This is a genomic window from Frigoribacterium sp. SL97, assembly GCF_026625765.1.
Taxonomy (GTDB): Bacteria; Actinomycetota; Actinomycetes; order Actinomycetales; family Microbacteriaceae; genus Frigoribacterium.
On sequence record NZ_CP113062.1, the window covers coordinates 280,042 to 395,384 of the forward strand.

A 115,343-nucleotide genomic window follows, 5' to 3' on the forward strand; every position below is an offset into this window, starting at 1 on the left:
ACCGGCGACCTGCTCGAGGCCATCGGCCGCGACTTCGGCGACCTCGAGAAGTTCAAGGCCCACTTCACCGCCACCGCGCTCGGCGTGCAGGGCTCGGGTTGGTCCGTGCTCGCGTACGACGTGCTCGGCCAGCGCCTCAGCGTCTTCCAGCTCTTCGACCAGCAGGGCAACGTGCCGTTCGGCCTCGTCCCCCTGCTGATGCTCGACGTGTGGGAGCACGCCTACTACCTCGACTACCAGAACGTGCGCGCCGACTACGTCAAGGCCTTCTGGAACATCGTGAACTGGAGCAACGTCGAGGCCCGCCTCGCCGCCGCGACGACCAAGACCGACGGTCTGATCACGCTCTAGTCCCTCCAGTCCCACCACGCCGACGGCGCGTCCCCACCCGGGGGCGCGCCGTCGCCGCGTCCCCGGGGCCCGACGGCTCGTCCCCACCCGGGCGCGTTCGTCCTCAAGGATGAAAACCCCGCAGGAGGCGCGCGCGGCCGGTCGACGACGCCTTACGGTCGTCGACATGGACACCATCCCCGACGACCTGCGCACCTGGGTGCCGCGCCTCGCGGCCCCCGTCGCCGCCGCGGTCTTCGTGCTGCTGTGGACGATCGCCGAGGCCGGCCGGGGCGAGATCGTCGAGAACGTCGTCCTGTTCGGGCTCTTCGGCCTGGCCGTCGGCCTCGCGGTCTGGATGCCGTGGACGTCGATCGGCCTGATGGTGACGATCCCGGCCCTGCAGCTCGCCGGCTGGGTGCAGCCCCCGACGGACACCACCTGGCCCACGTACCTCGCCCTCGCGTTCGTGTCGTTCTTCGCGGCGTTCGCCCGCTCGGTCGCCGTGCGGCTGGTCGCCCTCGCCGCCGCCGGCCTCGCGTCGGGACTCGCCGCGATCGCGATGGCCGTGCCCACCCTCGCGCGACCGTACGTGTGGTCGTCGTGGGTCGGCGGCGGCCAGGGCACGAAGACCGACGTGATCACCCTGGCGGCCTCGCTCTTCGGTGCCGCGGCCGCGGCCTGGGCGGTCGGCATCTTCCTCTCGAGCGTGCTGCGGGTCCGCCGCATCGGGCAGGTGCTCGAGCGCACCGAGACGCGCTTCCACGAGACGGACTTCGAGCTGCGCCTCGCCCACGACCGTGCCCGGATCTCCCGTGACGTGCACGACGCCCTCGCCCACTCGCTGGCGGTGATCGTGTCGCAGGCGCAGGGCGCCCTCGCCTTGTCGGCGACCCGTCCCGAGGTCGTCGAGCAGGCGCTGCGCACGATCGCCGACGTCGGCCGCACCTCGTTGGTCGACGTGCGGCACCTGGTCGAGCGCATCCAGCAGGACGCCGACGACGTGACGCCCCGCGAGACCCTCGCCGACCTCGACCGACTCGCGACGACGATGCGCGACGTGGGCATGACCGTCACCCTGCGGCACCTCGGCGACGCCTCCGAACTGTTGCCCTCGCAAGAACTCGCGGTCTTCCGCATCGTGCAGGAGAGCCTGACCAACGCCCTCAAGCACTCCGGCTCGTCGAGCACGGTCGACGTCGCCCTCGACTGGCGGGGGCCCGGCCTCGCCCTGCTGGTGACGTCGTCGGGCGACGACCCGCTCGTCGCCGCCCGCCGCGGCACCGGCCGGGGCACCGGCATCGCCAGCATGACCGAACGGGCCCGGCTCGCCGGTGGCTGGCTGACGGCCGAGCTCGGCAACGACGGCGTCTTCGTCGTCACCGCCTTCCTGCCGACTCCCGAACCGATCGGACTCCTGCAGTCCTGGACGGAGCAACCCGCATGACCGACGTGACGACCGCGACGACGCGCACCGCGCCTCCCGCCCTCGTGAGGGTGGTCGTCGTCGACGACCAGCCGCTGTTCGCCTCCGGGCTGCAGATGCTGATCGAGGCGCAAGCCGACCTGGTCTGCGTGGGCACGGCCGTCGACGGGGCGGCCGGGGTCGCCCTGGTCGAGCGTGAGCGGCCCGACGTCGTGCTGATGGACCTGCGCATGCCCGTGATGAACGGTCTCGAGGCCACCACGCGCATCGTGGCGGCGGCCGGCACCGACCCCGACTCGGCCCCGCGCGTCGTCGCCCTGACCACGATCCAGCGCGACGAGGCCGTGTTCAGCGCGTTGAAGGCCGGGGCCTACGCGTTCCTCACGAAGGACGCCACGCCCGACGAGGTGCTGACGACGATCCGCGCGGCGGCGGCCGGCGAGCCCGTCCCGACCACGGCCGCCGCTCTCGACGTCGTGCACGCGTTCGCCGTGCCGACCCCGTCGCCGAAGCGGCGGACCGAACCGCTCGAGGTGCTCTCGCCCCGCGAGCGCGAGATCTTCCTGCTCGTGGCACGGGGCCTGAGCAACGCCGAGATCGCCGAGAGCGCGTGGCTGAGCGAGGCGACGGTCAAGAGCCACGTGCGCGCCGTGCTGCAGAAGCTCGGCATGCGCAACCGCGTGCAGATCGTCGTCTTCGCCTACGAGAACGACCTGGTGGGCCCGGCCCGCGACGACGAGGGGGCCACGCGATGACCGACGAGAAGAACGTCCCGACCCGCGACGTCCCGCCCGGCGGCGTCTCGCCTCGACAGCGACGCGCGAAGCGGGTGACGCTCGCAGCCGTGGTCGCGGTGGTCGCCGGCGTCGTCGCCTACGGCATCCCGGCCAATGCGGCCTACGCCCTGCCCGACCTCCCCGAGAAGGACGTCGACGCGTGGACGATGCCGCTCGACCGGTACGTGCCGGTCGGCGAGACCTCGTCGTCCTACGCCCTCCTGCTCGTCGCGCAGCAGTGCATGGTCTCGGCCGGTCACGACGACTTCGTGGTGCCGTGGCGGGACGTGGCGGCGGGCGACCGGGCGGGCGAGCTGTCGATGAACGGCTCGCTGCGCCTCCGGGCCTTCGACCTGGCGACGGCCGAGACCCGCGGCTACCACGCCCTGTCGGTCATCGACGCGGGGGCGGCCGCCTGGTCCGAGTTCTCGTCGCAACCCTGGACGGACGAGAGGTCCGCCCGGTTCGACACCTGCGTGCAGCGCGCCCGCGGGACGGTGCCGTCACTGGACGACTACTCGAACCGCACCCAGTCGCTCGTCCGCCTGAACAACGCCGCGTTCGAGGGGGCCCGTGACGACCCCACGGTGACGGCGACCTGGGACGACTGGCGCGGGTGCATGCAGGACGCCCGGGTGGGCGACGTGGCCTCCGACCCGTCGGGCATGCCGACCCTCGAGATGGCCGACCGGTTCGAGACGCTCGACTCGAGCACGTCGCCGACCGACGACGAGATCGAGATCGCGACGGCCGACGCCCGGTGCCGTGAGTCCTCCGGCTACCGCGACGCCCTCTACGAGGCCGAGTGGCAGCGACAACTCACCGTGCCGCACGACGACGGCGAGCTGCTCTCCGGGATCGACACGGCGGCCCTGGCCGCGGACAACGCGGAGATCCGGCGGGTGCTGGCCGAGCTCACCCCACCGCAGCCACCGTCCTGACCCGCCCCCTCCTCGAGGGACTGGGAAACCGGTCGGCCAGTATCTAAACTGGGTCCACAGAGGACACGTCGGGGGACGGGGGAACATCCGACGGCCTGATCAGCGGGGGCAACGAGCTGGTCAGGCCTTCGTGCCCGGGGGCCACGACCGTCGGCAGCACGAACGCCCACATGTCGCGCAGCCGGTCGAAGAGGTCGGCGCGGGCGGTCAGGGCCTGCGACACGATGTGCACGCCGGCGTACGACCCGACGACGAAGCGGGCGACGCTCTCGACGTCGGTGTCGGCCCGGAAGTCGCCCTCGGCGACCGCGCGCTCGACGAGCCCCGAGATCTGGGCCTGCCAGTCGAGGTACGGGTGCTCGACCCGGAGGTCGCGGCTCGGCGACTGGGTGGTCAGACGGATGCCCGCCGTCACGAGCACCTCGGTGGTGAGCTGCGTGGCGAGCGACGCGCACGAGAGCATGAGCGCCTCGGCACCGCTGCCCGCGGTCTCGGACACCCGGTCGGCGTAGGCGCGCGAGAGCGCGTGCTGCTCGGCGATGACCGCGTTCGCGAGGTCGGCCTTCGAGCGGAAGTGGAAGTAGAGCGCACCCTTGGTCACGGTGGCGGTCTCGGCGACGAGGTCGAGCGAGGCCTCGCTGTAGCCGTGCTCGTCGAAGACGACGGCGGCCCCTCGGATGATGGCGGCGCGGGTCGCCTGGGCACGTTTCTGCTGGGGCATCGGGTGGGTCTCTCCTGCGGGTCGAGACGGTGCCCCTGCGAGGCACCGCACGGCCGCCCCCCGCCGGCCGCTGCACACGTTACCGGGGCGACCTGCGCCCTCCGACCGTCGCCGGGGTACGCGTGGCGAAGCGTTTCGGGGTACGACCGACCGGTCCGCCTGCGGCTCGTCGGGGCCCGCAGATCACCACGTGCCGCTCACGATCTCAGGCGAGTGCCATGCAGATGAAGAAGCCCGTCACCGCCTGAGGGACGACCCGGGAGGCGCGGTGTCGGTCTCGGGGACGGGCACCGGCTCGGGCGGGGCGACCCGCGCCTCCTCGGGGTCGCCGTCCGCGGCGCGGGCTCTCGGCACCCGGCTGGCGTAGAGCACGCCGCCGACCACCGCGACGCCGGCGACGAGCTCGACCAGGTCGGGCACCTCGCCGAACGCCAGCCACGAGGCCAGCACGCCGACCACGGGCACGAGCATCGAGAACGGTGCGACGGTGGCCGAGGGGTAGACCGAGAGCAGGCGCGTCCAGATGCCGTAGCCCACGACCGAGGCGATCAGCACGAGGTAGAGCAGGCAGAGCACCGACGGCAGCGCCTCGAGCGTGAAGACCGTGCCGAGGCTCTCACCGATGCGCTCGGGGCCCTCGACGACGAACGACAGGGCGAGCATCGGCACCGGCGCGACGATCGACATCCACAGCGTCAGGTGCATCGGGTTGGGCGGCGCGGCCCGTCGGACGGCCACGTTGCCGATCGCCCAGCCGAGCGCGCCGCACAGCGTCAGCACGACGGGGAGCAACGCGGCGACCTGCGACCGGTGCCCCGCGATGACGACGAGCCCCACCACCGCGATGCCGATGCCGATCGCCTGTCGGCGGGTGATGCGCTCTCGCAGCCAGAAGCCGGCGATCACGACCGTGAACGGCGCCGACGCCTGCAGGACGAGTGAGGCGAGACCCGAGGGCATGCCCGCCGCGATGCCGAGGTAGAGGAACGCGAACTGCAGCATGCCGAGCGTCGCCCCCACGAGCAGGAGGCGCGACCACGGGATCGCCGGACGCGGCACCAGCAGCACGGTCGGCACCGCGAGCAACGTGAAGCGCAGCGCCACGAGCAGGAACGGCGGGAAGTGCTCGAGGGCGATCGCGGTCACGGGGAAGTTGATGCCCCAGCAGACGGCGACGACGAGGGCGAGGAGGCGGTCACGGACGGTCACGTCTCCATCGTGGCGTGCCCGACCGTTCAGGACCAGCGCAGATCCCCGCGTGCACTTTGTAGGCTGCCTTCATGGACCTGTCCCATCTCGACCTGCTGCGGGAACTCGCCGACCGCGGCAGCGTCACCGCCGTCGCGACCGCCACGCACCGCTCGCCCAGCGCCGTGTCGCAGCAGCTGAAGACGGTGCAGCGTCAGCTCGGGGTCGAGCTCGTCCGTCGCGTCGGCCGGGGCGTCGTGCTCACGGAGGAGGGCCGGGCGCTGGCCCGGGCGTCGGTCGGGGTCGCGACCGCGGTCGCCGAGGCCGAGGCGGCGTTCGACGCCGTCCGCGGAGGCACAGGTGGCGTCGTGCGGGTGTCCGTGTTCGCCTCGGCGGCCGAGCTCCTGCTGCCCGGAGTGCTGCACCGCATGCGGTCGCACCCGGGCATCGAGCTCGACGTGGCCGACCGCGACGTCTCCGAGGACGAGTTCGCCCCGCTGACGGCGGACTTCGACGTGGTGCTCGCCCACCGGTCGGACGGCGTGCTGCCGCCGGGCCGAGGCTCGACGACCGTCGTGTCGCTGCTGCGCGAACCGCTCGAGGTCGCCCTCCCCCTCGGCCACCGACTGGCCGACCGCAGTCGGGTGGCCGTCGACGACGTCATCCGCGAGCCGTGGATCGGCGTGCCCGAGGGCTACCCGATCGACCGCGTGCTGGTGTCGATGGCCCTGCAGTCGGGCGTCGCACCCGAGGTCGTCCACCGCACGGTGCACCTGCCTCTGATCGAGAACCTCGTGGCGGGCGGCCACGGGGTCGCCCTCGTCCCGCGTCACACGTCGGCCTCGCGGGCGCCCGGTCGGTTCCACCTCGCGACGCTCGAGAACGTCCGCGCCGGGCGCCACCTCGAGGCGCTGATGCGACCCGACCGGGCGGCCCGGCCGGCCGTCCGCACCGTCGTCGACGAGATCCGGGCCGAAGCCGCGTCGATCTGACGAACCGATGGACGAGGCGCGCGAAGTCTCCTCGCCGTCTTGTGACACGGACCTCTCGGGCGTACAATTTCCTGTACTCAGGAGGAACGATGAAGACACTCACCTATTCCGAGTCGCGGGCGAACTACGCAGCGACGCTCGACGCGGTCATCGACGATCGCGAAGAGGTCGTCATCACCCGCGCCGGGCACGATCCCGTCGTGCTCGTCGCGCTTGACGACTACGAGTCGTTGAAAGAGGCGGCCTACCTCTTGCGCAGCCCGGCCAACGCGCGGCGCCTGCTCGGCGCGATCGAGCGTCTGAGCGAGGGCGGCGGGAGCGAGCGAGAACTGCACGGATGAGGATCGTCTTCGACGACGACGCCTGGGACGACCACGTGTACTGGCAGACGCAAGACCGGAAGGTGCTGAAGCGCATCAACACCCTGATCCGCGACATCGAACGCAACGGGAACGAAGGCATCGGCAAGCCCGAGGCCTTGAAGCACGGCTTCCACGGATTCTGGTCTCGCCGCATCACCGACGAGCACAGGTTGGTCTACAAGGTGACCGAGACGGACGTCCTGATCGCGCAGTGCCGCTACCAGTACTCGAGCTGAACTCGGGTCGTCAGCGGACGCCCTTCGACGCGAGGAAGACCACGGGGTCGGTCGGGACGCCGCCCTGCCGCACCTCGAGGTGCAGGTGGCAGCCGGTCGAGCCGCCCGAGGTGCCGACGCCGGCGATGTTCTGGCCGGCCGCGACCTGCTGGCCGACCGAGACGTAGATGCCGTTGCGTTCCATGTGGGCGTAGGCGCTGCTGACCCCGCCGCCGTGGTCCACGACGATCAGGTTGCCGTAGCCGCTCGACGGCCCGGCGTAGCTGACGCGACCGGCCGAGACCGAGTAGATCGGCGTGCCGCAGGAGGCCCCGAAGTCGGCTCCGGCGTGCAGCTTGTACTCGCCCGTGATCGGGTGGATGCGGTAGCCGTAGGCCTGGTACGAGCCGAACGCGCGGATGGCGGCGACCCACCCGGTGCCCGGGTCGGGCACGGTGACGCCCGGGCCGGGACCGCCCGTGCCCGGCGCGACGGGGCCCGTGCCACCACCCGCGGCGGGGGCGGGACGCGCAGCGGCGGCGGCGGCCGCAGCCGCGGCCGCCTGTGCCTGCGCGTAGGCCTGCTCGAGCGTCATGCGGTCGTCCTCGAGCAGGGCGACCTGGGCGGCGAGGGTGGCCTTCTCGTCGTCGACGGCCGCGAGGTCGGCCTCGGCCGTCACGCTGGCCGCGGCCGCCTCGTCGAGTGCGGTCTGCGCGTCGGCCGCGAGCCGGTCGCGTTCGGCGAGCGCCACGGCGGCCTGGTCGGCCAGCGAGGTCGCGAGGTTGTCGGCGGCCTGGGCCCGCTCGCGGAGGCGACCGACGTTCTCGCCCAGCTTGCTCGACAGGCTCAGCCCCTTGAGCACCTCTTGGGCGCCGTCGCCGGCCGCGAGCAGGTCGCCCACCATGCCCCCGCTGCCGGGGCGGGCCAGCAGGGCGGCGGCCTGGCCGACGACCCGTCGTGAGGAGTCGGCGGTCTCGCGGGCCTCGGCCCGGCGCGTCTCGAGCCGCTCGTGCCGTGCGGTCGCCTCGTCGACGGCGGCCTGGGCCTCGCCCAGCACGCGTCCGGCCTCGTCCGCCGAGGTGCGGGCGGCCTCGGCACGGGCCGAGGCCGCGTCGAGCGCCGTCTGCAGGTCGGTGAGCGCCTTCTTCTTGGCGGATTCGTCGTCGCGGGCGGCGAGGACGGCCTGCCAGGTCGGGGCGGCGGCGATCGCTCGGTCGGGGACGAGGAGCGTGGCGAGCACGGCCAGCACGAGGGCGACGGTGGTCGCCGACGTCCGGCGGCGGAGGGGGCTCGAGAGGGGAACGGGGCGGACGGAGTGGGACATGGCTCTCTGTCTGTCTGGTGCACGCGTCGCGTGCGGTGGTGCAGGGGCGTCCGCGCTCGGGCCTCGCGGAGCACCCACACTACCGAGGCGCTCCGGGACGGAAGCGGCGCGCTCGCCCCGCACCGCGCCTCCTCGGGGCGGTCGCCGGGCTGGGGACGAGACGTCGACGCGGCGCCGTCAGCGATGCCGACGCCTCGGCGACGCGGCGCCGACCCGGCGCCCGCGAGGTACGGTCGTGTCCCCCTTTCGGCCCCTGTGCGTCGGCCGGCATCCGTGGTCGACTGTCCCTTCCACCACCGTCGGGGCAGCTCCCCGAGTGCGCCGAGAGAGGCGCAGATGGCATCGTCCCGACCGGCCCGCACCACCCTCGGCCTGATCGCCGCGGCCGCCGTCGTCCTGCTGACCGCGTGCTCGTCGGGCGACGCCACCCGTCCGACGCCGACGGGCGCACCGGCCACGCCGACGCCGACCCCGACGTCGCAGGCGACCCGGGTGACGCCCGAGACGATCCGCACGGCTCCGTCCGGCACGGTGTTCCACGGGGGCATCGCGCTCGAGCCGAACTCGCTGGCGATCCGGGCCGAGGCCACGCTGAGCGCCGACGGCGAGACGGACGCCGCGCGGGCCGCGGCCCTCATCGCGGAGCGCCCCGTGGCGATGTGGATCGGCGACGGCTACGACGACGCCCAGCTCGTGAAGGTGATCACCGACTACCTGGCCGCCGCCGAGGGCCAGGGGGCGACGCCCGTGTTCGTCACCTACGCGATCCCCGACCGGGACTGCGGCAACTACTCGGCCGGCGGCTTGTCCGTCGAGCGCTACCCCGCCTGGAACGCGACCATCGCGGCCACCCTCGCCGGGCACCGGGCCGTCGTCATCGTCGAACCCGACTCGCTCGGCATCCTGAGCCGGTGTCCGCAGCTGGCCGACACGCGCCTCCCCCTGCTGAAGCAGGCCGTCGCCGACTTCGCGGCGGCCGGCGTGCCCGCCTACCTCGACGGCGGCAACTCGCACTGGGTGCCGCCCGAGGTGATGGCCGAGCGGCTCGAGGCGGCGGGCGTCGCCCAGGCCCGCGGCTTCTTCACCAACGTCGCGGGCTTCTACCCCGTGGGCGACGAGCAGCCCTACGCCGAGGAGGTCGCGGCGATGACGGGCGGCAGCCGCTACGTGATCGACGTGTCCCGCAACGGCCGCGGCTGGAAGGGGACGTGGTGCAACCCCGAGGACGTCGGCCTCGGCCAGGACCCCCGCGTGGTGTCCGACGACGGCCGCCTCGACGCCCTGCTCTGGGTCAAGACGCCCGGCATCAGCGACGGCACCTGCAACGACGGCCCCCCGGCCGGTGAGTGGTACCCGTCGTACGCCGAGATGCTCGTCGACCGCCGCCCCGAGTGGGCCCGCAGCTGACGCACGGTCGGCCGGCCCGCCCCGGGACCGCTCAGCCGAGGCGGGCGCGCAGCAGCTCGAGGAACTCGTCCGCCATCGCGAGCTGACGCTCGAGCTTCGCGCGACGCTCGACGGTCTCGTCGATGAACGCCGCCAAGGAGGCGCGGGTCGCCTGACCGCGCCCGTCGCCGTCGTCCGCCCCGCCGTCGAGTGCGTCGACGACCCGCAGCAGTTCGGCCATCTCGTCGAGGCTGAACCCGAGCGGCTTCATGCGTCGGATCACCATGAGCCGCAGGTAGTCGTCGTGCGTGTAGAGCCGGAATCCGCCCTCGCTGCGGCCCGACGGCGTCAGCAGACCGACCTCGTCGTAGTGGCGGATCGTGCGCAGCGACATCTCGGTGCGCTCGGCCAGCTCGCCGATCTGCATCGTGGCGGTCTCGTCGGGCATGGGATCTCGTTTCATCTCTACCCTCACGTAAGGGTAGGGTTGCATCGTACGGCAGTGTCGCCGACTCCCCATTCTTCCGCACACCCCAGGAGTCCTCCGTGACCACTGCCCACGACTCCGACCGCGCGCGCCCTGAACCCGCCGCGCGGTCGGTCCTCCCCGTCCGCCCCGCCGACACGGTGCTGTCCGTGTTGCGCGACCCGCGCCTCCTGACCCGCGAGGCCCTGGCCGGCGTCGTCACGACGCTCGCCCTCGTGCCCGAGGTCATCTCGTTCTCGGTGATCGCCGGGGTCGACCCGATGGTCAGCCTCGTCGCGTCGATCGTGCTGGCGCTCGTCATGTCGGTGCTCGGCGGCCGCCCGGCGATGGTCACCGCCGCCGCCGGGTCGGTCGCCCTCGTGATCGCGCCGCTGGTGCGCGAGCACGGCACCGACTACGTGCTGCCGACGGTCGTCCTGGCCGGGCTCGTGCAGCTCGCGTTCGGGCTCGCCGGTCTCGCCCGGCTGATGCGGTTCATCCCCCGCTCGGTCATGATCGGCTTCGTCAACGCGCTGGGAGTGCTGATCTTCGTGGCGCAGGTGCCGCACATCATCGACCAGCCGTGGGTCGTCTACCCGCTGTTCGCCCTGACCATCGCGATCGTCGTGCTGCTGCCGAAGGTGACGAAGGCCGTACCCGCGCCGCTCGTCGCCATCGTCGTCGTGACGGTCATCGCCGTGGCCGCCCGCCTCGACGTGCACACCGTCGGCGACGAGGGCCCGATGGGTGGCGGCCTGCCCGGCCTGACCCCGTGGCTCGCCCCGTTCACCCTCGAGACGTTGCAGATCATCTGGCCGACCGCCCTCAGCGTCGCCTTCGTCGGCCTGATGGAGACCCTGCTGACCGCGAAGCTCGTCGACGACCTCACCGAGACCCCGTCGCACAAGGGCAAGGAGTCCTGGGCGCTGGGCGTCGCGAACATCGCGGCGGGTTTCTACGGCGGCATCGCCGGCTGCGCCATGATCGGCCAGACGGTCGTCAACGTGAAGATCGGGCGGGCCCGCACGCGGGTGTCGACCATCGCGGCGGGGCTCTTCCTGCTGTTGCTGGTGACCGGGCTGAGCGCGGTGATGTCGACGATCCCGATGGTGGCGCTGGCCGCGGTCATGATGATCGTCGCGATCACCACCGTCGACTGGCACTCGCTGAAGCCGTCGACCCTCCGCCGCATGCCCGTGCCCGAGACACTGGTCATGGTGGTCACGGTCGCCGTGGTCGTCGCGACGAACAACCTCGCCCTCGGCGTCGCGGTCGGCGTGCTCCTCGCGATGGTGCTGTTCGCGCGCCGCGTGGCCCACGTGATCACGGTCGAGCGGCACGTGACGTCGGCCCCCGCGGGCGCCACCGTCACCTCCGACACCGGCACCTTGGGCACCGCCAGCGACACGGTCGGGGTCACCCCGAGCGCAGGAGGCGCGGGTGCCGTCGTCGACGGACCCCCGGCCCCCGAGACGGTGCGGTACGACGTCGTCGGCCCGCTGTTCTTCGGCAGCAGCAACGACCTCGTCGAGCACTTCTCCTACGGAGACGACCCTGCGACGGTCACCGTCGACCTGTCCCGCGCCCAGGTGTGGGACGCGTCGAGCGTCGCCGCCCTCGACTCGGTCGACGAGAAGTTCCGCGCACACGGCGTGACGGCGACGTTCGTCGGGCTGGACGATCGCAGCGAGGCGTTCCACGGCCGTCTCACCGGCCGCCTCGGGTAGCGGGTCCGCAGCACGCGCACGGGCACGCGGCACCGCGGCTGGCGGCTCGCGGCTGGCGGCACGGCAGCACGGCAGCACGGCAGCACGGCAGCACGGCAGCAGGCTGCCCGGGGGCCGGGCGGACGGCGGAGACCCGGAGGCGCGGGTCGTCAGATCAGGACGTCAGAGCGGCAGACGCAGCCGAGCCCGAGGGACGGCTCAGCCGTCGATGCGGACGAAGTGGTGCGCCTGGTTCCAGATCGGGCGGACGTCGACGAAGCCGCCGGGCTTCGGGGCGTCGAGGATCATGCCGTTGCCGGCGTAGATGCCGTCGTGGGCCAGGTTGTCGAACACGACGAGGTCGCCGGGGACCGCCTCGGACTCGGGGATGGTCCGGCCCTCGGTGTTCTGCGTCGGCACGTAGTGGGTCAACTCGATGCCGAACTGCGCGTAGACGAACGTGATGAGGCCCGAGCAGTCGAACTTCGAGGGGTCTTCACCGCCGTGCACGTACGGCGTGCCGATGTACTGCAGCGCGACCGCGAGCACCTGGTCGCGGTCGAGTTCGGGGTAGAGCGGGTTCGCGAGGTAGTCGGCCGTGGTCGGCCCCTCGTAGGTCGTGTTCGCCGCGGCCTTGCGGTTCTGCAGGTTCTGCGTCACGACGTCGACCATCGACGTGGCCGAGTAGGCGTCGCGGGCGGTCTCGTCGGACTCGTCGGACAGCGAGGCGGTGTCGACCGACAGCGTCTGCGACCCGAGCGACGACCGCGCCGTCGCACCCGCGGCGACGGCCTGGGCCTCGTCGCCGGTGGTCGCGAGCAGGGGGAGGACGCCGCTGGCGGCGAAACCGACGATCGCGGTGACGATGGAGAGCTTCTTGACGGCGGTGCCGACGCTGCGCGCCGCACCGGGGCGGCCGGCGGCCGCACGGGTCGGCGACGCGGGACGTGCGGCCACGACCGCGGCACGGCGAGCGCGGCGCGACGGACGGGCAGGTGCCGGGTGGCCGGTGGGCGAGGAGGCGCGGGCCGCGTCCTCGGGACGAGCGGCGGCGCTGGCGGTGACGGCGGACTCTTCGAGACCGAGCAAGGGGCCGGCCTGAACCGGCGCGTCGGCGCGTCGGGGTCGGACGCGCGGGGCGACCGAGGCCTCGGCGGCACCGACGAGGGCGGGGCACTCGACGAAGGACTCACGGTGCGAGGTGGGGAGGACGTCCCGTCGGGCACGGCGTTCGCGACGCTCGAGGGCGAGGCGGGCCGAACGCTCTCCGAGCGGTCGCACACCGGTCGAGCCAGCCTGATCCGCAGGACGCTGACCAGCACTTTCGACGTGACCAGCCGTCGCGCCACCCTGATCCGGAGAGGTCGGGGAGGCGGGCTTGGTCACGCGTGCGGTCCTCTCGTCTGGGGGTGGTGCGAACACTCGACCCTAGCGCGCATCATCCTCGAGGTGTAGTTCTTGTCGGAAAAAGATCACGAACAGGTCACGAGACCAGGCGGTGATCACTCGTCGGATGACGGCGGCTCACCCGGCCCGGACGACGAGCCCGGGTCGCCTCGGCGCCGCTTGAGCTCGCGTCGCAGGGCCCGCCGTTCGCGCCAGCTCGGGGGTGGTGGCGGCACGGCGGCGGCCTCGGCGGCCCGGCGCGCCTGCCGCCTCTCGTGCCAGAGCAGGACCTCGCCGTCGACGTCCCGCGTGGGCGTCACGACCGGGGGTCCGCCGGACAGCTGGCGCCTGGCCTCGACGATGCGCGCGTTGAAGTCCTCGAGGTGCGACCGCACGGCGGCCTCGGAACGCAGCCGGTCGAGCTCGGCGTGCAGACCCGTGCTCTCGGCGCGCAGCGACAGGGCCGGAGGGGCGAGCCCGGTGAGCCCCTCGCGCTCGATCAGACCGCGGAGCCACCAGTCGGGGTCGACCGTGCCGCCGGCCAGGCCGGGCAGCGGCTTGCCGGCGAGCGGCAGGTCGTCGAACTCGCCACGGGCGATCGCCTGGTCGATGGCGGTGCGGGCCCAGGCCCGCATCTCGGCGGCCGTGCGGGTGTCGCGGGGCGCGTCGTCGCTCGGCACGTCGCCGTCGACCCGGTAGCGGGCCGCGTCGACGCGGTGGTCGCGACCCTGCGGTCGTCGTTCGGGTTCTCGGTCCATGCGCCGCGCCTCCTGCGCTCGTCGTGGGGCGGCGGACGGTGCCCGGCCGTCGCTCCTGCTCGTTCGTGCTCTGCGGGTTCGTGGCGTCGAGGGTACGCCGCACCACCGACGGTGGCCGGGCCTACCCTGGAAGCCCGCCCGCCGCTCGAGGAGGCCCGATGCGCGACGCCGCCCCATCCGCCCCCCGCACGATCTCGGCGGCGTACGTCCTGTGGATCGTCGTGGTCGTCCTGGGTGTCGTCGGCGCCGTCCTGCTGATGCTTTTCGGCGGGCCGGCGCGGGTGTCGACGTCCGGTGGGGCCCTGGCGAACCCGCGCGGGGCCGACATCGCCGGCGGGGTGTTCGCGATCGTGGTCGCCCTGGTGCAGCTCGCGGTCGTGCGGTCGATGCGCGACGGGCGCCGCTGGGCGCGCACCGTGCTGCTCGTGCTGACCATCCTGCAGGTGCTGGGCGGTGTGAGCGGGGCGAGCGGCGGCGGGGTGCTCGAGTGGGCGTCCGTCATCTGCGCGCTGATCGCCAGCTTGCTGATGCTGGTGCCGTCGTCGACGGCGTTCTTCGAGCGGCACACCCGCTAGGCGTTCGTCCTGCGCGCACGCTGGCGGCGCCCGCGGTGCGGGACACCCCGAGGAGGCGCGGATCGCGAGGCCGGGAGGCGCCGATCGCGAGGTCAGGAGGCGCGGGTCGCCGGGCCAAGGGGCCTGGGTCGCCAGGTCAGGAGGCGCGAGTCGCCACGTCGGGAGGCGCGGGGTGTCAGAGCGAGCGGCCGCGACCACGGGCGCGCAGCACGTCGACGACGACCGCGCCGACGACGGCCCCCGCACCGAGCAGGGCGAGCACGGTGCTCGACCGGACGAAGTCCGAGCGGCGACCGCGGGGCAGGCGCCCGGCGGCGAGGTCGTGGAGCAACTGGCCGGACGCCGCGAGGCAGGCCGACTCGGCCTCGGCGTCGTGCAGGGACCAGTCGGGCACCGAGACGTCGCCGATCACGCTGACGTCACCGTCGTCGGCGTCGAACCAGACGTCCACGGGTGCACGCCGAGGGCCCGTGACCGTCAGGACGCGCGTCTGCCAGCCGACGCGGCGCAGGGTCGTGCCCGGCACCTCGTCGCCGACCCACGAGTGGACGACCCGCAGGCGCCCGCTCTCCTCGGCGGCGGCCAGGTCGAGCGCCCGTCGCAGCCGATCGACGAACGGCGGACGCTCGGGTTCGGGCAACGAGATGGTCGGCAGGCCTCGGTACATGCCGACAGTGTGCCCCGCCCGCCTGGACGCCGCCGCACCCGTCGGCCCGTCGCACGACGCCAGGATGTGGGCACGACGCCATGACTAGTTCTGGCGCCATGTCCATCTCCTGGCGCCGTGTCCATCTCCTGGCGGCGAGCGCAGGAGGCGCGGGTCGCCCGGCACCCGCCCCTTGCGGACCGGCGTGGGCACGACCTACCGTGGCGGGGTACCCCGTCGCGAGAGCAGGCACCGGTGCGGCCGACACACCGGCCGGTCGACCGCCCTCGCGGACACGGGGGCCCACCGCACAGAAGGCAGAGCGTTGCGTCTCATCACCGGTACTGCGCCCCTCGCGCAGCAGTCGCCCTCGCACTGACGCCACACCCGCCCGCCCCGTGAACCGGGCGCCGCCTCGCTCGAGGCGCCGCGCCTCCTGCCGGGTCGCTCCCCCGCCGCAGCAGACCTCCGTCGCCGGCGAGGGACGGGTGGTCGTCGTGCTCCGACACCATCCACCGGGAGCCCTCGTGCCCACCATCACCGCACCCTCCATCGTCCTGTCCGACCTCTCGTTCTCCTGGCCCGACGGCTCGGGGGTCATCGACCACCTGTCGACCGCGTTCGGCCGTGGCCGCACCGGCCTCGTCGGCGCGAACGGCGCGGGCAAGTCCACGCTCGTCCGGCTCGTCACCGGCGACCTCGTCCCCACCGGCGGACGTCTCACGACCACCGGCGAGGTCGACCTGCTGCCGCAACGGCTGCGGTCCCGCGCCGACGACACCGTGGCCGACCTGCTGGGGGTCGGCCCGCGCCTCCTCGCCTTGCGGACGATCCTCGCCGGGGACGCGACCGAACGGCAGTTCGAGCTGCTCGCCGACGACTGGGACGTCGAGTCGCGCGCCGCCGCGGCCCTCGCCGACGTCGGGCTGGGCCACCTCGACGGCGGTGGCCGCACCAGCACCGGGACCAGCAGCACAGGCACCGGCACCGTCCTCGACCGCCCGGTGTCGACGCTGTCCGGAGGGCAGGCCGTGCTCGTCGCCATCGCCGGCGTGCGCTTGCGGGGTCGGCCGATCGCAGTGTTCGACGAGCCCTCGAACGACCTCGACCGACGATCGCGCGGCCTGCTGCTCGACGTGGTCGACCGCTGGCGGGGGACGCTCGTCGTCGTCAGTCACGACCGCGAGCTGCTCGAGCACGTCGACGAGATCGCCGAGCTGCGCGACGGCTCGATGACCGTGTTCGGCGGGACCTGGTCGGCCTACGAGCACCAGCTCGCGGTGCTGCAGGCCGCGGCCGAGCGCGACGTCCGGGCCGCCGAGCAGGTGTTCAAGGCCGAGCGGAGGCAGCGCATCGAGGCCGAGACGACCATCGCGCGGCGGGCCAAGGCGGGAGCCAAGGCCGGCGAGTCGATGCCGAAGATCATGGCGAACCAGCTGCGCGGCCAGGCCGAGGCGACGGCGGGCGCGCTGCGCAAGGCGCACGCGTCGTCCGAGCAGGAGGCGCGGGTCGCGGTCGACACCGCCGAACGACGTCTGCGTCGTGACGACACGATCGTGGTCGACCTGCCGGACCCGGCGGTCCCGGCGTCCCGGCGCCTCGCCGAGCTGACGGTGCGGGGACGCACCGTGGTCGTCCAGGGGGTGGAGCGCATCGCCGTCGTCGGCGACAACGGGGCGGGCAAGACGACGCTGCTCGAGCAGCTCGTCGGTGCGCCGGACGCGCGGCCGCATCCGCTGCCCGACACGCACGCCGTGGCGCTCACCGGTCGGGTCGCCCACCTCGGGCAGAAGAAGGACTCGCTCGACGACGGACTCACGGTGCTCGAGAACGTCCGGAGGGCTGCACCGGACGTTCCTCCGCGCGAGGTGCGTAACCGTCTCGCGCGGTTCCTCATCCGGGGAGACATCGTGGACCGGCTCGGCGGGACGCTCTCGGGCGGTGAACGGTTCCGGGTCGCGCTGGCCGGGCTGCTGCTCGCCGACCCGCCGCCCGAACTGCTGGTGCTCGACGAGCCGACGAACGACCTCGACATGGCGAGCACCGACCACCTGCTCCAGGCGTTGCGCGGCTACCGCGGGGCGCTCGTGATCGTCAGCCACGACGAGGCCTTCCTCGAGCGGCTCGGGCTCGACGCCCGGGTCGAGGTCCGCTGAGGCGGCGGCGCCGCCGCCGGGCCGGGCGCCCGCCAGCCCGCCAGCCCGCCACGAACTAAACACCCCGCCACGAGAAAAAGTGGCGGCATGTTTACTTCGTGGCGGCGAGGGCAGGGAGGTGTGGCGCAGCCCGCCGCACGGCGCCAGGAAGTGGTCACGACGCCATGACTAGTCCTGGCGCTGTGTCCATCTCCTGGCGAGGAACGCAGGAGGCGCGGCGCGGGCCGGACGGGCGAACGCAGGAGGCGCAGGTCGGGCCGCCGACGGAGCCCGCCAGTCCGCCGTAGCCGCCAGCCCGCCACGAACTAAACACCCCGCCACGAGAAAAAGTGGCGGCATGTTTACTTCGTGGCGGCGAGAGCAGGAGGCGCGGCGCGGGCCGGACGGGCGAACACAGGAGGCGCGGGTCGGGCCGCCGACGGAGCCCGCCCCCGTCACACGCTTGGCACGGAGGCCCGCAGGCAGTTGACTGTGTCCACCCGCCCGGCCCGCACCGCCGGCACCCCCACAGCACACCCGTTCCCGGAGGTCCCGCCTCATGTCCGTCCACCCCTCGCGCTCCGCCGCACCCGCGCACCCCGCCGCGTCCGCACGCCCCGCCGCACCCGCGCACCCCGCCGCGTCCGCTCGCTCCTCAGCAGCCGCAGCACCCGCGGCACCCGCACCCCGCCCGAGCACCCGCCTCGGCAGCACCCGCCTCGGGGCCGCCCGCGCCGGGAGCCGCTCGTCGTCCCGACTCCGCCGCCCGCGCCTCCTCGGGGTCGCCGGCGGCCTCGCCGGTCTCGCGCTGCTGGCCGGCTGTGCCAGCGCCCCGTCCGACACGGCCGCCTCGGGCAGCGCCGGCGCGGGCGAGAACTGCGCCCGCATGGTGACGAACTCCGGCGGGCTCGACGACCGCTCGTTCAACCAGTCGAGCTGGGCCGGCCTGCAGAAGGCCGAGAAGGAGGACGGCATCCAGGCCCGCGTGCTCGTCTCGACGACCGAGAACGACCTGGCCCCGAACGTCGCGCAGGCCGTCGACTCGGGCTGCGGCTTCGTGCTGACGGTCGGCTACGAGCTCGCCCCCGCCACCGAGGAGCAGGCGGCGGCCAACCCCGACATCGACTTCGCCATCGTCGACGAGACCGTCGACGCCCCCAACGTCAAGCCGATCCTGTTCGACACGGCGCAGGCCTCGTACCTCGCCGGCTACCTCGCGGCGGGCGTGAGCAAGACGGGCAAGGTCGCGACCTTCGGCGGCGGCAACCAGCCCCCGGTCACCCTGTTCATGGACGGCTTCGCGGACGGCGTCGACGCCTACAACGCCGCGCACGGCACGAGCGTGCAGCTGCTCGGCTGGTCGAAGGAGGCGCAGGACGGCTCGTTCACCGGCGACTTCGAGGACGTCAACAAGGGCAAGCAGCTCGCCCAGGCGCTGATCGACCAGGGTGCCGACGTGATCATGCCGGTGGCTGGGCAGGTCGGCGAGGGGGCGGCGTCGGCCGCGCTCGCCACGGGCGGCGTCGACGTGATCTGGGTCGACAACGACGGCTACGACACGCTGCCCGCCGAGTACCGGCCGATCGTGCTGACCAGCGTCATCAAGGACACCGAGAAGGCCGTCCAGCAGATCGCCGTCTCGTCGACCGACGACTCGTTCACCAACGAGCCCTACGTCGGCACGCTCGACAACGGCGGCGTCGGCCTCGCGCCGTTCCACGACCTGGCGTCGTCGGTCAGCCCCGAGCTGTCGGACGAGCTCGACGCCCTGCGCGACCAGATCGCCAGCGGAGCCGTGACGGTCACCTCGCCCAGCCAGCCGTAGGCCGGTCCCGGGCCCGGGCTCGGGCCCGGTCCCGGGCTCGGGCCCGGTCCCGGGCTCGGGCCCGGGCCCGGGCTCGGGCCCGGGCTCGGGCCCGGCAGCGACCCCTGCCGCCCCGCCGAGTGGGCAGAAGATGCTCGTCAGCGCGAGCCGAGCAGCACCTTCTGCCCACTCGCGGGCCAGGACGAGGAGGCGCGGGTCAGGAAGCGCCGGAGGTCGCCGCCCGGGCGGCAGCGGCCCGCACGGCGGCGACGACGCGGTCGGTCGTCATGCCGCGCTCCCGCAGCGCGTCGGCCGCGGGGGCCGACAGGCCGAACTCGTCGATGCCGACGACCACGCCGTCGGGGCCGGCGACGCCCTCCCAGCCGAAGCTCGCGGCCGCCTCGACCACGACCCGGGCCGTCACCGCGCGGGGCAGCACCTGCTCGCGGTACTCGGCGGGCTCGGCGTCGAACCACTCGCGGCAGGGCATCGACACGACGCGCACGGCGAGGTCGTCGATCCGCGCGACGGCCTCGAGCACGAGGGCGACCTCGCTGCCCGTGGCGACGACGACCACGTCGGGCGCGCCGGCATCGGTCGTGCCGGTGCCCGCAGCCGCAGCACTACCGTCCTGCACCACGTAGGCCCCGCGGCGCACACCCGCACGCACCACGTCGGCGGGCGTCGCCGCGACCGGCAGCGGCTGTCGGGCCAGGACCAGACCGGCCGGGCCGTCCTTCTCGAGGATCGCCAGCCAGGCGGCGGCGGTCTCGGCACCGTCGGCCGGGCGCACGACCGAGAACCCGGGCATCGCGCGCAGGCTCGCCAGGTGCTCGATCGGCTGGTGGGTCGGCCCGTCGGCGCCGAGGGCGACCGAGTCGTGCGACCAGAGGTAGGTGACCGGCAGCTGCATGAGCGCCGCCAGCCGGATCGCCGGGCGCTGGTAGTCGCTGAACACGAGGAACGTGCCGGCGAAGAACCGCGAGCCCTCGATCAGCGCGATGCCGTTCATGGCCGAGGCCATCGCCCCCTCGCGCACGCCCCAGTGGACGTTGCGACCGGCGCGGCCGGTGCCGGGGGCTTCCTCGGGGAGGTACGACGCGCCTCCTGCGATCGCCGTGCGGTTGGGCTCGGCGAGGTCGGCCGAACCACCCCACAGCTCGGGCAGCGCCTCGGCGAGCGCCTGGATGACCGTGCCCGACGCGTCGCGGGTGGCGAGCGTGTCGCCGGGGGAGAAGACGGGGAGGCGCGACCCGAGGTCCGCGGGCAGGGTGCGCGACCGCGAGCGGTGCAGCTCGGCGGCGGCCGCGGGGTGGGCGGCCTCCCAGGCGTCGGCGGCGACCTGCCAGGCCTCGCGGGCGGCCCGGCCCCGCTCGAGCACGGACCGGGTGTGGGCGAGTACGGCGTCGTCCACGGTGAAGGGCTCGGAGTCGACGCCGAGCTCGACCCGGGTCGCGGCGACCTCGTCGGCACCGAGCGGGGCGCCGTGCGAGGCCGAGGTGTTGCGGGCGTTCGGCGCGGGCCAGGCGATCTGCGACTTGAGCACCACGAGGTGCGGGCGGTCGCCCCGGCGGTCGGTCGTCGAGAGCACCTCGTCGAGGGCCTCGACGTCGACGTCGCCGTCCGGGGCGAGTCCGACGTGGTCGACGCGCCAGCCCTGCGCGGCGAACCGGGCGCCGACGTTCTCGCTCGAGGTGAGGCTCGTGTCGCCCTCGATCTGGATGTCGTTGTCGTCGTAGACCACCGTCAGGTTGCCGAGGCGGTGACGTCCGGCGAGCGCACCGGCCTCGTACGAGAGGCCCTCCTGCAGGTCGCCGTCGGACGCGAGCACGAAGACGCGGCGGTCGAAGACGGACTCGCCGGGGGCGGCGTCGGGGTCGTTGACGGCACGCTCGTGCAGCATCGCCATCGCCATGCCGACGGCCGTGGCGAGTCCCTGCCCGAGCGGCCCGGTCGTGGTCTCGACGCCGGGGGTGTGACCGAGCTCGGGGTGGCCGGGGGTGCGCGACCCGAACGACCGGAACGCCTTGAGGTCGTCGAGCGACACGTCGTAGCCGGTGAGGAACAGCTGCGTGTAGAGCAGGACGCTCGCGTGCCCGCAGCTCAGCACGAACCGGTCGCGGCCGGCCCAGTCGGGCGCCTGCGGGTCGTGCCGCAGGTGCTTCTGGAAGAGGAGGTGCGCGACGGGGGCCAGCGCGGCCGCCGTCCCCGGGTGGCCGGACCCGGCACGCTCGACGGCGTCGAGGGCGAGCAGGCGGGCGGTGGTGACGGCGGCGGCGTCGAGGTCGTGGATCACGTGGGGGGCTCCGGTTCGAGGAGGGGCGGGCTGGGTCTCCGACGACCGTAGCGTCGGTCATCAGGACGTCATGATGAATCAAGACGACTGTCGACTTGCACCGGTGGTCGGCGAGACGTACCCTCGTCGAAGTCATCATGACGACTTGACGACCTGACGACTCGACGACCTGACGTCGTCGGGCGGGCACCACCCACTTCAGCAACGGCGCGGAGGCACCACATGAGCACCACGAGCGGCACGAGCAAGTACGTGGCCGTGCGCGAGCACCTGCTGTCCCGCATCCAGAAGCTCGAACCCGGGTCGCAGCTGCCCGCCGAGCCCGTCCTCTGCGACGAGTACGGCGTCAGCCGCATCACGCTGCGGCACGCGGTCGACGGCCTCATCGCGGACGGCCACCTGGTGCGCGAGCACGGCCGGGGCACCTTCGTCACCGAGCCGCAGTACCGCCTGCACTACCGCGAGCGCTTCGCCGACGAGGTCAAGGGCTTCCACGCGCAGCAGACGGGCGAGGGCTTCGCGGTCAGCACCCGCGTGCTCGACCAGAAGGTCGTCCGGGCCGGCGAGACGGTGGCGAGCCACCTCGACATCAACTCGGCCGACGAGGTCGTCGAGCTGACCCGCCTGCGCTTCGTCAACGGCTCGCTGCACCACCTCGTCGTGACCTGGTTGCCGCACGCGCTCTTCCCTGAGACGGCGACCGTCGACTTCACCGACGGCTCGCTCTACGGGCACCTCGACCGCGAGCACGGCGTCACGCTCGCCCGACAGGACCTGCTCGTCTCGCTCGACGGGGCCAGCACCCTCCACGCCGACGAACTCGACGTCCCCCTCGGGACGACCCTGCTGAAGATCGCGTCGACCGTGTTCGACGGCGACGAGCGGGCCGTCGCGTACGGGACCAGCCACTTCACCCCGCAGAACAGCGAGATCTTCTTCGGCCTGCACGGCTGACCGACCGGGCGCGCCTCGCCCGCCGAGCCGCGCCTCCTGAACCCCCTCCCCACCACCGCAACCGACGCCCGTCCCGACGCCGACGTCACCGACCCCCACCAGGAACGACAGTGCTGACCGACCTCCTCACCCCCGAGACCATCCTCTTCGCCGACCGCGTCGACGGCTGGCGCGACGCCGTCGAACGCGTCGCTCAGCCCCTGCTCGACAACGGCGCCATCAGCAGCCACTACGTCGCGGCCATGACCGACTCGATCGCCGCGGGCGGCACCTACATCGACCTGGGCTTCGGCATCGCCCTCGCGCACAGCCGGCCCGAGAACGGCGTCGAGCGCACCGGGCTCTCGAGCCTGCGCGTCGGCGAGACGGTGCTGTTGAACGACGACGCGGCGCACCCGATCGACCTCTTCTTCTGCCTCGCCGCGACCGACCCCCAGAGCCACCTCGACACGATGATGGCCCTCGCCACCCTGCTCTCCGACGAGACGCTCCGCGCCGAGCTGCTCGCCTCCTCCACCCCCGCCGACACCCTGGCGGTCCTCACCAAGATCGGACAGAACGCATGAAATTCTTCGCCGTCTGCAGCTCGGGCCTCGGTTCGAGCTTCATGGTCCACATGAACATCGAGAAGGTCCTCAAAGAGCAGGGCATCACCGGGGTCGACGTCGACCACGCCGACCTCGGCTCGGTCGGCCCGGGTGCCGCCGACGTGATCTTCGTCGGCGCCGACCTGGCCGACTCCGTCGGCGGCCTCGGCGACGTCGTGGTGCTCGACAGCATCATCGACCTGGCCGAGCTGCGCACCAAGGTGCGCGAGACCGCCGTGCGCAAGGGCGTGACCGTGCCCGACGCCGGGGCCAACTGATGGAGGGCGTGCTCTCCGTCCTGTTGGACGTCTTCCGCCAGCCCGCGATCATCGTCGCGCTGATCTCGCTCGTCGGGCTGCTGCTGCAGCGCAAGGCGTTCAGCGACGTGCTCAAGGGCACCGTGCGCACCCTCGTCGGGTTCCTCGTGCTGGCCGCCGGAGCCGGCGTGGTCGTCGCCTCGCTCGACCCGTTCGGCGCCATGTTCCAAGAGGCCTTCGACGTCCAGGGCGTCGTGCCGAACAACGAGGCCATCGTCGGCCAGGTGCTGCTCGACTACGGCTCGGCCGCCGCGCTGATCTTCTTCTTCGGGTTCATCGTCAACGTGCTGCTGGCCGCGACGACGCACTTCAAGTACATCTACCTCTCGGGCCACGTCGCCTTCTACATGGCGGCGATGATCGCCGTGATCCTCGGCGTCGCCGGGTTCCCGGTCTGGGGCGTCGTGCTCTGGGGTGCGCTGCTGCAGGGTCTCGTCACGACGCTGTCGCCGGCGATCGTGCAGCCCTTCATGCGCAAGGTCACCGGCTCGAACGACGTCGCCCTCGGCCACACCGGCGGTGCCGGCGTCGCCCTGAGCGGCCTGGTCGCGACGCTGACCCGCGGCAAGGGCACCCGGTCGAAGTCCACGGAAGACATCACGTTCCCGAAGGGGCTCGGGTTCCTGCGCGACACCACGGTGATCGTGGCCCTGTCGATGGCCGTGATCTACGTGATCGTCGCCCTGTTCGCCGGGTCGGCCTTCGTCGAGACCGAGCTGAGCGACGGCCAGAACTACATCGTCTACGTCGTCATGCAGGCCGCGACCTTCTCGGCGGGCGTCTTCGTGATCCTCGCCGGCGTGCGCGTCGTGCTGGCCGAGATCGTGCCCGCGTTCAAGGGCATCAGCGAGCGCCTGGTCAAGAACGCGATCCCCGCACTCGACGTCCCGATCACCTTCACGTTCGCCCCGAACGCCGTGCTGATCGGGTTCCTCGCGAGCTTCGTCGGCGGCATCGTCGGCATGTCGGTGATGATCTTCGCCGGCACCGCCATCGTGATCCCCGGCGTCGTCGCGCACTTCATGACCGGAGCCGCCTCGGGCGTCATCGGCAACGCCGCGGGCGGTCGACGCGGTGCCGTGCTCGGTGCCTTCGCCAACGGTCTCGCGATCACGTTCCTGCCGCTGTTCCTGCTGCCGGTGCTCGGCGACATCGGACTGTCGAACTCGACGTTCTCCGACTCGGACTACGGCGTCGTCGGCATCCTGTTCGGCCAGATCAGCCTGGCCGGCGGTCAGATCGCCGTCATCGTCGCGATCCTCGCCTCGCTCGTGCTGGTCTACGCGTCGAGCCTGTTCGTGCGGGCCCGTGCCCGCCGGGCCGGTGGCCGCGACGGCGGTGCCGGCGACGGCTCCGCCGATGCTCCGACGGACGCCGACGGCACGCGCGTCGGCGAGACCGCCTCGGCCCGCTAGGCCGACCTCCCGCCAGGACGGGCGGGTCCGGTGCGAGCGGGCGTCTCCGGACGCCCGCCTCCCCGGGCCCGCCCGTCCTGCACGTCCGGGCCGCGCCGCTCGTGTCCGGGCCCTCCGTCGGACGCCTGCACCGCGCCTCCTCGTCCCGACTGCTCGGTCGAGTGGTCCCAGATCGTCCTTCCCGGCGGGGTGGAGGCCGATCCGGGACCACTCGACGGGAGCGTCAGGGCGTCAGGGCTCGAGGTGTGCGTAGTCGGGCAGGTCGAGCGCGTCGGCCGGCGGGGTGGAGAAGCGTGCGCCGAGCCGACCCGCGACCCGGGTCGACGCGAGCCGCACCCCGGCGTGGAACACCACGACGCCCGCGCGGGACCTCGGGTTGGCGACCCGCGGCACCCCCGGCGGCAGCTGCTGCGCCTGCTCGACGTAGGGCCGCATCAGCCGCTCGTACCCGGCGAAGGCGTCGCGGTGGTGTCGGTGCGAGGCGAGCTCGCCGGCCAGCACGTACGCCCCGGCCAGCGACAGGCTCGTGCCCATGCCGCTCACCGGCGAGGCGCAGTACGCGGCGTCGCCGAGCAGAACGACCCGGCCCGACGACCAGCGCGGCGCCTGCACCTGCCCGATCGACTCGAAGTAGAGGTCGTCCGCGTGGTCGAAGCCGTCGAGCACGCGGCGGGCCTCCCACCCCGCGTCGTCGAAGATCTCGTGCAGTCGGGCCCGCTGCTCTGCGACGGTGCGGCGCTCGGCCCCGCCCCGCTCTCGGGCGCGGTCGGTGACGAACGACATCGCGGCGCGGATCGTGCCGTGTGGGTCGGGCCGCAGGGTGATCGAGCGACCCCCGGCGGCGTTGTACCAGCGCCACCAGTCGTCGTCTGCGGCCGTGCGCGGGATCGTCGCGTACGAGGTCTCGAGCCCCAGCGACCGGATCGTCGGCTCGTCGCCGAACACCAGGCGCCGCGTCGACGAGCCGATGCCGTCGGCGGCGACCACGAGGTCGAAGCGTTCGTCGGGAGCGTGCTCGAACGAGACGACGACACCCCGCGAGCCGGACACCGGAGGCGCGGTACCGGTCAGCGTGGAGGCCGCGGTCGTCGTCGGGTCGCCTCCGGTGGCGGCATCGGCTGCGGGGCCGGCGCCCTTCACCCCGGCCCCGACCCCGACCCCGTCGTCCTCGCGAATTCCGGTGATGCGGTCGCCGAAGCGGTACGTGGTGCCACGACCCCTGCCGTCGCTCGTGGTGCGCCCGACGAGGAGCCGCGCGAGGTCCCCCCGCAGGATCTCGAGTTCGGCGGTCGCGCCTCCGGAGTCCGAGGTGCCGGCCGGGAACTCGGCGACCGTGCGGCCCGTCGGCCCGACGAACCGGGTGCCGACCTCACCCGTGGTGGCGGCGCGGACGTCGTCCTCGAGGCCCATGCGGCGCACGACCTCGCGGCCCGCACCGCGGACGTCGACGTTCTGCCCGCCGGTCCGCAGCTCGGGGGCCCGTTCGACGATCGTCGTCTCGAAGCCGTAGCGGTCGAGCCAGTAGGCGAGGGCAGGCCCCGCGATGCTGGCACCCGAGACGAGGACGCGGGTGCGCGTGGTGGGGATGGTCACTAATTGCTCCCTGGATTGATTATCAACGATATTGGCAATCTACACGGCTATCGTTGAGTGGTGACCGACATCGACCCCCGCGACCGCCCCGATCGCGACGACCGCACCCGGGCCCGGCGTGACGGTCGCGAGCTGCCCGCCGACGACATCCGTGCCCGCGTGCAGCAGGTGGCCGTCCGGCAGCAGCGCTTCGAGCGGCACCTGGCCGAGCGTCTCGGCGTCGACCGGGCCGGGCTCGACGCCATGGACCACCTGATCACGACCGGCCCGGCGACCCCGAGCGAGCTGGCGCGCCGCGTCGAGGTGTCGACGGCCGCGATGACCCTCGTGTTGAACCGCCTCGAGTCGGCCGGTCACGTGCGGCGCGAGCGACACCCCTCCGACGGCCGCAAGCTGATCGTCACGGCCGAGCAAGCCTCGGCCGACCGGGCCTACGAGCAGGTGCTGCCGATGATCGACGGCATCGAGCACCTCGTCGACGGCATGGACGAGGCCGAGCGGGCGGTCGTGCAGGGCTTCCTCGACCGACTGATCGCCGTGTACGACGACGCGACGCCCTGAGGCCGCCCTGAGCTCGTCGACGAGACGTCACGACGTACCGAGGCGCGCGGCCGTGCGCTCAGTGCCCTGCGCCTCCTGACGCACCGTGATCCGCCAGCCACTCGTGGGCCGCCGCGACGAGTGCGTCCACGCCGTTCGTCAGGGTCGGCTCGACGACCGGCGCATAGAGGGGCGAGTGGTTCGACGGCAGCTGAGCCACGATCCGCGGCACGTCCGCGGCCGACGTCGCCTCGGCGAACGACGCGGGGTCGGCACCCCCGAGCAGCCAGAAGCTGCACGGCGCACCGGCCGCGGTGGCGAGGATGCCGACGTCCTCGCTGCCCGTCACCGGCCCGGGAGCGATGACCTGCTGCTCGCCGAAACGACGCACCAAGGAGGCGCGGGTGCGGTCCGCCGCGGACGGGTCGTTCACGACGGCCGGAAAGCTCTCGTAGTGCTCGACGGTGGGCGGCTGCGGTGCGCCGGCCGCCGCGGCCTCGCCCTCGGCGATTCGCGTGACGGCGGCGAGCGCCCGCTCTCGGACGTGCTCGTCGAACGACCGCATGCTGATCAGGATCTCGGCGGTGTCGGGGATCACGTTGTTCTTGGTGCCCGCGTGGATCGACCCGACGGTGACGACCAGCCGCTCGGCCGCCGACGTCTCACGCGACACGACGGTCTGCAACCGGAGGACGGTCGCGGCCGCCAGCACGATGGGGTCGACGGTCGTCTCGGGGCGCGACCCGTGCCCGCCGCGACCGTGGAACGTGATGCGGATGCCGTCCTGCGCGGCGAAGGCGGGGCCGGACTGCAGGGCGACGAGACCGGCCGGGAACGGCGCGACGTGCTGGCCGAGGACGACGTCGGGGGTGGGGACGCGGTCGAGCAGCCCGTCGGCGACGAGCGCGCGGGCGCCGGCACCGAGCTCTTCGGCGGGCTGGAAGAGCACCTCGAGGGTGCCCGACCAGGTGTCGCCGGTCGCCAGTCGGCGTGCGGCACCGACGAGGCAGGTCACGTGCACGTCGTGACCGCAGGCGTGCATCACCGGCACGTCGCGCCCGTCGGGGTCGGTGCCTCGGGCCGTGCTGGCGTAGTCCAGGCCGGTGGCCTCGGCGACGGGCAGTCCGTCCATGTCGGCGCGCAGCAGCACGGTCGGGCCGTCCCCGCGGCGCAACACGCCGACCACACCCGTGCCCCCGACGCCGGTGTGCACCTCGAAGCCGAGGGCGGTGAGCTCGGCCGCGACGATCGCGGCCGTCGCGTCCTCGTGGAACGACAACTCGGGGTGTCGGTGGAGATGCCGGTACAACTCGTCGAGCGGGGCGCCCACGGCGGGCGGCCGGACGTCGTCGGGGAGGGGGCGCGGCTGGTCGGTGCCGGTCGAGGTCATGAGGTGCTCCTCTGGTGGTGCGTGGGTGGTTCGTGGCGACGACGCTACCCACCACCCCCGTCACTCGCCACGTGCCACGTGCCCGCCGCCCTCTCGCCGCCCCTCGTGGCCGCCGACCCGGCCTACGCTCGAGGGGTGATCGAGACGACCGACGGCCTCATCCCGCTCGTCGACCGGTGGGTCGAGGGCTGGGCGCTCTCGCGTGGCGCCGCCCGTCACCGCGACGGCGACGCCTGGCGGGTCGACGTCGCCGCCGCGACCCGCGTCGTCGAACGGATCGTGGCCCACCCGACCCCGGACGAGCTCACCCGCCTCGTCGACGAGACGACCGCGCCCGACGTCTGGCTGTCGGTGATCGGCCCCCTCGACGACGTCGCCCGCGCGACCCTGGCCCGGCTCGACGCCGTGACGCATGCCGAGCGGATGATGACGAGCCAGGTGTCGGTGCGGCCGCTCCCCGCGGGCGTGATCGACGAGGACGACGGCGACGGCGACGGCCGGGTCGTGCACGTCCGGGTCGAGGTCGACGGCGTCGTCGCCGCCCGCGGCCAGGCGGCGGTCGTCGGCGACCACGTCGTCTTCGACCGCATCGCGACCGAGCCCGACTTCCGGAGGCGCGGGCTGGGCAGCCGCGTCATGGCCGGCCTCGAGCACGGGGCCGCCGCCCGAGGAGCGACGACGGGTCTGCTCTTCGCGAGCGTCGACGGTCGCCGCCTCTACGAGAGCCTCGGCTGGCGGGAGGTCGCCGAGCTGGGGACCTGGCGGGGTCGCGGCCTCCCGGGGTGACGACCCGCGCCTCCTCGTGGGTGGCCTCGTGGCCGCGGTACCGCGCGGGGCGGCCACCTGCCACGATGACCTCGTGACCGAGCGCGCACCCGATCCGACGGCCCGACCCGAGAAGCCGTCGAGCCGCGGCGCGGCCCGGGTGCGTGAGGTGCTGGCGGCGTTCTCGGTGCTCGGGGTCACGTCATTCGGCGGCCCGGTCGCGCACCTCGGGTACTTCCGGGCCGAGGCCGTGAGCAGACGACGCTGGCTCGGCGACACCGCGTACGGCGACCTCGTCGCGATCGCGCAGTTCCTGCCCGGCCCGGCGTCGAGCCAGGTCGGGTTCGGGCTCGGCCTGCTCCGGGCGGGGCCCGTCGGAGCGCTCGTCGCCTTCGTGGCGTTCACCCTGCCGTCGGCACTCGTCATGTTCGTCATCGCCACCGGCGTCGGCGTGTTCGAGGGTCCGGTGGGCTCGGCGATCGTCACGGGGCTGGGGATCGGCGCGGTCGCGATCGTCGCCCATGCCGTGATCGGCATGTCCCGCGCACTGGCACCGGACCCGACGAGAGCGAGCATCGCGGTGGCCGCGGCCGTCCTCGCGCTGACACTGACCGGCCCGGCCGGGCAGCTCTCGGCGATCGCGCTGGGGGCGCTGGCCGGGCTCGCCTTCTGTCGGCGGTCCGACCCGACGGCCGGAGCGGCGGTGCCCGCTGTCCATCCCGAGCCCCTCCGGTTCCCCGTCTCGCGGGCCGCGGGCGTCGTCTGCCTCGTGGCCTTCGCCTCCCTGTTGGTCGGCCTTCCCGCCGTCGCCGCTACGACCGGGTCGGGGACGATCGCGCTCGTCGACGTCTTCTACCGGGCAGGCGCCCTGGTCTTCGGCGGAGGGCACGTCGTCCTGCCGCTGTTGCACGCCGGCCTGGTCGAGCCGGGATTCGTCGACGACGACACCTTCTTGACGGGTTATGCCGCCGCCCAGGCCGTCCCCGGCCCGCTGTTCACCCTCGCGACCTACCTCGGCACCGTGGCCGACATCGGGCCGGGAGGCGCGCTCGGGGCCGCGCTCGCGACCGTCGCGATCTTCGCGCCCGGGTTCCTCCTGCTCGTCGGGGTGCTGCCGTTCTGGAACGCCCTGGGGAGCCGGGCACCGGTCCGGGCCCTGATGCGCGGGGCCAACGCGGCGGTCGTGGGCCTGCTGGTCGCCGCCCTCTACGACCCCGTCGTCACGACCGCGATCACCGGGGTGGCGCCGTTCTGCCTGGCGCTCGTCTGCTTCGTGCTGCTGGTCGTGTGGCGGACCCCGCCGTGGGCCGTCGTCGCGGTGGCGGCGGCCGGCGGGCTGCTGCTCGGGGCCCTGCCCGCCTGACCCCCGACCGGGCGGGACCCGGCGAGGCATCCTCGCGCCGCCCACACCCCGTGTTCTGCTGGAGGCATGCCGTTCGACCAGAGCCTCGTCCCGTGGATCATCGCCGCCGTTCTGCTCGTCGCCCTGATCGTCGTGGCCGTCGTGCTGCGGGCGCGGGCGAAGCGGGCCCTGGCCGCCGCGAAGGCGGCCGCCGACGAGCAGGCCCGGGCCGCCCGCGAGCAGCACGAGGCCCTCGCCGCGGCCCACGACGACGCCCTCGCTAAGGCCGCCGCCGACCACGCCCGCGAGCGCGACGCCCTGGGCGCCGAGCGTCAGGCCGCCCTCACCGAGGCGAAGCAGGCGCGCGACCTCGTGGCGTCCGGCCTCAAGTGGGAGGCCACCTCGCGCGACGACATCGCCGACACCTGCCGACAGCTGGGCGTGGACGCGGTGTTGCTGACCAACGTGGTCTTCGTTCCCGTGGCGACCGGCGCCTCCTCGCGGTTCGTCGCGCAGGTCGACCACGTCCTGCTCGCCGAGACCGGCGTGATGGTGATCGAGAACAAGGGCTGGAACGGCATCGTCTTCGACGGCCTGACCCCGAGCAGCGTGTTCCCGGCCTTCGCGGGCCTGTTCGACGAGAGCACGATGACGCCGCCGTTCGCGCTGCAGGTCGTCAAGGACTCGCCCACCGTGCTGACCGTGCGCACCCACCTCGGCCGCGAGGCCCCCGCGTCGCAGGTGCGGCGCCAGGCGCAGCGGCTGTCCGACCGGGTGCAGGCCGAGACCGGCGTCCGGCTCTGGTTCGACACCTGCGTCTTCTACTCGCACCGCGACGCGACGGTCTTCGCGACCGAGCGCGACGCCACCGACGGAGGCGCGGCCACGGCGATCGTGTCGCACCGGTCCCAGCTGGCGGGCGTCGTCCGCGAACTGACCTCGCGTCCGACGAAGAAGCTGTCCCGGGCACGGGTCGACGACCTCGCCCGGCTGTTCGCGTCGTACGGCGCCGACGTGCTGCGCTTCGGCGCCCACGCCCAGGAGGCGCGGGTCGCGTCGGTGCCGGAGGCCGCGGCCCCCGAGGCGGCGGCCCCGGCCCGCGAGCCGGAGGCCACGGCCACCACCGCCGCCGCCGCCGCCTCCTCCTCCTCCTCCTCCTCCGCCCAGGATGCCCAGGGGTCCGACCGGACCGAGTGAGACAGGCGTCGCCTGTGGACGACGCCTCGCCCCCAGGAGGCACGGTGCCGGTTCCGCCCACACCGCGCCTCCCCGGGTCCGCGGCCCGTCGGCGGCACCCTGTAGCGTCGTCGGGAGACGAGACAAGACGACACCTGTGGTCGACGGGCGATCCAGGGGCGAGGGGACCGGCATGGGACGCGTGACGGAGGGCGCCGACGCGATCGGGCGGGCACTCAACACGGCCCTGCGACGCGTGCCCGTCGAGAAGGTGCCGCTGTTCCGCCAGTCGTTCATCGCCCTGCTGATCGCGCTGGCCGCGGTGCTCAGCGCCACCCTGCCCTGGCTGATCGTCACCGACGCGGTCACGATGTGGCTCGGCGTGGCGGTCGCCGTCGCGGCCCTGGCGTTCGCCGCCACGATGGCCCGCCACACCCGGCTCCGGCGATGGGAGCTGCTGGTGCCCGCGGCCGACTTCGTCGCCGTGGGGCTGCTGCGCTACGGCACGGGTGACCAGCGATCGGTCTTCCTGCCGATCGTGCTGCTCGCGGTCGTCTGGGTCGCGTCCTGGCCCGGTCGGCGCAACGTCCTGCTGCCCCTGGTCGGAACGTGCGTCACCCTGCTGCTGCCGTACCTGTTCACCGCGGACGGTCGGGGCCCGAGCGAGTTGATCCGGCTGGCGTTCGCCCTGGTCGTCTACGCGACCGTCGCCGCGGCGGTCAACGAACTCGCCCGGCAGGCGAAGGCCCGACTCGAGCGGGCGCGGGCCCAGCAGCACGCCCTCGAGCGCGAGCTCAACCGGGCCGCCGTGGTGCAGCAGTCGCTGCTGCCGCCGGACGCCTCGACCCTGCCCGACGCCTTCGCGGTGTTCGGGGCCTGCGTGCCGGCCCGCGAGGTCGGCGGCGACTTCTTCGACTGGTACCCGACCTCGACCGGCATCGCCGTGACCGTCGGCGACGTCATGGGCAAGGGCGTCGGCGCGGGCATGATCGCGGCGGCGGTGCGCTCGGTCATCCGCAGCAGCGTCGACGACGGCGACCCGGCCGAGGCCTTCCACCGCGCCTCCGTGGGGTTGACGACGAGCGCGTACGACACCGAGACGCAGTTCACGACGTCGTTCCACGCGCGCATCGACGCCGACGGCGCGGTGCTCTGGGCCGACGCCGGGCACGGCCTGGCCTTCATCCGTCGAGCCTCGGGGGCCGTCGACCGCCTGAACTCGGCCGACCTGCCCATCGGCGTGGGCACCGGCTGGCACCGGCACCGCTCGCAGCTCGACGAGGGCGACGTGTTCGTCTGTGTCAGCGACGGCGTGCTCGACCTGTTCCCGGTCGAACTCGAGGCGCTGCACGACCTCGAGCGACTGCTCGCCGCGACGCCCGAGCCGGCGCGCATCGTCGAGGTCGTCGAGCGGCTCGCCCTCGAGCGCGACCGGAGCGACGACGTGACCGTGGTCGCGACGACGCTCGTGCCGACGTCGGTGCCGGCGCGTCCCTGAGCCTCGCGGCCTGGCATGCTGGCCCGATGACCCGCGCCCTGCTCATCGTCGACATCCAGCTGGACTACTTCCCCGGGGGCGCGTTCCCGCTCGTCGAGCCCGAGGCGGCCGCCGCTGCCGCCGGTGACGTGCTCGAAGCGTTCCGGGCGTCGGGTGAGCCCGTCGTCCACGTCTTCCACGTCTCGACCGGCGAGGGCGCGACGTTCTTCCGCCCCGGGACCGACGGCCTCGCGTTCCACCCGGCCGTCGAACCCCGCGACGGCGAGCTGGTCGTCGAGAAACACGTGCCGAACAGCTTCGTGGGCACAGGACTCGAGGCCAGCCTCCGCGAGCGCGACGTGACCGAACTCGTGATAGTCGGGATGATGAGCAGCATGTGCGTCGACTCGACCACGCGGGCCGCGCACGAGCTCGGTTTCGACTGCACCGTCGTCACCGACGCCTGCGCGGCCCCCGACCTCGTGCACGGCGGGAGGACCGTCGCCGGCCGCGACGTGCACGCCGCCTTCATGGCCGCCCTCGACGGCAGCTTCGCGACCGTCGTCACGAGCGAGGCGCTGCTCGCCGCCTGAGCGGCCTGGGTGACGCGGGACACCGCGTGACGCCCCTGGCCGCCCCGCCCGGCGTCGGGGCGCCGGGCGCCGAGCACCGGGCGCCAGACGCCGGACGCCGGACGCCGGACGCCGAGCGCCGTTCCGTGCCGCTCCGGGTCTTCCCGCCACGAAGTGAACACCCCGCCATCTTTTTGCGTGGCGGGGTGTTCACTTCGTGGCGGGGTGGCGGGGTGGCGGGCCGGCCGGACGGCGGGACGGCCGGCCAGCGGTGCCGGCGGGCCGGCAGCTCGGCGGCGGCGCCGGTGCCGACGCCTGCTACCCCCGACGCCTGCTCGCCACCAGCGCGACCACGAGCCCGGTGATGACGGTGGCGCCGACGGCGTTGGTGACGCGGGCCCGGCGGCGGTAGCGCTGGTGGGCCTGGTCGGTGGCCTCCATCGCGGCGATCGTGACGGTCTCGGCGACGTCGCGCACGGTCTTCTCGGCCCGGTCGGCGATCACCTCGGCGCGGTCGACCAGGTCGTGGGCCGACGACCCGGCCCGGTCGGTGACGTCGCGCACCACGGTCTCGGCCCGGCCCGCGAGGTCGTGCAGGGCACCGCGTGCCACGGGCGGCACGACGTCGGAGGTGTCGATGAGTTCACGGGCCCGTCGTGCGGCGCGGGTGACGAAGTCGTCGGGGTCGGTGGTGCTCATGCGGCTCTCTCCGTTCGCCCGTGCACGGGCGCCACGGGTCCCCGCCATCGTGCTCCCCTCCGGGTGATGAGGGTGCGCACGACCGGCACCGCCGGGCCGCAGGAGGCGCGGGTCGCGTCCCCGAGGACGTCCCCTCCCCCACGCACCACGCACCACGCCAGGATGTGAGCACAGCGCCAGCCCTTGTCCTGGCGTCGTGCCCACAACCTGGCGTCGTGCCCACATCCCGGTGTCGGCCGATCCGCAGCACCCGACCCCACCAGCCGCACGGCACCGCACCGCGTCGCCGTCGAGCGCGCAGACTGGCCTCTGACCCTCCGACGGAACGAGCCACTCCCCCATGACCACCACCGTCCTCCTCGCCGGCGCGACCGGCGACCTCGGCCAGCGCATCGCCCGCGAGCTGCTCCGCGACACCACGGACGACGTGCGCCTGCGCGTCCTGACCCGCCCCGGCAGCACCGGCGCGACCACGCTGTTCGGTGACGACGACCGGGTCGAGGTGACCCGCGCCTCCTACACGGACGTGCCCGCCCTGACCGACGCCGCCCGCGGCGCCGACGTCGTCGTGTCCGCCGTCAGCGGCACCCGCTCCGTGATCGTCGACGCGCAGCGCGCCCTCCTGAAGGCCGCCGTCGCGGCGGGCGTGCCCCGGTTCGTGCCCTCCGACTACTCGGCCGACTACCGCAGCATCCCGCCGGGCAGCAACCGCAACTTCGAGCTGCGTCGCGAGTTCGCGGCCGACGTCGACGCGGCCCCGATCCGGGCGACGTCGGTGCTGAACGGCATGTTCACCGACCTGCTGACCGGGGACGCACCCCTGGTCCTGTTCGACCGGAAGCGGGTGCTGTTCTGGTCGTCGGCCGACCAGGTGCTCGACTTCACGACCAAGGACGACGTCGCCCACGTCGTCGCCCGGGTCGCGCTCGACCCCGAGGCGCCGCGCGTCGTGGAGGTCGCCGGCGACCGGGTCACGGCCCGCCAGGTCGCCCGCACGATGAGCGAGCTCACCGGCACGTCCTTCAAGCCGCAGTGGGCCGGCACGACCGGGACCCTGTCGGCGATGGCGGCCGTCATGCGTCGCACGTCGAAGGGCGACGACACCTTCCCCGCCTGGCAGGGCATGCAGTACTTCGTCAACATGTTCAGCGGCGACGCGCAGCTGAGGCACGTCGACAACGATCGCTACGGTCCCGCACGCTGGACGACCGTCCGCGACGTCCTCGCGACACGGACCGGTGCCGCGCCGCGTTCTTCGGTGTCGACTCCCGCCTGACCAGGGGACGAGGAGGCGCGGGTCGCCGACCCGGGACGCCGCCCGAACCTGCCCGCCGCGCTTGCCTGCCCGCCCGCGCCTGCCCGCGCGAGCTTGCCCGCCCGCCCGCGCCTGCCTGCCCGCCCGCGCCTGCCCGCCCGAGCCTTCCCGCGACGAGAAAACGGTGGCCCTTCCCCCCGACGGGTAGGGCCACCGTTCATCGCCGAGTGGTGAGCAACGGCGGACCTCCACGGTAGGCAGCGACCGAGCCGGGCCACCATCCGCCGGACGCGGGGTCCCGGCCGATTCGCGCGAGGAGGTGTTCTGCCCGCCCCCGAGGGTCGGTAGGGTCGAAAGATGCTCGCGGAGGGTCCAGAAGTGTTCGCCGGACACCGCGTCGCCACGTGTCACGGCGTCGACGAGGCACGACGCGTCCTCGGCGAGGCCTTCCTCCCCGTCGAGTTCCCGACGGCGAGCCCCTCCGGCCACCTCGGGCTCGAACTGAACGCCGTGAGCACGGGCCGGTTGACGCTCGGCTACATGAGGTTCGACCGGGCCGTCCGCCTCCGGACGGCCGAGCCGGACAACTACCACGTCGACATCCCCACGGCGGGTCGGGCCGTCCTGCGCGCAGCCGGCGGGCGGCGGGTCGACGCGACACCCTGGTCCGGAGGCGTCTTCATGCCCGGCCGACCGGTCGACCTCGACTGCGGCGACGGCTTCGCGCAGATCGCCCTGATGATCCCCCGCGCCGAACTGCAGCGCGAGCTCGAGGACCTGCTCGAGTCGACGTCCGTCGCCCGGCTCGAATTCGACGCGGAGCTCGACCTGGCGACGGGCGGACAGGTCGTGCTGCAGGCGGTACGAGTCGTCGACGAGGCGTCCCGGCGAGAGGACGGCGTCCTCCAGCACCCGCTCGCCGTCCGCAACCTCGAACGATCGCTCGTCCACGCCCTGCTCCTCTCGCAGGGCCACAACCACTCCGAGGCGTTGCGGGCTCCCGTGCCGCAGTCGGGCGGCCGGGCGGTCGCCCGCGCGATCGAGCTGCTGCGCGCCGATCCGGGCCGCGACTGGAGCGTGGCCGACCTGGCGGCGACGACCGCCACGAGCGTCCGCAGCCTGCAGGAAGGCTTCCGCCGGGCCCTCGACACGACCCCGACGGCCTACCTCCGACGGCTGCGGCTCGAACGTGTGCGCACCGACCTGGTCGCCGCGGGACCCGGGGACTCGAGCGTCACCGACGTCTCGGCCCGCTGGGGGTTCACGCACCACGGTCGCTTCGCCGCGGCCTACGCGGAACGGTTCGGCGAGCGCCCCTCCGACACGCTCCGCGCCTCGTCCGGTCGCTGAGCGGGGACGAGGAGGCGCGGGTCGCCTCGATCGGGGAGCCCGCTACCGTGGGCGCATGAGCACCAAGGCCTGGGAAGACCGCGTCGCCGCCCTCTGGGCCGACGAGACCGTCGACGACGAGCAGCGCATCGAGCGCATGACGGCCCTCGCCGCCGACGCTCCGCACCCCGCGCTGGGCGAGTTCGAACTCGGGGGTGCGCACGACTCCGGGGGCCGTGAGGCCGAGGCCCACGTGCACTACGCCGCGGCGACCGTGGCCGGCCTCGACGCCGTCGACCCGACCCGGGCTGCGCAGATGGTCGTGCAGCACGCCTCGACGCTGCGCAACCTCGGCCGGGTCGACGAGGCCATCGCCATGCTGCGCGACGCTCCCGAGCACCCCGCCACCGGAGCCGCACCGAGGGTCTTCCTCGCGCTCGCCCTGCACAGCGCCGGCCGCTCCGACGAGGCCCTGCGGGTCGCGATCGAGGCCGTCGAGCCGACCCTCCCCCGCTACCACCGCTCGGTCCGCGCCTACGCGGCCGCGCTCACCGGGGACTGACCCGTCCACGGACCGGCCGAGGCACCGACCCGGCGCCGAGATGGCCACCGGCCCGTGCCGCCCGTAAGGTTGTCACGACATACGTTCGGCTGAGGGGACCACATGACCGACGCGAAGCTTCCGGCCGACCTCTTCGCCGACCTCGACCGCAGCAGCCCCATCCCGTTGTGGTTCCAGATGTCCACGCGGCTCGAGGCGGCGATCCTCGGGGGCCAGCTGCCGGCGGGCGCTCGACTCGAGAACGAGGTCGGACTCGGCGAACGTCTCGGCCTGTCGAGGCCCACCGTCCGGCGAGCCATCCAGGAGCTGGTCGACAAGGGGCTCGTCGTCCGGAGGCGCGGGATCGGCACCCAGGTCGTCCACGGACCCGTGACCCGCAACGTCGAGCTGACCAGCCTGTTCGAAGACCTGACCGACAGCGGCAAGGCCCCGACGACACGTCTGCTCGCCCATCAGGTCGTCGCGGCCGACGAGAAGACCGCCCTGGCTCTCGGCATCGAGGTCGGCGACCGGGTCAGCCACGTGCGGCGCCTCCGCTTGGCGGACGGTGTCCCCGTCGCGGTGCTCGAGAACTACCTGCCGCTCGACCTCGCCCCGTTCTCAGACGCCGACCTCGCCGCCCAGGGCCTGTACCAACTGCTCCGGGCCCTCGGCGTCACGATCCGGGTGGCGAAGCAGCGGATCGGGGCCCGGGCCGCCCACGCCGACGAGGCCCAGCTGCTCGAGATCGAGCCGCGCGGGGCCGTGCTGACCATGACCCGCACGGCCTACGACGCGTCGGGTCGGGCCGTCGAGGTCGGGCACCACTGCTACCGGCCCGACCTCTACTCGTTCTCGATCACCCTCGTCGACAAGTAGCCGCCGGGCACCGCGCGCCGCGCACCCGACGGCGGGCGTCATCGGTTGCGCGGTCCGGGACCCTGCCGCTCAGCCGGCCTGTGCCGCGGCCGAGGGCACCGTCAGTTCACCGGTCACGTACTGGGCCACCCCGAAGCCGAACGACCAGTCCTGCGGACCGTTCTCGACGTAGCCGATGAAGACGTCCTCGCCGGCCACGCCCACGGCCTCGAGGCCTGAGGCGATGCGGGCGTACAGAGCCTGTTTCGCGCCGTCGGTGCGTCCCCGCTGGGTGAAGATCTGGATCATCACGACTCCGCCGGAGCGTTCGAAGCCGAGCCCGGCGTCCTGGGCGATGATGCGACCAGCCGGCAGTTCGTTGATCACCTGGAAGCGGTCGCGAGGCGGGATGCCGTAGACGTCGACGATCGCGTCGTGGACGGCGTCGGCGATCGCCGTGATCTGATCGGGGCTGCGACCGGGCAGGAGGTCGATGCGGACGAGGGGCATGGGTTCTTCTTTCGTCGGGTGTGGTCGGGGATGGTGAGGTGCCGCAGGTGCCGCAGGTGCCGCAGGTGCCGCAGGGACCGCAGGGGCCGCAGGGGCCGGGCGGATCGGCGGCTCAGGCGCGCGCCGCGGCGTCGATGCGCGCCAGGATCTGCTCTCGTTGGTAGCGACTGACGCCGTCGACGGCTTCGTCCTCGGCGAAGACGCTCGAGACGGCGATCGTGTCGTCGCGATCGAAGAAGCCCAGCCCGTGCAGGCCGCCGAAGAAGCCGTCCCAGTCGACGTCACCGTCCCCGATCTTCAGGTGCTGGTGGACGCGGGCCGCGTTGCCGGGCGGATTGCTGATGTACCTCAGCCCGTGCGAGCGGCGGTGGTCGAACGTGTCGGCGATGTGGACGAGGCCGAGTGACTGCCCCGCGGCGGCCATGATCCCGGCCATGTCGCCGCCGTAGTGGAAGGTGTGGCACGCGACGTAGGCGAGACCGACCTGCTTCGTGTTGAGGCCGCGGATGACCCGGAGGGCCTCGAGTCCGTCCTCGACGAAGTCGTCCGGGTGCGGGTCGATGAACACGCGGATGCCCTCGCGTTCGAGGACGGGCAGCAACTCTTCCATCGACCAGTAGAACTGACGCTCGGATTCTTCGGACAGCTCGGGACGACCACTGAACTCGGTGTTGATCACCTCGACGCCGAGGCGGGCGGTGATCTCGATCACGCGCTTCCAGTGCTTGACGGCAGCCCGACGGGACTCCTCGTCGGGACCGGACCACCGCAGGACGGGCAGGACGGACGCGATCTCGACCCGCGCCTCCTTGCAGGCCGCCGCGAAGGCGTCGACGAGGTCGTCGTCGGCCTTCGGGTGCCGGAAGAACGGGATGAAGTCGCGGTGCGGGGTCAGCTGCAGGTGGTCGTACCCCAGTTCGGCGACCTTGGCGGGCAGTTCGAGCAACGAGTGGCTGTGGTGCAGCGGAGTGGGGTCGAGGGCGATCTTCACCATCGGTCACTCCCCCGGCGAGACGACGCCGGGCAGGTCGTAGAACGACGGCTTGGGCATCGCGTAGTCGACCTCGACGCGCCGACCGGTCTTCTGGGCCTCGACGCCGGCGGTGGCGACGACGCTCGCCAGGTAGCCGTCCCAGGCGCTCGGACCGTCGATGGTGCCGCGGTGCGCGGCGTCGACCCAGCGCTGCACCTGGGTGTCGTAGGCGGCGCCGAAGCGCTCCTTGAACGTCGGTGGCACGGCCACGGCCGACCGGGCGGCCGTGGTGAGCTGGAGCCCGGTCTCGCGCCCGATGGAGGCGACGCCGCTCTCGAAGACGGCGTCCGTGGTGACCTGGTAGCCGAACTGGATGTTGACGTTGATCTCGACGATCGCCATCGTGCCCGACTCGGTCTCGAGGATCACGAACTGCGGCTCTCGGAGCCCCTCGGGCGCGAGCGAGTTGCGGCGGGGCTTCTTGACCTCGACCGCGACGATCGGCTCACCGGCGATGAAGGGGACGGCGTCGATCTCGTGGATGACGGAGTCGAGGATGAGCATCTCTTCTGAGTAGCTCGGCGGGGTCGTGGCGTTGCGGTGGGCGCAGTGCAGCGCGAGCAGGGCGCCGTGCTCGCCGGACGCGACGAGGGCCCGGAGGTCTCGGTACCCCTGGTCGAAGCGACGCATGAAGCCGACCTGGATGTGCGGCCGGTCGAGCTTCTGCTCGGCCTCGAGCACGCGGAGCGAGGCGGCCTCGTCGGTGGTGAGGGGCTTCTCGCAGAGGATCGCCAGCCCGCGGTCGAGTGCGGGCAGGAGGACGGCCTCGTGGAGGAAGCCGGGGGTGGCGATGATGACGGCGTCGATCTCGGTGGCGGCGAGCGCCTCGTCGAAGTCGGCCGCGGTGATCGCGCCGGGGGCGGTCGCCGCCGCGGCGTCGGCACGAGCGGTGTCGGGGTCGACGACGGCGACGACGGTGGCCCCGCTGATGGTGGACGTGATGCGGGCGACGTGGTCGGCGCCCATCATGCCGGCACCGACGACGGCGACGCGGAGGTCGGGGGTTGTGGTGGTCACGGGTGTTCTCCTTCGGGGCGGGGGTGTCAGCGGCGGGACGTCAGACGAGACGGGAGCGAGGCGAGCAGCTCATGATGTGCTCACGCGTGCGGGTCGCGATCCCGAGGGGAAGGTCGATCGATTCGACCGGGAACATGTCCTGCTCGACGATGGCGAAGATCTCGGGATCGATGCGGCTGACCGCGTCGAGCACCGGGGCCAGCTCGGGCACGCCTCGGGGCGGCTCGACCATGACCCCCTGCGCGACCGCGTCCCCGAAGGGCACGTCGTTCTTGAGTACGGTGAACCGCAGGTCGGAGTCGACCTGCTTGAGGTGCAGGTAACCGATGCGGTCGGGGTACTCCTCGACGAGGCGCACGGAGTCACCGCCGTAGTAGGCGAAGTGCCCGGTGTCGAGGCACAGGTTCGTGTAGCGCACGTCGGTCTCGGCCAGGAACCGCTCGGTCTCTCGGTACGTACCGACGTGGCTGTCCGCGTGGGTGTGGAACTGCTGCCTGACGCCGAATTCTTCGAGGAGCGCCTTGCCGAGCTTGTCGTGGCCGGCGCCGAGCGCCGCCCACTGGTCGTCGGTGAGGGTGCGGGCCTCGAGTACCTCGCTCGTGGCGTCGCTGCGCCAGAGGTCGGGGATGACGACGAGGTGCTCGGCACCGAGCTCCGAGGCGAGGCCGGCGACGGCGAGCGCTTGGTCCCACGCGCGTCGCCACTGGTCGTCGCCCTTGTGGAACCCGGTGAAGACCGTCCCGGCGGAGAGCTTGAGGTCGCGCCGACCGAGCTCGTCCTCGAGCTGGTGGGGGTCGGTCGGCAGGTACCCGTAGGGGCCCAGTTCGATCCAGTGGTAGCCCGCCTGCTGGACCTCGTCGAGGAACCGCGGCCAGGGGATCTGACCGGGGTGCTCGGGGAACCAGACGCCCCACGAGTCGGGTGCGGTCCCGATGCGGAGCCCGTGCCCGCCCGGACCGGTGGGCGTGGCGTCGGGGTCGGTGACGGTGTCGGTCATGGCGGCGGTGCCTTTCGAGAGGGTGCGGGTGAGGTGTGGCGGTGTCAGCCGAGCAGCGGGCGTTGCGCGGCCCGCTGCTGGCGGTAGTCGGCCAGGGCGGCCGCGGTGCTGTCGAGGGTCGAGACCTGCGCGACCGGGACGTCCCACCAGCCCTCGCCGTCCGGGGCGTAGACGAGCGGATCGCTGTTCACGTGGATGAGCGTGCTGGTCGACGACGCCTTGGCCGCGGCGAGGGCTGCGGAGAGGTCGGCGACCGCGTTCGGCGTCGGTTCCACCTCGACGACGTCGAGCCCGTAGCTGCGGGCGTTCATCGCGAGGTCGACGGGCAGCACCTCGGTGCCCTGGAAGTCGAGGGAGTCGGGATCGAGCTTGCGGTAGAGCGTGCCGAAGCGTTCGGCCCCGACGGTCTCGGAGAGGTGGCCGATCGAGGCGTAGCCGTGGTTCTGGATGAGCACCACGATGATCTTGATGCCTTCGGCGACCGCGGTGACCAGTTCGGTGTGCAGCATGAGGTACGAGCCGTCACCGACCATGACGATGACGTCGCGGTCGGGTGCACCCCTCTTGACGCCGAGGCCACCGGCGATCTCGTAGCCCATGCACGAGAACGCGTACTCGACGTGGTACCCGAGCGGGTCGCGGACCCGCCACAGCTTGTGCAGGTCGCCCGGCAACGACCCGGCCGCCTGGACCACGACGTCGGTGGGGTCGCTGGCCGCCTGGACGGCGCCGATGATCTCGGGCTGGCCGGGCAGGGCCAGCCCGGACGGCTGGAAGGCCTCGTCGACGAGGACGTCCCACCTCGCCTTCTCGGTGGCCACGCGAGCGGAGTGCTCGTCGGGTACCCGATGCCCCGCGAGCGCCTCGGCGAGGGCGTCGAGCGTCTCGCGGGCGTCGGCGACGACGGGTAGCTGGGAGCCGTGCTTGTAGGCGTCGAACGACGTGACGTTGACGTTGACGAACCGCACGTCGGAGTCCTGGAAGGCCGTCCGGGAGGCGGTGGTGAAGTCGCTGTACCGCGTGCCGATGCCGATGACGAGGTCCGCCTCGGCGGCGATGCGGTTCGCGGCCGTCGTGCCGGTGGCACCGATGCCCCCGAGGTACTGCGGGTGGTCCCAGGCGAGGGACCCTCCGCCGGCCTGCGTCGTGCCGACGGGGATGCCGGTCGCCCGGGCGAAGGCGTCGAGCTGTTGCTCGGCGCCCGAGTAGAGGACTCCGCCGCCGGCGACGACGACGGGGCGCTTCGCGGCCTTGATCGCGGCGACGGCGCGTTCGAGCGGTCCCCGCTCGGGGACGGGGCGCCTGACGTGCCACTCGCGGGGTTGCAGGAACTCGTCGGGCACGTCCAACCACTCGGCCTGGACGTCCTCGGGCAGGGCGATCGTGACCGCGCCGGTCTCGGCCGGGTCGGTCAGCACGCGCATCGCGGCGAGCGCGACCGAGAAGAGCTGCTCGGGCCGGTCGATGCGGTCGAAGAACCGCGACAGCGGCCGGAACGCGTCGGTCACCTGCAAGGACGTGTCGTGGGGCAGCTCGATCTGCTGCAGCACCGGGTCGCTGACCCGGGTGGCGAAGGTGTCGCTCGGCAACAGCAGGGCCGGCAGCCGGTTCGTCGTCGCGAGCGCGGCCGCGGTGAGCATGTTGGCGGCACCGGGACCGACGGAGGCGGTGCTGGCGTAGGTCGCGCGCCTCCGGTGCATGCGGGCGTAGCCCACGGCCTGGTGGACCATCGCCTGTTCGTTGCGGGCCTGCAGGTACGGCATGAGCCCCGGACGGTCCACGTGGTACTGCTTGAGCGCCTGGCCGACCCCGGCCACGTTGCCGTGGCCGAAGATGCCGAACATGCCCGGGATCGTGCGCTCTCGCACGTCGCCGTCGACGGTCCACTGGTTGGCGAGGAACTCGACGAGTGCCTGGCCGACGGTGAGTCTCTTCGTCGTCATCGACGCGGTCCTTTCGAGGGAGCGGTGGGGAGGTAGGGCAGCCGGGGGTCGGGGGCCTGGGACTCCCAGCCGGCACGGACCCACCCGTGGGCGGGGTCGTCGGTGATCAGCCAGGCGCGCTCGGGGTCAGGCCCAGCCATGACGTTGAGGTAGTAGAGGTCGTAGCCCGGGGCGGCGACGGCGGGGCCGTGGTACCCGTGCGGGACGAGGGCGACGTCGCCCGTGCGGACCAGCTCGTTCACGTCGATCGGCCCCGCAGGTGAGCCGTACGTGGCGAACATGCCGAACGGGTCGGCCTGCTCGGGGGCATCGAGGCCGCGACCGACGGCGGATTCGAAGTAGTAGATCTCTTCGAGGCGGGACTCGGTGCCGGGAACGGCCTCGTCGTGCTTGTGCGGCGGGTAGGACGACCAGTTCTCGGCGGGGGTCACGACCTCGCAGACGATGAGCTTCTGAGCGTGCAGCCCGTCCGGGGTGCCGAAGTTGTGCACCTGACGGGTCGCCCGGCCGGCACCGCGGATCTCGACGGGGATGTCGTCGCGACGGAGCACCTGCACGTCGAGCACCTGGTCGGCCGGTGCCTCGGCGACCGCGACCCGACCGTGCCCGGTGACCACCGCCTCCGTCCGAACGCCCAGGTAGGCGACGTCGGCCGGCCCGTCGAAGACGGACGCCCGCCCGGCGAGCTCGACGGTGCCCGACCCACCTCGGTCGTCACTCCACTCGATCACGACGTCACCGGCCAACGGCACCACCATGCGCTCGACCCCGCCGGCGGCGAGGGTCGACGAGACGCCGTCTCGGAGCTCGCCGATGCGCAGGCCGGTGTGCTGCCAGCCGGCGAGGTCGCCGTCGACGACGGTCTGCCAGCCGTCGCGGGTCAGGTCGCCGCGGGGGAAGAACCAGCGGGGTTCGTCGTTCATGTCGTCCACCTCATCATCGAGCGGAGCGGCCCGGGGGCCGCGGGGTACTGCCTGGGGACAGATCGGGTGTGCCGTCAGTTCTGGGGGAAGCCCAGGTCGACGCCGCCGTGGCTGGGGTCGAGCCACCGGGACGTGATGGCCTTCTCGCGGGTGAAGAACTCGAAGCCCTGCAGGCCGTAGGCCTTGTCCGAACCGAAGATGCTGTCCTTGAAGCCGCCGAACGAGTAGTAGGCGACGGGCACCGGGATGGGCACGTTGATGCCGATCATCCCGACCTCGATCTCGGCCTGGAAACGCCGCGCCGCGCCTCCGTCGTTGGTGAAGATCGCCGTTCCGTTGCCGTAGGCACCGGCGTTGATGAGGGCGACGCCCTCGTCGTAGGACGCGACGCGCACGATCGACAGCACCGGCCCGAAGATCTCTTCGGTGTAGACGCGGCTCGTGAGCGGCACCTTGTCGATCAGGGTGGGCCCGAGCCAGAAGCCGTCGGCCTCGCCGTCGACCTCGATGCCCCGACCGTCGACGACGACGTCGGCTCCGTCGTCGAGGGCGATGTCGATGTAGCTCGCGACCTTGTCACGGTGCTGTTCGGTGACGAGGGGACCCATGTCGCAGCTGCGGCGACCGTCTCCGACGGTGAGGCCGGCCATGCGCGAGGTGATCTTCTCGATCAGCTCGTCGGCCACGGGTTCGACCGCGACCACCACGCTGATGGCCATGCAGCGCTCACCGGCCGAGCCGAACCCGGCGTTGATCGCACTGTCGGCGACGAGGTCGAGGTCGGCGTCGGGTAGGACGAGCATGTGGTTCTTGGCTCCGCCGAGGGCCTGGACGCGCTTGCCGTGCTTGGCGGCGGTCTCGTAGATGTACTGGGCGATGGGCGTCGACCCGACGAACGAGATGCTCTTGACGTCGGGGTGTTCGAGCAGACCGTCGACGGCCTCCTTGTCGCCGTGGAGGACGTTGAAGACGCCCTCGGGCAGGCCGGCCTCGGCGAAGAGGCGGGCGAGGAAGATGGCGCTCGACGGGTCTTTCTCGGACGGCTTCAGGACGACGGTGTTGCCGACGGCGATGGCGATCGGGAAGAACCACATCGGCACCATGGCCGGGAAGTTGAAGGGGCTGATGATGCCGACCACGCCGAGCGGCGCCTTGGTCGAGTAGACGTCGACCCCGGTGGACACCTGCTGCGAGAACTCGCCCTTGATCAGGTGGGGGAACCCGGTCGCCAGCTCGACGACCTCGAGGCCGCGGGTGATCTCGCCGAGGGCGTCGCTCAACACCTTGCCGTGCTCGCTCGTGAGGATCTCGGCGAGCTCGCCCTTGCGCTCGTTGAGCAGCTCACGGAAACGGAACATGATCTGCTGGCGCTTCGTGATCGAGAGGTCGCGCCAGGCGGGGAACGCGCGGTGGGCCGAGGCGACGGCGGCCTCGATCTCGGAGGCGTCGGCGAGCGAGACGTCCTTCGTCGCGACGCCGAGGGCCGGGTCGTAGACGGGCGCGGTGCGGCCGCTCGTGCCGGGCACCTCGACATTGTCGATCCAGTGCGCGACCAGGGGGCGATCGGTGGCGGTGGTGCCGGTGTGCGTGCTGGTGGTGCTGGTCATCGTTCTGCCGATCCGTTCGTGGTCGAGGGTGGGTGGACGAGCCCGGCCGCGTGGTCCACGGCTGCGGCGACGTCGTCGTCGCTCGGGTAGAGCAGGGTGCGCCCGACGACGAGCCCACGGACGCCCGGGAGCGCGAGGGCCGCGGCCCAGCGGGCGTAGGTGTCGGCCGGGTCGACGGCGGGGTCACCGCCCAGCAGCAGGGTGGGCAGGGTCGTCGCCGCCATGACGCGTTCCATGTCGTCGACGACGGGCAGCTTGAGCCAGCTGTAGGCGGAGGATTCGCCCAGGCCCGACGCGATGGCGACCGACTTGATGACGGCGTCGGCCGTCAGGTCGTTCGTCACCCGTCCGTCGACCCACGAACTCATGAAGGGCTCGAGCATGATCGGGAGGCGCAGCCTGGCCGACTCGGTCACCGCGCGTGCGGTCGCGGCCAGCGTGGAGGCCGTGCCGGGGTCGTCGAGGGCGACGCGCACGAGCAGCTTGGCGAAGTCGAACCGGGAGTCGGCGATCGACGCGGCCGAGTACGCGGTGAACCGGTCGTCCAGCTCGAACGTGGCGCCCTGGAGACCACCGCGGTTCATGCTGCCGACGACGACCTTGCCGTCGAGCGCGCCGAGCAGGGCGAGGTCCTCGAGGATGTCGGGCGTCCCGAGCACCCCGTCGACGCCGGGTCGGCCGAGGGCGACGACCAGGCGACGGAGGAGGTCGTACCGGTCGGCCATGGCGCTCGAGTCGCCTCGGACGCCGAGGGCACCCCGGGCGGGGTGATCCGCCGCGACGATGAAGAGGCGTCCGTCCGCACCCAGCGGTGCGGGTCGCGTCCGGGCGGCGAGGATCTCGGCCACCCGGTGCGGCTCGGCGGCCCGGAGGGTTCGGAGGCGCTCGAAGTCGAGGACCGGGGCGGTGCGATCAGACATGGTGCGCCTCCTGGAGGACGGCCTCGACCTCGGCGGTGGTGGGCATGGCGGTGGAGCACTCGAACCGGGTGGCGACGATGCCGCCGGCCGCGTTGGCGAAACGCAGGGTGCGATCGAGCGACCACCCCTCGATCAGGCCGTGGCAGAGGGCACCACCGAACCCGTCGCCCGACCCCAGGCCGTTGATGACCTGGACGAGGTGCGCCGGCACCTCGATCCGCTCGTCACGCGTCTTGGCGAGGACGCCCTTGGGGCCCTGCTTGACGACGGCGAGTTCGACGCCCCGGTCGAGGAGGGCGTCGGCCGCCCGCTCGGGCTCGGTCTCGCCGACGGCGATCTCGCACTCTTCGCGGTTGCCGACGGCGACGGTGACGTGCTCGAGAGCGCGCCCGACCTCTCGGGTGGCGACCTCCGGGCTCTTCCAGAACATGGGTCGGTAGTCCAGGTCGAGGATGGTCAGGGGCCGACGACCCCTGGCCTGCCAGGCCACGTGATGCGCCTGTCTGCTCGGTTCTTCGCTGAGGCCGGTGACCGTGGCCCAGAAGACCGTGGCCTTCTCGACGGCGGCGAGGTCGAGCGAGCCCGCGGTGATCATGAGGTCGGGTGCCTTCGGCTGCCGGTAGAAGTACAGCGGGAAGTCGTCGGGCGGGAAGATCTCGCAGAACGTGACGGGGGTGTTGAGCCCGTCGACGGTCGAGACGAGCCGGGTCGAGACGCCGAGCCGCTCGAGCTCTCGGACGATGTAGCGACCGAAGGGATCGTCGCCGGTGCGGGTGACCACCGCGGACCGCCGGCCGTGACGGGCGGCGGCGATGGCGACGTTGGTCGCGCTGCCGCCGACGGATTTGCTGAAGGTCTCGACCTCTTCGAGCGGGACGCCGGACTGCTGCGGGTAGATGTCGACGCCCACGCGGCCCATGGTGAGGACGTCGTACGGAGCGGTGTCGTTGTCGGTGTGGTCGGTCATGACGTGGTCGTCCTCTCGGGAGCGTGGCGTGCGGTCGCGGTCACTTCTTGCCGTTCTTCACGACGTAGATGGCACCGGTGCTGAAGTCCTCTTCGAGCTGCTCGAGCGACCGCCCGTTCGTCTCGGGCACCTTCTTCACGGCGAAGAGGAACGACCCGGCGTTGAGCACGGCGAAGATGAAGAACGTCGTCGAGATGCCGATGCCGGCGACGAGGATCGGGAAGAGCAGGCTGACGGCGAAGTTGGTCAACCAGAGGATGAGCACCGTGAGCCCCATCCCGACGCCGCGCAGCTTGAGGGGGAAGATCTCGCTGAGCATCAGCCAGACGAGAGGGCCGATGGTGCCCTGCATGGTCCCGACGAAGCCGATGACGAAGATCAGGACGACGATCGCGCGGCCGAGCCCCTCGGGGATCAGCAGCGACGACAGGCCGATCAGCAGGTGGAAGATCGTGACGCCGGCGAAGCCGGCCATGAGCATGGTGCGCCGTCCGACCTTGTTGATGATGCGGAGGGCGACGAGCATCGCGACGACGGCGATGACGCCTGCCCCGACGTTGGCGATCAGGGCCCCGCTCTGCGAGAAACCGGACTGCTGCAGCACCTGGGTGCCGTAGTACATGATCGAGTTGATGCCGGTCAGCTGCTGAGCGACGGCCAGGCCGATGCCGATGAACAGGATCTTGCGGAGCCAGGGCTCGGCGATGAGGTCGGCGAGGCGGGCGCTCTTGGCCTCTTTCTCCTCGTCGGCCAGGAGGCGCACCTCGGCCATCTCGGCCACCGCGCGGTCGTCGGCACGGATCTGCTTGAGCACGGCGAGCGCGTCGTCGTCGCGGCCCTTGGCGATGAGCCAGCGAGGGCTCTCGGGGACACGGAACATGCCGATGAAGAGGGCGATGGCGGGCAGCACCGCGACGGAGAGCATGTAGCGCCACACGTTGTCGTGCTCGCCCCAGACGCTGCCGATGACGGCGTTGATGGTGAAGGCGGCGAGCTGCCCCGAGACGATCATGAGCTCGTTGCGACTGACGAGTCCGCCGCGTTGCTCGGTGGGGGCGAGTTCGGCGAGGAACACCGGAACGGTGACCGAGGCCCCGCCGACCGCGATGCCGAGGAAGAACCGCGCCCCGGTGAGGAACTCCCACGTGGGGGCGAGCACGCAGGCGAGCGCGGCGAAGAAGAACAGGATGGCCAGGGTGTTGATGGTCGGCTTCCGCCCGAAGGCGTCCGAGATGCGCCCGATGAAGAACGCCCCGACCGCAGCCCCGATGAGGATGGCCGAGACCATGATGCCCTCACTGGCCGGCGTGAGCCCGAGGCTCTCCTCCATCGAGTCGAGCGCGCCGTTGATCACGCCCGTGTCGTACCCGAAGAGCAGGCCACCGAAGGTGGCGATGACCGCGACGGTGCCGAGACGCTTGGTGTGCGGGCCCGAGACCAGGGCGGGAAGAGCTACTCGGGGCGAACTGCCCGATGTGTCGGTGACCACGATTCCTCCATTGGTTGTGGTTACAGCTTCCCGCGTCGGTGCGGGTCGTCGCCCTGCAACGGCGACAGGACGAGGCTAACCATGTCCGTATGTCCTGTCAATCGGTCATGCGTGGACCGCCCCCTCGAGTCGGACGGGAGAGGGACTCGCGCGTCCCTAGACTCGGAGCATGCCTTTCGACGAGTGGTACGACGACGAGACACGAGAGGCCGCGACGGCCCGCGTGCTGCAGCGGCGGATGACGAACCCCACCGACCGCAACGTCCTCACCGTCGTCGCGGAGGAGTTCAACGTCCCGCGGCAGACCCTCAGCGACTGGGTCGACGAGGCCTCGCCCGAGTCCGCCAAGCCGAAGCGCAAGCCCCGCCCGAAGTTCTCGCAGGTCGTCAAGACCACCAAGGAGGCGCGGGTCGAGTCCCCCGAGGACGACGAAGCGATCGACGCTCCGCAGCCCGCGGCACGTCCGGAGCCCGCGAGCGAGCCCGAGTCCGACGCACAGACAGGGTCCGTGCCGCAGGCCGAGGCCGTTCCGCAGACCGAGGCCGCGTCCGACCCGGAGGCCGACCTGCAGCCCGACCCGCAGCCTGAGCCGGAGGCCGAACCCGAGCAGGACCCCTGGGCGGCGTCCGATCCTGCCGCCGAGCCCGAGCCCGAGCCGACGCCCGAGAGCCAACCCGGCCTGCAGCCCGAGCCGGCATCCGTGCCCGCACCCACACCCGCACCCGCCGCACCCGCCGACAGCCGCCTCACCGCCCTCGAGGCCGAGGTCGCGGCTCTCCGCGCCGGCAACCGCGCACTCGTCGAAGCCCTCCGCATCCTGGTCGACTGACGACGCCGGTCGGCGCCTGGCCGAGCCGGGCGACGGCCACGAGGCCATCCGGTCACCGTCGTCGTGGTGACGGCCTCGACGTCGTGAACCGGGCCTGGCGCCGGTCGGCCGCGCGCGCCTCCCGGGGAGGCGGTAGCCGTCGCGGTAGACGCCGACGACGTCGAGGGCGACGCCCACGAGGGAGCGGACGGCGGTGCGCCGCTCGCGCGAGCCGTACCAGTTTCGGTGGAGACGCCACAGCTCGACGATCCCCCGCACGAGCAGTCCCCCGCCGAAGAAGACGGCGGCGATCCAGGCGATGCCGGTCGGGCCGAAGGCGACGACCGCACCGATGCAGGCGACCAGCGTCACCACCAGGGTGATCATCAGCGTGCGCGGGCTCGGCAGCTGTCGGCCGTGCTCGCCGGTCCAGTAGGACGACAGCAGGTAGAGGGCGTCCTCGCGGGAGCGTCCGCCGTGACGCAGCCGGTGGACGGCGGCGTCGGTGCGCGCGAGTCGGTCGGGCCCGTCGGCCTGGCGCACCGCGGCGCTGGTCGACGCGACGATGCGGATGACGGGAGGTTCGCGTCGAGCCACCAGGCCATCTTGCCGCACGCCGCACGCCGGACGCCGCACGCCCGCCGCCCGACGCCGCCCGCCGCCCGCCGTCCGCCGTCCGCCGGACGGGCCCGCGCTGTCCCCCGCCTGGCCGCTTCGCGAGTGCCCGTCGACCCGAGTCTGCAAGCTCGCTGGAGGTCGATGACGGGTGGGCTGCCGCTCGCGTCCGAATGGTGTGTCACCGAGACACAGCGCGTCCGCACCGCGGCACCGCGATCCCCGGCCACCGACGAGTGGCCGCGCCGAGAGAAGGACGACCACCATGAGCGACGACGACAAGCAGGCCGACGCAGGCTTCGCCGGCAGGTTCCGCGACCAGCTCGGCAGCCGGGCGATCGAGCCCCTCATCAAGGCCGTCCGCACCGAACTGCGGTCGGCGCGCGACGAGATCGCCGGCCGGGCACGGGACGCGCGGTCCGGCGCCGTGCTGCTCGCCGTCGGATCCGTCCTCGCGATAGTGACCGTGATCCTCCTGGCCGGCACCGCCGTCGCCCTGCTGGCCCTGGCCCTGCCCATCTGGGCCGCCGCGCTCATCACGTTCGCCGTCTTCGCGGTCGTCACCGCGGTGCTCGTCGCCGTAGGCCTGAAGGGCGTCAGGCGGGGCGTCCCGCCGGTGCCCGTCGACACGGTGAAGAACCTCACCTCGTCGACCGACTAGCCGCCGGCCCCTCCGAACCGGGCCCCGTCCCAACCCGACCCAACCCGGCACGACCCGGCCCCACCCGACCCCGTCCCGGCCCGGCCCCACCCGGCCCCACCCGACCCCACCCCAACCCGACCCCACCCGACACCAGGGAGTCCCCCATGCCTCGCACCACACCCGCCAGCCGGTCCACGAAAGAACAGCGCACGCAGCACGCCGAGACCTACGCGCCCCTCGCGCGGTACGCCTCCGAGGCGTTCGGGGCCTTCCTCCTCGTCGTCGGAGGCGTGGGCACGGCCGTGTTCGCGTCGTCGTTCCCGGACGACGGCAACGCGCTCGGGGTCGGCTTCCTCGGCGTGGCCCTGGCGTTCGGCCTGAGCGTGATGGCCGGCATCTACGCCGTCGGCCACATCTCGGGCGGCCACTTCAACCCGGCCGTGACGGTCGGCTTCGCCCTGGCCCGTCGGACCCCGTGGTCGAGCGTGCCCGGCTACGTCGTCGCGCAGCTCGTCGGAGCGGCCGCCGGAGCCAGCGTCGTGGCGCTCGTCGCCGCCGACGGCCCCGCCGGCTACTTCGCCGCGGCCCGGGACTCGGGCTTCGCCTCGAACAGCTTCGGCGCGTCGTCGCCCGGCGGTTTCGGCCTCGGAGCCGTCCTCGTCACCGAGATCGTGCTGACGGCCGTGTTCGTCGGCGTGATCCTGTCGGTAACCGCCAAGGGTGAGTACAAGGCCCTGGCGCCCCTGGCCATCGGCCTGACCCTGACGCTGATCCACCTGATCAGCATCCCCGTGAGCAACACGTCGGTGAACCCCGCCCGCTCGCTGGCGGCCGCCCTCTACGGCGGCCCCGACGCCCTGGCCCAGGTCTGGGTCTTCTTCGTGGCACCCCTGGTCGGCGGCGCCCTGGCGGGCCTGGCCCACCGCGTCCTGCGCCGTCGCGCCTGACGGCGACCCGAGCGGCTGGGAACGCAGGAGGCGCAGGTCGCGTGACCCGCGCCTCCTGCGTTCTCGCACGGTGACGCCGGTGCCGACCGACGCTCGAGCGGAGGCGACGACGTCGCCCCGCCCGTCGAGAGCGACGACCTAGACGACCGTGGCGCTCCGGACGCGGTCGGCGGCGGTGGCCATGTGGTCGCGCATCGCGGCGAGCGCGGCGTCGGGATCGCGTGCCTCGATCGCACGGAAGACGGCCCGGTGTTCGCGGTACGCGGCCTCGGCCTGGTCCTTCTCGGTGAGCCCGCGTTCGACCCAGAGGCGCAGCAGCGACCGGGTGCTCTGCAGGAGGTCCTTGAGCACGACGTTGTCGGCGCTGACGGCGATCTGCAGGTGGAACCGGATGTCGGCCTGGAGGAACGCGTCGAGGTCCTCGAGCGAGTCGGCCATCACCTCGATGTACCCCCGCAGGGCGTCGACGTCGGCGTCCGTGGCCCGCTCGGCGGCGTAGGCGGCGGCCTGGATCTCGAGCCCGCCCCGGACCTCGATGAGCTCGCGCGTGCGTGCCGCGTTCAGCATGAGACCCCAGCTGAGCGTGGTCGGCAGCAACTCCGAGGTCTGGTCGCGCAGGTAGGTGCCCGAGCCCGGACGCACCGTGACGATGCCGAGGATCTCGAGGGCGGCCAGGGCCTCGCGGACGGCCGACCGCCCGACGCCGAGACGTTCGGCGAGCTGCCGCTCGGGTGGGAGGCGCGACCCGGGGGTCAGTTCGCCGGCCGTCAGGAGGGCCACGAGCTGCTTGACGACCTCGCTGACCGCGGTGCCGCGCGGGACCATCTCGAGCTCGAGATCGAGGCTCGTGGGGTCGCTCTCTGGGTATGCCGGCACGGTGCGAGCTTAGTCAGCGGGGCCCACGGGTCCAGCTCTCGAGGCACTCGGGTCCACCTCTCGAGGCACTCGCTCCGCCTCCTCCCGTCGCTCAATTGGTCAACCGGTTGACAGATATCGGCGAAAAAGGCACGATGGTCCCTGCGCGCCACCGGCACCGGTCGAAGGCGTCATCCAACAACGTCGTTAGATCCGAAGGAGTCGATGTGGACACCACCACCCGAACGAGCGCGCCACAGAGCGCGGTCGAGAAGTCCGCGATCAAGAAAGTCGCCGTCCGGCTCGTCCCGTTCGTGGCGTTGATGTTCTTCATCAACTACCTCGACCGCACCGCCATCGGCTTCGCGGCGCCGAACGGCATGGAGTCCGACCTCGCCCTGTCGGCCGCCCAGTTCGGCTTCGCCTCCGGCGTGTTCTTCATCGGCTACATCCTGTTGGAGGTGCCGTCGAACCTCGCCCTGCACAAGTTCGGTGCCCGCAAGTGGCTCGCCCGCATCATGGTGACCTGGGGCATCGTGGCGTTGCTCTTCACCTGGGTGCAGAACTTCGAGCAGCTCGTCGCGCTGCGCTTCCTGCTCGGCGTCATGGAGGCCGGCTTCTTCCCCGGCGCGATCCTCTTCCTGAGCCTCTGGGTGCCTGCCGCCCACCGCAGCAAGATCCTCGCCCTCTTCTACCTGGCGCAGCCCCTCACCACCGTCATCGGTGCCCCGCTCGCCGGCTGGTTGATCAGCCACGACGGCGTCTTCTTCGGCCTCGAGGGCTGGCGCTTCATGTTCATGGGCGTCGCCATCCCCGCGATCGTCGTCGGCATCGTCGCCTGGTTCTACCTCAAGGACAAGCCCGCCGACGCCAAGTGGCTCACGAAGGAAGAACAGGTCTGGCTGACCCAGGCGCTGGTGAAGGAGGCCTCGACGAAGACGGGTGCCGTCTCGACCACCGGCAAGCACCCGGGCCTCGGCGTCGTCTTCAAGAACGGCCGCGTCTGGATGCTCTCGTTCATCTACTTCGGCTTCATCTACGGCCTCTACGCGCTCGCGTTCTTCCTGCCCACCATCATCGGCGGCTTCCAGGAGCAGTTCGGCACCGAGTTCACCGTCACCCAGCGCGGCTTCATCACGGCCATCCCCTACGTCCCCGCGGCCATCGCCCTCTACTTCTGGTCGCGTGACGCCTCGCGTCGCGGCCTCAAGACCTGGCACATCGTCATCCCCGCCGTCGTGGGCGGTCTGAGCATCCCGCTGGCGCTCTACGCACAGTCCCCCGCCCTCACCATCGCGGTGATCGCGGTCACCGCCATGGCGATCTTCGCGGCCCTGCCCAACTTCTGGACCCTGCCCACGCAGTTCCTGACCGGTGCCGCGGCGGCCGCGGGCATCGCGCTCATCAACACGGTCGGCAACCTCGCCGGCTTCAGCGCCCCGTACATCACGGGCCTGGTCACCGACGTCACCGGCGACTACCGGGTGCCGATGTTCATCGTCGGGTTCTTCATGCTGCTGTCGGCCGCGCTGATGATCGCGCTCAGCCGGATGAAGAAGCCCGAGGGCACCCTCAGCCCCCGCGAGCAGGCCGACCTGGCGGCGACCGCCGGGCTCGACTGACCGACGCTCACCCCCTCCCCCGCGGGGCCCGGACGATCACCGACCCGGGCCCCGCCCCCTCCGCACCCCGTCGCCGTGCCGTCGCGCCGTCGACCGGACCACCGCCTCCTGGAGTTCTCATGACACGCCTCTTCAACGATCCGGGCGACTTCGCCGACGAGATGATCGACGGCTTCGTGGCCGCCAACCAGCGCTGGGTGCGACGGGTGCACGGCGGCGTGGTCCGGGCGACCCGCTCGGCCCCCGGCAGCGTGGCGCTCGTCGTCGGCGGTGGCTCGGGTCACTACCCGGCCTTCGGCGGACTCGTCGGGCAGGGGCTCGCCCACGGCGCCGCGCTCGGCAACCTCTTCGCCTCGCCCTCGTGGCAGCAGGTCAGGTCGGTGGCGAAGTCGGCCCAGAACGGCGGCGGCGTCCTGCTGAGCTACGGCAACTACGCCGGTGACGTCCTCAACTTCGACAAGGCCCAGCAGAAGCTGATCGACGAGGGCATCGAGACCCGGACGGTCGCCGTCACCGACGACATCTCGAGCGCGTCGATCGCCGACAAGCACAAGCGTCGTGGCATCGCCGGCGACCTCACCGTCTTCAAGTCCGCCGCGGCCGCCGCCGAGGAGGGCGCCGACCTCGACGACGTCGTCCGCGTCGCCGTCAAGGCGAACGAACGCACCCGCAGCGTCGGCGTGGCGTTCTCGGGCTGCTCGCTGCCGGGGGCCGACGAACCGCTCTTCACCGTGCCCGAGGGTCGCATGGCCGTCGGCATGGGCATCCACGGCGAGCCCGGCATCGGCGAGACCGACGTCCCCACGGCGGACGGCCTCGCCGAGCTGCTCGTCGAGGCGTTGCTCGCGAGCGACGAACTGCCCGACGGGGTCGACGAGGCACGCGGACGCAAGGTGGCCGTCCTGCTCAACGGACTCGGCTCGGTCAAGTACGAAGAACTCTTCGTCGTCTACGCCCGGGTCGACGCCCTGCTGCGCGAGGCGGGCGTCGAGGTCGTCGAGCCCGAGGTCGGCGAGCTCGTCACGAGCTTCGACATGGCCGGCGTCTCGCTGACCCTGTTCTGGCTCGACGACGAGCTCGAGCGCCTCTGGGCGGCCCCGGTCGACGCACCCGCCTACAAGAAGGGCTCCGTCGACGTCGCGTCGCGGGCGGACGACGCCGAGCAGGAGGCGCGGGTCGCCATCGCGATCCCGCCCGCGACCCCGGCGTCCCGGCAGGCCGCCCAGCTGGTGCTGAGCGCCCTCGAGGCGGTGCAGGCCACGGTCGAGGAGAACGTCGACGAGCTCGGACGCATCGACGCCGTCGCCGGGGACGGCGACCACGGCATCGGCATGCAGCGCGGGGTCCACGCCGCCGTCGCCGCCGCCCGCGAGGCCGTGCTCGCCGGTGCGGGGGCGGGCACCGTCCTCGACCTCGCCGGCGACGCCTGGTCCGATCGGGCCGGGGGCACCTCCGGAGCCCTCTGGGGTGCCGCCCTCGCGAGCCTCGGCGCGGCCGTGGGCGACGAGGCGGCCCCGGACCGCGCCTCCGTGTCCCGCGGCGTCTCCGCCGCGACCGAGGCGATCCTCGAGTTCGGCGCCACGGTCGGCGACAAGACCATGGTCGACGTGCTCGTCCCCTTCGACGCGGCCCTCTCCGCGGCGGTCGACGACGGGGCCGACCTCGCCACGGCCTGGGCCACCGCGGCCGAGGTCGCCGTGACGGCGGCCGCGGCGACGGCCGACCTCCTGCCCAAGATGGGCCGCGCCCGGCCGCACGCCGAGAAGAGCCTCGGCACGCCCGACGCCGGCGCCACCTCGCTCGGGCTCATCACGCGGGCCGTCGGACGCGTCCTCGCGCCGCAGCCCGCCGCGTGACCCCTCCCCCTCACACCCTCCACGAAAGGCACCACCATGGCTGACCAGCTGCGCATCGTCGTCGGATCGGACGACGCCGGGTACGACTACAAAGAGGTCCTCAAGAAGGACCTCGAGGCGAACGACGGCGTGGCGAGCGTCACCGACGTCGGGGTCGCCGCCGACGGCCACACCGCCTACCCGCACGTCGCCGTCGAGGCGGCCCGCATGGTCGCCGACGGCCGCGCCGACCGCGCGATCCTGATCTGCGGCACCGGGCTCGGCGTCGCCATCGCGGCCAACAAGGTGCCCGGCATCCGGGCGGTGACCGCGCACGACACGTTCTCGGTCGAACGCGCCGTCCTCTCGAACGACGCCCAGGTGCTCTGCATGGGCCAGCGCGTGATCGGCGTCGAGCTCATGCGCCGCCTGGCGAAGGAGTTCCTCACCTACCGCTTCGACACCTCGAGCGCCTCGGCCGAGAAGGTCGCGGCCATCTGTGGCTACGACGGGTCGGGCGAGCGCGTCGGCATCGACGCGGCGTGAGCGATCCGGTGACCGCCCCCGTCCGGCCCTCCCCGGCCCGCTTCACGATCGGGGTGAGCCTCAAGATGTACTTCTCGCACGCGAGGACCCTCGCGTGGAGCACCGAGGTGGCCGAGATCGCGCGGCGCCACCCGGCCGTCCGGCGGGGCGTCGTCGACCTGTTCGTCGTGCCGACGTTCCCGTCGCTCGTCCCCGTGCAGGAGGCGCTGGCCGGCACCTCGGTCCGCCTCGGTGCCCAGGACCTCGCGACCGACGACTCGGGCGCCTTCACGGGCGAGGTGAGCGGCGCCGAGCTGGCCGAGATCGGCTGCACCCTCGCCGAGATCGGCCACGCCGAACGGCGGACGCTCTTCCACGAGGACGACGCGGTCGTCGCGGCCAAGACGGCGGCGGCGCTGCGCCACGGCATCACTCCGCTGCTCTGCGTGGGCGAGGCCGACGAGACGTCGCCCGCCCTCGCCGCGCTCGAGGTGACGCAGCAGATCGACCTCGCCCTGGCGGCAGCCGACGAGGCCCGCCTCCCGGGTGCCCTCGTCGTGGCGTACGAGCCGCTCTGGGCGATCGGCGCACCGGTGCCGGCGTCCGCGGGCCACATCACCGCGGTGGTCGCGGCCGTCGAGGACCACCTCGCCGGGCTGGCCGATCGCGCCGGCAGCCGGGTGATCTACGGCGGCAGCGCCGGTCCGGGGCTGCTGACCGGTCTGGGCGGCCAGGTCCGTGGGCTGTTCCTCGGTCGCTTCGCCCACGACGCCTCCGCGGTGGAGCGCATCCTCGACGAGGCGCTCGCACTCGCGCTCGATGAGGCACCCGCACTCGACGAGACGCCGGCCCCCGACGCCGCACGCCGGGACGAGGTGGCCTCGTGATCGGCCTCAGCACCTACGCGTACTTCTGGCGGGGCAGCGACCTCGTCCCGCAGCCGATGACGCTCGACGACATGCTGCGTGACACGGCCGCGCAGGGCGTCCGGCTGTTCCAGATCTGCGACTACGAGGCCCTGACCGGCTACACCGACGAGCAGCTCGCCGCGCTGCGCGACCTCGCCGACGAGCTCGGGCTGACGCTCGAACTCGGCACCCGGGGCACCGGGCCGACCGTCCTGCGGACGTGGCTGCGCCTCGCCGTCGCGTTGCGCGCCTCCTTGGTCCGCAGCATGTGGACGGCGGGCGACGACCGTCCCGACGCGGCCGAGACCGAGCGCCGGCTGCGCGAGGTGCTGCCCGAGTACGAGGAGGCGGGGGTCACCCTCGCCCTCGAGACCTACGAGCAGGTCGGTTCGACCGAGCTCGTGGCCGTCGTGCGGGCGGTCGCCAGCCCGCGGCTCGGCATCGTGCTCGACCCGGCCAACACCGTCGCGAACCTGGAGCACCCGGCCGACGTGACCGCGCGCTGCCTGCCGTTCGTCGCCAACTGGCACGTCAAGGACTTCGCCTTCTCACGGAAGGACGGCTGGGTCGGCTTCGCGCTCACCAGCACGCCCCTCGGCGAGGGCCGCCTCGACTACGACGGCATCCGTGCCGCGCTCGACGCCCGCGACGGCGGCACCAGCCCCGTCAACCAGGTCGTCGAGCACTGGCTGCCCTGGCAGGGCGATCCCGAGACCACCACGCGGCTCGAAGCCGAGTGGACGACACGAACCATCTCTGAACTAAGGAGCAAGAACAATGACTGACACCCTCGACACGACCGCCCCCGAGAGCACCGTCACGTACGCCGACGGCCAGGGCTCGTCCGACGTCACCGTCGCCGTCATCGGCGCCGGCGGCAAGATGGGCCAGCGCGTCTCGAACAACCTCGCCAAGAGCGCGTACACGACCCTCTACAGCGAGGCGTCGCCCGCCGGCGTCGAGCTGATCGAGTCGCTCGGCCGCTCGGTCACCGCGACCGACGTGGCCGTGGCGGACGCCGACGTGGTCATCCTGGCCGTGCCCGACGTGGTGCTCGGCAAGGTCTCCGAGCAGGTCGTCCCGGCGATGAAGACCGGCGCCGTCATCCTCACCCTCGACCCCGCGGCCGCGTACGCGGGCCTGCTCGCCGTGCGCGAGGACATCCACTACGCGGTGGCGCACCCCTGCCACCCCAGCGTGTTCCTCGAGCGCACCACGAAGGAGGAGTGGGCCGACACCTTCGGTGGCGTGGCCGCCCCGCAGGAGGTCGTCGCCGCGCTCGAGGGCGTGGCCGAGGACTCGCCCGTCCGCGAGCTCATGACGCAGGTCATCTCGACGATCTACGCACCCGTCATCGCCGTGCACTACGTGACGGTCAAGCAGCTGGCCGTGCTCGAGCCGACCTTGGTCGAGACGATGGCCTGCATGATCGGGGCGTTCCTGAAGGAGGCGCTCGAGGAGACCGTCGACGGCGTCGGGGTCCCCTACGAGGCCGCTCGCGCGATGCTCTACGGCCACACCTGGATCGCGCTGACGAACGGCCTGCGCGGCTCGAACCCGTTCAGCGACGCCTGCCACATCGCCATGGACTACGGCCGCGAGTCGATCGTCCGCGACGACTGGAAGAAGATCTTCGACGACAGCCAGCTCGACTCGGTCATCGCGCGCATGCTGAAGATCGACGCCGTCCGCCGCTAGGCCGCGACGCCGGGAACGCAGGAGGCGCGGGTCGCGTGACCCGCGCCTCCTGCGTTCTCGCGTGGTGCGGTGGTCGCCCGGGCCGACCGCCGGGACGACGCCCGTGTCAGGATCGGGTGACCTGCCGCGGCGAGCGGCGACGACGAGGGGATGCGCGGATGGCCGACACGGACGAGATCGTGCACGTGGTGTTGGTCGAGTGGGCCGAGGGGGCCCCGGCCGACGTGGCCGAGCAGGCGACGCGGCTGTCGACCGAGCACCTGACCGGCATCGACGGCGTGCTGTCGGTGTCGAGTGGCGAGAGCTTCAGCCCCGAGCAGCTCGAGGCCGGCTTCGACTGGATGCTCGTGGTGCGCTTCCGTGACGCCGCGGCCCGCGACGGCTACCTGCCGCACCCCTCGCACCAGCCGGTGGCGAGCTACCTCGGCGACGCGTCCGCCCGGGTCGTCGTCTTCGACGTCGCGGCCTGACGCCTGGCCCAGGAGGCGCGGTTCGGCTGACCGGCGCCCGTGCCGACGAGGAACGCCGAGGCGAGGGCGGCCACGATCAGGAGCATCCCGACGGTGTGGTCGGCCGTGAAGAAGACGACCAGGGCGATCGTGGTCAGGGCGAGCGGGGCGAGGGCGCGGAGCCAGTTCGTCACGAGAAGCACTGCTCCTTCATCTCGGTACTGATCGGTCGGGAAAACGCTAGGACGCTCGCGCCGGTCGATGCCAGTCGATTGACGTGATGCCCAGGAACACCGCTCCATTCGCGATCGCACGACGTCGATCCGGCGGTAGGTTCACCTCATGAAGGTCCTCGCCGGCATCGTCACCGCGCTGCTCGTGGTGTCGGTGCTGCTGGTGCTCGCGGTGCGGGCCGACCCGGACGTGCCGCTCGTGCTGTCGGGGTCCGACGCGCGCCTCCCGTACTGCACGACCTACGAGCCGGTGATCGTGGCCGACCTCACGACGGAGACCCTCCCGGCCTGTGCACCGCACGGGGTCGAGCTGCGCTTCCCCGACGGCTTCGTCATCGACCTGCCCGACGAGCCCGGCGCCGGCGGACGCCCCTCGGATCGCTACGACTACGGCTACGTCGACGTCGGGGCGTTCGGCATGTACGCGTCCCGGGCCGACCACGCCTGCGAGGACGTCGAGCAGTGGGGCACACCCGAAGCCATCCGCCGCGTCACCGAGGCCTTCGGCGACGACTACGCCTGCGTGCCCGACAACGACTGACCCCCTCCTTACTGGGGGTACCGGGCCGATTGTCGCGCCCTCGACCATCTCGATACTGTTCGGTATCCAGATGAACCACCGTGTGGAGGTGGTGCCGGGCTCACCCGTCGTCTCCGTCTGGCGCGCTCCCGAAGCGCTCGACCGTCGAGGACACCCCCGCCATGGCTTCATCCTTCCCTGCCCGCCTGCGCCCGCTCGGCACCCGTGCCCGCGCGGTCCTCCGCCCCCGCCTCCTGCTCCGGGCAGTCGTCCTCGCCCTGGTCGTCGTCACCGCGGCCGTCCTGCTCGAACTGCTCGCCCTGCTCATCGTCGGTCTGATCACCGGCGACGTCACCCAGGCCTCGGGTTCGGCCCTGGTCACGACGTCGTTCGTGGTGCGAGCCGTCCAGTACGGCGTCGCCGCACTCACCGTCGTCACGGCCGTCCTGGCGGTCTCGTCGACGATCTCGCAGTCGACCGCCGGGGGTCGACGCACCCTGCGTCGGGGTCTGACGCACGCGCTCCGGTCGCTGCCGCGCCTCCTCGCGGTCGAGCTGCTGCTCGTGCTCGCCGTCCTGGTCGGGGCGCTCGTCGCCCTGCCCCTCAGCCTGGGCGCCCTGGTCACGGCGGGGGTGCTGCGACTGCGGTCCGCCCCGCGTCGGACGATCCGCCGCACGCTGCTCCTCGCGATCCCCTTCGCGCCGGTGCTCGTCGCGGTGGGCCTGACGATCACGGCCCTGCCGGCGTCCCTGTCGCACCCGGACTCGCTGCGGTCGCTGCTCCGCCGGGCGGTCACCACGCTCCGGACCCGCACCGCAGCCGTGGTGGGACTCGTCGTCGCGGTCGGCGCGGTGTCGACCGCCCTGACCGCCCTCGGGGAGGTGGTCCTCGCGGCCCCCACCGCCACGACGGCGCAGACCTCACTCGGCACGCTCGCCCTCGTCGGCCTCGTCGCCCTGTTCCTCGTCGTCGTCGGCAGCGTCTTCGCCGTCCTGCTCCCCCTCGACGACGTGCGCGTCGACCGACGCGGCGGTCCTCGGGTCCCGGGGCGCCTGACCGGTGTCCTGCGTCACCCGTGGACGAAGGCGAGCCCGATCGCCGTCGTCACGATCGTCGCCCTGATGGTGCCGTTCATGCCCGCCGTCAGCGCCTCCGCGGCCGAGGCCCCCGTCACCTCGTCGACCGGTCCGGCCGACCTGCCGACCACGGCTCCCGCCGTCACCCCGCAGCCGACGTCGGGACCCGCCGCCGCGGCGACGAGCCCCACCGACGCCGCCGCACCCGCCCCCGCACCCGCACCCGCGCCTGCTGCCGCACCGACGGTCCCCACCCCGGCCGCGCCTCCTGCACCGGCCGCCGCGCCGGCACCGGCACCCGCGCCGGCCCCGTCGGTCGCCCGGGCCGCCCCGGCCCCGATCGCCACCACCGTCGACGTGCTGCAGCTGGGCGTGGCCACGCTCGGCGAGGACCAGGAGTTCGCGATCGACGTCGCGGCCGAGGGCACGACCGACGAACCCACCGGCACCGTCGAGGTCTTCCGCGACGACCACGACCCCGCGACGGAGGACGTGGAGGTCACGGACTTCGACCTGGCCGACTCGGCCTTCCCCTTCTTCCTCCCGACCAAGGAGCTCGGGAGCACCTCGGTCGACCTGCGCTTCGTGTACGTCCCGGCCGACGCGACCTACGCCGGCAGCGAGCAGACCGTCACCGCCGACTTCCAGCGCGCGCGTCTCGACTACGACTACCGGGCGGTCCACTCGCCGTCGGACTCGATCACGTTCGGTGACGAGCACACCGTGACCTTCTCGTTCACCAGCGACGCCGACGGCGACGGCTTCGTGCTCGAGATGATCGACCAGCGCTCCGGCCCCGTCGCGTCGACCCCGTTCTCGGTCATCGACGGGAAGGCGACCGTCGTCGTCGACCTCACGGGCAAGCTCAAGGCGGGCCACCACGACTTCATCTTCGAGGTGCCCGACACCGACAGCCACTACGGCACCGGCTCCGAGTTCTCGGGCGTCGACGTCGCCCTCGCCGACACCGTCACCGACCTGACGCTTCAGACGCCCTCGCCCGTGGTCGGCGACTCCGTCGGACTCGTCGCCGACGTGCGCACCGCCGACGGCTCGAAGGTCACCGGAGGCGCGGTGACCTTCTCCCTCGACGGCCGCGTCGTCCGCAGCGTCGACGTCTCGAACGGGCAGGCGTACCTGAGCTACACCGGGGCCACGGTCGCCGGGACGTACGACTGGCGGGCCGAGTACAGCGGCCTCGCGGGCTCGGCCCGCTCGTCGAAGGACTCCGACTCGCAGGTCGTCGCGAAGCGCTGGCCGCAACACCAGCCCTGGACCTGGTCGGGTGACCCCGCCGCCGGGACGGCTCACCTCGACTCCTCCTACGTGCCCGTCCGCGGTCTGCCCGCGCCGACCGGTGCGATCACGGTGACGAGCGAGGACCGGGTCGTCGGGCGCGGCACCGTCGCCGCCGACGGCAGTGCCCACGTCCCGGTGGCCGTGCTCGAGGGCATCCACTCGAACCGGATCGAGTACGCCGGCGACCAGACCTGGCTCGGGGTGACCTACGTGGTCGCGCAGCCCACCGCCCCCGTCCTCGACCCGACGGTGACCCTCACGGCACCGACGACCGCGACCCTGGACTCGACCACCCGGCTCACCGCGACCATCGGCGGCGCCCCCGCCTACGCGGTGGACAGCCTCTCGGTCTACCGTGCCCTGCCCGGGGGCACGGCCGAGCTCGTCGACCGGGTCGACCTCGCCGGCGGCCTGACGGGCACCCTCGACGTCGTCGAGCGGCAGCCCGGCGCGTGGCGGTACACGGCCGTCGCACGCTTCGCCTCGGTGGTGGGCGTCGAGCCGATCACGTCCGCGCCGGCCGTCACGACCTGGTCGGCACCGCCCGCCCCGCAGCTCGCCCTGACCGTCGGCGACGGCCCCCACGTCGCCGGGGTCGCCGTCCCGGTGACCGTCACCGCGAGCGCCCTTCCCGGCGGAGGCTTCGGCATCCCGGCCGGGACCGAGGCCACGGTGGCCGTGGTCGCCGGTGACAGCCGGACCCGGCTCGGCACCGTGACGCTGTCCCCCGTGGGTACGGTCCTGTCCGGCACGCTCGACGTCACCCGCCCGTTCGGCGGACGGGTCGACCTGGTCGCGTCGGTCTCGTACGGCTCGCGCCCCTGGACCGCGTCGAGCACTCCGGTCACGCTGACGACGGCGCCCGCCCCCGCGGCGCTCGAGATCGCCGCGACCGGTCGCATGCAGGTCGGCACCCGTGCGACCTTCGAGGTGCGCCTCCGTCCGGCCGACCGCTCGCTGACCCCGCTGATGCTCGCCCCGGCCACCGTCGTCATCGGCGGCATGGAGTCGACGCTGCTGCTCGAGCGGGCCACCTTCCCGGCCACGTCGCCCTACCTGACCGGACGCGTGACGACCGAGGTGCTCAGCGCCGCGGACCTCACCGCCAGCGTCTCGGTGGCCGGTGACGGCGTGCTCTACGGGCCCACCTCGGCCTCGACGACCGTCTCGGTGCTGAAGGCCCGCACGACCGTCCGGCTCGAACTGCCCGGCACGGTCTTCGCGAGCGGGCGACCGCTGACGGTGTCGCCGTCGGTGTCGAACGTCACCCCGGACGTCGCCCCGAACCCGTCGGGCACCATCACCGTCACGGCCTCGCCGTCCGGCCTCAGCTGCACCGTTCCGGCCGCGGGTGGCCTCTGCGCCCTGCCCGCCGAGACGATCGTCACGGGGCGCAACACGCTCGACGTCCGATACTCGGGCGACGCGGACCACGAGGGCGCCGTCGACGGCGTGACCGTCACGGGTTCGGCCCGTCAGACGACGCTCGACTGGTCGAGCTCGCCCGACCTGTCGGCCGTCGTCTCGGGCACCCCCGTCACGTTCGGCTGGAAGGTGGGCACCGGCGGCTCGCTGGCGCCGAAGGGGTCGGTCGAGGTGCGCCTCGGCTCCGCGAGCTGCACCGCCGACGTGTCGGTGGGTCGCTGCACCCTGACCGTCCCGCTGCCCACCAGCTCGTCGCTGTCGACGAAGCTCGACGTGTCGGTGCGCTTCACCTCCGCGGACGACGCGCCCAGCGCCTCCGTGGTCTCGTCGGTCACGCCGAAGGACTGCATCGTGATCACGGCCTACCAGAGCACGGTGACGGGCGACCCGTCGACCGTCTGCCGACGGGGCGACCGTACCGGGTTCGTCACGGGTGCGTCGGTGACGGCGCGTCACGAGCCCGTCGCGGCCCCCTATCGGTTCGCCGGGTGGTACCTCGACGGCCAGGGGGTCGCGACCAGCGACGAGTACCGCTTCACGGTGACGGCGTTCCAGTCCCTCTCGTTCACGACCCGGTACGCACCGGTCTGCCACACGCTCCAGGTCACGCCGCGGGGCGACATCGTGGCGAAGACCGACCCGGCCTTCGCCTACACCGAGCAGTACTACGCCAAGGGCACGGTCAAGGCCCTGACGAAGCCCAACTGCACCGACCCCCGCACGCCGACCGCCGACGAGCTCGAGCAGCTCGCGAACGGCGAACCGCGCTACGCGGTGGGCACGGTCGTCGACCTGGCCATCACGCCCGTGACGACGGTCGGCCAGGCCCGCCGCAACGGCGGCACGCCCTACGTCGTCGACACGGTCGACGGGGCGACGGCGGACGAGCTCGGTCGTGGCTTCTACACGACCACCGTCACCGGCGACCAGAAGGTCAGTGCCACGTTCAAGGCGGCCGAGTGCAGCGTCGTCGACATCCGTCCCGGCGACGGTGGCACGCAGGCGATCATCGCGTCGGAGCGCCCCGGCGAGAGCCGCTACCTGAAGCCCTACGACGGCACCTGCACGACGGGCGACGGCACGGCGGGCTACGTGCCCGGCTCGACGGTGACGGTCAGGGCGACGCCCGACGACGGCACCTACCTCCTCGACTGGCGCACGAGCGACTTCGATCCGGTGAAGCGCACCGGTGAGGACCCGCTCGCGCTCACGACCCTTGGCGACGCCCCGGCCGGTGGACGGTCGGGTGCCGCGGGCACCGCGACGCGCACCTTCGTCGTGCCGACCCCCGCGGAGGCGCAGCTCGTCATCGGCGTGAACTACGGCGTCGTGCGCTGCGTCGCCGTCACGACGAGCACGGCGTTGCCGATCAGCGCCGACAAGACGGTGCCGGCCTACACGCCGACGACCTTCACCAACGTGGCCGACGGCGACTCGACCTCGATCGACGAGCTGCGTTGCGGCAGCCGTGGCCCGTCGGTGGACCGGGCGGTGACGAAGGGCTTCAAGTCCGTCGTCACCCAGACGGACTGGTTCATCGGGACCGCCATCGTCCGCGCCGAGCGGGCCGACAAGGTCGAGTACGGGTCGCTGCAGGTGAACCGCAACACGGACGACGTCGCACCGGCGACCACGGTCGCCGAGATCCGGTGGTCACTGGTCGACGGCCTCGAGGCCGTCGCCGACGCGGGGACCGACGGCTCGTCGCGTGGCCCGGTCCTCTACATGGAGTTCGCCCCCGCCGACCGCGTGTCGATCGCCGCCGACTACTGGTCGGACACGTGCCGCCCGATCCAGTTCAGCTACCCGCAGGGTGGCACGACGCAGACGTCGTTCGACTACTCGGCCAAGTACTCGAGCCGGGTCGTCTGCCCGAACAACTCCGGGGTCTGGGGTGAGACGGTCGTCCTCCGATCGACGACGCCGACGCCGTCCTCCGTCCGGGCGATCGCCTCGGTCGGCCGGCCGACGTCCGAGGACACGGTGCGGTGGCCCCAGGGAGTCCGGGCAGCCGACGGCCGCCTCTACACGATGCTGAGCCGCGACGGATCGGTCATCGGGACCCCGATGTCCGACGTCCGGATCGAGTACTGCGTCCCCCTGGCCGTCTACGTCCACGTCCAGAAGCCCGACGGGCGGTACGACAACGTGCTCCGCACGGGCAACCGCTTCGGTGACCTCTCCGACCTCGACGACGGAGGTTGGGCCGACATCATCGCGCACGACGGCGGCTGCCCGCCGTTGTGGGGTCGCCCCGGCAGCACCGTCACGATCGGGTTGACCGACTACGGCTCGCTCGGGTACGACCTGCCGGTGGGCCCGCAGACGGTCACGATCCCCACCGACGGCTCCTCCCCCGTGGTCGGCATCTTCCTGCGGACCAAGTGCGCGACGCTCTCGCTGGGCGCCCGGGTGGCGGCGGCCAACGGCCCGAACTGCGACAACGACCCGTCGAAGTACGTCCTCGGAACGGTGGTGCAGATGCAGGCCGACGTGCCGGCGGGTGGCCACCTGAACAGCTGGTCGGGCACCGACCAGACCGAGAACGAGACGTCCTGGGTCGTCATGACGGGCGACCGGTCGGTCACGGCCGACGTCCACACGCCGAGCGTCGGCGAGAAGATCGTGAACGGCCTGTCGAGCGTCGCCCAGCGGACGATCGCCCTGGGGGCCGTGGTGCTCACCGGCATCATGTTGATGGAGGCGACGCTGCTCAAGGTGCTCGGGACGGCGATGTCGCTCGTGTCGACGGGCTTGAAGGCCGTCGGCGTCTCGGGCAAGGGTCTCGACGAGTACGACCGGGTGACCGCGATCGTCACGGCGACCACCGGGATTCCGGCCATGTACGCCGACTGCATCTCGAGCTGGGCGCACGGGCCGAAGCTGACCGAGAGCAACATCGCCGCGAAGTTCGGGACGAAGGGCGGGGCGGCCCTGGCGAACAAGGCCATCAACTTCGCCTACCCGAAGCTGAAGGCCGAGAAGAGCGTTGCCGGCAGTCAGGGCGTCCAGTGGGTGGTCGACTCGATCGACGCCTTCGGGTCGGGGTCGTACCTCAATAACGCCCGCGACCAGTGGTCGAGCATGGGCTCCACGCTCGGCACGTGCATGGTCGACGGCATGAAGAAGCAGGTGGACCCGATCATCAAGCGGTGACGCCGCGGGCGGAGCCCGGACCGACCGCAGGAGGCGCGGTGCGCGATCGTCGCGCACCGCGCCTCCTCGTGTCGGTCCCGACGGCGGTCTAGCCGTTGGGGGCGACGAGCACCTTCGCGTGCTGCGTCTCCCCGCTGTCCAGCTCCACGAGCAACCCCGGCAGCTCGTCGAGCCCGACCGTCCCCGTGATGAGCGGCCCCGCGTCGACCGAGCCGTCGGCGAGCGCGCGCATCGCACCGACGAAGTCGGAGTGCGTGTAGGCGAGGCTGCCGACGACGGTCAGCTCGCGGCTCTGCCAGTCGCCGTACGAGACCTCCGAGGTGGTCATCGGGTAGCCGAGCAGGGCGAGCGTGCCGCCGCGGCGGACCAGCTCGGCGCTCGACTGGAACAGCGAGGAGGCGCCGGTGCACTCGTACAGGACGTCCGCGCCGAGTCCGTCGGTCAGCTCGAGCACGCGGGCGCGGAAGGGCTCGCCGGGTTCGTGGACGTCGGTGAAGCCGAGGCGGCGGGCGGTCTCGCGCCGCGCCTCCATGGGCTCGACGAGGACGACGGCTCCGGCTCCGGCGTGGCGGGCGTGCTGGGCGGTGAGCAGGCCGATGGGGCCGGCGCCCTGGACCACGACGACGTCGCCGAGGCGCTGGCCGGCGCGGCGGACGGCGTGGAAGGTGACGGCGGTGGGTTCGACGAGGCCGAGCTGCTCGTCGGTGAGGCCGTCGAGGGCACGCTGGACGCGGCGTTCGTGGACGGTGACGTGCTGGGCGAAGGCTCCGTGGGTGGGGGCGTCGGGCGAGATGCCGTTGGCCTCGGCGAAGGCGGTGTCGCAGTGGTCGGGGTGTCCGGCGCGGCACATGGCGCAGGTGCCGCAGGGCGGGCCGACGCTGGCGACGACGCGGTCCCCCACGGCGACGGTCGTGACCCGGCTGCCGGCGGCGACGACGGTGCCGGTCCACTCGTGGCCGAACACCGCGGCCGGGATGAGGCCGCCGGACGCCCACCCGTGCGTGTCGGTCGCGCACACCCCCGTGTACCGGATGCGCACCACGACCTGCTGCTCCCCCGGAGCCTCGAGGTCGACCTCGGCGAAGGCCACCGAGCGCTCGGCGTCGACGGTGGCGAAACGGGTGCGGGCGGGCACGTCGGTCATGCAGACCAGAGTAGGCGTGGACGACAGGTGTTGCTCAGCCTAGGGAGCGGGCACGGCCTGTGTTCTCGTAGCGCTCACTCGCTGCTCGCCGGCGCCTCGTCCACCTCGGACTGCGCGGCTTTCGCGGGACGCTCTGGCCGTGTCGCCGACCCCGGCTGCCACGTCTGCTCCAACCGTTGACGTCATTGAATTGCTCAAGCAGCTGGGGGGCCTCAGGGATGCAGGCGTCATCACGGACGAAGACTTCGAGGCCAAGAAAACCGAACTGCTCTCTCGGCTCTGAAGTAGATCCCCCTGTGGGCGTCCGTCAGGGGTGGAAACGTGGCTCAGTCGTATAAAGCCCGAAGGTCGCGTCCGTAAGCGTCATCGTGGGGATGATGCAGACGTTGGTGACGCCGGCCTGGAACTCACTGGTCAGAGTATCGGGCGGTAGACCCACGCCGCCGTCGATCTTGTTGCGAGCCGACGTGAGAATGTCGGCTGCAGCAGCGAACTGCTGCGCAGAAGTCATCTCGAGGTTCCATTCGTTGCAGCTCGTCTCGGCGAAGCTCTGGCTCCAAGTTTGCGTATAGCGAGATGACGCGACCTCCACATCGTCCGTCCTCTCGTCATCGTCGCCACCGAGGGTCGAGAAGACACTGATGAGAACGATGACGACCACCACCCCCAAGCAGCCGAGTCCTGAGATCGCGCCACACCCGAGGGGCTTCTTCGTTCCCTCAGGACCGGAGAGGTTGGGAGCAGGGGGAAGCTTGTCCTTCATGTCCGGACTCTAAGGCTGATCACGACCAAGACTTGAATGCACCTCAGCCTCACCCGCCTTCGCCCACGGATTCGCTCTCGACGACCGCTCACGTTCACTACAGTGAGATTCGTTCAATTAGCGATGGGGAAAGAACATGGCAAGCCGACGCGGATTCCTGGCAGAAGTGCAGCACCAACAGCGTTTGGCGCAGGCCCGTGCCAACGCGGCCGCTCGAGCACAGACGCAGGCTCGCGCGCAGGCAGTCCGTGCGCGGGCTCAGCAAGAGCGGGCGAACGCTGCAATGGCCCGTGCCGACGAGGCCGAACGTAAGCGGTACGAGCGCGAGGCGAAAGCCGCGTACGTCGAGATGCGGCAGGCCGAGGTCGACGAGCTCAACGAGGACTTGGCCCTCGAGTACGACGAGATCGACGGATTGCTCGCCCTGACCCTCGACTTGGACGACTACGTCGACCTGGAGGGCCTCAAGGTTCGAGCGGTGCACCCGCCCTTCCCTCGCTGGGACCTCGAGACCCCTCGCCCGGCGCCGCTCCCGACCCCGGTCCCCGAGGCTCCGGTGTTCATCGAACCGCCGGCACCCACAGGCCTCTTCGGCAAGAAGAAGAAGTTCGAGGAGGCGCAGCAGCGGGCTCGGGCGGAGTACGAGCAGGCTTGGGGACAGTGGGCCGCCTACCGTGACTGGATTCCTACCCAGGACGCTCAACAGGCTCAGGAACACGCCACCCTCGAAGAAGGACGCATCAACCTCCTGGCAGCAGAGCGGGAACGCTACGACGCGGCCTGCGCGGTCCGAGAGGCCGAGGTTGCCGAGCAGAACTCTTCGATCGACACCTTGATCGCCGGCCTTGGCTACGGCGCAGTCGACGCAGTGCAGGAGTACGTCGGCATCGTGCTGGCGAACTCGCTCTACCCGGATGCTTTCCCCGTCGAGCACGAGGCCGAGTTCGATCCCACGACCGCCGAGTTGACGCTGCGTGTGACCGTGCCCGCCCCGGACGCCCTCCGGATTATCAAAGGATTCCGCTACGTCAAGGCCAGTGATGAGGTCGTCGAGACCCAGCTCTCCAAGACGGCCGCCAACGAGCGTTACGCGAGCGCGTTGCACCAAGTGGCCCTCCGATCCCTTCACGAGATTTTCGAGGCTGACCGGAGAGGGCTGATCAAGGCCATCTCCGCCCAGATCGGCCCTGAGGCGAACGACCCGGCCACCGGCCGCCAGAAGTTCATCCCGCTGGTCGCTGTCGCTGCACCCCGTGACACGTTCATGGAGATCGACCTCAGCGGCGTCGTCCCTCTCGCCACCTTGCAACACCTCGGTGCCGCTGTGGCGAAGAACCCGTCGGCGCTCACCGCCATCGACACGGCGGGCGTGCGTAGGTCGTGAGCGGCGACGAGCGTCGGTTCAACCCTCCCCCGGGCTGGCCGCCCGTACCGTCGGGCTGGAAGCCCCCCGCCGGATGGGTGCCTCCTGTTGACTGGCCTCCGGTCCCCGACGGCTGGCAACTGTGGCTCGACGAGGTGACACCAGCGTCAGAACCCGTCGGTGTGGCCCCGGTCGCGATCAGCACGATCTTCGAGAGTCTCGCGCCTGAACGGCTGAGTGCACCCGAGACACCCGACGACCCGCCTGCCCCGAATGACTCAGCCCCATCGGACCGCGTCGCGACGTTGCTCGCGGAAAAGGCTGATCTGGCTCGGCAGCTGGCCGAAAGCAACCTGGCCGCCGACCAGCGAGTGGCTGCACAAGCCGCATGCAACCCCGTGACCTCAGCCACTGTCGAGCTCGACGACGAGCAGGTGCTGCAGGAAGTCGGCATCTACAGGTACCACCACCCGCTCGAGGATGCGACGGCTTACCTGCCGAGATTGAAGGACGTCGAAGGAAGGTCGGCCGCCCTCGTCCGCGACGGGCAGGCCATCGAGAAGTCGAACCTCTTCACCTTCGACAACTCTCTCGCCAAGGGTCGCAAGATGAGCGACGACCTTGCCAAGCTCATGCTGCGTGCGTATAACGCTGAGGCGGAGAACAGCATCCGCACCCTCAAGTTGGGCAACGTGCACACCGCCAAGAAGCGGCTGGAGGCATCACGAGCAGCGATCGCCAAGCTCGGCAGCATGATGGCGATGCACATAAGCGACGCCTATCACGGCCTCAGGATCGAGGAGATCGAGCTGACGGCCGACTGGCTGATGAAGAAGCAGGAAGAGAAAGAGGAACAGCGCGAAGAGCGGGCACGCCTCCGCGAGGAGGCGCGGGTCGAGAGAGAACTGAAAGAACAGCGCGCCCAGCTTGACAAGGAGCGCACGCTGTTGATGCAGACGATCGGCCAGCTGCAAGCCAGTGGCTCGTCGGATGCCGACCTCGAGCTACGACTTGCTGCCATCGACCAGGCCATCGTCGACAACGACTACCGAGCGGCGAACATTCGAGCCGGCTACGTCTACGTCATTTCGAACCGAGGAGCCTTCGGCGAGGGTGTCGTCAAGATCGGTCTCACGCGCCGCCTCGAACCCGCCGACCGGGTGCACGAGCTCGGCGGCGCCTCGGTCCCTTTCCGCTTCGACATCCACACGATCTATTTCTCCGAGGACGCAGTCTCTCTAGAAACGGAACTTCACCGGCACTTCGCCCCTCGCGCCTTGAATCAGGCCAACAGCCGCAAGGAGTTCTTCTTTGCAACGCCGGCCGAGGTACGAGACGTTCTCGCCAGCAAGGTCGGAAACCTGCTCGAGTTTAAGGACACGGCAGACGCTACGGAGTTCTTTCAGTCTGTCGGTCGTTGGCCTTCTGGAGAGGCGACGGCCGGCGGCTTAGCTGCTGCTCTCTGAGATTGCAGTCAGCCGGCATTTGTTCGGACCTTTTGGTGCAGGGGCTAAGCGAACCGACAGCCGTCCAGTCGACCCAGCGGCGCCTGATGAATGCAGAATCACTTGTCACCTGTAGTAAGCCGTGTGGCGGAGAGGCCGATAAGCTTCAAAGACTATGAGCAACGTCCCCGAAATGCTTGCTGATGTCTTGGCCCGAATTGCTGCCTCGACCAATCGGCCGGTTTCGGCAGAAGACTGCGACTGCAGTCCAGAGTACTTCGAGGCGCTCATTGCCCTGCTAACGGTTTTCGGGATTGTCCGGCCCGCGGCAACGGCGGACGGGACATTTGAGCCTGTTTCGGAACAGGCCTCGTACTTCCTCTTGAGCAGCGCTGAATATGCTCGGAGCTCTAAACCAATTCTCGACGGCTGGCAGAGAAACATCCCCATAGTTCAGTCGCAAGGCGGCCCCTTGAACGGGCCAATTCTTGCGACGGCCATGGAAAGCGCCCGGCTAGGTTGGCCGCAGGCGACGCCGATTCGTCGGGCCGAGATTGCTCAAGTGCTTATCAAAGGAAAATTCGGGTGGGGGCTGGTCGATCGATATTTAGTGCGATGGGATGCAAAGGCGCACTCATATCAACTAATCGGTGGCCACAGCCGCCCGCATGATGCCGATATCGAGGAGACCATGTGGCGAGAGTTGGAGGAAGAAACGCCAGGGCTCTTGTCTACACGCATTAACGATGGTCTCATCAAACTAACCGAGTCTTCTGTTAATCAAGTTTCAAGGACATATGGAGCCCTTACTGAGTACAAAATGACATTTTTTCGTGCTTCACTCGGGACCAATAAGCCGTTACTGACACAATCAGAGCGCTGGGTGACCGCCAAGGAATTAGAAAGAGGGAAAACACGCAAAGGCGATCCGATTAATCAGGTCGGGCTCGCTCACTCAATGGACGATCTCTCTCAAACCCTTCAAGACTTGCCGCTAAGTTTTCGCAAACGCCTAGGGGCACCAAAGAAGTTAGTGGCGAGACAATTGTCTATATGGGCGGGCTCTGCGATCGGCTTAATTGCGAGCATCGCCTCCCTGATTCAATTTATAGCTTGGATCGGTCTCCAGGTTGGGGCTCAGCGCTAGCGAGAGGCCCACCCTGTCCTCAGCCTGCTCTTTCCAGGCGGGTCAGGCGAATCAAGGCTGCACTTGGCCCTTACCATCGGCCCCGAACATTGTCTGCACTGCCGCAAGCGACGGCCCGTAATAGCGCTCCAAGAACAGCGCACATTGAGATCCTGCGTAGAGAGCGAGGGTCACCTTCGCGCTACGACCTATCGAATCACGTCTGATCCATATGAGCGAAGCGGCAATTCGTGCTAGCATCGACTGACGGCGAATAATATGCTCCCATTCGGTATTGGCCCAAACTCGTTCCTCGCCTTGGCGAATGGAGTCACGAATGCCAACAAATGAGGCAAGATCGGCTCGGGCAATTAATGCTTGGACCGTGGCCGCATCTTCACTTATCAGCCCACGCACTGAGCCCGCATCAAGCCCCTCACAGTTGCGAAAGAATCGTTCTACCTCGAGGTATGCTGCGTCATACCCAGCAAGGCCGACTTGGCTCTCATCGAAGTCGATGATGAAATATTCCGCGACGCTCTCACCGGCAGTTGGGCCAATCAGGATATTGCCTCCGCGCAGGTCGCGGTGATTCAGGGCGGTCATCATGGGGATGGGCACATCGAATGGTGCAATTATTTTCAGGAAAAGTTCCGGTGAAATGATCGCGCCGTGTCGGGTGTCCACTTGTGCCTTAAACGGAAGAAAGGCCCCGACCTTGTCGACCGCGTCAGTCATGCGTTGGCCTCCCATGAAACTTATCAGTGCGCCATAAACGGTCATCTCGGCGACGAGACCTGGTGCACTCCATGCCTCGGTCACGTCAGCGATGATCGCAGCCGACGCGCGTTCCAGCCTTGCCGAGCTTGGACTCTCACACGGCCTAAAACGTTGAAGGCTGCCTCCCGCGACTGAGAAAAGAGTTACGTCAACCCTTGAAGACCCGAGAGAATATTCGTGCTGTCGAACTACGACTGCCATATGCTGCGAAGCAAACTTCGGACCCGCAGCTGACGCTATCAAGTGAGCTGCGGCCGAACTAGTTTCACCAACCGCTCTAGTTCGCACTTTCAAAATGTACTCGCCCGCTGGAACTAACGCGTTCGCTTGTAATGATAATTCAATTCTAAGCACGAGTGCACCAGACTGCCCCCCACTTATTAAAAATGCACTCACGGTTGCGCACCGAAACCAAGCCGAGAGCGCTCCATTAATGGCGGCGCTGTAGCGATCTGCTTGCGGTGGAAGGGTTACGCGTATCACTCGATCCCTACATCTCGAAGTTAAGCCCATCCAGGATAATGTGGCTATGCAGAAGTTTCAGGTACATGGCTTGCTTCGCAACTTGTCGAAAGGCATCAAGAAGCATATGGACTGTACTCAAGTACAAGGAATCGCGGAATCCCCTACCGCTACGCGACTTCTCGCTTTGACAGAAAAAGAAGAGTTAGTCCACCGAAAAGACGTTGCGCAGACGACCGATGGCTCCTGCCGGGCGAGCTTCGCGTGTCGTCGGACGACGACGACACCGCCGCCGCCGCCCCTGCGAGGGCGCTGGCTCCCCCCAGGGGGCCCGCTCCCGGTGGCAGGCCCTCACGATCCTCGCCCGGCCGCAGGACGTGCTCGGTGCCGACGACACCCCACCCTTCTTCGACGATCTCCGGGACACCGTGGAGGTGGAGGCGCGGCCCGCCCCCTCCGAAAAGGGCATTGAACTGCGCGCCCGCCTCCGCGGGCCTTCGACGCCCGCGATGAGGGCTGGACGAAGGTCGTGCTGCACCCGGACGCCATGCCGTCGGCCAGCTGATTCGATCGAAGCCGACCCGACCCCGAACCGGACCCCGGCCCCGAACCGGCCCGACAACCGAGGGACCCCGATGGGCGACCGCATCTCCTGTCCCCCCGACGGACGGGCCTCTACGTCGCCATCGGGGTCGTTGTCGGCGTGGGCGTGGAGCTGGCCCGTGCATCGATGCTGGGCCCCCTGGCGGCCTGATGCACAGCCGGCCTCAACGCCCTAGTGCACGTCTATCGAGCCTGCAGGCCACAGGACACGACTGGCACCGAGCACCTGGCGAGCGAGGAGTCCAGCTCGCGCCTCACCGACGACACCCGCACCCGCACCCGCACCCGCACCCGCACCCGACGCACCGCACTCCCCCCAAGGCCCTGCTGTCGTATTTCTTCGGCACCGTCCTGAACGTGGTGACGAACCTGGCGCAGAGCTGATCACCCGCCGGTAGGCGAGGGCCGACAGACCATCTGGTCGCACCTGGCCGTGCTGCTGCTCTTCACGTACTCCTGTTCGCGGACACCACAGGTGAACCCCGCGTGGGTCCACGCCCTCGAACTCGCGGCGAACACGAGTTCGGGGCTGCAGTGCGTGCCCGAGCCCGACGTCCGCGAGGCGGTTCGCTAGCTGGGCATGTCGACGAAGCGCGAGAACATGCCGTGGAACGCCACGGTGATGGTGTCGGTGGGGCCGTTGCGGTGCTTGGCGACGATGAAGTCGGCCTCGCCCTGGCGGGGGTTGTCTTTCTCGTAGGCGGACTCGCGGTGCAACAGGATGACCATGTCGGCGTCCTGCTCGAGCGAACCGGACTCTCGCAGGTCGCTGATCGCGGGCTTCTTGTCGGCACGCTGCTCGGGACCACGGTTCAGCTGCGACAGCGCGATCACCGGCACCTGCAGCTCTTTCGCCATCAGCTTCAGGGCACGCGAGAACTCCGACACCTCTTGCTGACGGCTCTCGACCCGCTTGCCCGACGTCATCAGCTGCAGGTAGTCGATCACCACGAGCTTGAGGTTGTGCTGCTGCTTCAGGCGACGGCACTTCGCCCGGATCTCGACCAGCGTCATGTTGGGCGAGTCGTCGATGAAGAGCGGCGCGTCGTTGATCCGGCCGCGCACCTGCGCGATGTTCGTCCAGTCCCGCGCGTCGACCGTTCCTTTGCGCATGTTCTGCAGCGGCACGCTCGACTCGGCCGACATCAGACGCATGGCGATCTCGCTGCGCCCCATCTCGAGTGAGAAGAACACCGACGCCTGCCCGTGCTTGATCGACGCCGCCCGCGCCAGGTCGAGCGCCAACGTCGACTTACCCAGCGCCGGTCGCGCCGCCACGATGATCAGCTGACCCGGGTGGAACCCGTTCGTCAGCGCGTCGAGCTGCGCGAACCCCGTCGGCACGCCCGTCATCTGACCGTCGCGACCCTTGGCCGCCTCGATCTCGTCGATCGCGACCGTCACCGCCTCGTTCAGCGGCACGTAGTCCTCGGTCTGGACGCCACCGGCCACGTTGTAGACCTCGGCCTGCGCGTTGTTGACCAGGTCGACGACCTCGCCCTCGCTCGCGTACCCCATCTGCACGATGCGCGTGCCGGCCTCGACCAGACGGCGCAGCACCGCCTTCTCGGCGACGATCGACGCGTAGTACCCCGCATTCGCCGCAGTGGGCACGACGCCGGTGAGGGTGTGGAGGTACTCCGCTCCCCCGGCCCTCGACAGGTCGGCGGACTTCATCAGCTCGTCGCTGACCGTGATGACGTCGGTGGGCTCGCCGTGCGAGTACAGCCCCAGGATCGCGTCGTAGATGACCTCGTGCTTGGGCACGTAGAAGTCCATGCCGCGGACCGTCTCGATGACGTCGGCCACGGCGTCCTTGCTGAGCAGCATGCCGCCGAGCGCGCTCTGCTCGGCGAGCAGGTCGTGAGGCGGGACGCGGTCCATGTTGACGGGGCCACCACGGTCTCGATCGCGGGCGTTCGACGCATCGGGAGCGAGACCGAGATGGGCGATCGACATGGGTCCTCCAGCGAGAAATCGGGTGGGTGCGGGGCAGCACCGAAGACGCTTGGGGCAGTTCTACGACAGACCCCCGACATCCCCCTGCCGAACCGCCGTGACCCACCCCTGACGAGCGCGGGTACACCTTATGGACACCGAGTTCTCCACAGCAAATGCACCTGTGGATAACTCTGGGGAGAACAGGTGAGCAACGCCGGACAACCCTGGGGAGAACTGTGGATCACGCTGTGGACAACGAGATACTTCAGTTCAATTACCTGTTGCTGACCAGGGGTTTCTCGATTCCACAGTCGTGTGGAGAAAATTGTCTAAACCGGGGGTTGAGACATCCGATTTGACTTCTGCCTGTGCACAAGGGATTTGACTTTCGGCCCATTCGACCGATACCGACGCAGCCTGCGTTCAGCTTCTCGTAACCCCCGAAGGGGGGCCTGCGAAGAGCCTGGTCAGGACGGTATCGGGGACCGGCACCGCGCCTCCTGGGCTCGATCACGGCCGGTGAGAGGGCGGCCGGGAGGTCGCACCACGCTCTGGTCGGCCCGCAAGCCGAAGAACCCCGTTTCCGAAGAAGAACCACCAGGGATCGGGGTTCGTCTTCGGAAACGGGGTTCGAGGGGAGCAGGTGCCTCAGAAGGGGACGCCGCAGCGCAGCACGACATTGGCGTACGGGGTCGCCTCGCCCGTCCGGACGAGGAGGCGCGCCCCACCCGACAGCCGCTTGAGCTCGTCGTGCGAGACGTAGGCGACGTCGTCGAAGCGGGACGTGATCTGCGCACCGGCGGGGGAGTCGTGGCTCTCGTCCGCGGCCGTGCAGGCCTCGAACACCACGTCGGCGGTGAGGGCGTCCAGCACGTCGGCGAAGGCCGGCAGGCCGTGGACGACGGCGAGGTCGACCACGGGGACTCCGGCAGGCAGGGGAAGTCCGCAGTCGGCGACGACCACGAGGTCGCCGTGGCCGAGTCCGCTCACCGCGTGGTTCAGCTGGGCGTTGAGCAGGCCTCCGCGCTTCACGAGGTCTCTCCGTCCGCTGAGTCGGCATCCGCCGACCCCTCCGTCGGGGCGGCAGGCGCCGCTGCAGGCAGCTCGTCCTCGAGCGTCGGGTACGACGCCTGCGTGCCGACGCCCGTCACCGAGAACGCCCCGACGCGCACGGCGTCCCGAGCGGACTCGAGCAACGACGCACCAGCGGCCAGTCCGGCGGCGAGCGCGCCGACGAAGGCGTCCCCGGCTCCGGAGGAGTCGACCGCCGCGACGCGAGGCGAGGCGACCAGCACGGTGCCCGACGCGTCGGAGACGATCGCGCCGGCGGCACCCCGGGTCATGACGACCGACGTGACTCCCTGGGCGCGCAGGGAGGCGACGACCGACTCGTCGTCGACCCGCGCCTCCTCGTCCGACGCCGAGGCAGAACCAGAACCAGCCCACGCGGCCAGCAGCAGCCGACCCTCGTGCTCGTTGACGACCAGCGGATCCGCGGCCTTGACCACGTCCGCCGACACGTCGATCACCGGGGCGAGGTTGAACACCACGCGCCCTCCGGCGTGCTGCACGGCGGCGGCGATGCCGTCCACGGGGATCTCTCCCTGGAGGACGACCACCGCGGCATCGGCCAGCGCGCCTGCGTGCCCGCCGACGAACGACGCCGAGACGGCACCGTTCGCCCCGGGGACGACGACGATCGTGTTCTCGCTGTCGCCTCCGACGCTGACGATCGCCAGGCCGGTGGGCCCGGGGACGGTGTCGACGCCGCTGACGTCGACACCGCTCGAGCGGAGGTGGGGCAGGGCGTCGTCGGCCCGTCCGTCGTCGCCGACCGCGCCGATCATCACGGTGCGGGCGCCGCGACGAGCAGCCGCGACGGCTTGGTTCGCGCCCTTGCCGCCGGGGGAGAGGGTCATCGACGAGCCGATCAGCGTCTCGCCGGGCAGGGGCAGGCGGTCGACGGTCACGACCTGGTCGACGTTGATCGACCCGACCACGACGACCGTGCCGGCCGAGCCGGCCGGAACCGGACCGTCCGCGCCGACCGCACCCGCGCCTCCTGCAGTCCCGACGACGCCTGGACCGCTCACATCAGGACCACTCATTCGGTGAAGTCACCCACGTTCTCCTTCGTGACGGTGATGACCTCGACGGCCTGGTCCGAGGGGCCCTCGTCGCCGCTGCCACCGTTGACGGCCTTGACGGCCTGGTCGACCGCGAGGGCGCCGAGCTCGGCGGGCTGCTGCGCGATCGTGCTCGAGAGCGTACCGGCCTCGATGGCCTTGAGGCCGTCCTCGGTGCCGTCGAACGCTGCCACCTGGACGTCGGTGCCGGCGCGCGAGCCGAGCGCCTGGATCGCTCCGAGGCCCATCTCGTCGTTCTCGGCGAAGACGCCCACGGCGTTCGGGTGCGCCTGCAGCAGGTTCGTGGTCACGTCGAGCGCGGTGGCGCGGTCGAAGTTCGCGGTCTGCTGCGCGACGACGGTGATGTCGGGGTAGGCCGAGATGCCCTTGGTGAAGCCCTCACCGCGGTCGCGGCTGGCCGAGGTGCCCGCGACGCCCTGGAGCACGATGACCTCGCCCTTCTCGCCGATCGCCTCGGCGAGGGCCTTGGCGGCCTGCTCGCCACCGGCGACGTTGTCGCTCGCGACGAACGAGGCGACGTCCGCACCGTTGACCGCGCGGTCGACGGCGACGATGGGCACGTCGGCCTCGTTGAGCGCCTTGGCGGCGGGGCCCGCGGCGTCGCTGTCGACGGCGTTCAGGATGACGGCGTCGGCGGTCGAGGCCGCGGTCGCCAGCTGGTTGGCCTGGGTGGCCGAGTCGTTCTGGGCGTCGACGATCTCGAGGTCGACGTTCTGCTTCTTCGCCTCGGCGGTGGCGCCGTCGCGCAGCTCGACGAAGAACGGGTTGTTCAGGGTGCTGAGCGACAGGACCACCGTGGGGCGGTCCGCCTCTCCGGCGGGGGTGCGGTTGCAGCCGGCGGTGCCGGTCGCGACCAGGGCGGCGATCGCCGTGACGGTGGCGGCCTTGCGGAACGAGGTCAACTTCATCGTGTGTCCTTCGGGTTGGGGTGGGTGGAGGGGTTCAGCTGCTGCGCGTCTTGCGCCGCAGCACGTCGACGCCCACGGCGAGGGCGATGACGAGGCCGATGACGACCTGCTGCCAGAACGAGGTGACGTTCAGCAGGTTGAGGCCGTTGCGGATGACGACGAGCACGAGGGCGCCGATGATGGTGCCCGAGATGCGGCCGACGCCGCCGGCCAGGCTGGCGCCGCCGATGACGACCGCGGCGATGGCGTCGAGCTCGTAGCCCGAGGCCGCCTGCGGCTGGGCCGAGTCGAGGCGTCCGGCGAGCAGGAGGCCGGCGAGGGCCGCGAACAGCCCGGCCAGGCCGAAGACGGTGACGACGATGCGCTTGACCGGCAGGCCCGAGAGGCGAGCGGCCTCGGCGTTGCCACCGACGGCGTACATCGAGCGGCCGATGACGGTGCGGTTGAGGATGAACGACGCGACGATCGCGGCCAGCACGAGCACGATGATCGGCACGGGCACCGGGCCGATGTTGCCCCCGAGGAACGACACGGCCGGGGGAGTCGCGATCGGGCGACCGTCCGACACGACGAGGGTCAGGCCGCGCGCCACGCTGAGCATGGCGAGGGTCGCGATGAACGACGGCAGCTTGCCGTACGCACTGGCGAACCCGTTGACCAGGCCGGCCACGAGGCCGGTGCCGAGCCCGAGGGCGAGCGCCAGGCCGCCGGGCAGCCCCGCCGTGGCGAAGAACCAGCCCGAGACCATCGCCGACAGCGCGGCGACCGAGCCGACCGAGAGGTCGATGCCGCCCGCGACGATGACGAAGGTCATGCCGAACGCCAGCACGGCGACGGTCGACACCTGGATGCCGATGTTGAGCAGGTTGCGCCCGGTCAGGAAGTCCGGCGTCGCGATGAAGAGGGCCAGGCACAGCACGACGAGCCCGACGAGGGCTCCGTTGGCGGCCAGGAAGGTCTTGATGTCGAAGGAGCGTCGCTGCGCCTTCACGGTGGTGGTGGTCATGGGTGTCGTCCTCGGGTCCGTGCTTCTCGGGTCAGTTCGTCGGGGGGACGTCGCGTGCCGCGAGCGTCATCAGGGTGTCCTGGGTGGCGTCGGCCGCGGCGACCTCGCCGGCGACGACTCCGTCGCGCATCACGAGGATGCGGTCGCTCATGCCCATCACCTCGGGCAGTTCGCTGCTGACCATCACGACCGCGCCTCCTGCGTCGGTGATGCGGTTCACCAGCTCGTAGATCTCGACCTTCGCGCCGACGTCGACGCCACGGGTCGGCTCGTCGAGCAGCAGCACCGTCGAACCGGCGATGATCCAGCGGCCGAACACGGCCTTCTGCTGGTTGCCGCCGGACAGCGAGCCGATCTCCTGGTCGATGTCGCGCATGCGGATCCGCAGGGTCGAGGCGACCTCGTCGGCCTTCGCACGCTGGCCGGCGAAGTCGACCAGGCCGCCCTTCGCGCTGCTGGCGAGCGTCGCGTAGCCGAGGTTGTCGTTGACGGAGGCGCCCAGCACGAGCCCCTGCGCCTTCCTGTCCTCGGGAACGTGGCCGACGCCCGCGGCGATGGCCCCGGCGACGTCGCCTTTCTTGAGGCGCTTGCCGCGCACGGTCACGCTGCCCGAGTCGTACTTGTCGACCCCGGCGATCGCGCGGACGACCTCGGTGCGACCGGCGCCGACGAGCCCGGCGATGCCGAGCACCTCGCCCGCCCGCACGTCGAACGAGACGTCGCGGAAGACCGACCCGGTCAGGCCGCGGACCTCGAGCACGACGGGGGAGTCGCCCTCGCTGCCGGGCGTGCGCGGGTACTGGTGCTCGATGTCGCGGCCGACCATCAGGCGGACGAGTTCGTCCTCGCCGGTCGACGCGGGCACCTCGGCGACGAACGCGCCGTCGCGCAGCACGGCCACGGTGTCGCCGATCTCGGCGATCTCGTCGAGGTGGTGGCTGATGAACAGCATGCCGACGCCGCGGGCGCGCAGCTGCTCGACGACGCGGAAGAGGATCTCGGTCTCGTGCCGGGTCAGCGCCGCGGTCGGCTCGTCGAGGATCAGGATGCGCGCGTCGATGCTCAGCGCCTTCGCGATCTCGACCAGCTGCTGACGGGCGATGCCGAGCTCGCCGACCTTCTGGTCGACGTCGACGTCGAGCCCGATCAGGTCGAGGGCCGCACGGGCGCGCTTCTTGAGCTCCTTGCGGTCGACCAGGCCGAACCGCGTGGGGAACCGCCCCATCATCACGTTCTCGGCGACGCTGAGCGACGCGACGAGGTTGAGCTCTTGGTGGATCGTCGCGATGCCGAGCTTCTCGGCGGCGTGCGTGTTCGGCAGGTGGACGGCCTCGCCGTCGACCAGCACGCGGCCGGCGTCGGGCTGGTACACGCCCGACATCATCTTGATCAGGGTGGACTTGCCGGCGCCGTTCTCACCGAGCAGCACCTGCACCCGGCCGGGCCGGACGTGCACGGTGACGTCGTCGATGACCCGCACGGGGCCGAACGACTTGCTGACGTTCTCGAGCGTGAGCAGGGGGCGATCGTCGTCGATCGAATGGGGCATGGGTCAGTTCCTGCCGAGGGGTCGGGGTGGGGTGGGGTCGGTCGGTTCCGTGGGGTCGGTCGGGTCCTTCGGGGACGAGGAGGCGCGGGTCGCGGTGGACTCGCGCGTCGCCGTGGTGCCGCTCGCGGATCCGCGACCCGCGCCTCCTGCGGTTCCGCCGGAGGCGCGGGTCGTCGACTCGCGGACGATCAGTTCGCTGGGCAGCACGACCGAGTCGGGCGTGCGCCCGTCGATGACCTCGTGCAGCAGCTGGACGGCGATGCGGCCCATCTCCTCGACGCTGTGCGCGATGACGGTGAGGGCCGGGTCGAGCAGCGAGAACCACTCGATGTCGTCGAACGCGACGACCGAGACGTCGGTGCCCATGCGCATGCCGAGCCGGTTGAGCATGGCGATGGCGCCGACGGCCATGAGGCTGTCGGCCGCGAGCAGGGCGGTCGGCGGCTCGTCGAGCTCGAACAGGGCGTGCACGGCGGCCGAGCCACTGGCGGACTGGAAGTCGCCGACGTAGACCAGGTCGGGATCGGTGCTGAGGCCGAGTTCGGCGACGGCCGCGGTCCAGGCCTCGAGTCGCTCGCGCCCGGTCGAGACGCTCTGCGGGCCCGCGACGTACCCGACGCGCTCGTGACCGAGGTCGACGAGGTGCTGCACGGCGGCCCGGATGCCGGGGATGCTGTCGGTCGTCACGCTCGGCACGTCGACGCCCGGGATCGTGCGGTCGACGAACACCGTCGGCACCTCACGGGCGAGCAGCGAGTCGATGCTGGCGGAGTCGGTGCCCTGCGGGGCGACGATGACGCCGTCGACGCGACGCGAGATGAGGGTGTCGAGGTAGCGGTCCTGCTGCTCGCGGTTCTCGTTGGCGTTGCCGAGGAGGGTGACGTAGCCGAGTTCGAGCAACGACTGCTCTATGGTGTGGGCGAGGTCGGCGAAGAACGGGTTGCGGACGTCGGACACGAGCAGGCCGACCGTGTCGGAGCGGGTCGAGCGCAGGGCACGAGCCTGCGCGTTCGGCCGGAAGTCGAGCTCGCGCACGGCCCGTTCGACCTGGGCCCGGGACTCGGCGGAGGTGGCCGGGTTGCCCGACAGCACGCGCGAGGCCGTCGCCGCCGAGACGCCGGCGCGCTGCGCCACGTCCCTGATCGTCACGGTGTTCATCGGGCTCTACCTCGTCGTAGTGGTGCGGGTCGCAGGGTGTTCGCCCGGCGTGGAATCGATTCCATGGAACCGATTCCACGAGAGTAGACGAGCCGCCCCCTCCTGTCAACGCGAGCTGCCGCCGCCTCGTGATGCCTGCCGCTGCACCCGGTTTCGAGCCGAACACCCGGTTGCAACCGGGTGCATCCTTCGAAACCGGGTGCATCGCGACGCAGGACGCCCCCGAGGAGGCGCGGTGCCCGACCCAGCCGCCCCGCGCCTCCTCGTCCCCCCGCGCCCACTCCCGACCCAGCTGCCCGCGCCTCCTCGCCCCCCGCTCGTCCGGCCCGGCCCACCCCCTCCCGGCGCGCCCATGAACCCCGTTCACGACGATGAACCACGGTGCACCGGGGTTCATCGTCGGAAACGGGGTTCATGGCGCCCCCCCCGGCCGAAGCCCGCACACCCGAGCACGCAGAAGAGCGGCGGCCCCCCGAGGGGGACCGCCGCTCTCGCGTACAGCAGGCGCCGAGGCGCCGGGGTGCTACTTGGCCGAGACGACCGTCAGCGTGATCGTCGCGATGACGTCCTCGCGCAGGCGGAGGGTGGCTTCGTGCTCACCCGTCACCTTGATGGTCGTGGGGATCTCGACCTTGCGCTTGTCGATCGTCGCGACACCCTGGGCGGTGACCGCGTCGGCGACGTCGGCCGGGCGGACCGAGCCGAACAGACGGCCGTCGGCACCGGTCTTCACCGTGAGACGGATCTTCTGGGCCTCGAGGCGCTGCTTGAGGTCATGGGCCTCTTCGATCGTCTTGAGCTCGCGGGTCTCGCGGGCCGTGCGGATCTGAGCGACCTGCTTCTCGCCACCGCGGCTCCACGCCACGGCGAAGCCCTGGGGCACCAGGTAGTTGCGGGCGTAGCCGTTCTTGACGTCGACGACGTCACCGGCGGAACCGAGGCCGGAGACCTCGTGGGTCAGGATTACCTTCGACATGGTGGTCCTTCCGATCAGCGGCCGGAGCCGGCGTAGGGGAGGAGCGCCATCTCACGGGCGTTCTTCACGGCACGGGCGATGAGGCGCTGCTCCTGGACGGAGACGCCGGTGATGCGACGGGCGCGGATCTTTCCACGCTCCGAGATGAACTTGCGCAGGGTCGCGACGTCTTTGTAGTCGATGACACCGACGCGGATCGACTTCGCGGGCGCGGCGTTCTTGCCGCCCTTACCGCGGAGGGGCTTGCGGCGGTCGCCGCTGCTCTTTCCAGCCATTGGTTTCTACTTTCGATGAATGAAGAAGTACTAAAAGGGGAACGGCGAGGCCTAGAAGGGCGTCTCGTCGTTGTAGGTGCCGTTGCCACCGGGGGTGTTCCACACGTCGCCGCCAGAGGTGTTGCCACCCTGCTGGCCGCCGGCGGGCTGACCCCACGGCTCTTGCGCCTGACCGCCGCCGACCTGAGCCGGCTGGCCACCACGGTTGCCACCGCCGTTGCCGCCCCCGAAGGAGCCGCCACCGGCAGCGCCGTCGCGGGAGGACGCGGCGCGCGTCACCTGAGCGGTCGCGTAACGCAGCGAGGGGCCGATCTCGTCGATCTCGAGCTCCATGCTGGTGCGCTTCTCGCCCTCTTTGGTCTCGTACGAGCGCTGCTTGAGTCGGCCCTGAGCGATGACCCGGCTGCCCTTGGTGAGGCTGCTGGCCACGTGCTCGCCGAACTCGCGCCACACGCTGGCACGGAGGAAGAGCGCCTCGCCGTCCTTCCACTCGTTCGACGCGCGGTCGAACGTGCGGGGGGTCGACGCGATGGTGAAGTTCGCGACCGCGAGCCCGTTCTGCGTGTACCGCAGCTCGGGGTCACTGGTGAGGTTCCCCACCACTGTGATGACGGTCTCGCCAGCCATCGGACTACTCGGCAGCCTTCTCGGCGGCGGGAGCAGCCGGGGCGGCAGCGGCGTTGGCGGCCTTGCGGGCGGCCTTCTCGTCGCTGACCTTCTTGGCGGCGGCGACCATGGCGATCGCCTCTTCGGCACGCAGGACCTTGGTGCGCAGCACGGCCTCGGAGAGACCCAGCTGGCGGTCGAGCTCGACCGTGGCGGCCGAGTTCGAGGTCAGGTTGACGACGGCGTAGATGCCCTCGGTCTTCTTGTTGATCTCGTAGGCCAGGCGACGACGTCCCCAGATGTCCACGTTGTCGATCGTTCCGCCATCGTTGCGGATGACGTTGAGGAACTTGTCCAAGCTCGGGGCGACGGTGCGCTCATCGATCTCGGGGTCCAGGATGACCATCAGTTCGTACTGGTGCATGACTAACCCACCTCCTTCGGACTTAACGGTCACAGACGGTCTGTGACAGGAGGGTGTTCATGACGTGGCGCCGCCGTGAGGCGGACGCAACCTTCCCAGCGTAGCCGAGCGCGCCTCCTGAATCAATGCCAGGGCGGCGGTCGCCGGTCCCCGAGAGCCGAGGAGGCGCGGGTCGACACTCGTATGGCTGGTTACGCCCCGGCGCTCTCGCGTGCGTTCCACCAGGCCAGCAGGCGCTCGGTGGCGACCTCGGCGCCCAGCGGCCCCTCTTCGGTCCGCAGCTCGAGGAGGAAGCGGTAGGCCTCGCCGACCTCGCGGCTCGGGCCGATGCCGAGCACGCGTTGGATGTCGTCGCCGTCGAGGTCGGGCCGCAGCGAGTCGATCTCTTCACGCTCCCGCAGCTCGGCGATCCGCGCCTCGAGGTCGTCGTAGGCGAAGCCGAGCCGGTCGGCCTTGCGGCGGTTGCGCGTGGTCACGTCGGCGCGGGTGAGCATGTGCAACCGCTCGAGCTGGTCACCGGCGTCGCGGACGTACCGGCGCACGGCCGAGTCGGTCCAGGCGCCCTCGGTGTAGCCGAAGAAGCGGAGGTGCAGCTCGATCAGCCGGGACACGGCGCCGATGGTGTCGTTGTCGAAGCGCAGCGTCTTCAACCGCTTCTTGGCGAGCTTGGCGCCGACGACGTCGTGGTGGTGGAAGGTGACGACGCCGCCCGGCTCGAGGCGCCGCGTGGCGGGCTTGCCGCAGTCGTGCAGCAGGGCCGCCAGGCGCAGCGTGAGGTCGGGTGCCTCGCCCGGGTGCCGCTCGCGCTCGTAGCCGATGGCCTGGTCGAGCACGGTGAGGCTGTGCTCGTACACGTCCTTGTGGTGGTGGTGCTCGTCGACCTCGAGGCGCATGGCCGCGAGCTCGGGCACGACATGGTCGGCGAGCCCGGTGTCGACCAACAGCCGGACACCGTCTCGGGGGGTTTCGGTCTTGAGCAGCTTCGACAGCTCGTCGGCGACCCGCTCGACCGAGACGATCGAGAGGGTCTCGGCCCGGGCGGTCATCGCCTCGCGCACCTCGTCCGACACCGTGAAGCCGAGCTGCGCCGTGAACCGGGCGGCCCGCATCATGCGCAGGGGGTCGTCGCGGAACGAGTCGACCGCGGTGCCCGGGGTGGCGAGCCGCGCCTCCAGCAGGTCGTCGACACCGCCGGACGGGTCGACGAGCACGCGCTGGGGCAGACGCAACGCCATCGAGTTGACCGTGAAGTCGCGACGGACCAGGTCGCCCTCGAGCGTGTCGCCGAACTCGACGACGGGCTTGCGGGTCTCTCCGTCGTAGACGTCGCTGCGGTACGTGGTGATCTCGACGGTCTCGCCGTCGACGCGGGCGGCGATCGTGCCGAACGCGCGGCCGACGTCCCAGTGCGCCTCGGCGAGGGGGACGACGATCGCCAGGATCTCGTCGGGGTCGGCGTCGGTCGTGAAGTCGAGGTCGTTGACCGGGCGGCCGATGAAGGCGTCGCGCACCGGACCGCCGACGAGGGCGAGCTCGTGACCGGCCGCGGCGAACGCGGCGGCGAGCTTCTCGATGCGGGGGGTGGCGGCCAGATCGTCCAGTCGCTGCAGGGCCCGTGCGACGCTGTCCATGACGAAACAGCTTGCCACAGCCGAGGAGGCGCGGGCTGAGTCCCCGACGGCGCCTCGCGACCCCGTCGTCCCCCTCGCAGGCGCTTCGCCGCTGCTTCTTGGTCGGCGTTGCCTAGACTCGGCATGCTCGAACGGCCCCTGTCGCCGTCGACACCTGACGCCTATGAGACTCTTCTTCGCCGTGATCGCCGCCCTGTTGGCGGTGTTCGTCGTGTCGGCGGGACTGCCGGCCACGGCGGCACGAGCAGCGTCCGCCCCTGCCGGCGACGGCGTCACGATGACCGTCGAGCCGGCCTCCGACGGCGTGCTGCGACCCGACGACGACCTCACCCTCGGGGTCACCGTGACGAACGACGGCGACAGCGACCTCGCGGCGACGAAGGCCCGGATCTACCTCGACCGCGAACCGTTCACCACGCGGTCCAAGCTCGCCTCGTGGCTCGATCCCGACGACGTCTCGGGTGACGACTACCTGGGGCGTCAGCTCGTCCAGGTCGACGTGCCGGCGGTCTCCGCCGGGTCGTCCGTGGCGCTCGACACCGTCGTGGTGCCCGCCGACCGCCTCTCCCTGACCGGCCGCGCCTTCGGGGCACGCGCGCTCGGGGCCCGCGTGCTCGACGCCTCGGGCAGCCAGGTGGCGCAGACCCGCAGCAGCGTGGTCTGGTACCCCGCCGACAGCTTCCAGCCGACCCGCGTCGCGGTCGCCGTGCCGATCACGACGCCCGAGAGCGAGACCGGCGTCCTCGACGCCTCCGCCCTCGCCGCCTACACCTCCGACGGCGGGGTGCTGCGACGCGAGCTCGACGCCGTGTCGGGCACGGGCGCGACCCTCGGCGTCGACCCGATGATCGTCGCGTCGATCCGCCTGCTCGGCACCGAGGCCCCGCAGTCCGCCGTCGACTGGCTCGCCGAATTGCAGGCCCTGCCGAACGACATGTTCCCCCTGGCCTACGCCGACGCCGACGTCGCGGGGCTGCGTCAGGCCGGCGCCACGTCCGTCCCGGCCGTGACCTCGCTCGACACCCTGGTCGACCCCGCCCGGTTCGAGGGCATGCCGGCCGCGACCGACACGCCCACCGAGGCCCCGAGCCAGGGCACGGACGACGGCTCGGGCACGGGCGTCGCCGGGTCCGACCCCTCGGCCCTGCCGAGCGACGGGTCCACCGCCGAGCCGACCGCCGAGCCCACGCCCGGCGACGGCGTGGTGCTGCCGACCACCGCTCAACTGCTCGACTTCCCGTGGACCCAGCGCGACGTCGTCTGGCCGCGGGAGTCGTCCGTCGTGTCCGCCGACCTCACGACGTTCGCCGCCGGGCCGTACACGTCGACCATCGTCTCCAGCGGCAACGTGGACGTCGACGGCGACTCGACCGAGAACGCCGCGGTCACGGTCGGTGGCGTCCCGGCCGTCGTCTCGGACGACCCCTTGTCGACGCTGGTCACCCAGGCGGCCGAGGCGACCTCCCTCGCCGAGTGGCAGTCCACGATGGCCCGGCTGTCCGCCACCGTCGCCACCGTCGCCTACGAGCGACCGAGCGACGCCCGCACCCTCCTGACGACGCTCGAGCGGGAGTGGCCGTCGACCGGCCAGTTCCTCACCCGCACCCTCCAGGCCGTCGACGGCCTGCCCTGGGTCAGCGGCGCGACCCTGACCGACGCGTTGGCGAGCACCCCCTCGACGGCGACCGTCGTCGACAGCCCCGAGAGCGACGCCCGACTGGACCAGTTGAGCGAACTCGTCTCCGCCGACCAGAAGGTCGTCGACTTCTCGACGGCCCTCGCCGAACCGCAGTTCGTCACCGAGACGGCCCGGCTGCGGACGATGGCCCTGGCGTCGCACGCCTGGCGCGACAACGTCGACGGGTTCCCCGCCGAGGTCGCCTCGGCCGTGGCCGACGCGACGGCGACGTCGGGTCTCGTGGCGGTGGTCCAGGGCTCGCCCATCGCCATCCTCGGGGACCGCTCGGCCCTGCCCCTCTACCTCGAGAACCGGACCGACTCCGTCGCGACGGTCATGCTGAACCTGACGCCGTCGAACTCCATCCTCTCGATCGAGCGCAGCCCCATCGAGGTGACGATCCAACCGCAGTCCCAGACCCGGGTCAGCGTTCCCGTGCAGTCCGTCGCCAACGGCACGGTGTCCGTGCAGCTGCAGCTGGTCAGCCTCTCGGGCGTGGCGATCGCGACCCCGGTCGACGTCCCGCTCTCGGTCCAGGCCGGGTGGGAGACCGCCATCACCTGGATCTTCGGCGTCGCCTTCGCCGCACTCTTCCTCGGCGGCCTGTACCGCACCTTCCGCAAGCGCCGCAGGGCGCGCGACGAGGCCCGGTCCTCCGGCGACGGCCCGTCACCCGATGCGGCCGTCTCGCCGCCCGTCCAGGAGTCCATGTGAGCAACCAGGGCGGTCTCGGTCGCGCCAGCATCCTCCTCGCGTCCGGGACGATGGTCTCGCGCGTCCTCGGCTTCGTGAAGGCGGCCGTGCTGGCCGCGGCGATCGGGCAGTCGGCGAGCCGGGCGGCGGACTCGTTCGCCCTCGCGAACCAGCTCCCGAACAACATCTACGCGCTGATCGCGGGCGGCCTCCTCAGCGCCGTCCTCGTGCCCCAGATCGTGCGGGCGGCGACGTCCGACGACGGGGGCCAGCGGTTCATCAACAAGATCGTGACGCTCGGCACGATCGTCTTCGCGGCCGTCGGCCTGGCCGGCACGCTGCTCGCCCCCGTGCTCGTCCGCCTGTACGCGCAGCAGAGCTCGGACGGCGGGGCGGGGTTCACCTCGGACCAACTCGCCCTCGCGACGGCCTTCGCGTACTGGTGCCTGCCGCAGATCTTCTTCTACGCCATGTACTCGTTGCTGAGCGAGGTGCTCAACGCCCGGCAGGTGTTCGGGCCCTTCACCTGGGCTCCCGTGCTCAACAACGTCGTGGCCATCGCCGGCCTGGTCGTCTTCATCGTGATGTTCGGCGGTGCCGTCGAGAACTCCGCGGTCGACGTCTGGACCGGCGACCGGATCTTCGTCATCGCGGCCACGGCCACCCTCGGCGTCCTGGCCCAGGCGGCGTTCCTGCTGCTCTTCTGGCGCCGCGCGGGTCTGACCTTCCGCCCCGACTTCCGCTGGCGAGGCGTCGGCCTCGGAGCCACCGGCAAGGCCGCCGGCTGGCTGTTCGGCATGGTCCTCGTCACCCAGCTGGCCGGGCTGGTGCAGAGCCGCGTCGCCACCCTGGGCAGCGAGGTGGGGGCGTCGAACGCGGTCCTCGCGAACGCCTGGCTGCTCTTCATGCTGCCGCACGGCATCATCGCCGTGTCGATCGGCACCGCCTACTTCACGCGCATGAGCGGCCACGCCTCGCGCGGCGACCTGCGGGCCGTCCGCACCGACATGTCGCAGTCCCTCCGCGCCATCGGCATGTTCATGGTGTTCGCCGCCGTCGCCATGTGCGTCGTGGCCTACCCGTTCGCGCGGTTCTTCGAGGTCGACTTCGCCGGGTCGACCCGCACCGCCGAGGTCATCCTCGGCTACATGCCCGGCCTCGTCCTGTTCAGCGTCCTGTTCATCGTGCAGCGGGTGTTCTACTCGATGCACGACCAGCGCACGCCGTTCTTCCTGCAGCTCGTCCAGTCGGGCATCTTCGTCGCGGGCGTCGCGATCTCGGCCGCCGTGGTGCCCCCCGAGCGCATCGCGATGGCGATCGCCATCACCACCTCGATCGCGGGCTCGAGCCAGGCCGTGGTCGCGCTCGTCGTCGTCAAGAAGCGGCTGGGCGGCATCGACGGCCGCTGGGTGCTGCGCCGCTACGTCCAGTTCTTCGTCTTCTCGCTCGTCGCCGGTGCCGTGGGCCTCGTCGTCGTGACCGTCCTGGGTGGTTTCGCCGCCGACGGGTTCGCGCAGTCCGGTCGCGTGCCGGGAGTGCTGACGGTCGTCGTGGCCGGGGCCGTCATGGGGCTGGTCTACGGCGCCCTGCTCTGGTTCGCCCGCATCCCCGAGCTGCGGGTGCTGACCACGCCGGTGACCGCACGTCTCGCACCCGCCGTCTCGCGCCTCCTGCGTCGCTGACCCGTCACGGCGGCCGCCGCGGCCGCCGCGGCCGCCACGGCCCCGCGGCCGCTGCCAGGCCCGCGGGAATGCCCCGTCGGTAGGATGCGTTCCACCAGACGATCGAGGGATCCGACCGCACGAGCCATCGCTCGCGGGTCGTCTTCCCGCTCGTGAAGTTCTCCCCCCAGGAAGGTGCCCATGCGCCAGGTCATCATCATCGGTTCCGGCCCCGCCGGCTACACGGCCGGCATCTACGCCGCCCGGGCCGGTCTGCGCCCCCTCATCGTCGCGAGCTCGGTCGAGGCCGGCGGCGAACTCATGAAGACCACCGAGGTCGAGAACTTCCCCGGATTCCCCGACGGCATCCAGGGCCCCGAGCTCATGTTCAAGATGCAGGAGCAGGCCGAGAAGTTCGGCGCCGAGGTGCTGCTCGACGACGTGACCGCCGTCGACCTGACCGGTGACGTCAAGAAGGTCACGCTCGGCAACGGCACCGTCGAGGAGAGCCTCACGGTGATCTTCGCCACGGGCAGCGCGTACCGGAAGCTCGGCCTCGCCGACGAAGAGCGCCTGAGCGGACGCGGCGTCAGCTGGTGCGCCACCTGCGACGGCTTCTTCTTCAAGGAGAAGGCGATCGCCGTCGTCGGCGGCGGCGACTCGGCGATGGAGGAAGCGACGTTCCTGACCCGCTTCGCCTCGAAGGTCTACGTCATCCACCGCTCGAGCAGCCTGCGCGCGTCGAAGATCATGCAAGACCGGGCTCACGCCAACGACAAGATCGAGTTCCTCTTCGACAAGCAGGTCACGGCCATCCTCGGTGGCGAGAAGGCCACCGGCGTCACCCTGACCGACACGGTCGACGGCAGCACGACCGACCTCGACCTCGACGGCCTCTTCATCGCCATCGGCAACGACCCGCGCGTGCACCTCGTCCACGGCCAGGTCGACCTGACCTCGGACGGCACGATCGCCGTCCAGGGGCGCAGCTCGAAGACCAACCTGACCGGCGTCTTCGCCGCGGGCGACGTCATCGACGCCACCTACCGGCAGGCGGCCACCGCCGCGGCCTCGGGCACCGTCGCCGCGCTCGACGTCGAGCACTACCTGGCCTCGCTCGACCAGACCTTCCTGGCCGAGCAGACCGTCGGGTCGGCCGAGGGCGTCGAGACGTCCGAGTCCGTGGTCGCCTGACCCGCGCCTCCTGAAGCCAACCCAGATCACCCTGACGAAAGGAACACCATGAGCAGCGCCAAAGCAGTGACCGACGCGTCCTTCGAGGCCGACGTCCTCAACTCCGACAAGACGATCCTCGTCGACTTCTGGGCCGAGTGGTGTGGCCCGTGCCGCGCCGTCTCGCCGATCCTCGACCAGATCGCCGCCGAGCACGGCGACAAGATCGAGATCGTCAAGCTCAACGTCGACGACAACCCCCAGACCGCCATGAAGTACCAGATCACCTCGATCCCGGCCATGAAGGTCTACCGCGGTGGCGAGGTCGTCAAGACCGTCATCGGCGCCAAGCCCAAGCCGGCCCTCGAGGCCGACCTGGCGGAGTTCATCGCGTAGTCGACACCGGCACCACGACGAGAGCCCGCCCAGCACACGCTGGGCGGGCTCTCGTCGTCCCCGGTCGGGACGGGCATAGTCTTGAGCGATTCACCCTCTGACAGAACAGGGACACCGATGAGCGACAAGGGCACCAACCTCGACCCGTGGTACGACTCGTACGCCGACCGTACGGCCGGCCTCAGCGCCTCCGAGGTCCGAGCCCTGTTCGCCGTCGCCTCGCGCCCCGAGGTCGTCTCGCTGGCCGGTGGCATGCCCTACGTCTCCGCCCTGCCCCGAGAGCTCGTCACGGGGGCCATCGACCGCGTCATGGCCGACGGGGGAGCGATGGCGATGCAGTACGGCAGCGGCCAGGGCACCCCGGCCATCCGCGAGCACATCATGCAGATCATGGCGATGGAGGGCATCCGCGGCAGCGCCGACGACGTCGTCGTCACCACGGGCTCGCAGCAGGCCCTCGACCTCGTCACCCGCCTCTTCGTGAACCCGGGCGACGTCGTGCTCGCCGAGTCGCCGAGCTACGTGGGCGCCCTGGGGGTCTTCAAGGCGTACCAGGCCGACGTCGTGCACGTCCCGATGGACGAGCACGGGCTCGTGCCCGAGGCCCTGCGAGAGGCCATCGCGACCGTCACCGCTCGTGGGGGTCGCATCAAGTTCCTCTACACGATCCCGAACTTCCACAACCCGGCCGGTGTCACCCTCACGTGGGCCCGACGCGTCGAGATCCTCGAGATCTGCCGCTCGGCCGGCATCCTCGTCCTCGAGGACAACCCCTACGGGCTGCTCTACTTCGACCAACCGGCCCCGCAGGCGATGCGCTCGATCGACGACGAAGGCGTCATCTACCTCGGGTCGTTCTCGAAGACGCTGGCACCCGGCTTCCGGGTGGGTTGGGCACTCGCCCCGCACGCCATCCGCGAGAAGCTCATCCTCGCCAACGAGTCCGCCACGCTCTCGCCGAACTCCTTCGGGCAGTTCGTCATCACCGAGTACCTCGACCAGGCCGACTGGCGTGGGCAGATCGAGACCTTCCGTGGCCTGTACCGCGAACGGCGTGACGCGATGATCTCCGCGCTGGGGGAGTACCTGCCGTCGCTCACGTGGAACGTCCCCGACGGCGGCTTCTTCGTCTGGGTCGGACTCCCGGCCGAACTCGACTCGAAGGCCATGCTGCCCCGGGCGGTGAAGGAACTCGTGGCCTACACCCCCGGTACGGCGTTCTTCGCCGACGGCGACGGGCGTCAGAACATCCGCCTGTCGTTCTGCTACCCGACGCCCGAGTCCATCCGCACCGGTGTCGCGCGCCTGGCGAACGTCGTCAACGGAGAACTCGACCTGCTGCGCACGTTCTCGACAGCGAGCCTGTCGAACCGCACCGCGCGCCCGCAGAGCGTCGTGGTGCCGCCGCCGAACACCATCTGAACAGCATTTTCATCGTCTCGTAGCCGTTCGGACCACGAGACGGTCCTGCGTCGTGACACGAAGAAGAGGTTCCACCATGGCATCGAGCGAACTGCGTACCGTCACCGTCCTCGCCGGCGGCATCTCGCACGAACGTGACGTCTCCCTCCGATCGGGGAGGCGCGTGGTCGACAGCCTGGTCACCCACGGCATCGAGGTCGAACTCCGCGATCCGGACGCCTCGTTGCTCGGACACCTCACCGCGTCACGTCCCGACGTCGTGTGGCCGGCCCTGCACGGAGCGAGTGGTGAGGACGGCGCCCTCCGCGGACTGCTCGAGGCGCTCGACGTGCCGTTCGTCGGCAGCACGGCGGCGGCCGCGCGACTGGCCTGGGACAAGCCGACCGCGAAGGAGCTCGCACGTCGCGCCGGTGTGTCCACACCGCGCGGCATCACGCTGTCTCACGACGCCTTCCGCGAGCTCGGCGCCGTCGGTGTGTTGGAGGCGATCGCCGACGAACACCCGGTGCCCGTCGTCGTGAAGCCCGCACGGGGTGGCTCGGCCCAGGGCGTCACGGTCGTCGACGACATCGGGGCGTTGCCCAGGGCCATGGTCGACGCGTACACGTACTGCGACGACGTCATCGTCGAACAGAAGATCACGGGCACCGAGATCGCCGTCGGGGTCATCGACACCGGTGACGGGCCCCTTGCCCTGCCTGCCGTGGAGATCGTTCCTCGCCAGGGGTTCTACGGCTTCGAGGCGCGCTACAACGCGGGGGAGACGACGTTCTTCACGCCCGCACGGATCGACGCCGTCGCGTCGGAGTCAGCGGCGCGGGCTGCTGTGGCCGTCCACGAGGCCCTCGGGCTGCGCCACTTGTCGAGGGTGGACCTGATCGTGGATGCCGCGGGGACCCCGTGGTTCCTGGAGGTCAACGTTCTGCCCGGACTGACCGAGACATCGCTCGTCCCGATGGCCCTGGAGTCCGCCGGCTACGAACTGGGCATGTTCTACGCCGCTCTGGCTGAGAAGGCCGTCACCGACCACCTCCGCTGACGACACGTGGTCGACGTTTCACGTGAAACGTCGGGCGGCCGGCGGGGTACTGCAAGCCCATGGTCGATCTTCTGGGCATACAGGTGCACTGAATGGACGCATCCAGGATCATCGACGATCTCGACGCCTACGTTGTCGTCCACCCGTGGACTTGACACAGAAATAGCCCGTGAGATCGACGTTTACGGGACCTCGACGTCTCCCTAGAAACTACGACGAATCATCTTACGTCGAGTCTGATGAACCTCTCGATGGTCATCATGCCCGAGTTGGATCCACGCTGCCGACGAAATGCGGCCGCTGCGAGTACCGCCTGCCAGGCACACAGCCATGCATCGGGGTCTCCATGTCGGACCGTTCAGGGGTCGTGTTGCATTTTCGCCCACCCTGACCCATCTTCATGAGCCCCCTTTGCTTCGCTACGTGACCAGAACGCGGAGCTGCCGCCGGTAACGCGTCTCATCCCCTGCACTGATCCCGTGCTGAGTCCGCGCCTGCGTCTGCACGGCATCTCCATCTACACCCGTGCCTGCACTTGCATCTGGCCATCCGTAAGAACCTCCGCCCCCGCGTCAGTCCCGTCGCCCCCCCTGGCAGTTATGCAAGCACCTACGTCTGCACCCCGGCGTACCCCTGCCATCGCACTGCACCTGCCGTGCGCGTGCGCCTGAAGTTTGCGCCGACGACTGCACCGTCCGCCCTGCACCTGCCGTGCACGTGCGCCCGCAGTTTGCGCCGACGACTGCACCCTCCGCCCTGCACCTGCGCGCGTCAAACGCCTGCACCTGCACCTGCACCTGCACCTGCACCTGCCCATCACCGCAAGCTTCTGCCGCCGCTAAGAAGACACCCGATCACGGCTGAAATCAGCACCGTGCCACTCCAGCAGGAACCTGCCTGCCGTTAGCGCCACCAGGAAGCTCACCAACACCATCTGGGCGAGACCACTGTCAGATTCCCGCGTCGGGGGAGTGCTGCAGGAAGACAAGCATCACTGTTTCACGTGAAACACCCCACCTCAGCGCCCTCACGTGACGTTCCCGTCCAACAAACAAGAACCGCCCTACCGGCAAAGGCAGGGGCGGTCGATGTTTCACGTGAAACCGACGCCGGCCAACGCTGTGGGCGACGCGTCACGACTCCTGGTCGTGTCCCAACTGGCCGAGGATGCGATTCAGGTCCTGCATCGACGCGAAATCGATGGTGATCGACCCCTTTCGAGCGCCCAAGGACACCTTGACCCGCGTCTCGAACCGGTCACCAAGGGTCTCTGCCACCTCGTCCAGATGAGCCTGATGCTTGCCGGGAGTGGCCGTGCGCGTCGACTTCGGCTTCGCGCTGCCACCTGCAGCGATGGCCTCAGCAGCTCGCACACTGAGGTCCTCGTTGACGATGCGATCCGCGAGACGAGCCATGAGGACCGGGTCACCCGTGCTCAGGATCGCCCGCGCGTGGCCTGCGGTGAGGACGCCGGAGGCGACTCGCCGTTGGACGGCTGCCGGCAACCTCAGCAGCCGCAGGGTATTCGTGATCTGGGGGCGGCTCCGACCGATGCGGGTCGCCAGTTCATCCTGGGTGATGCCGAAGTCGGCAAGAAGTTGCTGATAAGCGGAGGCTTCTTCGAGGGGGTTGAGCTCGGCGCGATGCAGGTTCTCCAGCAGGGCATCCCGCAGCATCGCGTCGTCGGCGGTGTCTTTGACGATGGCGGGGATCGTCGCGAGCCCCAGCTCTCTGGTCGCTCGCAGGCGCCGCTCGCCCATGACCAGCTCGTACTGTGCTGCTCCCTTGCCGCCGTTCTTGATCGGGCGGACGACGATGGGCTGCAGTACGCCCACCTCTCGGATCGAGGTCACCAACTCAGCGAGCTCTTCAGCGCGGAACTCGGCCCGAGGCTGCTGCGCGTTCGGAGTGATGTCCAGCGGATTCAGGTTGGCGAGACGAGCGCCCGGCACGGCGATGAGTTCGTCGGCCGTCTGCTGTGCCGTCGGGAAGAAGACGTCGACCGGGCGGTCCTGGCTCTCGTCGGAGACGGGGATGAGGGCGCCGATGCCGCGCCCGAGACCGGTTCGCTTGGTTGCCATTACTGGGGTGCTCCTCGACGTGCTAGTTCGGCGGCCGCCTCGAGGTACGAGATCGACCCGGGGGAGTTGGTGTCGTAGCTGATGACGGTCTGCCCGTAACCGGGGGCCTCACTGATCCTGACGGACCGGGGTATGAGAGTGTTCAGTGCCTCATCAGGGAAATGCTCGCGAACGTCGGCGACGACCTGCTGAGCAAGGTTCGTCCGGCCGTCGTACATCGTCAGCAGGATGCTCGACACCTTGAGCTTGGGGTTCAGGTGCTTCTCGATCAACTGGATGTTGCGCAGCAGCTGGCTCAACCCCTCGAGTGCGTAGTACTCGCACTGGATGGGGATGAGTACTTCACTGGCTGCGACGAACGCGTTGATCGTGAGCAACCCGAGCGACGGAGGGCAATCGATGAAGACGTAGTCGTAACGATCGCCGGCGTTCTCGGTCTTGCTGAGGTACTCGGACAACGCCCTGCTCAGTCGTTGCTCGCGAGCGACGAGTGAGACGAGTTCGATCTCGGCGCCGGCGAGATGGATGGTCGCGGGGATGCAGAAGAGCGTGTCGAACTCCGGGCTCTTCTGGACGACGTCCGCTACCTCGCCGTCGTTCACCACGACGTCGTAGACACTCGGGGTCTCTGCCCGGTGTTCCACACCGAGGGCCGTGGAGGCGTTGCCCTGGGGATCGAGATCGATGACCAGAACCTTGGCCCCACTCCGCGCAAGGGCGGCGGAGAGATTGACGGTGGTCGTGGTCTTGCCGACACCGCCTTTCTGGTTCGAAACGGTGATCACTCGGGTCGAGGCGGGCGACGGGAGCGGTTCGCGAGACAGGGCCTTCTTACGACGGTTCAGGTCGGCAAGCTCTCGAGCCAGGGGAGTGCTTCTGTCGTCGTCAGCCGAGGAACTCACTGAGGGTCTCCGTATCGCCATGTTTCACGTGAAACGACCTACCCGGAGGTGTGATCACGCCGCTGCGAGGCGGCACGGTGATCATCGGGGATCGGAGACCGAGTCTATCGGCAGGCCCCGACAAAGACGGGGACCCGAGGTCCGCGTGCCTGCCGAACCACTTCGGTCGACACGGAGCGCAAACCCCCGAGTAGTCGAACATGGCCTGGTCAAAGCCACATTACCGTCACTCACTTGGACCAGTCAGTCCAAGGTGGCGATGAACACCCGGGTCGTCTCGTCGACGAGCCCCACACCCAGTTCACGAGCCTCGACGTCGATGAGGTGATGGCGGGCGATCACCTTGCGCGCGGCGGCGATCTCGTCGTCGACCCGAGCGCCTTTCATCAACAGCAGCTGCCCCCCGGTCTTCACCAGCGGCGCCGTCAGCGGGATCAACTTGGAGAGGGCCGACACGGCCCGAGCGGTCGCCTGGTCGAGCCACCCGTCCAGCTGCACGTCCTCGGCACGGGCACGGACGACCTCGACGTTGTCGAGCCCCATGCGATCGGCTTCAGCCGTCAGCCAGTCGACGCGCCGTTCCATCGGCTCGATCAGGACGAGCGTGGCGTCCGGACGAGCAGCAGCGAGCACGAGTCCCGGGAGGCCGGCACCCGACCCGATGTCCCCGACGCGACCCGCGACCAGCAGAGGTGCCAGCAAGCCACAGTTGACGACGTGGCGGGTCCAGAGACGCGGCAGCTCGAGCGGTCCGATCAGGCCGAGTTCTTCGCCGTGCTGGGCTAGGTCGGCCACATAGCGGCGAACGACGTCGAGCCGGTCGCCGAAGATCGTCGCCGCGACGGCGGGCTCGACCTCGAGGGTCGACGTGTCGGTCATGTCGTCCGGCTCAGGGACGCGTGATGACGGTGTGACGGTCGCGGCCTTCGCCCTCGGACTCCGAGGTGAATCCCCGTGCCGCGACGATGTCGTGCACGAGTTTGCGCTCGTAGGACGACATGGGGGGCAGGGCCGCCGAGGTGGCGCCGTCCTCGAGCTTCGAGACCGCGTGGTCGACCAGGCGGCCGAGTTCCGTCTCGCGAGTGGCGCGGGATCCCCCGATGTCGAGGATGAGGCGGGAGAACTCACCCGTCTTGGTCTGCACCGCGATGCGGGTCAGCTCTTGGAGGGCGTTGACGGTGTCGGGCTTCGACAGGACGCGCAGCTTCTGCTCACCACTCGAGTCGACCGAGATGTACGAACGACCACCGCGGACCTCGATGTCGATGTCGCCGTCGAAGTCGCAGATGTCGAGCAGCTCTTCGATGTAGTCGGCGGCGATGTCGCCCTCGTCGAGGACGTCGGCGGCGTCGTCCGAGGCGACCTGCGCCTCCTCGGTGTCGTTCGAGACGACGGCGTCGTCGTTCTCGGCGGCGGGCTCGACGATGTCGGTCGTGGAGTCGTCAGAGGTCATTTCTTGGGGCCGTTCTGCTTCTTGGAGCGGTTCTTGCCGACGGGTTGGGTCCGCTGGGTCGTCTTCGGCACGGCAGGCGCCGACTCGATCTCGGTCACGGTGATGCTCGGGAGTCCCTTGCGCTGCTGCTTGCGCGCGAGGCGCTCTTCACGCGCCAGGGCAGCTTCGCTGCCGGGTGTGGGCATGTTGCGGATGACCAGGAACTGCTGGGCCATGGTCCAGACGTTCGAGGTGAGCCAGTAGAACATGACGCCGAGGGGGAACGACAGGCCCGAGAAGACGAACACGAGGGGGAGGAAGTACAAGAGCATGCGCTGCTGCTTGAACATGGGGCTCGCCTTGGTCTCGGGCGACATGTTCTTCGAGACGATCTGCAACTGCGTGATGAACTGCGAGGCGGTCATGATGACCACCATCGCTCCGGCCATCAGGCGGACCTCCCATGTGGTGGCACCCAGGAAGGTCTCTTTCAGGGGGGCGCCGAAGAGAGCCGACTCACCGAACGAGTTCGAGAGCGCCGCGTTCAGCAGGCCGATGCCCACCTTCTCTTGCTGCGCGTTGTGCAGCACGGTGTAGAGGCTGAAGAAGATCGGCATCTGGATCAGCAGGGGCAGGCACGAGCTGAGCGGGTTCGTCCCCGTGTCCTTGTAGAGCGCCATGGTCTCGCGCGACATGGCCTCGCGGCTGAACTGGTCGCGCTTGCCCTTGTACTTGTCCTGGATCTTCTTGAGCCGGGGCGCGATCTCCATCATGCGTCGCTGGCTCTTGATCTGGCGGACGAAGATCGGGATGAGGCACGCCCGGACCACGAGGACCAGGCCGACGATCGAGAGCACCCACGTGCTGCCGGCCGCGGTGTCCATGCCGAACGCCGTGAGGACGTTGTGGAAGCCGACGAGGATCGCCTCGACGACCCATCTCAGGGGCCAGAGGATGGTGCCGATGAAGTCCATGGTGTTCGGGTCAGCCCTTTCCGTGGCTCTGTGCGGCGATGCGGCCCGTCCCGAGGAGGTCGGGGGCGGTGGTGCCGGATCGCGGTGTCACGAAGCCGGACTTCGTGACGCGGTACTTCTGTGTACGGGGCTCGGGGACGTCGTCGACGCCTCCGGCTGCCCAGGGGTGACACCGGGCGATGCGCCAGCTGCCCATGGCCACGCCCCGCACGACGCCGTGCAGCTGGATGGCCTCGAGGGCGTACCGGGAACACGACGGGTAGTAGCGACAGACGTCGCCGTAGAGCGGGGAGACGACGGCGCGGTAGACGCGGAGGATGAGGACGCACGCGTTGCGGGGAAGCAACGCGACGAACTGCACCGCTCTTGTCACGCTCTCACGCCCCTGTCGACCACCTCGGAGATGTCCGACAGCAGGGTAGACCACGCAACGTCGGGGCTGCCTGGCAAGGCTCTGATCACGACGTCGAGCCCGCCGGGGATCGTCGGCAGGAGTTCGTGGCACACCCCCTTGAGCCGGCGCCGGACCGTGTTGCGGACGACCGCGTTGCCCACGGTCTTCGCCACGATGAAACCGAACCGGACCAGCTCGTCGTCACGACGCCGCACGTAGACGACCGAATGCGCCGTGCCCGACTTGCGGCCACGGCGCACGGTGGTTCGGTAGTCGTCTGCGCGGACGATCCGGTTGGCCCGGGCCAACACGGAAGTGGCTACGCCGAGAGCTCGGTGCGGCCCTTGCCACGACGGGCGGCGAGGATTGCGCGGCCGGCACGCGTACGCATGCGAGCACGGAAACCGTGCTTCTTGGCCCGACGACGGTTGTTCGGCTGGAACGTTCTCTTGCTCATGGTGGTCCTCCAGGAAAGCGGACCAGGCCTGTTGCCACGATCCGAGAAGTCTTGTACAGCCAACGCGGCTGAAATCAACTGATTAAAAGTACGCGTGATCGGAGCCCGGGTCAAACGGCCGCTTCCCGGGAGGTTTGTCCACAGTGTTGAAAACTCTGATTGCGGACTCCACACCCCGTCGAACTAAGGTGGGTACTTCTCGCGGTACTTCCGCGTGACTACGGGGAACACGCAGCGATCCCGGCCCGAACGGCGCCAACCGATCGGTGGAGAAAGCTGTGCATAACTCGACCCGCACTCGTACCCTTCGAACACCGTCGGGTGAACGCGACCCGCACGCGGAGGCGGCCGGATCCGTCCGCTGCCGAACCGCGAGAAAGAGACTCCAGTGGCGCACACCGTCGACCCGGTCCAGGACCTGTGGCGTTCCGTCCTCGCGACGCTGACGACCGACGACCGCATCACGCCGCAGCTGCACGGCTTCATCAGCCTCGTGGAGCCCAAGGGCGTGCTGGGCGGCACCCTCTACCTCGAGGTGCCCAACGACCTGACCCGCGGCATGCTCGAACAACGGATCCGTGAGCCCCTGCTCGAGTCCATCGCCGGGTTGGGCGACACCTCGGTCTCGAGCTTCGCCATCACCGTCAACCCCGACATCACCCCGGACACCCTCACGCAGCAGGTCGAGCAGTCGGAGCCGGTCCACTACATCGAGGCGCCCTTCGTGCCGGCGCCCGTCGAGACGAGCGCGAGCGGGAAACGCAACGACTCCCGCCTGAACCCGAAGTACAGCTTCGACAACTTCGTCATCGGTGCGTCGAACCGATTCGCCCACGCCGCGGCCGTCGCCGTCGCCGAGGCTCCGGCCAAGGCATACAACCCGCTCTTCGTCTACGGGGAGTCGGGGCTGGGCAAGACCCACCTGCTGCACGCCATCGGCCACTACGCCGAGACCATGTACCCGGGGATCCGGGTCAGGTACGTCAGCAGCGAGGAGTTCACGAACGACTTCATCAACTCGATCGCCAACAACCGGTCGAGCCTCTTCCAGCAGAGGTACCGAGAGATCGACATCCTGCTGATCGACGACATCCAGTTCCTGCAGGGCAAGGACAGCACCCAAGAGGCGTTCTTCCACACCTTCAACACCCTGCACGATCACGACAAGCAGCTGGTGATCACCAGCGACCTGCCGCCGAAGCACCTCACCGGCTTCGAGGACCGCATGCGTTCGCGCTTCGAGTGGGGCCTGATCACCGACGTCCAGGCTCCCGACCTCGAGACCCGCATCGCCATCCTGCGCAAGAAGGCCCAGAGCGAGAAGCTGCAGATCCGCGACGAGGTCCTCGAGTTCATCGCGACCAAGGTGTCGAGCAACATCCGTGAGCTCGAGGGCACCCTCATCAGGGTCACGGCCTTCGCCAGCCTGAACCGCACCGCCGTCGACCTGGCCCTCGTCCAGACCGTCCTCAAGGACCTGATCACGCTCGACGAGGACAACATCATCGCGCCGGTCGACATCATCAACCACACCGCGGACTACTTCAAGCTGACGGTCGACGACCTCTACGGATCGTCCCGCTCACAGGCCATCGCCACGGCCCGCCAGATCGCCATGTACCTGTGCCGCGAACTCACGAGCCTGTCACTGCCGAAGATCGGACAGCTGTTCGGCAACCGCGACCACACGACGGTCATGTACGCCAACAAGAAGATCAGCGAACTGATGAAGGAACGCCGGTCGATCTACAACCAGGTGACCGAACTCACCAGTCGCATCAAGCAGGACACCCGTTACAAGTGACGGGACGGCGGGCCAGGCCGGCCCGTCCTCCACGACCGTCCCGTCCGGGCGCCGACCACGTGTCGGCGCCCGTTAGTCGTTCCAGGGGGCGCTCGACGGGTGTGAGGGGGCCCTGGGGAGTCACGTTCCACACAGTGTGGATAACTTGTGGAAACTCGTGGATAACCGTGTCGACCTTGTTCACGGATCCGGGGGACCTGTGGGATCCCACTCGGAGCGACCGGCAGACCCCGAGCATTCTTGTCATTCGGTTCCACACGCCGTCCACAAGTCACACGCGTGTAGTTCCGCCGAGCCCCGGGGTTTTAAACAGGTTATCCACACTGTGCACAACGGTTAAGACTGTTAATCCTGGTTACAAGAAATTGATGGAGAGACAACCTTGTGGATCGATCCGGGCCCGGAGCTTCGGCTTTCGCCTCCCGGAAGGGCGGACCCCGATGCTGTGCCACTATTAACCGGCCATCCACGAGAGCGAAGTCGATAGGGGTCCCCGCGTGAAGTTCCAGGTCAACCGTGACGTCTTCAGCGATGCGGTCTCCTTCGCCGTCAAGCTGCTGCCCCAGCGCACCACCTTGCCGATCCTCAGCGGTGTCCTGATCGAGGCCGACGCCGACGGGCTCACCCTGTCGTCCTTCGACTACGAGGTCTCGGCCCAGACGAGCATCCCCGCCGAGATCGACGAACCGGGCACGATCCTGGTCTCCGGCCGACTGCTCGCCGACATCGCCAGCCGTCTGCCGAACGCGCCGGTCACCTTCTCCACCGAGGAGAACCGCATCTCGGTCAGCTGCGGATCCGCGAACTTCTCCCTGCTGAGCATGCCGGTCGAGGAGTACCCGACCCTGCCGACAGTCGGCGACCGTTCGGGCGTCGTGCCCGGCGACTCCTTCGCCCTCGCCGTCTCCCAGGTCGCGGTGGCGGCATCCCGCGACGACGTCACCCCGGTCATCACCGGCGTCCAGCTCGAGGTCACCGAGAACGCCCTCTCGCTCGTCGCCACCGATCGTTACCGCGTCGCCGTCCGAGGCATCGAATTCGATCCCGGCACCGTGGCGAGCACGACCACGACGACGGCACTCGTCCCGGCACGCACGCTGCAAGAGGTCGGCAAGACCTTCGGCAACGCCGGCACCGTCTCGGTCTCGATCACCGGATCCGACGAGCGCGAGCTCATCGCGTTCCAGGCGGACAACAAGACCGTCACCTCGTTGCTCATCAAGGGGAACTTCCCTCCGGTGAAGCGTCTCTTCCCCGACACCGTCGAGAACTACGCCGTGATCAACACGGCCGAGCTCGTCGAGTCGGTCCGCCGCGTCTCGCTCGTCCTCGAGCGCGAGGCGGCCCTCAGGTTCACGTTCACGATCGACGGCCTCACCCTCGAGGCCATCGGAAGCGAACAAGCGCAGGCGTCAGAGTCGATCGATGCGTTGTTGACGGGAGAGGACACGGTGGTCTCGTTGAAACCGCAGTTCCTCCTCGACGGTCTCGGAGCGGTTCATTCCGAGTTCGTCCGCATCTCCTTCACCAAGACGGAGAACCCGAACAAGCCCGGTCCCGTGCTGATCACCAGTCAGTCCTCGAAAGACCAGGCCGGTGCTGACAGCTACAAGTACCTGCTGCAGCCCAACCTCCTCCTGCGCTAAGAGCGCTCTGCCAGCAACGGTGCCGCCTCCGGGCCCCACCGCCACGAACAAAGGAACCTCATGCACATCGGCCTCGTCGGTCTCGGCAAAATGGGCAACAACATGCGCGCCCGCCTGCGCGACAGCGGCATCGAGGTGACCGGTTACGACGCGAACCCCGCCGTCTCCGACGTCGCCAGCCTCGCCGAGCTCGCCACCACGCTCCCCGCCCCCCGCATCGTCTGGGTCATGGTGCCCGCGGGCGACATCACCGCCGGCGTCATCGAAGAGCTCTCGAACGAGCTCTCCGAAGGCGACCTGGTCATCGACGGCGGCAACTCGAAGTTCACCAGCGACTTCGCCAACGAGAAGCTCCTCGGCGGCAAGGGCATCAAGTACGTCGACGCCGGCGTCTCGGGCGGCGTCTGGGGCAAGGACAACGGCTACGGCCTCATGGTCGGTGGTTCCGCCGAGAACGTCGCCCTGGCGCAGCCGATCTTCGACGCCCTGCGCCCCGAGGGTCCTCGCGAGGAGGGCTTCGTCCACGCGGGCGACACCGGCGCGGGTCACTACGCCAAGATGGTCCACAACGGCATCGAGTACGCGATCATGCAGGCCTACGGCGAGGGCTACGAGCTGCTCGAGGCCCGAAGCGACCTCATCAAGGACGTCACCGGCACCTTCAAGGCCTGGCAGCGCGGCACCGTCGTACGTTCCTGGCTGCTCGAGCTCATGGTCCTCGCCCTCGAGGCCGACCCCAAGCTCGCCGAGATCTCGGGTTACGTCGAGGACAGCGGCGAGGGCCGCTGGACCCTCGAAGAAGCCATCAACCACGCCGTGCCGATGCCGACGATCAGCGCGTCGATCTTCGCGCGCTTCGTCTCGCGTCAGGGCGAGGGTTCGCCGACCATGAAGGCCGTCGCCGCACTGCGCAACCAGTTCGGCGGCCACGCCGTCAAGAAGGCCTAGCGCCTCCACCGGCCCGCGTGCGAGTACTGCATCTCAGCCTGACGGACTTCCGCAACTACACGTCTGCCGAAGTCAGCCTCGCGCGCGGGCCGAACCTCTTCGTCGGCAGCAACGGCCAGGGGAAGACCAACCTGGTCGAGTCCCTCGGCTACCTGTCGAGTCTCGGATCCCACCGGGTGTCGTCGGATTCGGCTCTCATCCGCCAGGGACGCGATTCGGCCGTCGTGCGGGCGCGACTACTCGCCGACGAGCGCGAACTGCTGGCCGAGGTGCAGATCAACCGGTCGTCGCCGAACCGGGCGCAGGTCAACCGGGGGGCCATCAAGCCTCGCGAGCTTCCGCGCTACTTCACGAGCGTCCTCTTCGCTCCCGAGGACCTCGCGCTCGTCCGCGGCGAGCCGTCCAGTCGTCGTCGTTTCCTCGACGAACTCCTGGTGGCTCGGTCGCCCCGGTTCGCCGGCGTGCAGACCGACTACGACCGGGTGCTCAGACAACGCAACACGCTCCTGAAGTCGGCCCGCGCCTCCGGGGTGAAGGCCGGCCAGCTCGGCACGCTCGACATCTGGGACGAACGTCTCGTGGCCCTCGGCAGCGAACTCGTCGTCGCGCGTGACCGGCTCGCGGCCGACCTGGCCCCCGAGGTGGCCCGTGCCTACGCCGCGGTGGCGGGAGCGGACCACGCCGCACACCTCTCGACGGTGCTGAGCATCCGGGGCGCGACACCCGACGACGAGACGACCGCGGCCGAGGGGCCGACCGAGTCCATCCCTGCCGATCAGGTGCCCGACGTCTTCCGTCAGGCACTGGCCCGTGTCCGACCGACCGAGCTCGAGCGGGGACTGACGCTCGTCGGGCCGCACCGCGACGACCTCTTCCTCTCGCTCAACGGGCTCCCCGCGCGCGGTTACGCCAGCCACGGCGAGTCCTGGTCGTTCGCCCTCGCGCTGAAGCTGGCCTCGGCCGCCGTGGTGCGGGTCGACTCGCCGACGGGCGACCCGGTGATCGTGCTCGACGACGTCTTCGCCGAACTCGACGGATCCCGTCGCGAACGTCTGGCCGACGCCGTCGCCGACTACGAGCAGGTGCTCATCACGGCAGCGGTCGAGGGCGACGTCCCCTCACGACTCAAGGCCCACACGGTCCGCATCGCCAAGGGGACGATCCTCGACGACGCCCCCGCCGTCGACGGTCCGGGCGACGACGCGGTCGTCACCGCGGTGGCCGGCGACGAGGGGCCCGGTGACGAGGGGGCCGGCGACGAGGGGCCCGGCGACGCCGTCGCCGAGGAGGCGCGGTGAGCGTCGACGACGCACCGCAGCCTCCGGCGTCCACGCCACCCGCGCCTCCTGAGCCCGAGGCGCAGCCCGACAGCGAGGCCCAACGGGTCTATCTGCGGTTCCGCCGGGTGTTCGGCGACCCCAACTCGCGGTCGCGCGACGCCCGGAAGCGCAAGTCGATCAAGTTGGGCTCCCCGAGCCAGCCCTTCGGCACGGGACGCGAGCCCCGGGGCATCGCCGACGTCCTCTCGGCCGTCACCAACGAACTCGGCTGGAACAGCCCGTTGGCCCAGTCCGAGCTGATGACCGCGTGGCCCGACATGGTGGGGGCGGAGCTGGCCGCGCACTCGGATCCGGTCTCGATCGACGACGGCACGTTGACCGTCCAGTGCGACTCGACGGCGTGGGCGACGCAACTGCGGCTGATGCGCACGCAGGTCACGACGACCATCGTGAAGAGGTACCCGGACGCGGGCATCCAGTCGGTGCGTTTCCTGGCACCCAACGCCCCGACCTGGAAACGCGGCCCCAGATCGGTTCCAGGGCGGGGCCCTCGCGATACTTATGGTTGACGAGGGTGAATCGTCCAAGTGCGGTGGGAAAATCCGTCTGAGGGCGGATTTCGCCCCGCGGCGGACAGGCCTGCGGTAGACTCGGAAGGTCGTCCGAGGGCCGCCCAGACAGCGGTCGCGACCGGTCGGCACATCTTCGTCCCGTCCGGCAGGAGCCCCTACGCACATGTCAGCTGATCCCACCGACGCCCAGCCCGACGACACCTACGGCGCCAGTGCGATCCAGGTCCTCGAGGGTCTCGAGGCCGTGCGCAAGCGTCCCGGCATGTACATCGGCTCGACGGGGCCCCGTGGTCTGCACCACCTGGTCTACGAGATCGTCGACAACTCGGTCGACGAGGCCCTGGCCGGCCACTGCGACCACATCGAGATCACCATGCGCGAGGACGGCGGCGTCCGCGTCGTCGACAACGGTCGTGGCATCCCGGTGGACGTCCACCCCGTCGAGGGTCGGTCGACCGTCGAGGTCGTCCTCACCGTGCTGCACGCCGGCGGCAAGTTCGGCGGCGGCGGTTACGCCGTGTCGGGTGGCCTGCACGGCGTCGGCAGCTCGGTCGTCAACGCCCTGTCGAGCGAACTCGACGTCGAGGTCCGCCGTCAGGGCAACGTCTACCGCCAGAGCTTCACCGACGGCGTGCCCGTCGCGCCGCTGGCCAAGGGCGAAGAGGACGACACCACCGGCACGACGATCACGTTCTGGCCCAACTCCGAGATCTTCGAGACCGTCGAGTTCGACTACGAGACGCTGCGCACCCGGTTCCAGCAGATGGCGTTCCTCAACAAGGGCCTCCGCATCGAGCTCAGCGACGAGCGCGTGCAAGAGGACGACGCCGAGCCCCGTCACGACGTCTTCCACTACGAGAAGGGCCTCGTCGACTACGTCGAGTACCTGAACACGACCAAGAAGGTCGAGACCGTCCACGACGACATCATCGCCTTCGAGCAGGAAGACACCGAGAAGAAGATCTCGCTCGAGGTCGCGATGCAGTGGAACACCTCGTACCAGGAGAGCGTCCACACCTACGCGAACACGATCAACACCCACGAGGGCGGCACGCACGAAGAGGGCTTCCGTGCAGCGCTGACCACGCTGATCAACCGTTACGCGCGCGAGAAGAACTTCCTCAAGGAGAAGGACGACAACCTCTCGGGCGACGACGTCCGCGAGGGTCTGACGGCCGTCATCTCGATCAAGCTCGGCGAGCCGCAGTTCGAGGGCCAGACGAAGACCAAGCTCGGCAACACCGAGGCCAAGTCGTTCGTGCAGAAGGTCGCCGGGTCGCAGCTGAACGACTGGTTCGACCGCAACCCCAAGCAGGCCGCCGAGATCGTCCGCAAGGGCATCCTCGCGTCGCAGGCCCGTCTGGCCGCGCGCAAGGCCCGTGAGCAGACCCGCCGCAAGGGCGTGCTCGAGTCGAACGGCATGCCCGGCAAGCTCAAGGACTGCCAGAGCAAGGACCCCTCGCGCAGTGAGATCTTCATCGTCGAGGGCGACTCGGCCGGTGGCTCGGCCGTCCAGGGCCGCAACCCCGAGACCCAGGCGATCCTGCCGCTGCGGGGCAAGATCCTCAACGTCGAGAAGGCCCGTCTCGACCGTGCCCTCGGCAACAACGAGGTGCAGGCCATGATCAAGGCCTTCGGCGCCGACATCGGAGAAGACTTCGATCCCGACAAGGCGAGGTACCACAAGATCGTCCTGATGGCCGACGCCGACGTCGACGGCCAGCACATCACGACGCTGTTGCTCACCCTCCTCTTCCGCTACATGCGGCCGCTGATCGACCTCGGCTACGTCTACCTGGCGCAGCCGCCGCTCTACAAGCTCAAGTGGAGCAACGCCAGCCACGAGTACGTGTACAGCGACGCCGAGCGCGATGCGGTGCTCCTGTCCGGTCGCGCAGCCGGCAAGCGCATCCCGAAGGAGAACGCGATCCAGCGGTACAAGGGCCTCGGCGAGATGGATTACAAAGAGCTGTGGGAGACCACGATGGACCCCGACACCCGCACGCTGCTGCAGGTGACGCTCGAGGACGCCGTGGCCGCGGACACCATCTTCGACACCCTGATGGGCGAGAACGTCGAGTCGCGCCGCAACTTCATCCAGCAGAACGCGAAAGACGTCCGCTTCCTCGACATCTGATGCGCGCCTCCGGCTGATCCGGAGCACGCCCGCGCCCCGACGAGCACCACGGGGCAGACCACGACAAACGGAGAATCATGGCCGACGAGCCGACAGACACCCCCGAGGGCACCGACGCCGAGGGTGCACAGACCTTCGCCGAGGCACCGAAGCGCGACAGCATCGAGCAGGTCGACCTCCAGCTCGAGATGCAGCGTTCGTACCTCGACTACGCGATGAGCGTCATCGTCGGCCGGGCCCTGCCCGAGGTGCGTGACGGCCTCAAGCCCGTGCACCGCCGCGTCATCTACGCGATGTACGACGGTGGCTACCGCCCCGATCGCGCGTTCTCGAAGTGCTCGCGCGTGGTCGGCGACGTCATGGGCCAGTTCCACCCCCACGGTGACACGGCGATCTACGACGCGCTGGTGCGTCTCGTCCAGCCGTGGAGCCTGCGCTACCCGCTGGCGCTCGGCCAGGGCAACTTCGGCTCGCCCGGCAACGACGGCGCCGCCGCCCCGCGGTACACCGAGACCAAGATGGCCCCGCTCGCGCTCGAGATGGTGCGCGACATCGACGAGGACACCGTCGACTTCCAGGACAACTACGACGGTCGCACCCGCGAGCCGGCCATCCTGCCCAGCCGGTTCCCCAACCTGCTGGTCAACGGCTCGGTCGGCATCGCCGTCGGCATGGCGACCAACATCCCGCCGCACAACCTCCGCGAGGTCGCCTCGGGCGCACAGTGGTACCTCGAGAACCCCACCGCGACGCGTGAAGAGCTGCTCGAGGCGCTCATGCAGCGCGTCAAGGGCCCCGACTTCCCGACGGGGGCACAGATCCTCGGGGTCCGGGGCATCCAGGACGCCTACCGCACGGGCCGCGGTTCGATCACGATGCGTGCCGTCGTCAACGTCGAGGAGATCCAGGGTCGTACCTGCCTCGTCGTCACCGAGCTGCCCTACCAGGTCAACCCCGACAACCTCGCGATCAAGATCGCCGAGCTGGTCAAGGACGGCCGCATCGGCGGCATCGCCGACATCCGCGACGAGACCTCCGGTCGCACGGGTCAGCGCCTGGTCATCGTGCTGAAGCGCGACGCGGTCGCCAAGGTCGTGCTGAACAACCTCTACAAGCACACGAGCCTGCAAGAGAACTTCGGCGCGAACATGCTCGCGATCGTCGACGGCGTTCCCCGCACGCTCGCGCTCGACGGCTTCATCTCGGCGTGGGTCGACCACCAGATCGACGTCATCCAGCGCCGCACGCGTTTCCGCCTGAAGAAGGCCGAAGCCGACGCGCACATCCTGCGCGGCTACCTCAAGGCGCTCGACGCCCTCGACGAGGTCATCGCGCTCATCCGCCGGTCGCCGACCGTCGAGGAGGCGCGCGCGGGTCTCATGGACCTCCTCGACGTCGACGAGGTCCAGGCCTCGGCCATCCTCAACCTGCAGCTGCGTCGCCTGGCCGCCCTCGAGCGTCAGAAGATCCAGGACGACGCCGACAAGCTCGAGCGCGAGATCGCCGACTACCAGGACATCCTGGCCAAGCCGGAGCGTCAGCGCACCATCGTCAGCGACGAGCTCGCCGAGATCACCGACAAGTACGGCGACGACCGTCGCACCGAGATCATGTTCGGCTTCGACGGCGACATGAGCGTCGAAGACCTCATCCCCGAAGAAGAGATGGTCGTCACCATCACCCGGGGTGGCTACGTCAAGCGCACCCGCAGCGACAACTACCGCAGCCAGCACCGGGGCGGCAAGGGCGTCCGCGGAGCACAGCTGCGAGCCGACGACGTCGTGGACCACTTCTTCGTCACGACCACCCACCACTGGCTGCTGTTCCTCACGAACAAGGGTCGGGTCTACCGCGCCAAGACCTACGAGCTGCAGGAGGCCGGCCGAGACGCCAAGGGCCAGCACGTGGCCAACCTGCTCGCCATGCAGCCCGACGAACAGATCTCGCAGGTGCTCGACATCCGCGACTACGAGGTCGCGGACTACCTCGTGCTCGCCACCCGCGACGGCCTGATCAAGAAGACCTCGCTGACCGAGTACGACACGAACCGCACCGGCGGCATCATCGCGATCAACCTGCGTGACGACGACGAACTCGTCTCGGCTCTGTTGGTGGACGAGCACGACGACCTGTTGCTCGTCTCGCGTCACGGCATGTCGCTGCGTTTCACGGCCACCAACGAGTCGCTGCGCCCCATGGGCAGGTCGACCTCGGGCGTGAAGGGCATGACCTTCCGTGACGACGACACGCTGCTCAGCGCCTCCGTCGTCGGTGAAGAGGGCTACGTCTTCGTCGTCACCGAGGGCGGCTACGCCAAGCGCACGGCCGCCGACCAGTACCGCGTCCAGAACCGCGGCGGTCTCGGCATCAAGGTGGCGAAGCTCGCGGAGGCGCGGGGAGACCTCGCCGGTGCCCTGATCGTCGGCGAGGACGATGAGGTGCTCGTGGTGCTGTCCGGCGGCAAGGTGGTCCGCTCCGCCGTCTCCGAGGTGCCGGCCAAGGGCCGTGACACGATGGGCGTCGTCTTCGCCCGCTTCGCGAGCGACGATCGCATCATCGCCGTGGCCCGCAACAGTGAGCGCAATCTCGCGGCCGAGGTCGACGAGAGTGCGGACGCCGTGGCCGAGGCCGTAGTGTCTGTCGAGTCCGTCGAGTCCGTCGACGCCGACACCGAGATCCCCACGACCGACGTCACGTCGGTCGATGCCGAGTCGACCGACGACGAGGCCCCCGGAACCGCCGGAGAGGAAACGAACAATGAGTAGTGTCGCCGAGAGACTGCAGAAGAAGGCGAAACGACCGTCCGGCACCAAGCAGGTCCGCCTCAAGCTGGTCTACATCGACTTCTGGTCGGTCGTGAAGCTGGCCTTCCTGATCTCGGTCGCGATCGGCATCATCACGGTCGTCGCCACCTTCCTCATCTGGGCGATCCTGAACCAGACCGGCATCTTCGACGACCTCGACGCCCTGCTGCGGGACATCCTCGGCGACTCGAGCTTCTCGATCCAGGACACCTTCAACGTCGGCCAGATCATGCTCTTCTCGATCGTGGTGGCCATCCTCAACGTGGTCGTCGGCACGGTCCTCGGGGCCATCGTCGCCGTCCTCTACAACCTGAGCGTGCGCATCACCGGCGGTCTCCTCGTCGGATTCACCAACAACTGATCCACCATTCGAGTCGGCTGAACCCGCCGATTCGAGTTCGCCGTCGTGGTGCTGTAGGCTTTACGACGGTCCGGGGGCTATAGCTCAGGCGGTTAGAGCGCTTCGCTGATAACGAAGAGGTCATAGGTTCAAGTCCTATTAGCCCCACGCAGTACCGGTCTCACATCACGCTCGTCTCCTGACGCGCAGGGTGGTGAGATCGTGCTCGTTCCCCCGGTGACCGGGGGGTCGGGGCCTTAGCTCAGTTGGTAGAGCGCCTGCTTTGCAAGCAGGATGTCGGGAGTTCGATTCTCCCAGGCTCCACTGGATTGCCTTGCCCCTGTCCGCTGACTCCGTCAGCGGACAGGGGCAATTCTCTTGTGCTGGTCTGGGGGCCCTCCGGGCCCGTGTCGGCTTCGCCGACGTGCGTGCAACGTTGGGCCTTAGGCAGTGTCTGTGCTGGTGCTGGTGCTGGGGCTAGGGCCGGATCAGCGTCGAATGCTGCAGTCGTCGGGGGCAGGGACGACGAAGGGCCCGCCTCCGGGGAGGCGGGCCCTTCGTGTAGGTGTGGGGGACTACGCCTTGGTGTCGGCGTCGTCGTCGGCGACCCAGAGCTCGTCGTCGGCACGAAGCGTCTGCACGGCCGCGAACACGAGGGCACCGAGAGCGACGACGCCCACGCCGATCAGCAGGACGCCGCCGACGCCGAGGCCGGACTTCTGCTGGCGCGGCACGTACTTCGCCGCGGCCTTCTTGCCCTGCTTCTTGGCGTTCTTCACGGCCTTCGCGACCTTCGGGTCGTTCGCGAGGTCGAGGTTGCCGAGAGCCGACGAGAACGCCGGGTAGACGTCGTGCTTCAGGCGGTCCTGGGCGACCGACGCGTAGTGCGACCCGGTCGAGAGGCCCTGCGAGACCACGGGGCGGACGTTCGAGTCCACCG

At 70.5% G+C, this 115,343-nt stretch carries 103 protein-coding genes and 2 tRNA genes (2 of these 105 only partly in view); 58 read left to right on the forward strand and 47 right to left on the reverse strand.

Annotated features, from left to right (window positions below; translation table 11 throughout):
* The 4 genes from OVA02_RS01395 to OVA02_RS01410 form a co-directional block, all read left to right on the forward strand.
* Positions 1-351: the 3' portion of a superoxide dismutase gene (locus OVA02_RS01395; RefSeq protein ID WP_055976080.1), read on the forward strand. Its footprint begins 270 nt before the window's first position; 351 of the gene's 621 nt are visible here — the last part of the coding sequence; its start codon lies off the left edge, out of view; the stop codon is at positions 349-351.
* A gap of 166 nt (positions 352-517) precedes the next feature.
* Positions 518-1,777 carry a sensor histidine kinase gene (locus OVA02_RS01400; protein WP_267659066.1) on the forward strand — a complete coding sequence of 420 codons (1,260 nt, stop codon included), beginning with the start codon at positions 518-520 and terminating at the stop codon, positions 1,775-1,777.
* Positions 1,774-2,511, forward strand: a complete 738-nt coding sequence (locus tag OVA02_RS01405; protein WP_159826655.1) for a response regulator — start codon at positions 1,774-1,776, stop codon at positions 2,509-2,511. Before OVA02_RS01400 ends, OVA02_RS01405 begins: the two co-directional genes overlap by 4 nt.
* A complete protein-coding gene (locus OVA02_RS01410; RefSeq protein WP_267659067.1) occupies positions 2,508-3,473 on the forward strand; it encodes a hypothetical protein in 966 nt (321 codons plus the stop codon). The genes OVA02_RS01405 and OVA02_RS01410 overlap by 4 nt, the downstream gene beginning before the upstream one ends.
* 43 nt (positions 3,474-3,516) lie before the next feature.
* Here OVA02_RS01410 and OVA02_RS01415 read toward each other — a convergent pair whose 3' ends face one another.
* Both OVA02_RS01415 and OVA02_RS01420 read right to left on the reverse strand, forming a co-directional pair.
* Entirely contained in the window at positions 3,517-4,194 is a 678-nt protein-coding gene (locus OVA02_RS01415; RefSeq protein ID WP_158612885.1) for a ScbR family autoregulator-binding transcription factor, read from the reverse strand.
* Positions 4,195-4,431: 237 nt separating this feature from the next.
* Positions 4,432-5,403: an EamA family transporter gene (locus OVA02_RS01420; RefSeq protein ID WP_267659068.1), complete on the reverse strand. Its 972-nt coding sequence runs from the start codon at positions 5,401-5,403 to the stop codon at positions 4,432-4,434.
* Positions 5,404-5,474: 71 nt separating this feature from the next.
* Between OVA02_RS01420 and OVA02_RS01425 the strand changes: the two genes are divergently transcribed.
* From OVA02_RS01425 to OVA02_RS01435, 3 genes are all read left to right on the forward strand, one after another.
* Positions 5,475-6,374: a LysR family transcriptional regulator gene (locus OVA02_RS01425; RefSeq protein ID WP_267659069.1), complete on the forward strand. Its 900-nt coding sequence runs from the start codon at positions 5,475-5,477 to the stop codon at positions 6,372-6,374.
* An 89-nt stretch (positions 6,375-6,463) separates the two neighbouring features.
* Positions 6,464-6,715, forward strand: coding sequence for a type II toxin-antitoxin system Phd/YefM family antitoxin (locus OVA02_RS01430; RefSeq protein WP_054145051.1), 252 nt, complete (start codon positions 6,464-6,466; stop codon positions 6,713-6,715).
* Entirely contained in the window at positions 6,712-6,972 is a 261-nt protein-coding gene (locus tag OVA02_RS01435; protein WP_267659070.1) for a Txe/YoeB family addiction module toxin, read from the forward strand. Before OVA02_RS01430 ends, OVA02_RS01435 begins: the two co-directional genes overlap by 4 nt.
* 10 nt (positions 6,973-6,982) lie before the next feature.
* Here OVA02_RS01435 and OVA02_RS01440 read toward each other — a convergent pair whose 3' ends face one another.
* Entirely contained in the window at positions 6,983-8,275 is a 1,293-nt protein-coding gene (locus OVA02_RS01440) for a M23 family metallopeptidase (protein WP_267659071.1), read from the reverse strand.
* Positions 8,276-8,611: 336 nt separating this feature from the next.
* On the opposite strand from OVA02_RS01440, the gene OVA02_RS01445 reads away from it, so the two are divergent.
* The gene (locus OVA02_RS01445) at positions 8,612-9,682 is read left to right on the forward strand and encodes a glycoside hydrolase family 6 protein (RefSeq protein WP_267659072.1); all 1,071 of its coding nucleotides are present in this window, start codon (positions 8,612-8,614) and stop codon (positions 9,680-9,682) included.
* Positions 9,683-9,713: 31 nt separating this feature from the next.
* Here OVA02_RS01445 and OVA02_RS01450 read toward each other — a convergent pair whose 3' ends face one another.
* Positions 9,714-10,109: a MerR family transcriptional regulator gene (locus tag OVA02_RS01450; protein ID WP_267659073.1), complete on the reverse strand. Its 396-nt coding sequence runs from the start codon at positions 10,107-10,109 to the stop codon at positions 9,714-9,716.
* Between the two features lie 98 nt (positions 10,110-10,207).
* On the opposite strand from OVA02_RS01450, the gene OVA02_RS01455 reads away from it, so the two are divergent.
* Positions 10,208-11,854: a SulP family inorganic anion transporter gene (locus OVA02_RS01455; RefSeq protein WP_420709621.1), complete on the forward strand. Its 1,647-nt coding sequence runs from the start codon at positions 10,208-10,210 to the stop codon at positions 11,852-11,854.
* A 198-nt stretch (positions 11,855-12,052) separates the two neighbouring features.
* Here the strand turns inward: OVA02_RS01455 and OVA02_RS01460 are convergent, their stop codons facing one another.
* Together OVA02_RS01460 and OVA02_RS01465 are read right to left on the reverse strand one after the other, a co-directional pair.
* Entirely contained in the window at positions 12,053-13,114 is a 1,062-nt protein-coding gene (locus OVA02_RS01460; protein ID WP_267659074.1) for a C40 family peptidase, read from the reverse strand.
* Between the two features lie 221 nt (positions 13,115-13,335).
* The gene (locus OVA02_RS01465; RefSeq protein ID WP_267659075.1) at positions 13,336-13,977 is read right to left on the reverse strand and encodes a DUF1992 domain-containing protein; all 642 of its coding nucleotides are present in this window, start codon (positions 13,975-13,977) and stop codon (positions 13,336-13,338) included.
* Positions 13,978-14,135: 158 nt separating this feature from the next.
* Here OVA02_RS01465 and OVA02_RS01470 point away from each other — a divergent pair, with 158 nt between their 5' ends.
* Positions 14,136-14,552 (forward strand): hypothetical protein, encoded by a 417-nt coding sequence (locus OVA02_RS01470; RefSeq protein WP_267659076.1) that lies wholly within the window; start codon positions 14,136-14,138, stop codon positions 14,550-14,552.
* Positions 14,553-14,727: 175 nt separating this feature from the next.
* Here OVA02_RS01470 and OVA02_RS01475 read toward each other — a convergent pair whose 3' ends face one another.
* Positions 14,728-15,219: a hypothetical protein gene (locus OVA02_RS01475; RefSeq protein WP_192125249.1), complete on the reverse strand. Its 492-nt coding sequence runs from the start codon at positions 15,217-15,219 to the stop codon at positions 14,728-14,730.
* A gap of 506 nt (positions 15,220-15,725) precedes the next feature.
* Between OVA02_RS01475 and OVA02_RS01480 the strand changes: the two genes are divergently transcribed.
* Both OVA02_RS01480 and OVA02_RS01485 read left to right on the forward strand, forming a co-directional pair.
* On the forward strand, positions 15,726-17,354 hold the full coding sequence (locus tag OVA02_RS01480; protein ID WP_267659077.1) for an ATP-binding cassette domain-containing protein: 1,629 nt from the start codon (positions 15,726-15,728) through the stop codon (positions 17,352-17,354).
* A 538-nt stretch (positions 17,355-17,892) separates the two neighbouring features.
* Complete coding sequence (locus OVA02_RS01485) at positions 17,893-19,158, forward strand: BMP family lipoprotein (protein ID WP_267659078.1); 1,266 nt, start codon at positions 17,893-17,895, stop codon at positions 19,156-19,158.
* Between the two features lie 196 nt (positions 19,159-19,354).
* Here OVA02_RS01485 and OVA02_RS01490 read toward each other — a convergent pair whose 3' ends face one another.
* The gene (locus tag OVA02_RS01490; protein ID WP_267659079.1) at positions 19,355-21,433 is read right to left on the reverse strand and encodes a transketolase family protein; all 2,079 of its coding nucleotides are present in this window, start codon (positions 21,431-21,433) and stop codon (positions 19,355-19,357) included.
* A 222-nt stretch (positions 21,434-21,655) separates the two neighbouring features.
* On the opposite strand from OVA02_RS01490, the gene OVA02_RS01495 reads away from it, so the two are divergent.
* The 4 genes from OVA02_RS01495 (at position 21,656) to OVA02_RS01510 (ending at position 24,706) form a co-directional block, all read left to right on the forward strand.
* Positions 21,656-22,387 (forward strand): GntR family transcriptional regulator, encoded by a 732-nt coding sequence (locus OVA02_RS01495; RefSeq protein WP_056227873.1) that lies wholly within the window; start codon positions 21,656-21,658, stop codon positions 22,385-22,387.
* A gap of 110 nt (positions 22,388-22,497) precedes the next feature.
* On the forward strand, positions 22,498-22,953 hold the full coding sequence (locus OVA02_RS01500; RefSeq protein ID WP_158612887.1) for a PTS sugar transporter subunit IIA: 456 nt from the start codon (positions 22,498-22,500) through the stop codon (positions 22,951-22,953).
* Positions 22,950-23,252 (forward strand): PTS sugar transporter subunit IIB, encoded by a 303-nt coding sequence (locus OVA02_RS01505; RefSeq protein WP_267659080.1) that lies wholly within the window; start codon positions 22,950-22,952, stop codon positions 23,250-23,252. Before OVA02_RS01500 ends, OVA02_RS01505 begins: the two co-directional genes overlap by 4 nt.
* Entirely contained in the window at positions 23,252-24,706 is a 1,455-nt protein-coding gene (locus OVA02_RS01510; protein ID WP_123571041.1) for a PTS ascorbate transporter subunit IIC, read from the forward strand. The genes OVA02_RS01505 and OVA02_RS01510 overlap by 1 nt, the downstream gene beginning before the upstream one ends.
* Positions 24,707-24,937: 231 nt before the next feature.
* On the opposite strand, the gene OVA02_RS01515 is transcribed toward OVA02_RS01510, so the two are convergent.
* Positions 24,938-26,299, reverse strand: a complete 1,362-nt coding sequence (locus tag OVA02_RS01515) for an FAD-dependent monooxygenase (RefSeq protein WP_267659081.1) — start codon at positions 26,297-26,299, stop codon at positions 24,938-24,940.
* Between the two features lie 60 nt (positions 26,300-26,359).
* Between OVA02_RS01515 and OVA02_RS01520 the strand changes: the two genes are divergently transcribed.
* Positions 26,360-26,860, forward strand: a complete 501-nt coding sequence (locus OVA02_RS01520; protein WP_233568428.1) for a MarR family winged helix-turn-helix transcriptional regulator — start codon at positions 26,360-26,362, stop codon at positions 26,858-26,860.
* A gap of 58 nt (positions 26,861-26,918) precedes the next feature.
* Here the strand turns inward: OVA02_RS01520 and OVA02_RS01525 are convergent, their stop codons facing one another.
* Positions 26,919-28,229: an amidohydrolase gene (locus OVA02_RS01525; RefSeq protein ID WP_159829014.1), complete on the reverse strand. Its 1,311-nt coding sequence runs from the start codon at positions 28,227-28,229 to the stop codon at positions 26,919-26,921.
* A 135-nt stretch (positions 28,230-28,364) separates the two neighbouring features.
* Between OVA02_RS01525 and OVA02_RS01530 the strand changes: the two genes are divergently transcribed.
* The 5 genes from OVA02_RS01530 (at position 28,365) to OVA02_RS01550 (ending at position 33,582) form a co-directional block, all read left to right on the forward strand.
* Positions 28,365-29,015 carry a GNAT family N-acetyltransferase gene (locus OVA02_RS01530; RefSeq protein WP_267659082.1) on the forward strand — a complete coding sequence of 217 codons (651 nt, stop codon included), beginning with the start codon at positions 28,365-28,367 and terminating at the stop codon, positions 29,013-29,015.
* Positions 29,016-29,088: 73 nt separating this feature from the next.
* On the forward strand, positions 29,089-30,357 hold the full coding sequence (gene chrA, locus OVA02_RS01535) for a chromate efflux transporter (protein WP_324289762.1): 1,269 nt from the start codon (positions 29,089-29,091) through the stop codon (positions 30,355-30,357).
* Positions 30,358-30,423: 66 nt separating this feature from the next.
* Entirely contained in the window at positions 30,424-31,533 is a 1,110-nt protein-coding gene (locus OVA02_RS01540; protein ID WP_267659083.1) for a nuclease-related domain-containing protein, read from the forward strand.
* A gap of 172 nt (positions 31,534-31,705) precedes the next feature.
* A complete protein-coding gene (locus OVA02_RS01545; RefSeq protein WP_267659084.1) occupies positions 31,706-33,010 on the forward strand; it encodes a PP2C family protein-serine/threonine phosphatase in 1,305 nt (434 codons plus the stop codon).
* 26 nt (positions 33,011-33,036) lie between these two features.
* Positions 33,037-33,582 (forward strand): cysteine hydrolase family protein, encoded by a 546-nt coding sequence (locus OVA02_RS01550; RefSeq protein WP_267659085.1) that lies wholly within the window; start codon positions 33,037-33,039, stop codon positions 33,580-33,582.
* Between the two features lie 297 nt (positions 33,583-33,879).
* Here the strand turns inward: OVA02_RS01550 and OVA02_RS01555 are convergent, their stop codons facing one another.
* Positions 33,880-34,260 carry a hypothetical protein gene (locus OVA02_RS01555; protein WP_043597691.1) on the reverse strand — a complete coding sequence of 127 codons (381 nt, stop codon included), beginning with the start codon at positions 34,258-34,260 and terminating at the stop codon, positions 33,880-33,882.
* Between the two features lie 340 nt (positions 34,261-34,600).
* Here OVA02_RS01555 and OVA02_RS01560 point away from each other — a divergent pair, with 340 nt between their 5' ends.
* From OVA02_RS01560 to OVA02_RS01575, 4 genes are all read left to right on the forward strand, one after another.
* Complete coding sequence (locus OVA02_RS01560) at positions 34,601-35,536, forward strand: NmrA family NAD(P)-binding protein (RefSeq protein ID WP_267659086.1); 936 nt, start codon at positions 34,601-34,603, stop codon at positions 35,534-35,536.
* 357 nt (positions 35,537-35,893) lie between these two features.
* Entirely contained in the window at positions 35,894-36,865 is a 972-nt protein-coding gene (locus OVA02_RS01565) for an AraC family transcriptional regulator (RefSeq protein ID WP_267659087.1), read from the forward strand.
* Positions 36,866-36,920: 55 nt separating this feature from the next.
* Positions 36,921-37,406 (forward strand): tetratricopeptide repeat protein, encoded by a 486-nt coding sequence (locus tag OVA02_RS01570; protein ID WP_267659088.1) that lies wholly within the window; start codon positions 36,921-36,923, stop codon positions 37,404-37,406.
* 102 nt (positions 37,407-37,508) lie between these two features.
* A complete protein-coding gene (locus OVA02_RS01575; RefSeq protein ID WP_267659089.1) occupies positions 37,509-38,264 on the forward strand; it encodes a GntR family transcriptional regulator in 756 nt (251 codons plus the stop codon).
* Positions 38,265-38,333: 69 nt separating this feature from the next.
* Here the strand turns inward: OVA02_RS01575 and OVA02_RS01580 are convergent, their stop codons facing one another.
* From OVA02_RS01580 to OVA02_RS01625, 10 genes are all read right to left on the reverse strand, one after another.
* Positions 38,334-38,753, reverse strand: a complete 420-nt coding sequence (locus OVA02_RS01580; RefSeq protein WP_267659090.1) for a tautomerase family protein — start codon at positions 38,751-38,753, stop codon at positions 38,334-38,336.
* A 112-nt stretch (positions 38,754-38,865) separates the two neighbouring features.
* Positions 38,866-39,744: a sugar phosphate isomerase/epimerase family protein gene (locus OVA02_RS01585; RefSeq protein ID WP_267659667.1), complete on the reverse strand. Its 879-nt coding sequence runs from the start codon at positions 39,742-39,744 to the stop codon at positions 38,866-38,868.
* A gap of 6 nt (positions 39,745-39,750) precedes the next feature.
* Entirely contained in the window at positions 39,751-40,803 is a 1,053-nt protein-coding gene (locus tag OVA02_RS01590) for a Gfo/Idh/MocA family protein (protein ID WP_255416435.1), read from the reverse strand.
* 40 nt (positions 40,804-40,843) lie between these two features.
* Complete coding sequence (locus tag OVA02_RS01595; protein WP_267659091.1) at positions 40,844-41,800, reverse strand: sugar phosphate isomerase/epimerase family protein; 957 nt, start codon at positions 41,798-41,800, stop codon at positions 40,844-40,846.
* Between the two features lie 44 nt (positions 41,801-41,844).
* Positions 41,845-43,743 carry a 3D-(3,5/4)-trihydroxycyclohexane-1,2-dione acylhydrolase (decyclizing) gene (iolD, locus tag OVA02_RS01600; protein ID WP_267659092.1) on the reverse strand — a complete coding sequence of 633 codons (1,899 nt, stop codon included), beginning with the start codon at positions 43,741-43,743 and terminating at the stop codon, positions 41,845-41,847.
* Positions 43,740-44,666 carry a 5-deoxy-glucuronate isomerase gene (gene iolB / locus OVA02_RS01605; protein WP_192125211.1) on the reverse strand — a complete coding sequence of 309 codons (927 nt, stop codon included), beginning with the start codon at positions 44,664-44,666 and terminating at the stop codon, positions 43,740-43,742. Before iolB ends, iolD begins: the two co-directional genes overlap by 4 nt.
* A gap of 74 nt (positions 44,667-44,740) precedes the next feature.
* The gene (locus OVA02_RS01610) at positions 44,741-46,273 is read right to left on the reverse strand and encodes a CoA-acylating methylmalonate-semialdehyde dehydrogenase (protein WP_267659093.1); all 1,533 of its coding nucleotides are present in this window, start codon (positions 46,271-46,273) and stop codon (positions 44,741-44,743) included.
* A complete protein-coding gene (locus OVA02_RS01615) occupies positions 46,270-47,193 on the reverse strand; it encodes a Cgl0159 family (beta/alpha)8-fold protein (RefSeq protein ID WP_123571059.1) in 924 nt (307 codons plus the stop codon). The genes OVA02_RS01610 and OVA02_RS01615 overlap by 4 nt, the downstream gene beginning before the upstream one ends.
* A complete protein-coding gene (gene iolC, locus OVA02_RS01620) occupies positions 47,186-48,160 on the reverse strand; it encodes a 5-dehydro-2-deoxygluconokinase (RefSeq protein ID WP_123571060.1) in 975 nt (324 codons plus the stop codon). Before iolC ends, OVA02_RS01615 begins: the two co-directional genes overlap by 8 nt.
* Before the next feature lie 40 nt (positions 48,161-48,200).
* The gene (locus OVA02_RS01625) at positions 48,201-49,649 is read right to left on the reverse strand and encodes a sugar porter family MFS transporter (RefSeq protein WP_082460110.1); all 1,449 of its coding nucleotides are present in this window, start codon (positions 49,647-49,649) and stop codon (positions 48,201-48,203) included.
* A gap of 169 nt (positions 49,650-49,818) precedes the next feature.
* On the opposite strand from OVA02_RS01625, the gene OVA02_RS01630 reads away from it, so the two are divergent.
* From OVA02_RS01630 to aqpZ, 3 genes are all read left to right on the forward strand, one after another.
* On the forward strand, positions 49,819-50,478 hold the full coding sequence (locus tag OVA02_RS01630; protein WP_200412337.1) for a hypothetical protein: 660 nt from the start codon (positions 49,819-49,821) through the stop codon (positions 50,476-50,478).
* Positions 50,479-51,337: 859 nt separating this feature from the next.
* A complete protein-coding gene (locus OVA02_RS01635; RefSeq protein ID WP_267659094.1) occupies positions 51,338-51,733 on the forward strand; it encodes a phage holin family protein in 396 nt (131 codons plus the stop codon).
* A 146-nt stretch (positions 51,734-51,879) separates the two neighbouring features.
* Positions 51,880-52,662, forward strand: a complete 783-nt coding sequence (gene aqpZ, locus OVA02_RS01640) for an aquaporin Z (RefSeq protein WP_267659095.1) — start codon at positions 51,880-51,882, stop codon at positions 52,660-52,662.
* A gap of 138 nt (positions 52,663-52,800) precedes the next feature.
* Here aqpZ and OVA02_RS01645 read toward each other — a convergent pair whose 3' ends face one another.
* Positions 52,801-53,538, reverse strand: coding sequence for a FadR/GntR family transcriptional regulator (locus tag OVA02_RS01645; RefSeq protein ID WP_267659096.1), 738 nt, complete (start codon positions 53,536-53,538; stop codon positions 52,801-52,803).
* Between the two features lie 206 nt (positions 53,539-53,744).
* Here OVA02_RS01645 and OVA02_RS01650 point away from each other — a divergent pair, with 206 nt between their 5' ends.
* From OVA02_RS01650 to OVA02_RS01680, 7 genes are all read left to right on the forward strand, one after another.
* Entirely contained in the window at positions 53,745-55,139 is a 1,395-nt protein-coding gene (locus OVA02_RS01650; protein WP_056044281.1) for an MFS transporter, read from the forward strand.
* A 119-nt stretch (positions 55,140-55,258) separates the two neighbouring features.
* The gene (locus OVA02_RS01655; protein WP_056044279.1) at positions 55,259-56,995 is read left to right on the forward strand and encodes a dihydroxyacetone kinase family protein; all 1,737 of its coding nucleotides are present in this window, start codon (positions 55,259-55,261) and stop codon (positions 56,993-56,995) included.
* Positions 56,996-57,031: 36 nt separating this feature from the next.
* A complete protein-coding gene (locus OVA02_RS01660; RefSeq protein WP_056044276.1) occupies positions 57,032-57,520 on the forward strand; it encodes a ribose-5-phosphate isomerase in 489 nt (162 codons plus the stop codon).
* Positions 57,517-58,386 (forward strand): triose-phosphate isomerase family protein, encoded by an 870-nt coding sequence (locus tag OVA02_RS01665; RefSeq protein WP_235452353.1) that lies wholly within the window; start codon positions 57,517-57,519, stop codon positions 58,384-58,386. Before OVA02_RS01660 ends, OVA02_RS01665 begins: the two co-directional genes overlap by 4 nt.
* Entirely contained in the window at positions 58,383-59,192 is an 810-nt protein-coding gene (locus tag OVA02_RS01670; protein ID WP_267659097.1) for a sugar phosphate isomerase/epimerase family protein, read from the forward strand. The genes OVA02_RS01665 and OVA02_RS01670 overlap by 4 nt, the downstream gene beginning before the upstream one ends.
* Positions 59,185-60,105 carry a phosphogluconate dehydrogenase C-terminal domain-containing protein gene (locus tag OVA02_RS01675; RefSeq protein WP_082460107.1) on the forward strand — a complete coding sequence of 307 codons (921 nt, stop codon included), beginning with the start codon at positions 59,185-59,187 and terminating at the stop codon, positions 60,103-60,105. The genes OVA02_RS01670 and OVA02_RS01675 overlap by 8 nt, the downstream gene beginning before the upstream one ends.
* Positions 60,106-60,263: 158 nt before the next feature.
* Positions 60,264-60,575, forward strand: a complete 312-nt coding sequence (locus tag OVA02_RS01680) for a Dabb family protein (RefSeq protein WP_056044272.1) — start codon at positions 60,264-60,266, stop codon at positions 60,573-60,575.
* On the opposite strand, the gene OVA02_RS01685 is transcribed toward OVA02_RS01680, so the two are convergent.
* The gene (locus OVA02_RS01685; RefSeq protein ID WP_056044269.1) at positions 60,524-60,748 is read right to left on the reverse strand and encodes a hypothetical protein; all 225 of its coding nucleotides are present in this window, start codon (positions 60,746-60,748) and stop codon (positions 60,524-60,526) included. The genes OVA02_RS01680 and OVA02_RS01685 overlap by 52 nt on opposite strands.
* A gap of 148 nt (positions 60,749-60,896) precedes the next feature.
* On the opposite strand from OVA02_RS01685, the gene OVA02_RS01690 reads away from it, so the two are divergent.
* Complete coding sequence (locus OVA02_RS01690; RefSeq protein WP_056044267.1) at positions 60,897-61,328, forward strand: hypothetical protein; 432 nt, start codon at positions 60,897-60,899, stop codon at positions 61,326-61,328.
* A gap of 161 nt (positions 61,329-61,489) precedes the next feature.
* Positions 61,490-68,263: an Ig-like domain repeat protein gene (locus OVA02_RS01695; RefSeq protein ID WP_267659098.1), complete on the forward strand. Its 6,774-nt coding sequence runs from the start codon at positions 61,490-61,492 to the stop codon at positions 68,261-68,263.
* A gap of 88 nt (positions 68,264-68,351) precedes the next feature.
* Here OVA02_RS01695 and OVA02_RS01700 read toward each other — a convergent pair whose 3' ends face one another.
* Positions 68,352-69,407 (reverse strand): zinc-dependent alcohol dehydrogenase, encoded by a 1,056-nt coding sequence (locus tag OVA02_RS01700; protein WP_267659099.1) that lies wholly within the window; start codon positions 69,405-69,407, stop codon positions 68,352-68,354.
* Positions 69,408-69,546: 139 nt separating this feature from the next.
* On the opposite strand from OVA02_RS01700, the gene OVA02_RS01705 reads away from it, so the two are divergent.
* Positions 69,547-69,690: an SHOCT domain-containing protein gene (locus OVA02_RS01705; RefSeq protein ID WP_267659100.1), complete on the forward strand. Its 144-nt coding sequence runs from the start codon at positions 69,547-69,549 to the stop codon at positions 69,688-69,690.
* A 24-nt stretch (positions 69,691-69,714) separates the two neighbouring features.
* On the opposite strand, the gene OVA02_RS01710 is transcribed toward OVA02_RS01705, so the two are convergent.
* The gene (locus OVA02_RS01710; RefSeq protein ID WP_267659101.1) at positions 69,715-70,170 is read right to left on the reverse strand and encodes a hypothetical protein; all 456 of its coding nucleotides are present in this window, start codon (positions 70,168-70,170) and stop codon (positions 69,715-69,717) included.
* Between the two features lie 283 nt (positions 70,171-70,453).
* Between OVA02_RS01710 and OVA02_RS01715 the strand changes: the two genes are divergently transcribed.
* From OVA02_RS01715 to OVA02_RS01725, 3 genes are all read left to right on the forward strand, one after another.
* Positions 70,454-71,554: a hypothetical protein gene (locus OVA02_RS01715; RefSeq protein ID WP_267659102.1), complete on the forward strand. Its 1,101-nt coding sequence runs from the start codon at positions 70,454-70,456 to the stop codon at positions 71,552-71,554.
* On the forward strand, positions 71,551-72,999 hold the full coding sequence (locus OVA02_RS01720) for a DUF4041 domain-containing protein (RefSeq protein ID WP_267659103.1): 1,449 nt from the start codon (positions 71,551-71,553) through the stop codon (positions 72,997-72,999). Before OVA02_RS01715 ends, OVA02_RS01720 begins: the two co-directional genes overlap by 4 nt.
* 154 nt (positions 73,000-73,153) lie before the next feature.
* The gene (locus OVA02_RS01725; protein ID WP_267659104.1) at positions 73,154-74,125 is read left to right on the forward strand and encodes an NUDIX hydrolase; all 972 of its coding nucleotides are present in this window, start codon (positions 73,154-73,156) and stop codon (positions 74,123-74,125) included.
* Between the two features lie 51 nt (positions 74,126-74,176).
* Here the strand turns inward: OVA02_RS01725 and OVA02_RS01730 are convergent, their stop codons facing one another.
* From OVA02_RS01730 to OVA02_RS01790, 13 genes are all read right to left on the reverse strand, one after another.
* A complete protein-coding gene (locus OVA02_RS01730) occupies positions 74,177-74,926 on the reverse strand; it encodes a hypothetical protein (RefSeq protein ID WP_267659105.1) in 750 nt (249 codons plus the stop codon).
* A gap of 1,593 nt (positions 74,927-76,519) precedes the next feature.
* Positions 76,520-77,908: a replicative DNA helicase gene (dnaB, locus tag OVA02_RS01735; RefSeq protein ID WP_043595340.1), complete on the reverse strand. Its 1,389-nt coding sequence runs from the start codon at positions 77,906-77,908 to the stop codon at positions 76,520-76,522.
* Positions 77,909-78,538: 630 nt separating this feature from the next.
* Positions 78,539-78,922, reverse strand: coding sequence for a D-ribose pyranase (gene rbsD, locus OVA02_RS01740; RefSeq protein WP_056044255.1), 384 nt, complete (start codon positions 78,920-78,922; stop codon positions 78,539-78,541).
* Positions 78,919-79,983, reverse strand: a complete 1,065-nt coding sequence (locus OVA02_RS01745; protein WP_324289763.1) for a ribokinase — start codon at positions 79,981-79,983, stop codon at positions 78,919-78,921. Before OVA02_RS01745 ends, rbsD begins: the two co-directional genes overlap by 4 nt.
* Before the next feature lie 11 nt (positions 79,984-79,994).
* The gene (locus tag OVA02_RS01750; protein ID WP_043595335.1) at positions 79,995-80,945 is read right to left on the reverse strand and encodes a substrate-binding domain-containing protein; all 951 of its coding nucleotides are present in this window, start codon (positions 80,943-80,945) and stop codon (positions 79,995-79,997) included.
* A 34-nt stretch (positions 80,946-80,979) separates the two neighbouring features.
* Complete coding sequence (locus OVA02_RS01755) at positions 80,980-81,951, reverse strand: ABC transporter permease (RefSeq protein WP_043595333.1); 972 nt, start codon at positions 81,949-81,951, stop codon at positions 80,980-80,982.
* A gap of 31 nt (positions 81,952-81,982) precedes the next feature.
* Positions 81,983-83,500, reverse strand: a complete 1,518-nt coding sequence (locus OVA02_RS01760) for a sugar ABC transporter ATP-binding protein (protein ID WP_123571094.1) — start codon at positions 83,498-83,500, stop codon at positions 81,983-81,985.
* A gap of 3 nt (positions 83,501-83,503) precedes the next feature.
* Positions 83,504-84,658, reverse strand: coding sequence for a LacI family DNA-binding transcriptional regulator (locus OVA02_RS01765; RefSeq protein WP_267659106.1), 1,155 nt, complete (start codon positions 84,656-84,658; stop codon positions 83,504-83,506).
* 523 nt (positions 84,659-85,181) lie between these two features.
* Positions 85,182-85,634, reverse strand: a complete 453-nt coding sequence (rplI, locus tag OVA02_RS01770) for a 50S ribosomal protein L9 (protein ID WP_043595329.1) — start codon at positions 85,632-85,634, stop codon at positions 85,182-85,184.
* Between the two features lie 14 nt (positions 85,635-85,648).
* Complete coding sequence (gene rpsR / locus OVA02_RS01775; RefSeq protein WP_043595327.1) at positions 85,649-85,909, reverse strand: 30S ribosomal protein S18; 261 nt, start codon at positions 85,907-85,909, stop codon at positions 85,649-85,651.
* A gap of 51 nt (positions 85,910-85,960) precedes the next feature.
* Complete coding sequence (locus OVA02_RS01780) at positions 85,961-86,536, reverse strand: single-stranded DNA-binding protein (RefSeq protein WP_043595325.1); 576 nt, start codon at positions 86,534-86,536, stop codon at positions 85,961-85,963.
* A gap of 4 nt (positions 86,537-86,540) precedes the next feature.
* Entirely contained in the window at positions 86,541-86,939 is a 399-nt protein-coding gene (gene rpsF, locus OVA02_RS01785) for a 30S ribosomal protein S6 (RefSeq protein ID WP_054145729.1), read from the reverse strand.
* A gap of 191 nt (positions 86,940-87,130) precedes the next feature.
* Entirely contained in the window at positions 87,131-88,570 is a 1,440-nt protein-coding gene (locus OVA02_RS01790) for a CCA tRNA nucleotidyltransferase (RefSeq protein WP_267659107.1), read from the reverse strand.
* Positions 88,571-88,733: 163 nt separating this feature from the next.
* On the opposite strand from OVA02_RS01790, the gene OVA02_RS01795 reads away from it, so the two are divergent.
* From OVA02_RS01795 to OVA02_RS01820, 6 genes are all read left to right on the forward strand, one after another.
* A complete protein-coding gene (locus tag OVA02_RS01795) occupies positions 88,734-90,962 on the forward strand; it encodes a DUF6049 family protein (RefSeq protein WP_159828395.1) in 2,229 nt (742 codons plus the stop codon).
* The gene (murJ, locus tag OVA02_RS01800; protein WP_056044245.1) at positions 90,959-92,623 is read left to right on the forward strand and encodes a murein biosynthesis integral membrane protein MurJ; all 1,665 of its coding nucleotides are present in this window, start codon (positions 90,959-90,961) and stop codon (positions 92,621-92,623) included. Before OVA02_RS01795 ends, murJ begins: the two co-directional genes overlap by 4 nt.
* A 180-nt stretch (positions 92,624-92,803) precedes the next feature.
* Positions 92,804-93,796, forward strand: coding sequence for a thioredoxin-disulfide reductase (gene trxB / locus OVA02_RS01805; RefSeq protein WP_123571099.1), 993 nt, complete (start codon positions 92,804-92,806; stop codon positions 93,794-93,796).
* 48 nt (positions 93,797-93,844) lie between these two features.
* A complete protein-coding gene (gene trxA / locus OVA02_RS01810) occupies positions 93,845-94,171 on the forward strand; it encodes a thioredoxin (RefSeq protein WP_043595317.1) in 327 nt (108 codons plus the stop codon).
* Positions 94,172-94,288: 117 nt separating this feature from the next.
* Complete coding sequence (locus OVA02_RS01815) at positions 94,289-95,593, forward strand: PLP-dependent aminotransferase family protein (protein ID WP_267659108.1); 1,305 nt, start codon at positions 94,289-94,291, stop codon at positions 95,591-95,593.
* A 76-nt stretch (positions 95,594-95,669) separates the two neighbouring features.
* Entirely contained in the window at positions 95,670-96,632 is a 963-nt protein-coding gene (locus tag OVA02_RS01820) for a D-alanine--D-alanine ligase family protein (protein WP_056044238.1), read from the forward strand.
* A gap of 1,133 nt (positions 96,633-97,765) precedes the next feature.
* On the opposite strand, the gene OVA02_RS01825 is transcribed toward OVA02_RS01820, so the two are convergent.
* From OVA02_RS01825 to rpmH, 8 genes are all read right to left on the reverse strand, one after another.
* Positions 97,766-98,713, reverse strand: a complete 948-nt coding sequence (locus OVA02_RS01825) for a ParB/RepB/Spo0J family partition protein (RefSeq protein ID WP_267659109.1) — start codon at positions 98,711-98,713, stop codon at positions 97,766-97,768.
* Positions 98,713-99,615, reverse strand: a complete 903-nt coding sequence (locus tag OVA02_RS01830; RefSeq protein ID WP_324289764.1) for a ParA family protein — start codon at positions 99,613-99,615, stop codon at positions 98,713-98,715. Before OVA02_RS01830 ends, OVA02_RS01825 begins: the two co-directional genes overlap by 1 nt.
* A 243-nt stretch (positions 99,616-99,858) precedes the next feature.
* Complete coding sequence (gene rsmG, locus OVA02_RS01835) at positions 99,859-100,494, reverse strand: 16S rRNA (guanine(527)-N(7))-methyltransferase RsmG (RefSeq protein ID WP_056044233.1); 636 nt, start codon at positions 100,492-100,494, stop codon at positions 99,859-99,861.
* Positions 100,495-100,504: 10 nt separating this feature from the next.
* A complete protein-coding gene (locus OVA02_RS01840; protein WP_159828380.1) occupies positions 100,505-101,068 on the reverse strand; it encodes a protein jag in 564 nt (187 codons plus the stop codon).
* A complete protein-coding gene (gene yidC, locus OVA02_RS01845) occupies positions 101,065-102,021 on the reverse strand; it encodes a membrane protein insertase YidC (protein ID WP_056044230.1) in 957 nt (318 codons plus the stop codon). Before yidC ends, OVA02_RS01840 begins: the two co-directional genes overlap by 4 nt.
* Positions 102,022-102,031: 10 nt before the next feature.
* Positions 102,032-102,394, reverse strand: a complete 363-nt coding sequence (gene yidD / locus OVA02_RS01850; protein ID WP_082460104.1) for a membrane protein insertion efficiency factor YidD — start codon at positions 102,392-102,394, stop codon at positions 102,032-102,034.
* Positions 102,391-102,726: a ribonuclease P protein component gene (gene rnpA, locus OVA02_RS01855; protein ID WP_056044228.1), complete on the reverse strand. Its 336-nt coding sequence runs from the start codon at positions 102,724-102,726 to the stop codon at positions 102,391-102,393. Before rnpA ends, yidD begins: the two co-directional genes overlap by 4 nt.
* A gap of 8 nt (positions 102,727-102,734) precedes the next feature.
* Entirely contained in the window at positions 102,735-102,872 is a 138-nt protein-coding gene (gene rpmH, locus OVA02_RS01860) for a 50S ribosomal protein L34 (RefSeq protein ID WP_043595303.1), read from the reverse strand.
* 388 nt (positions 102,873-103,260) lie between these two features.
* On the opposite strand from rpmH, the gene dnaA reads away from it, so the two are divergent.
* The 10 genes from dnaA to OVA02_RS01910 all read left to right on the forward strand — a co-directional run bounded on the left by dnaA (position 103,261) and on the right by OVA02_RS01910 (position 114,727).
* The gene (gene dnaA / locus OVA02_RS01865; RefSeq protein ID WP_056044226.1) at positions 103,261-104,676 is read left to right on the forward strand and encodes a chromosomal replication initiator protein DnaA; all 1,416 of its coding nucleotides are present in this window, start codon (positions 103,261-103,263) and stop codon (positions 104,674-104,676) included.
* A 497-nt stretch (positions 104,677-105,173) separates the two neighbouring features.
* On the forward strand, positions 105,174-106,322 hold the full coding sequence (gene dnaN / locus OVA02_RS01870) for a DNA polymerase III subunit beta (protein ID WP_056044224.1): 1,149 nt from the start codon (positions 105,174-105,176) through the stop codon (positions 106,320-106,322).
* Positions 106,323-106,382: 60 nt separating this feature from the next.
* Positions 106,383-107,270, forward strand: a complete 888-nt coding sequence (gene gnd / locus OVA02_RS01875) for a phosphogluconate dehydrogenase (NAD(+)-dependent, decarboxylating) (protein ID WP_056044222.1) — start codon at positions 106,383-106,385, stop codon at positions 107,268-107,270.
* A 17-nt stretch (positions 107,271-107,287) separates the two neighbouring features.
* A complete protein-coding gene (gene recF / locus OVA02_RS01880; protein ID WP_267659110.1) occupies positions 107,288-108,568 on the forward strand; it encodes a DNA replication/repair protein RecF in 1,281 nt (426 codons plus the stop codon).
* Entirely contained in the window at positions 108,565-109,119 is a 555-nt protein-coding gene (locus OVA02_RS01885; RefSeq protein ID WP_082460102.1) for a DUF721 domain-containing protein, read from the forward strand. The genes recF and OVA02_RS01885 overlap by 4 nt, the downstream gene beginning before the upstream one ends.
* Positions 109,120-109,285: 166 nt before the next feature.
* Positions 109,286-111,259: a DNA topoisomerase (ATP-hydrolyzing) subunit B gene (gene gyrB, locus OVA02_RS01890; protein WP_267659111.1), complete on the forward strand. Its 1,974-nt coding sequence runs from the start codon at positions 109,286-109,288 to the stop codon at positions 111,257-111,259.
* A gap of 77 nt (positions 111,260-111,336) precedes the next feature.
* Entirely contained in the window at positions 111,337-114,024 is a 2,688-nt protein-coding gene (gene gyrA / locus OVA02_RS01895) for a DNA gyrase subunit A (protein ID WP_056044217.1), read from the forward strand.
* Positions 114,017-114,424 carry a DUF3566 domain-containing protein gene (locus tag OVA02_RS01900; RefSeq protein ID WP_043595295.1) on the forward strand — a complete coding sequence of 136 codons (408 nt, stop codon included), beginning with the start codon at positions 114,017-114,019 and terminating at the stop codon, positions 114,422-114,424. The genes gyrA and OVA02_RS01900 overlap by 8 nt, the downstream gene beginning before the upstream one ends.
* Positions 114,425-114,497: 73 nt before the next feature.
* A tRNA-Ile gene (locus tag OVA02_RS01905) sits at positions 114,498-114,571 on the forward strand.
* A gap of 83 nt (positions 114,572-114,654) precedes the next feature.
* Positions 114,655-114,727, forward strand: a tRNA-Ala gene (locus OVA02_RS01910).
* A gap of 251 nt (positions 114,728-114,978) precedes the next feature.
* Here the strand turns inward: OVA02_RS01910 and OVA02_RS01915 are convergent.
* Positions 114,979-115,343: the 3' portion of a hypothetical protein gene (locus tag OVA02_RS01915; RefSeq protein WP_267659112.1), read on the reverse strand. The gene runs 172 nt beyond the window's last position; the window shows 365 of its 537 coding nt (coding positions 173-537); the start codon falls outside the window, past its right edge — the gene reads right to left on this strand; it ends in the stop codon at positions 114,979-114,981.

Excerpts from the sequence above, each read along its gene's own strand:
- OVA02_RS01610 (WP_267659093.1), bottom strand. The coding sequence starts at position 46,273 with ATGACCAGCACCACCAGCACGCACACCGGCACCACCGCCACCGATCGC.
- OVA02_RS01750 (WP_043595335.1), bottom strand. The coding sequence starts at position 80,945 with ATGAAGTTGACCTCGTTCCGCAAGGCCGCCACCGTCACGGCGATCGCC.
- OVA02_RS01765 (WP_267659106.1), bottom strand. The coding sequence starts at position 84,658 with ATGAACACCGTGACGATCAGGGACGTGGCGCAGCGCGCCGGCGTCTCG.
- OVA02_RS01540 (WP_267659083.1), top strand. The coding sequence starts at position 30,424 with ATGCCGTTCGACCAGAGCCTCGTCCCGTGGATCATCGCCGCCGTTCTG.
- OVA02_RS01545 (WP_267659084.1), top strand. The coding sequence starts at position 31,706 with ATGGGACGCGTGACGGAGGGCGCCGACGCGATCGGGCGGGCACTCAAC.
- yidC (WP_056044230.1), bottom strand. The coding sequence starts at position 102,021 with ATGGACTTCATCGGCACCATCCTCTGGCCCCTGAGATGGGTCGTCGAG.
- OVA02_RS01630 (WP_200412337.1), top strand. The coding sequence starts at position 49,819 with ATGCCTTTCGACGAGTGGTACGACGACGAGACACGAGAGGCCGCGACG.
- OVA02_RS01825 (WP_267659109.1), bottom strand. The coding sequence starts at position 98,713 with ATGGCAACCAAGCGAACCGGTCTCGGGCGCGGCATCGGCGCCCTCATC.
- OVA02_RS01505 (WP_267659080.1), top strand. The coding sequence starts at position 22,950 with ATGAAATTCTTCGCCGTCTGCAGCTCGGGCCTCGGTTCGAGCTTCATG.
- OVA02_RS01425 (WP_267659069.1), top strand. The coding sequence starts at position 5,475 with ATGGACCTGTCCCATCTCGACCTGCTGCGGGAACTCGCCGACCGCGGC.
- OVA02_RS01710 (WP_267659101.1), bottom strand. The coding sequence starts at position 70,170 with ATGAAGGACAAGCTTCCCCCTGCTCCCAACCTCTCCGGTCCTGAGGGA.
- gnd (WP_056044222.1), top strand. The coding sequence starts at position 106,383 with ATGCACATCGGCCTCGTCGGTCTCGGCAAAATGGGCAACAACATGCGC.
- OVA02_RS01780 (WP_043595325.1), bottom strand. The coding sequence starts at position 86,536 with ATGGCTGGCGAGACCGTCATCACAGTGGTGGGGAACCTCACCAGTGAC.
- aqpZ (WP_267659095.1), top strand. The coding sequence starts at position 51,880 with ATGCCTCGCACCACACCCGCCAGCCGGTCCACGAAAGAACAGCGCACG.
- rpsR (WP_043595327.1), bottom strand. The coding sequence starts at position 85,909 with ATGGCTGGAAAGAGCAGCGGCGACCGCCGCAAGCCCCTCCGCGGTAAG.
- OVA02_RS01465 (WP_267659075.1), bottom strand. The coding sequence starts at position 13,977 with ATGGACCGAGAACCCGAACGACGACCGCAGGGTCGCGACCACCGCGTC.
- OVA02_RS01660 (WP_056044276.1), top strand. The coding sequence starts at position 57,032 with ATGGCTGACCAGCTGCGCATCGTCGTCGGATCGGACGACGCCGGGTAC.
- OVA02_RS01470 (WP_267659076.1), top strand. The coding sequence starts at position 14,136 with ATGCGCGACGCCGCCCCATCCGCCCCCCGCACGATCTCGGCGGCGTAC.
- OVA02_RS01635 (WP_267659094.1), top strand. The coding sequence starts at position 51,338 with ATGAGCGACGACGACAAGCAGGCCGACGCAGGCTTCGCCGGCAGGTTC.
- OVA02_RS01655 (WP_056044279.1), top strand. The coding sequence starts at position 55,259 with ATGACACGCCTCTTCAACGATCCGGGCGACTTCGCCGACGAGATGATC.
- OVA02_RS01475 (WP_192125249.1), bottom strand. The coding sequence starts at position 15,219 with ATGTACCGAGGCCTGCCGACCATCTCGTTGCCCGAACCCGAGCGTCCG.
- OVA02_RS01840 (WP_159828380.1), bottom strand. The coding sequence starts at position 101,068 with ATGACCTCTGACGACTCCACGACCGACATCGTCGAGCCCGCCGCCGAG.
- OVA02_RS01495 (WP_056227873.1), top strand. The coding sequence starts at position 21,656 with ATGAGCACCACGAGCGGCACGAGCAAGTACGTGGCCGTGCGCGAGCAC.
- rpsF (WP_054145729.1), bottom strand. The coding sequence starts at position 86,939 with ATGCACCAGTACGAACTGATGGTCATCCTGGACCCCGAGATCGATGAG.
- OVA02_RS01440 (WP_267659071.1), bottom strand. The coding sequence starts at position 8,275 with ATGTCCCACTCCGTCCGCCCCGTTCCCCTCTCGAGCCCCCTCCGCCGC.
- OVA02_RS01580 (WP_267659090.1), bottom strand. The coding sequence starts at position 38,753 with ATGCCCCTCGTCCGCATCGACCTCCTGCCCGGTCGCAGCCCCGATCAG.
- OVA02_RS01485 (WP_267659078.1), top strand. The coding sequence starts at position 17,893 with ATGTCCGTCCACCCCTCGCGCTCCGCCGCACCCGCGCACCCCGCCGCG.
- gyrB (WP_267659111.1), top strand. The coding sequence starts at position 109,286 with ATGTCAGCTGATCCCACCGACGCCCAGCCCGACGACACCTACGGCGCC.
- OVA02_RS01555 (WP_043597691.1), bottom strand. The coding sequence starts at position 34,260 with ATGAGCACCACCGACCCCGACGACTTCGTCACCCGCGCCGCACGACGG.
- OVA02_RS01400 (WP_267659066.1), top strand. The coding sequence starts at position 518 with ATGGACACCATCCCCGACGACCTGCGCACCTGGGTGCCGCGCCTCGCG.
- OVA02_RS01410 (WP_267659067.1), top strand. The coding sequence starts at position 2,508 with ATGACCGACGAGAAGAACGTCCCGACCCGCGACGTCCCGCCCGGCGGC.
- OVA02_RS01550 (WP_267659085.1), top strand. The coding sequence starts at position 33,037 with ATGACCCGCGCCCTGCTCATCGTCGACATCCAGCTGGACTACTTCCCC.
- OVA02_RS01445 (WP_267659072.1), top strand. The coding sequence starts at position 8,612 with ATGGCATCGTCCCGACCGGCCCGCACCACCCTCGGCCTGATCGCCGCG.
- OVA02_RS01700 (WP_267659099.1), bottom strand. The coding sequence starts at position 69,407 with ATGACCGACGTGCCCGCCCGCACCCGTTTCGCCACCGTCGACGCCGAG.
- OVA02_RS01760 (WP_123571094.1), bottom strand. The coding sequence starts at position 83,500 with ATGCCCCATTCGATCGACGACGATCGCCCCCTGCTCACGCTCGAGAAC.
- OVA02_RS01430 (WP_054145051.1), top strand. The coding sequence starts at position 6,464 with ATGAAGACACTCACCTATTCCGAGTCGCGGGCGAACTACGCAGCGACG.
- gyrA (WP_056044217.1), top strand. The coding sequence starts at position 111,337 with ATGGCCGACGAGCCGACAGACACCCCCGAGGGCACCGACGCCGAGGGT.
- OVA02_RS01820 (WP_056044238.1), top strand. The coding sequence starts at position 95,670 with ATGGCATCGAGCGAACTGCGTACCGTCACCGTCCTCGCCGGCGGCATC.
- OVA02_RS01575 (WP_267659089.1), top strand. The coding sequence starts at position 37,509 with ATGACCGACGCGAAGCTTCCGGCCGACCTCTTCGCCGACCTCGACCGC.
- OVA02_RS01560 (WP_267659086.1), top strand. The coding sequence starts at position 34,601 with ATGACCACCACCGTCCTCCTCGCCGGCGCGACCGGCGACCTCGGCCAG.
- OVA02_RS01435 (WP_267659070.1), top strand. The coding sequence starts at position 6,712 with ATGAGGATCGTCTTCGACGACGACGCCTGGGACGACCACGTGTACTGG.
- OVA02_RS01675 (WP_082460107.1), top strand. The coding sequence starts at position 59,185 with ATGACTGACACCCTCGACACGACCGCCCCCGAGAGCACCGTCACGTAC.
- iolD (WP_267659092.1), bottom strand. The coding sequence starts at position 43,743 with ATGACGACGAAGAGACTCACCGTCGGCCAGGCACTCGTCGAGTTCCTC.
- OVA02_RS01415 (WP_158612885.1), bottom strand. The coding sequence starts at position 4,194 with ATGCCCCAGCAGAAACGTGCCCAGGCGACCCGCGCCGCCATCATCCGA.
- OVA02_RS01715 (WP_267659102.1), top strand. The coding sequence starts at position 70,454 with ATGGCCCGTGCCGACGAGGCCGAACGTAAGCGGTACGAGCGCGAGGCG.
- OVA02_RS01615 (WP_123571059.1), bottom strand. The coding sequence starts at position 47,193 with ATGTCTGATCGCACCGCCCCGGTCCTCGACTTCGAGCGCCTCCGAACC.
- OVA02_RS01795 (WP_159828395.1), top strand. The coding sequence starts at position 88,734 with ATGAGACTCTTCTTCGCCGTGATCGCCGCCCTGTTGGCGGTGTTCGTC.
- rsmG (WP_056044233.1), bottom strand. The coding sequence starts at position 100,494 with ATGACCGACACGTCGACCCTCGAGGTCGAGCCCGCCGTCGCGGCGACG.
- OVA02_RS01755 (WP_043595333.1), bottom strand. The coding sequence starts at position 81,951 with ATGACCACCACCACCGTGAAGGCGCAGCGACGCTCCTTCGACATCAAG.
- OVA02_RS01900 (WP_043595295.1), top strand. The coding sequence starts at position 114,017 with ATGAGTAGTGTCGCCGAGAGACTGCAGAAGAAGGCGAAACGACCGTCC.
- rpmH (WP_043595303.1), bottom strand. The coding sequence starts at position 102,872 with ATGAGCAAGAGAACGTTCCAGCCGAACAACCGTCGTCGGGCCAAGAAG.
- OVA02_RS01725 (WP_267659104.1), top strand. The coding sequence starts at position 73,154 with ATGAGCAACGTCCCCGAAATGCTTGCTGATGTCTTGGCCCGAATTGCT.
- OVA02_RS01510 (WP_123571041.1), top strand. The coding sequence starts at position 23,252 with ATGGAGGGCGTGCTCTCCGTCCTGTTGGACGTCTTCCGCCAGCCCGCG.
- trxB (WP_123571099.1), top strand. The coding sequence starts at position 92,804 with ATGCGCCAGGTCATCATCATCGGTTCCGGCCCCGCCGGCTACACGGCC.
- trxA (WP_043595317.1), top strand. The coding sequence starts at position 93,845 with ATGAGCAGCGCCAAAGCAGTGACCGACGCGTCCTTCGAGGCCGACGTC.
- rplI (WP_043595329.1), bottom strand. The coding sequence starts at position 85,634 with ATGTCGAAGGTAATCCTGACCCACGAGGTCTCCGGCCTCGGTTCCGCC.
- OVA02_RS01815 (WP_267659108.1), top strand. The coding sequence starts at position 94,289 with ATGAGCGACAAGGGCACCAACCTCGACCCGTGGTACGACTCGTACGCC.
- OVA02_RS01695 (WP_267659098.1), top strand. The coding sequence starts at position 61,490 with ATGGCTTCATCCTTCCCTGCCCGCCTGCGCCCGCTCGGCACCCGTGCC.
- OVA02_RS01525 (WP_159829014.1), bottom strand. The coding sequence starts at position 28,229 with ATGACCTCGACCGGCACCGACCAGCCGCGCCCCCTCCCCGACGACGTC.
- OVA02_RS01450 (WP_267659073.1), bottom strand. The coding sequence starts at position 10,109 with ATGCCCGACGAGACCGCCACGATGCAGATCGGCGAGCTGGCCGAGCGC.
- OVA02_RS01570 (WP_267659088.1), top strand. The coding sequence starts at position 36,921 with ATGAGCACCAAGGCCTGGGAAGACCGCGTCGCCGCCCTCTGGGCCGAC.
- OVA02_RS01595 (WP_267659091.1), bottom strand. The coding sequence starts at position 41,800 with ATGACCGACACCGTCACCGACCCCGACGCCACGCCCACCGGTCCGGGC.
- OVA02_RS01790 (WP_267659107.1), bottom strand. The coding sequence starts at position 88,570 with ATGGACAGCGTCGCACGGGCCCTGCAGCGACTGGACGATCTGGCCGCC.
- dnaB (WP_043595340.1), bottom strand. The coding sequence starts at position 77,908 with ATGTCGATCGCCCATCTCGGTCTCGCTCCCGATGCGTCGAACGCCCGC.
- OVA02_RS01690 (WP_056044267.1), top strand. The coding sequence starts at position 60,897 with ATGAAGGTCCTCGCCGGCATCGTCACCGCGCTGCTCGTGGTGTCGGTG.
- OVA02_RS01680 (WP_056044272.1), top strand. The coding sequence starts at position 60,264 with ATGGCCGACACGGACGAGATCGTGCACGTGGTGTTGGTCGAGTGGGCC.
- OVA02_RS01405 (WP_159826655.1), top strand. The coding sequence starts at position 1,774 with ATGACCGACGTGACGACCGCGACGACGCGCACCGCGCCTCCCGCCCTC.
- iolC (WP_123571060.1), bottom strand. The coding sequence starts at position 48,160 with ATGACCGACCACACCGACAACGACACCGCTCCGTACGACGTCCTCACC.
- iolB (WP_192125211.1), bottom strand. The coding sequence starts at position 44,666 with ATGAACGACGAACCCCGCTGGTTCTTCCCCCGCGGCGACCTGACCCGC.